99 protein-coding genes, 9 tRNA genes, 1 rRNA gene and 1 other RNA gene (1 of these 110 running past the window's edge) are annotated in these 115,343 nt (G+C 56.3%); 87 read left to right on the plus strand and 23 right to left on the minus strand.

The window, feature by feature from the left end; all coding sequences use genetic code 11:
• From B5M42_RS06480 to B5M42_RS06520, 9 genes are all read left to right on the plus strand, one after another.
• Positions 1-347 (plus strand): 23S ribosomal RNA (locus tag B5M42_RS06480); the annotation flags it as partial.
• A gap of 84 nt (positions 348-431) precedes the next feature.
• A tRNA-Ser gene (locus tag B5M42_RS06485) sits at positions 432-522 on the plus strand.
• Positions 523-562: 40 nt separating this feature from the next.
• Positions 563-639, plus strand: a tRNA-Met gene (locus tag B5M42_RS06490).
• A 16-nt stretch (positions 640-655) separates the two neighbouring features.
• Positions 656-731 (plus strand) — tRNA-Val (locus B5M42_RS06495).
• A 42-nt stretch (positions 732-773) separates the two neighbouring features.
• Positions 774-849 (plus strand) — tRNA-Thr (locus B5M42_RS06500).
• Between the two features lie 12 nt (positions 850-861).
• Positions 862-938: transfer RNA gene (locus B5M42_RS06505), tRNA-Asp, on the plus strand.
• 44 nt (positions 939-982) lie between these two features.
• Positions 983-1,055 (plus strand) — tRNA-Phe (locus B5M42_RS06510).
• A 46-nt stretch (positions 1,056-1,101) separates the two neighbouring features.
• Positions 1,102-1,183 (plus strand) — tRNA-Tyr (locus tag B5M42_RS06515).
• 10 nt (positions 1,184-1,193) lie between these two features.
• A tRNA-Lys gene (locus B5M42_RS06520) sits at positions 1,194-1,266 on the plus strand.
• A 66-nt stretch (positions 1,267-1,332) separates the two neighbouring features.
• On the opposite strand, the gene B5M42_RS06525 is transcribed toward B5M42_RS06520, so the two are convergent.
• Both B5M42_RS06525 and B5M42_RS06530 read right to left on the minus strand, forming a co-directional pair.
• A complete protein-coding gene (locus tag B5M42_RS06525) occupies positions 1,333-1,650 on the minus strand; it encodes an MTH1187 family thiamine-binding protein (protein WP_134753779.1) in 318 nt (105 codons plus the stop codon).
• A gap of 184 nt (positions 1,651-1,834) precedes the next feature.
• On the minus strand, positions 1,835-3,136 hold the full coding sequence (locus B5M42_RS06530) for a nickel-dependent lactate racemase family protein (protein ID WP_134753781.1): 1,302 nt from the start codon (positions 3,134-3,136) through the stop codon (positions 1,835-1,837).
• A 161-nt stretch (positions 3,137-3,297) separates the two neighbouring features.
• Between B5M42_RS06530 and B5M42_RS06535 the strand changes: the two genes are divergently transcribed.
• The 28 genes from B5M42_RS06535 to B5M42_RS06670 all read left to right on the plus strand — a co-directional run bounded on the left by B5M42_RS06535 (position 3,298) and on the right by B5M42_RS06670 (position 31,239).
• Positions 3,298-4,245: an MraY family glycosyltransferase gene (locus tag B5M42_RS06535; RefSeq protein ID WP_134753783.1), complete on the plus strand. Its 948-nt coding sequence runs from the start codon at positions 3,298-3,300 to the stop codon at positions 4,243-4,245.
• Between the two features lie 189 nt (positions 4,246-4,434).
• Positions 4,435-5,286 carry a C40 family peptidase gene (locus tag B5M42_RS06540; protein ID WP_134753784.1) on the plus strand — a complete coding sequence of 284 codons (852 nt, stop codon included), beginning with the start codon at positions 4,435-4,437 and terminating at the stop codon, positions 5,284-5,286.
• Positions 5,287-5,418: 132 nt separating this feature from the next.
• Positions 5,419-6,534 (plus strand): PucR family transcriptional regulator, encoded by a 1,116-nt coding sequence (locus tag B5M42_RS06545; protein ID WP_134753785.1) that lies wholly within the window; start codon positions 5,419-5,421, stop codon positions 6,532-6,534.
• Positions 6,535-6,624: 90 nt separating this feature from the next.
• Positions 6,625-7,746: an ABC transporter ATP-binding protein gene (locus B5M42_RS06550; protein ID WP_134753786.1), complete on the plus strand. Its 1,122-nt coding sequence runs from the start codon at positions 6,625-6,627 to the stop codon at positions 7,744-7,746.
• A gap of 125 nt (positions 7,747-7,871) precedes the next feature.
• Positions 7,872-8,813 (plus strand): HPr(Ser) kinase/phosphatase, encoded by a 942-nt coding sequence (gene hprK, locus B5M42_RS06555; protein ID WP_134753788.1) that lies wholly within the window; start codon positions 7,872-7,874, stop codon positions 8,811-8,813.
• Between the two features lie 44 nt (positions 8,814-8,857).
• The gene (gene lgt, locus B5M42_RS06560) at positions 8,858-9,841 is read left to right on the plus strand and encodes a prolipoprotein diacylglyceryl transferase (RefSeq protein WP_134753790.1); all 984 of its coding nucleotides are present in this window, start codon (positions 8,858-8,860) and stop codon (positions 9,839-9,841) included.
• On the plus strand, positions 9,819-10,472 hold the full coding sequence (ppaX, locus tag B5M42_RS06565; protein WP_134753792.1) for a pyrophosphatase PpaX: 654 nt from the start codon (positions 9,819-9,821) through the stop codon (positions 10,470-10,472). Before lgt ends, ppaX begins: the two co-directional genes overlap by 23 nt.
• Positions 10,469-11,008 carry an acyltransferase gene (locus B5M42_RS06570; protein WP_134753794.1) on the plus strand — a complete coding sequence of 180 codons (540 nt, stop codon included), beginning with the start codon at positions 10,469-10,471 and terminating at the stop codon, positions 11,006-11,008. The genes ppaX and B5M42_RS06570 overlap by 4 nt, the downstream gene beginning before the upstream one ends.
• Before the next feature lie 654 nt (positions 11,009-11,662).
• Positions 11,663-12,901 (plus strand): ATP phosphoribosyltransferase regulatory subunit, encoded by a 1,239-nt coding sequence (locus tag B5M42_RS06575; protein ID WP_134753796.1) that lies wholly within the window; start codon positions 11,663-11,665, stop codon positions 12,899-12,901.
• A 60-nt stretch (positions 12,902-12,961) separates the two neighbouring features.
• Positions 12,962-13,600: an ATP phosphoribosyltransferase gene (gene hisG / locus B5M42_RS06580; RefSeq protein WP_134753801.1), complete on the plus strand. Its 639-nt coding sequence runs from the start codon at positions 12,962-12,964 to the stop codon at positions 13,598-13,600.
• A gap of 278 nt (positions 13,601-13,878) precedes the next feature.
• A complete protein-coding gene (hisD, locus tag B5M42_RS06585) occupies positions 13,879-15,162 on the plus strand; it encodes a histidinol dehydrogenase (RefSeq protein ID WP_134753803.1) in 1,284 nt (427 codons plus the stop codon).
• 2 nt (positions 15,163-15,164) lie between these two features.
• Positions 15,165-15,767, plus strand: a complete 603-nt coding sequence (hisB, locus tag B5M42_RS06590; protein WP_134753943.1) for an imidazoleglycerol-phosphate dehydratase HisB — start codon at positions 15,165-15,167, stop codon at positions 15,765-15,767.
• Position 15,768: 1 nt separating this feature from the next.
• Complete coding sequence (gene hisH, locus B5M42_RS06595; protein ID WP_134753805.1) at positions 15,769-16,368, plus strand: imidazole glycerol phosphate synthase subunit HisH; 600 nt, start codon at positions 15,769-15,771, stop codon at positions 16,366-16,368.
• A gap of 14 nt (positions 16,369-16,382) precedes the next feature.
• Complete coding sequence (gene hisA, locus B5M42_RS06600) at positions 16,383-17,126, plus strand: 1-(5-phosphoribosyl)-5-[(5-phosphoribosylamino)methylideneamino]imidazole-4-carboxamide isomerase (protein ID WP_134753807.1); 744 nt, start codon at positions 16,383-16,385, stop codon at positions 17,124-17,126.
• A 258-nt stretch (positions 17,127-17,384) separates the two neighbouring features.
• On the plus strand, positions 17,385-18,143 hold the full coding sequence (gene hisF, locus B5M42_RS06605; protein WP_134753809.1) for an imidazole glycerol phosphate synthase subunit HisF: 759 nt from the start codon (positions 17,385-17,387) through the stop codon (positions 18,141-18,143).
• Entirely contained in the window at positions 18,140-18,793 is a 654-nt protein-coding gene (gene hisIE / locus B5M42_RS06610) for a bifunctional phosphoribosyl-AMP cyclohydrolase/phosphoribosyl-ATP diphosphatase HisIE (protein ID WP_134753811.1), read from the plus strand. The genes hisF and hisIE overlap by 4 nt, the downstream gene beginning before the upstream one ends.
• Before the next feature lie 29 nt (positions 18,794-18,822).
• A complete protein-coding gene (hisJ, locus tag B5M42_RS06615; protein WP_134753813.1) occupies positions 18,823-19,629 on the plus strand; it encodes a histidinol-phosphatase HisJ in 807 nt (268 codons plus the stop codon).
• A gap of 72 nt (positions 19,630-19,701) precedes the next feature.
• The gene (locus B5M42_RS06620; RefSeq protein WP_134753815.1) at positions 19,702-20,652 is read left to right on the plus strand and encodes a ribose-phosphate diphosphokinase; all 951 of its coding nucleotides are present in this window, start codon (positions 19,702-19,704) and stop codon (positions 20,650-20,652) included.
• 113 nt (positions 20,653-20,765) lie between these two features.
• Complete coding sequence (locus tag B5M42_RS06625; protein WP_134753817.1) at positions 20,766-22,520, plus strand: tetratricopeptide repeat protein; 1,755 nt, start codon at positions 20,766-20,768, stop codon at positions 22,518-22,520.
• Between the two features lie 112 nt (positions 22,521-22,632).
• Positions 22,633-23,580 carry a thioredoxin-disulfide reductase gene (trxB, locus tag B5M42_RS06630; RefSeq protein ID WP_134753819.1) on the plus strand — a complete coding sequence of 316 codons (948 nt, stop codon included), beginning with the start codon at positions 22,633-22,635 and terminating at the stop codon, positions 23,578-23,580.
• 216 nt (positions 23,581-23,796) lie between these two features.
• Positions 23,797-24,747, plus strand: coding sequence for an ROK family glucokinase (locus B5M42_RS06635; RefSeq protein ID WP_134753821.1), 951 nt, complete (start codon positions 23,797-23,799; stop codon positions 24,745-24,747).
• Between the two features lie 55 nt (positions 24,748-24,802).
• Positions 24,803-25,690 (plus strand): RNase adapter RapZ, encoded by an 888-nt coding sequence (gene rapZ / locus B5M42_RS06640; protein WP_134753823.1) that lies wholly within the window; start codon positions 24,803-24,805, stop codon positions 25,688-25,690.
• Between the two features lie 12 nt (positions 25,691-25,702).
• Positions 25,703-26,677: a gluconeogenesis factor YvcK family protein gene (locus tag B5M42_RS06645; RefSeq protein ID WP_134753825.1), complete on the plus strand. Its 975-nt coding sequence runs from the start codon at positions 25,703-25,705 to the stop codon at positions 26,675-26,677.
• 5 nt (positions 26,678-26,682) lie between these two features.
• On the plus strand, positions 26,683-27,612 hold the full coding sequence (gene whiA, locus B5M42_RS06650) for a DNA-binding protein WhiA (RefSeq protein WP_134753827.1): 930 nt from the start codon (positions 26,683-26,685) through the stop codon (positions 27,610-27,612).
• A 128-nt stretch (positions 27,613-27,740) separates the two neighbouring features.
• Positions 27,741-28,010 (plus strand): HPr family phosphocarrier protein, encoded by a 270-nt coding sequence (locus B5M42_RS06655; RefSeq protein WP_134753829.1) that lies wholly within the window; start codon positions 27,741-27,743, stop codon positions 28,008-28,010.
• A 217-nt stretch (positions 28,011-28,227) separates the two neighbouring features.
• Positions 28,228-30,009: a copper amine oxidase N-terminal domain-containing protein gene (locus B5M42_RS06660; RefSeq protein WP_134753832.1), complete on the plus strand. Its 1,782-nt coding sequence runs from the start codon at positions 28,228-28,230 to the stop codon at positions 30,007-30,009.
• Positions 30,010-30,121: 112 nt separating this feature from the next.
• A complete protein-coding gene (locus B5M42_RS06665) occupies positions 30,122-30,607 on the plus strand; it encodes a helix-turn-helix domain-containing protein (protein WP_134753834.1) in 486 nt (161 codons plus the stop codon).
• A gap of 299 nt (positions 30,608-30,906) precedes the next feature.
• Positions 30,907-31,239 (plus strand): hypothetical protein, encoded by a 333-nt coding sequence (locus tag B5M42_RS06670; RefSeq protein ID WP_134753836.1) that lies wholly within the window; start codon positions 30,907-30,909, stop codon positions 31,237-31,239.
• Positions 31,240-31,589: 350 nt separating this feature from the next.
• Here the strand turns inward: B5M42_RS06670 and B5M42_RS06675 are convergent, their stop codons facing one another.
• Positions 31,590-35,507 carry a CARDB domain-containing protein gene (locus tag B5M42_RS06675; protein WP_230632767.1) on the minus strand — a complete coding sequence of 1,306 codons (3,918 nt, stop codon included), beginning with the start codon at positions 35,505-35,507 and terminating at the stop codon, positions 31,590-31,592.
• 459 nt (positions 35,508-35,966) lie between these two features.
• On the opposite strand from B5M42_RS06675, the gene B5M42_RS06680 reads away from it, so the two are divergent.
• Positions 35,967-37,655 carry an S-layer homology domain-containing protein gene (locus tag B5M42_RS06680; RefSeq protein ID WP_167689988.1) on the plus strand — a complete coding sequence of 563 codons (1,689 nt, stop codon included), beginning with the start codon at positions 35,967-35,969 and terminating at the stop codon, positions 37,653-37,655.
• 55 nt (positions 37,656-37,710) lie between these two features.
• Here B5M42_RS06680 and clpP read toward each other — a convergent pair whose 3' ends face one another.
• On the minus strand, positions 37,711-38,292 hold the full coding sequence (gene clpP / locus B5M42_RS06685; protein WP_134753840.1) for an ATP-dependent Clp endopeptidase proteolytic subunit ClpP: 582 nt from the start codon (positions 38,290-38,292) through the stop codon (positions 37,711-37,713).
• 165 nt (positions 38,293-38,457) lie between these two features.
• Positions 38,458-38,529 (minus strand) — tRNA-Arg (locus B5M42_RS06690).
• Between the two features lie 244 nt (positions 38,530-38,773).
• Between B5M42_RS06690 and B5M42_RS06695 the strand changes: the two genes are divergently transcribed.
• The 5 genes from B5M42_RS06695 (at position 38,774) to gpmI (ending at position 44,453) form a co-directional block, all read left to right on the plus strand.
• The gene (locus tag B5M42_RS06695) at positions 38,774-39,802 is read left to right on the plus strand and encodes a sugar-binding transcriptional regulator (RefSeq protein WP_134753842.1); all 1,029 of its coding nucleotides are present in this window, start codon (positions 38,774-38,776) and stop codon (positions 39,800-39,802) included.
• 59 nt (positions 39,803-39,861) lie between these two features.
• The gene (gene gap / locus B5M42_RS06700; protein ID WP_134753844.1) at positions 39,862-40,866 is read left to right on the plus strand and encodes a type I glyceraldehyde-3-phosphate dehydrogenase; all 1,005 of its coding nucleotides are present in this window, start codon (positions 39,862-39,864) and stop codon (positions 40,864-40,866) included.
• A 99-nt stretch (positions 40,867-40,965) separates the two neighbouring features.
• On the plus strand, positions 40,966-42,147 hold the full coding sequence (locus tag B5M42_RS06705; protein WP_134753846.1) for a phosphoglycerate kinase: 1,182 nt from the start codon (positions 40,966-40,968) through the stop codon (positions 42,145-42,147).
• Positions 42,148-42,160: 13 nt separating this feature from the next.
• Complete coding sequence (gene tpiA / locus B5M42_RS06710) at positions 42,161-42,913, plus strand: triose-phosphate isomerase (protein ID WP_134753848.1); 753 nt, start codon at positions 42,161-42,163, stop codon at positions 42,911-42,913.
• A gap of 1 nt (position 42,914) precedes the next feature.
• Entirely contained in the window at positions 42,915-44,453 is a 1,539-nt protein-coding gene (gene gpmI, locus B5M42_RS06715) for a 2,3-bisphosphoglycerate-independent phosphoglycerate mutase (RefSeq protein WP_134753849.1), read from the plus strand.
• On the opposite strand, the gene B5M42_RS06720 is transcribed toward gpmI, so the two are convergent.
• The gene (locus B5M42_RS06720) at positions 44,443-44,610 is read right to left on the minus strand and encodes a hypothetical protein (RefSeq protein WP_167689990.1); all 168 of its coding nucleotides are present in this window, start codon (positions 44,608-44,610) and stop codon (positions 44,443-44,445) included. The genes gpmI and B5M42_RS06720 overlap by 11 nt on opposite strands.
• 35 nt (positions 44,611-44,645) lie before the next feature.
• On the opposite strand from B5M42_RS06720, the gene eno reads away from it, so the two are divergent.
• The 9 genes from eno to B5M42_RS06765 all read left to right on the plus strand — a co-directional run bounded on the left by eno (position 44,646) and on the right by B5M42_RS06765 (position 54,030).
• Positions 44,646-45,938, plus strand: a complete 1,293-nt coding sequence (gene eno, locus B5M42_RS06725) for a phosphopyruvate hydratase (RefSeq protein WP_134753851.1) — start codon at positions 44,646-44,648, stop codon at positions 45,936-45,938.
• Positions 45,939-45,991: 53 nt separating this feature from the next.
• Entirely contained in the window at positions 45,992-46,702 is a 711-nt protein-coding gene (locus B5M42_RS06730) for a M50 family metallopeptidase (protein WP_134753853.1), read from the plus strand.
• A gap of 166 nt (positions 46,703-46,868) precedes the next feature.
• Positions 46,869-47,105, plus strand: a complete 237-nt coding sequence (secG, locus tag B5M42_RS06735) for a preprotein translocase subunit SecG (protein ID WP_134753855.1) — start codon at positions 46,869-46,871, stop codon at positions 47,103-47,105.
• Between the two features lie 194 nt (positions 47,106-47,299).
• Positions 47,300-50,446: a ribonuclease R gene (gene rnr, locus B5M42_RS06740; protein WP_134753857.1), complete on the plus strand. Its 3,147-nt coding sequence runs from the start codon at positions 47,300-47,302 to the stop codon at positions 50,444-50,446.
• A gap of 383 nt (positions 50,447-50,829) precedes the next feature.
• Positions 50,830-51,312: an SsrA-binding protein SmpB gene (gene smpB, locus B5M42_RS06745; protein WP_134753859.1), complete on the plus strand. Its 483-nt coding sequence runs from the start codon at positions 50,830-50,832 to the stop codon at positions 51,310-51,312.
• A gap of 350 nt (positions 51,313-51,662) precedes the next feature.
• Positions 51,663-52,026, plus strand: a transfer-messenger RNA (tmRNA) gene (gene ssrA, locus B5M42_RS06750).
• Positions 52,027-52,378: 352 nt separating this feature from the next.
• Positions 52,379-53,140: a DUF4230 domain-containing protein gene (locus B5M42_RS06755; protein WP_230632769.1), complete on the plus strand. Its 762-nt coding sequence runs from the start codon at positions 52,379-52,381 to the stop codon at positions 53,138-53,140.
• 252 nt (positions 53,141-53,392) lie between these two features.
• The gene (locus B5M42_RS06760; protein WP_134753861.1) at positions 53,393-53,650 is read left to right on the plus strand and encodes a hypothetical protein; all 258 of its coding nucleotides are present in this window, start codon (positions 53,393-53,395) and stop codon (positions 53,648-53,650) included.
• On the plus strand, positions 53,647-54,030 hold the full coding sequence (locus B5M42_RS06765) for a retropepsin-like aspartic protease (protein WP_134753863.1): 384 nt from the start codon (positions 53,647-53,649) through the stop codon (positions 54,028-54,030). Before B5M42_RS06760 ends, B5M42_RS06765 begins: the two co-directional genes overlap by 4 nt.
• A gap of 167 nt (positions 54,031-54,197) precedes the next feature.
• On the opposite strand, the gene B5M42_RS06770 is transcribed toward B5M42_RS06765, so the two are convergent.
• On the minus strand, positions 54,198-54,458 hold the full coding sequence (locus B5M42_RS06770; RefSeq protein ID WP_134753865.1) for a hypothetical protein: 261 nt from the start codon (positions 54,456-54,458) through the stop codon (positions 54,198-54,200).
• A 239-nt stretch (positions 54,459-54,697) separates the two neighbouring features.
• Here B5M42_RS06770 and B5M42_RS06775 point away from each other — a divergent pair, with 239 nt between their 5' ends.
• From B5M42_RS06775 to B5M42_RS06795, 5 genes are all read left to right on the plus strand, one after another.
• Positions 54,698-56,836 carry an ABC transporter transmembrane domain-containing protein gene (locus B5M42_RS06775; RefSeq protein ID WP_230632799.1) on the plus strand — a complete coding sequence of 713 codons (2,139 nt, stop codon included), beginning with the start codon at positions 54,698-54,700 and terminating at the stop codon, positions 56,834-56,836.
• Positions 56,837-56,872: 36 nt separating this feature from the next.
• Positions 56,873-57,388 carry a hypothetical protein gene (locus B5M42_RS06780; protein ID WP_134753870.1) on the plus strand — a complete coding sequence of 172 codons (516 nt, stop codon included), beginning with the start codon at positions 56,873-56,875 and terminating at the stop codon, positions 57,386-57,388.
• Between the two features lie 184 nt (positions 57,389-57,572).
• Positions 57,573-58,067 (plus strand): hypothetical protein, encoded by a 495-nt coding sequence (locus B5M42_RS06785; protein WP_230632771.1) that lies wholly within the window; start codon positions 57,573-57,575, stop codon positions 58,065-58,067.
• Between the two features lie 175 nt (positions 58,068-58,242).
• On the plus strand, positions 58,243-58,515 hold the full coding sequence (locus tag B5M42_RS06790) for an AbrB/MazE/SpoVT family DNA-binding domain-containing protein (RefSeq protein WP_329959263.1): 273 nt from the start codon (positions 58,243-58,245) through the stop codon (positions 58,513-58,515).
• A 1-nt stretch (position 58,516) separates the two neighbouring features.
• Complete coding sequence (locus B5M42_RS06795; RefSeq protein ID WP_134753874.1) at positions 58,517-58,912, plus strand: type II toxin-antitoxin system death-on-curing family toxin; 396 nt, start codon at positions 58,517-58,519, stop codon at positions 58,910-58,912.
• A 36-nt stretch (positions 58,913-58,948) separates the two neighbouring features.
• On the opposite strand, the gene B5M42_RS06800 is transcribed toward B5M42_RS06795, so the two are convergent.
• Positions 58,949-59,713 (minus strand): YheC/YheD family protein, encoded by a 765-nt coding sequence (locus B5M42_RS06800; protein ID WP_134753876.1) that lies wholly within the window; start codon positions 59,711-59,713, stop codon positions 58,949-58,951.
• Positions 59,714-59,916: 203 nt separating this feature from the next.
• On the opposite strand from B5M42_RS06800, the gene B5M42_RS06805 reads away from it, so the two are divergent.
• The 4 genes from B5M42_RS06805 (at position 59,917) to B5M42_RS06820 (ending at position 66,383) form a co-directional block, all read left to right on the plus strand.
• Positions 59,917-62,967, plus strand: coding sequence for a hybrid sensor histidine kinase/response regulator (locus tag B5M42_RS06805; protein WP_134753878.1), 3,051 nt, complete (start codon positions 59,917-59,919; stop codon positions 62,965-62,967).
• A gap of 90 nt (positions 62,968-63,057) precedes the next feature.
• Positions 63,058-64,764, plus strand: a complete 1,707-nt coding sequence (locus B5M42_RS06810) for a molecular chaperone HscC (protein ID WP_134753881.1) — start codon at positions 63,058-63,060, stop codon at positions 64,762-64,764.
• Positions 64,765-64,783: 19 nt separating this feature from the next.
• Entirely contained in the window at positions 64,784-65,902 is a 1,119-nt protein-coding gene (locus tag B5M42_RS06815) for a J domain-containing protein (protein ID WP_134753883.1), read from the plus strand.
• The gene (locus B5M42_RS06820) at positions 65,895-66,383 is read left to right on the plus strand and encodes a DUF4386 domain-containing protein (protein ID WP_167689992.1); all 489 of its coding nucleotides are present in this window, start codon (positions 65,895-65,897) and stop codon (positions 66,381-66,383) included. Before B5M42_RS06815 ends, B5M42_RS06820 begins: the two co-directional genes overlap by 8 nt.
• 544 nt (positions 66,384-66,927) lie before the next feature.
• Here B5M42_RS06820 and B5M42_RS06825 read toward each other — a convergent pair.
• Complete coding sequence (locus B5M42_RS06825; protein ID WP_134753887.1) at positions 66,928-67,506, minus strand: hypothetical protein; 579 nt, start codon at positions 67,504-67,506, stop codon at positions 66,928-66,930.
• Between the two features lie 71 nt (positions 67,507-67,577).
• Complete coding sequence (locus B5M42_RS06830; RefSeq protein WP_167689994.1) at positions 67,578-68,426, minus strand: MerR family transcriptional regulator; 849 nt, start codon at positions 68,424-68,426, stop codon at positions 67,578-67,580.
• Positions 68,427-68,614: 188 nt separating this feature from the next.
• Here B5M42_RS06830 and biuH point away from each other — a divergent pair, with 188 nt between their 5' ends.
• The 9 genes from biuH (at position 68,615) to B5M42_RS06875 (ending at position 79,019) form a co-directional block, all read left to right on the plus strand.
• Entirely contained in the window at positions 68,615-69,316 is a 702-nt protein-coding gene (biuH, locus tag B5M42_RS06835; RefSeq protein WP_209280732.1) for a biuret amidohydrolase, read from the plus strand.
• A complete protein-coding gene (atzF, locus tag B5M42_RS06840) occupies positions 69,316-71,094 on the plus strand; it encodes an allophanate hydrolase (RefSeq protein ID WP_134753893.1) in 1,779 nt (592 codons plus the stop codon). Before biuH ends, atzF begins: the two co-directional genes overlap by 1 nt.
• A gap of 222 nt (positions 71,095-71,316) precedes the next feature.
• The gene (locus tag B5M42_RS06845; protein WP_134753895.1) at positions 71,317-72,849 is read left to right on the plus strand and encodes an ABC transporter ATP-binding protein; all 1,533 of its coding nucleotides are present in this window, start codon (positions 71,317-71,319) and stop codon (positions 72,847-72,849) included.
• Complete coding sequence (locus tag B5M42_RS06850; RefSeq protein ID WP_134753897.1) at positions 72,846-73,907, plus strand: ABC transporter permease; 1,062 nt, start codon at positions 72,846-72,848, stop codon at positions 73,905-73,907. The genes B5M42_RS06845 and B5M42_RS06850 overlap by 4 nt, the downstream gene beginning before the upstream one ends.
• Positions 73,904-74,818: an ABC transporter permease gene (locus B5M42_RS06855; protein WP_167689997.1), complete on the plus strand. Its 915-nt coding sequence runs from the start codon at positions 73,904-73,906 to the stop codon at positions 74,816-74,818. The genes B5M42_RS06850 and B5M42_RS06855 overlap by 4 nt, the downstream gene beginning before the upstream one ends.
• Before the next feature lie 47 nt (positions 74,819-74,865).
• The gene (locus B5M42_RS06860) at positions 74,866-76,038 is read left to right on the plus strand and encodes a BMP family ABC transporter substrate-binding protein (RefSeq protein WP_230632773.1); all 1,173 of its coding nucleotides are present in this window, start codon (positions 74,866-74,868) and stop codon (positions 76,036-76,038) included.
• A 52-nt stretch (positions 76,039-76,090) separates the two neighbouring features.
• On the plus strand, positions 76,091-76,678 hold the full coding sequence (locus tag B5M42_RS06865; RefSeq protein WP_230632775.1) for a cupin domain-containing protein: 588 nt from the start codon (positions 76,091-76,093) through the stop codon (positions 76,676-76,678).
• Positions 76,679-76,686: 8 nt separating this feature from the next.
• Positions 76,687-77,370 carry a cysteine hydrolase family protein gene (locus B5M42_RS06870; protein WP_134753899.1) on the plus strand — a complete coding sequence of 228 codons (684 nt, stop codon included), beginning with the start codon at positions 76,687-76,689 and terminating at the stop codon, positions 77,368-77,370.
• Positions 77,371-77,402: 32 nt separating this feature from the next.
• Positions 77,403-79,019 carry a PucR family transcriptional regulator gene (locus B5M42_RS06875; RefSeq protein ID WP_134753901.1) on the plus strand — a complete coding sequence of 539 codons (1,617 nt, stop codon included), beginning with the start codon at positions 77,403-77,405 and terminating at the stop codon, positions 79,017-79,019.
• A 71-nt stretch (positions 79,020-79,090) separates the two neighbouring features.
• On the opposite strand, the gene B5M42_RS06880 is transcribed toward B5M42_RS06875, so the two are convergent.
• Positions 79,091-79,399: an acetyl-CoA acetyltransferase gene (locus tag B5M42_RS06880; RefSeq protein ID WP_134753903.1), complete on the minus strand. Its 309-nt coding sequence runs from the start codon at positions 79,397-79,399 to the stop codon at positions 79,091-79,093.
• Between the two features lie 160 nt (positions 79,400-79,559).
• Here B5M42_RS06880 and B5M42_RS06885 point away from each other — a divergent pair, with 160 nt between their 5' ends.
• The 7 genes from B5M42_RS06885 to B5M42_RS06915 all read left to right on the plus strand — a co-directional run bounded on the left by B5M42_RS06885 (position 79,560) and on the right by B5M42_RS06915 (position 84,951).
• Positions 79,560-80,471: a hypothetical protein gene (locus B5M42_RS06885; protein WP_134753905.1), complete on the plus strand. Its 912-nt coding sequence runs from the start codon at positions 79,560-79,562 to the stop codon at positions 80,469-80,471.
• 112 nt (positions 80,472-80,583) lie between these two features.
• The gene (locus tag B5M42_RS06890) at positions 80,584-81,243 is read left to right on the plus strand and encodes a PspA/IM30 family protein (protein ID WP_134753907.1); all 660 of its coding nucleotides are present in this window, start codon (positions 80,584-80,586) and stop codon (positions 81,241-81,243) included.
• A 33-nt stretch (positions 81,244-81,276) separates the two neighbouring features.
• Positions 81,277-82,308 carry a TFIIB-type zinc ribbon-containing protein gene (locus tag B5M42_RS06895; RefSeq protein ID WP_134753909.1) on the plus strand — a complete coding sequence of 344 codons (1,032 nt, stop codon included), beginning with the start codon at positions 81,277-81,279 and terminating at the stop codon, positions 82,306-82,308.
• Positions 82,305-83,108 carry a TPM domain-containing protein gene (locus B5M42_RS06900; RefSeq protein WP_230632777.1) on the plus strand — a complete coding sequence of 268 codons (804 nt, stop codon included), beginning with the start codon at positions 82,305-82,307 and terminating at the stop codon, positions 83,106-83,108. Before B5M42_RS06895 ends, B5M42_RS06900 begins: the two co-directional genes overlap by 4 nt.
• A gap of 17 nt (positions 83,109-83,125) precedes the next feature.
• On the plus strand, positions 83,126-84,106 hold the full coding sequence (locus B5M42_RS06905; RefSeq protein ID WP_134753911.1) for an SPFH domain-containing protein: 981 nt from the start codon (positions 83,126-83,128) through the stop codon (positions 84,104-84,106).
• Positions 84,107-84,425: 319 nt separating this feature from the next.
• Entirely contained in the window at positions 84,426-84,629 is a 204-nt protein-coding gene (locus tag B5M42_RS06910; RefSeq protein ID WP_134753913.1) for a cold-shock protein, read from the plus strand.
• Between the two features lie 76 nt (positions 84,630-84,705).
• A complete protein-coding gene (locus B5M42_RS06915; protein WP_134753915.1) occupies positions 84,706-84,951 on the plus strand; it encodes a cold-shock protein in 246 nt (81 codons plus the stop codon).
• Positions 84,952-85,260: 309 nt separating this feature from the next.
• On the opposite strand, the gene B5M42_RS06920 is transcribed toward B5M42_RS06915, so the two are convergent.
• The 3 genes from B5M42_RS06920 to B5M42_RS06930 all read right to left on the minus strand — a co-directional run bounded on the left by B5M42_RS06920 (position 85,261) and on the right by B5M42_RS06930 (position 87,480).
• Entirely contained in the window at positions 85,261-85,656 is a 396-nt protein-coding gene (locus B5M42_RS06920) for a VOC family protein (RefSeq protein ID WP_134753917.1), read from the minus strand.
• Positions 85,657-85,762: 106 nt separating this feature from the next.
• Positions 85,763-86,104, minus strand: coding sequence for a hypothetical protein (locus B5M42_RS06925; protein WP_134753919.1), 342 nt, complete (start codon positions 86,102-86,104; stop codon positions 85,763-85,765).
• A gap of 20 nt (positions 86,105-86,124) precedes the next feature.
• Positions 86,125-87,480: a YeiH family protein gene (locus tag B5M42_RS06930; protein WP_134753921.1), complete on the minus strand. Its 1,356-nt coding sequence runs from the start codon at positions 87,478-87,480 to the stop codon at positions 86,125-86,127.
• Positions 87,481-87,729: 249 nt separating this feature from the next.
• On the opposite strand from B5M42_RS06930, the gene B5M42_RS06935 reads away from it, so the two are divergent.
• A complete protein-coding gene (locus B5M42_RS06935) occupies positions 87,730-88,377 on the plus strand; it encodes a TetR/AcrR family transcriptional regulator (protein WP_167689999.1) in 648 nt (215 codons plus the stop codon).
• Between the two features lie 51 nt (positions 88,378-88,428).
• On the plus strand, positions 88,429-88,884 hold the full coding sequence (locus B5M42_RS06940) for a DUF2269 family protein (protein WP_134753925.1): 456 nt from the start codon (positions 88,429-88,431) through the stop codon (positions 88,882-88,884).
• A gap of 202 nt (positions 88,885-89,086) precedes the next feature.
• Here B5M42_RS06940 and B5M42_RS06945 read toward each other — a convergent pair whose 3' ends face one another.
• The 3 genes from B5M42_RS06945 to B5M42_RS06955 form a co-directional block, all read right to left on the minus strand.
• A complete protein-coding gene (locus B5M42_RS06945) occupies positions 89,087-90,196 on the minus strand; it encodes an NADH:flavin oxidoreductase (RefSeq protein WP_134753927.1) in 1,110 nt (369 codons plus the stop codon).
• A gap of 110 nt (positions 90,197-90,306) precedes the next feature.
• Complete coding sequence (locus B5M42_RS06950; protein ID WP_134753929.1) at positions 90,307-90,618, minus strand: ArsR/SmtB family transcription factor; 312 nt, start codon at positions 90,616-90,618, stop codon at positions 90,307-90,309.
• Between the two features lie 20 nt (positions 90,619-90,638).
• On the minus strand, positions 90,639-91,301 hold the full coding sequence (locus B5M42_RS06955) for a transmembrane-type terpene cyclase (protein ID WP_134753931.1): 663 nt from the start codon (positions 91,299-91,301) through the stop codon (positions 90,639-90,641).
• Positions 91,302-91,571: 270 nt separating this feature from the next.
• On the opposite strand from B5M42_RS06955, the gene B5M42_RS06960 reads away from it, so the two are divergent.
• Positions 91,572-91,952: a hypothetical protein gene (locus B5M42_RS06960; protein ID WP_134753933.1), complete on the plus strand. Its 381-nt coding sequence runs from the start codon at positions 91,572-91,574 to the stop codon at positions 91,950-91,952.
• 93 nt (positions 91,953-92,045) lie between these two features.
• Positions 92,046-92,699: a hypothetical protein gene (locus B5M42_RS06965; protein WP_134753935.1), complete on the plus strand. Its 654-nt coding sequence runs from the start codon at positions 92,046-92,048 to the stop codon at positions 92,697-92,699.
• Positions 92,700-93,151: 452 nt separating this feature from the next.
• Here B5M42_RS06965 and B5M42_RS06970 read toward each other — a convergent pair whose 3' ends face one another.
• Complete coding sequence (locus B5M42_RS06970; RefSeq protein ID WP_134753937.1) at positions 93,152-97,126, minus strand: Npt1/Npt2 family nucleotide transporter; 3,975 nt, start codon at positions 97,124-97,126, stop codon at positions 93,152-93,154.
• Between the two features lie 362 nt (positions 97,127-97,488).
• Here B5M42_RS06970 and B5M42_RS06975 point away from each other — a divergent pair, with 362 nt between their 5' ends.
• Positions 97,489-103,107, plus strand: a complete 5,619-nt coding sequence (locus B5M42_RS06975) for a discoidin domain-containing protein (RefSeq protein ID WP_230632779.1) — start codon at positions 97,489-97,491, stop codon at positions 103,105-103,107.
• Positions 103,108-103,241: 134 nt separating this feature from the next.
• Here B5M42_RS06975 and B5M42_RS06980 read toward each other — a convergent pair whose 3' ends face one another.
• From B5M42_RS06980 to B5M42_RS06995, 4 genes are all read right to left on the minus strand, one after another.
• Complete coding sequence (locus tag B5M42_RS06980; RefSeq protein WP_134756722.1) at positions 103,242-103,736, minus strand: SRPBCC domain-containing protein; 495 nt, start codon at positions 103,734-103,736, stop codon at positions 103,242-103,244.
• 46 nt (positions 103,737-103,782) lie between these two features.
• The gene (locus tag B5M42_RS06985) at positions 103,783-104,112 is read right to left on the minus strand and encodes an ArsR/SmtB family transcription factor (RefSeq protein ID WP_209280786.1); all 330 of its coding nucleotides are present in this window, start codon (positions 104,110-104,112) and stop codon (positions 103,783-103,785) included.
• A gap of 71 nt (positions 104,113-104,183) precedes the next feature.
• Positions 104,184-104,585 (minus strand): DoxX family protein, encoded by a 402-nt coding sequence (locus B5M42_RS06990; RefSeq protein ID WP_230632781.1) that lies wholly within the window; start codon positions 104,583-104,585, stop codon positions 104,184-104,186.
• A 29-nt stretch (positions 104,586-104,614) separates the two neighbouring features.
• Positions 104,615-105,007: an SRPBCC domain-containing protein gene (locus B5M42_RS06995; protein WP_230632800.1), complete on the minus strand. Its 393-nt coding sequence runs from the start codon at positions 105,005-105,007 to the stop codon at positions 104,615-104,617.
• A 680-nt stretch (positions 105,008-105,687) separates the two neighbouring features.
• On the opposite strand from B5M42_RS06995, the gene B5M42_RS07000 reads away from it, so the two are divergent.
• Positions 105,688-110,385, plus strand: a complete 4,698-nt coding sequence (locus B5M42_RS07000) for a chitobiase/beta-hexosaminidase C-terminal domain-containing protein (protein WP_167690247.1) — start codon at positions 105,688-105,690, stop codon at positions 110,383-110,385.
• A 306-nt stretch (positions 110,386-110,691) separates the two neighbouring features.
• Positions 110,692-111,225 carry a DoxX family membrane protein gene (locus B5M42_RS07005; RefSeq protein WP_209280785.1) on the plus strand — a complete coding sequence of 178 codons (534 nt, stop codon included), beginning with the start codon at positions 110,692-110,694 and terminating at the stop codon, positions 111,223-111,225.
• A gap of 745 nt (positions 111,226-111,970) precedes the next feature.
• Here B5M42_RS07005 and B5M42_RS07010 read toward each other — a convergent pair.
• The gene (locus tag B5M42_RS07010) at positions 111,971-112,732 is read right to left on the minus strand and encodes a Crp/Fnr family transcriptional regulator (RefSeq protein WP_230632782.1); all 762 of its coding nucleotides are present in this window, start codon (positions 112,730-112,732) and stop codon (positions 111,971-111,973) included.
• A gap of 483 nt (positions 112,733-113,215) precedes the next feature.
• Between B5M42_RS07010 and B5M42_RS07015 the strand changes: the two genes are divergently transcribed.
• The 3 genes from B5M42_RS07015 to B5M42_RS07025 all read left to right on the plus strand — a co-directional run.
• Positions 113,216-113,659 carry a GAF domain-containing protein gene (locus tag B5M42_RS07015; RefSeq protein WP_167690245.1) on the plus strand — a complete coding sequence of 148 codons (444 nt, stop codon included), beginning with the start codon at positions 113,216-113,218 and terminating at the stop codon, positions 113,657-113,659.
• Positions 113,660-113,749: 90 nt separating this feature from the next.
• Positions 113,750-114,394 carry a response regulator transcription factor gene (locus B5M42_RS07020; RefSeq protein WP_209280784.1) on the plus strand — a complete coding sequence of 215 codons (645 nt, stop codon included), beginning with the start codon at positions 113,750-113,752 and terminating at the stop codon, positions 114,392-114,394.
• Positions 114,387-115,343, plus strand: partial view of a PAS domain-containing sensor histidine kinase gene (locus tag B5M42_RS07025; RefSeq protein ID WP_407946116.1) — the 5' portion only. Its footprint extends 159 nt past the window's final position; 957 of the gene's 1,116 nt are visible here — the first part of the coding sequence; its start codon is at positions 114,387-114,389; the stop codon falls past the right edge of the window. The genes B5M42_RS07020 and B5M42_RS07025 overlap by 8 nt, the downstream gene beginning before the upstream one ends.

Below are 115,343 nucleotides of genomic sequence, written 5' to 3' on the forward strand. Positions count from 1 at the left end.
GTTGGGCTGTTCGCCCATTAAAGCGGTACGCGAGCTGGGTTCAGAACGTCGTGAGACAGTTCGGTCCCTATCTGTCGCGGGCGTAGGAAATTTGAGAGGAGCTGTCCTTAGTACGAGAGGACCGGGATGGACGTACCGCTGGTGTACCAGTTGTCTCGCCAGAGGCATAGCTGGGTAGCTATGTACGGAGGGGATAAGCGCTGAAAGCATCTAAGCGTGAAGCCCCCCTCAAGATGAGATTTCCCAATTAGTAAGACCCCTTGAAGACGACGAGGTAGATAGGTTCGAGGTGGAAGTGCCGTAAGGTATGGAGCTGACGAATACTAATCGGTCGAGGGCTTAACCACAACACAAGCAACACTCACGCGTAACACCACGACTTGTTTCGTATCTAGTTTTCAGGGAATACTAAACCTGAAGTTATTGAGCTTGGAGAGATACCCAAGTGGCTCAAGGGGACCCTCTGCTAAGGGGTTAGACTGCGCAAGTGGTGCGAGGGTTCGAATCCCTCTCTCTCCGCCAGTTTTCACCAAGCAACAAAGCATCAATAGGCTTTTCATATGGCGGTGTAGCTCAGCTGGCTAGAGCGTACGGTTCATACCCGTGAGGTCGGGGGTTCGAGCCCCTCCACCGCTACCATAATTACAAATTGGATGGAGGCTTAGCTCAGCTGGGAGAGCATCTGCCTTACAAGCAGAGGGTCGGCGGTTCGATCCCGTCAGCCTCCACCATTCACTTTCACAAGTGAACATGCATTTCTTACACACTCATATGCCGCTGTAGCTCAATTGGTAGAGCAACTGACTTGTAATCAGTAGGTTGGGGGTTCAAGTCCTCTCGGCGGCACCAGTTTTCCAATGCGGAGCCGTGGTGTAGAGGCCTAACATGCCTGCCTGTCACGCAGGAGACCGCGGGTTCGAATCCCGTCGGCTCCGCCATCTTTTCTTTTTTTTTGCTCGAATCGGGCATACTAATTACATACGGCTCGGTAGCTCAGTCGGTAGAGCAGAGGACTGAAAATCCTCGTGTCGGCGGTTCGATTCCGTCCCGAGCCATTGGAGATATTTGCGTAGCGCGTGCGCAGCGTGGGTATCTCGCCTTGGAGGCTTAGCGAAGTGGCCAAACGCAGCAGACTGTAAATCTGTTCTCTCTGAGTTCGGTGGTTCGAATCCATCAGCCTCCATTTTCTTTAAGAGCCATTAGCTCAGTCGGTAGAGCACCTGACTTTTAATCAGGGTGTCGTAGGTTCGAGTCCTACATGGCTCACTTTTATACAAAAATGCAAGAACCCGTAAGGGTTCTTTTTTGTTTAATCACACAAACACCGCTGTGTTATTCAGCGGTGCGAGCGGAAAGCTTTTCGGCGACGGCTTGCATTTTTTGCTGGATGGAAGTTTCTTTATCGCGGCGGTCGTCGATTTTGATCGAGGTGGACACTCGTTGTGCGCCCTGCATAAACGGAATTTCATGGATCAGACGAATAACCTCGAATAGGCGATCGACCGGGCCTTCGATCAGCGTGCCCATTGCGGTCATTTCAAAGCGAATGCCCTCTTGGCGTTCCAACTCCGTATACAATTGCGCGACATAGCTGCTCAAGCTGGTACTGCCCGTGCCAATCGGAATGATGGTGAATTCTGCAATAGCCATAGCCAAGCTCCTTTGTGTGATCCTCAACATCTCTTCTGTTCTATTGTAGCGGAGCAGGCAAGTTTCGGGCAAGCGGGAGCGAGGTCCGCGTTGCCGTTGAACGGCTGATGACAACATGGCCCTTATCCGGCATGCTTGCCGTGCGGAGTGGAGAGCAGCATTGTCTGCTTGGTGTGACCGAAGTTCAAGGTGCAGCGATTTGTGGAAAAGTAAGCCCTCCATACGGCATCAATGCGATGTTGGGGCATGGGCGGGGGCATCGGCTGTGCAGTTCGCGGACAGCGGCGTTTAAATCGGAGATGGGATGGAAGCCGACCAATTCCGCCGTAGAGTCCGGCACGCTGGAATAAAGAAGGACTTCATGCCGATTAAGTACTTGAGCGATGCTTTCGATCTTGTGCGCGCCAAGCACGAAGCGCTCGCGCAGCATGCCGGTCATTCGTGCGGCATCGCCGATGGTTTCGATCCAGAATTGAAAGATGCCGTTGCCATAAAGCTCGGGGCATTGGGCTAACAGGAGAATACGTCCACCCTTGCGGGTGATGGCGGCGGCATTTTTTAGCGATTTCACGGCTTGGTAGAGCTGCGTGTCCTTGGGAAAGCCGCCGGCGGAGACGACGGTCAGCTCGTACCTTTGAGGGACGTCGACAAGAAAGCAGTCGCGAACGAGCTGCAGCCCGGCGCGATGGGCTGCGAGCACATCTCCGGCTACGGCTCCGAGCAGGTTCCTTTCATGATCGACAACGACATTTAGCAGGTAATGGACGGGAAGGAAGCGCAGCGCTTCCTCCATGTCGGAGCGAACGGCATTATCCGGGCTGCCGGGCTGCGCTTGTCCCCCGGAGCCAGCCGATAAGGCGTGATTGGCTTCGATGCAGGCAGCGGAAGCGACGCCTGGCACAAGCGCTTTGACGCCGCCGGAGATGCCGGCCAGATGATGAGGCTCAAGGTTGCCCGTCACCATGCGAAATTCAGCCTCGACAACGAGCCGATTGATTTCGACGGGGACGCCCCGGCTGGTCACGCCAAGGCGGATGCAATCTTCCGGTAGCGGCGAGTGATTGAGCACCGACACGCGACGGAAGGCGGCGGGGCCGACCAAGGCAGCGAGCTCATCGGCCGTCATTTTGCGGTGCATGCCGAGCGCGACAATGATGCGAATGGAGCCGTCAGGGATACCGGCAGCGTTCAGCTCGTCGAGCAGCCGCTCAAGGAAGACGTAGCTGGGGCAGAGCCGAGACATGTCGCTGATGAGAATCACAGCGGAGCGAAATCCCCGAGCCGCTTCCTGCAGCGCGGGAGCGCCGATCGGGGCGGAAAGAGCGCGGCTGATCTCTGCGTCGTCTGCGGTGAGGCCGCCCGCTGCCCCGGACCGGACCGGGCGCAGGCCAGCTGCCGAAGGCCGACGATAGCTGATCCAATCGGCCGATACGCCAGGAGGAAGCTCCAGCGTTACGCTGCTTTTCCCATAAGGCAGCACATACATGCGGGATCAGTCTCCTTTTTCACGTTTGCTGTCATTATTTCCCCGCAGGAAAAGTTTATGTACAGGTATGGGTGATTTCAGGAAAGGCAATCCTAAGAATGCCTGCATCGGCCCCAAGCTCGCGGCGGAGCCAGGCTTATCGGACTTAGGGGGGAATTGCCATGCCATACATCCTGCCGCTGCTGTGCAGTCTGGCGATTGTTTGCGGCGCTGTGCCGGTGATCCAGCGATTGGCGCTGCGGATTGGTTTTGTCGATCGTCCGAATTCGCGCAAAATTCATGCTACGCCCATTCCGCTTATGGGCGGATTGGCGATTTATATCGGCTGCGCAGCAGCGATGCTGTTATTTGCTCCCCACTCGGCGTTGACTCGCGCCGTACTGGTCGGCGGCACAATTTTGCTGGTCGTAGGTTTGACCGACGACTGGTTCAAGACGCGCGGCAAGGATTTCCCCGTCTGGCCCCGCCTGCTTGCCTACACGCTTGTTTCCGCTGTACCGCTCCTGTTCAATATCAATATTATCGGCATTACCAACCTGCATGCGCCGGGCATGATTCTTTTTCCGGTTTGGCTGACCTGGGCAGCTACAATGGCCTGGGTGTTCGGTATTACGAATATGATCAATTTCATCGACGGCGTCGACGGGCTGGCCTCCGGCATTGTCACGATCTCCTCGCTGACGCTGCTCGTGGCGGCTATGCTCAAGAAGCAGGATAGCTCAGCCGTTATGGCGGCGATTCTCGTTGGCGCTTGTCTGGCCTTCCTTGCGTTTAATTTCCATCCGGCCAAAATATTCATGGGCGACGCCGGTGCGATTTTTCTCGGCTATACGCTGGCGGTAACGGCGATTGACGGCGCCTTCAAAAGCGCAACGGTCGTCTCGCTGCTCGTTCCTGTGCTGGCGATCGGGGTGCCGATCATGGATACGCTTATTGTGTTCGCCCGGCGGTTTCTTGAGGGCAAGGGGCTGCATCGGGCCGACAAGCTGCACACCCACCACAGCCTGATGCAGTGGGGGCTGACGCAGACGCAGACGGTTTCCTTTTTGTACCTAGTGGGCGCGTTGTTCTCGCTGCTTTCCATTATTTTAGTGTTAACCTCCAGTTAAATCAGGGACCCGAACCAAAGTGTGGCGGCCTAAGCGGATAATCCCTTAGGTTTTTTTGCCGTGTTATCCATCGATTCGCGTCGAGAGGAAACATTTAAGGAGTGAAACGCTTTTTACTTACATGGTAACCTACTACTAGGGAAGAGAGACCATTCCCAAATCTACAAGATTGTATGGGAGGAACGGAACATGTTCAAAAGCTTCGCGCATCGCACCATCGGAATTACGGCTGCGGTGACGATCGCTATGTCGGGCACAACGGCGATTTCGGCTTTTGCCGCCACGAATGAAATGGACGCTGCATCCTTTACAAAGCTGTTCGTAGGCAAAGAATATACGCCTTATGCGGAAACGCCAGCCGAGGGCTTTGACGCCTCAGGATTCATTTATTATGTATTTCAGTCGTTTGACTACCAGGTGCCGCGCACCTTGGCCGATCAGTATAAAATGAACAAGCCGCCGGTCAGCGATTTGAATGCGCTGCAGCCGGGTGACGTGCTGTTCTTCGGCAGCGGCAAAAAGCCAACCTATGCAGGGATTTACGTCGGGGAGGGCAACATGGTCATGGCTTCGAAAAGCAGGGACCAGGTCGTCACGCGCAAGGTGAGCGATTACAAAAAAAGCTTTATCGGCGGCCGCCGCGTGCTGAATGCCGATGATCTTTACAGCGCGCAGCTGATCCTGACGGCGCGCCAATATTTGGGCGTTCCGTATCTGTTCGGCGCTAAATACGGCCAAACGAAAACGATGGACTGTTCCTCGTTTGTCAAAACGGTTTTCCACGAAATGGGCATCGAGCTGCCGCGCGTTTCCCGCGATCAGGCCAAGCAAGGCAAAGCCGTCAGCAAAAAGGATCTGACTGTAGGGGATTTGGTCTTTTTCACAACGAAGGAGTCCGGCTCGAAAATCGGACATGTCGGCATCTATGTCGGCAACGGCATGATGATTCATACTTACGGCGAAGGCGGGGTCAAATACAGCTCGATCAACAGCGACTGGTGGTCCAGTCACTATGTCACGGCACGCCGCGTTATTTCGTAATTCGCTTGAAGCTTACGCAAGAATCCTCCGGCTCCTTAGGGTATCGGGGGGTTCTTTTTTCGATAAGACTTACGATCTATGCTACAATAGGAGATAGCGCATACATATTAATAACCCTTGGGGAGCAGATACATGGACTGGGAACGATGGAAGGAACGGCTGGAGGCCGTATTGAATGTGCCGATGCAGCTGGCGCTGCTGCCGGAAGCCGAATGGCTGCGGCTTGTGGACGAGGAGCAGGGCGAGCGGCAGCTGGTGATTCGCAGCGTGCGGCGCGGCGACGACGTATTGTTCTTTCTGGGGCGGGAAAGCGGCGGCATTCGCGTACTGCAGGCGGCCGGCGACCGGCTTACGGCGTCGGAGCGGCAGTTGGTCGAGCTGACGCTGGAATCGAAGCAGGCCCAAGAGTGGAAGCTGGCCGGGGCGTATTTGAGCGAGGACGAGCGGCGGGCGAGCCAGCTTCGATCCTGGCTGCTGGAGCAGATGGAGCATGGGCATACGCATGCGGAGCTGCCCGATGTGCTTGCGGCGCAGTCGTCGCTGTATGCGGCCAAGCTGCCGCTGCTGCTGTATGGCGACTATTCGCAGAACCACAAGGTCTCTTATGCGGAGCTGAAAAAGCTGCTGGAAACTTTTTTCGACGAGGATATTCTGCTGATTCCGCTGCTGGAAAAGGAGTGGCTGATTCTGGGCTCGGAGAGCCTGCTGACCAGCGGAGGCGAGGAACGCGACGGCGATGAGGAGGAAAGCGTTGAAGAGACGCTGGAAGCGATCGGGGCCGGGCTTTATGAAATGCTGGCCAATGAATGGGGGGGCGAGTACCACCTGGCGATCGATTATCCGTTCAAGCCGGCGAAGTCGCTGCTGTCGACGATTTTGCAGCTGAGAGAATCGATTATGCTCGGCCGGACGTTCCACGTCGGCACGTACATTCACTTGCCTTGGGAGCTGCGTCTGGAGAAGCTGCTGCATCTGATCCAGGATGAGGAGAAGATCAAGTTCATGGATCAGGTGCTGCGCGGCACCGATCATTTGCTTGATGCCGAGACGTTGATGACGCTGGAGCATTTTTTCTCCTTGGACTGCAATGTGAGCGAAACGGCAAAGAAGCTGTATATCCACCGCAATACGCTGCTTTACCGTCTGGACAAGTTCAAGCAGGATACGGGTCTGGATGTGCGCACGTTCAATCACGCCGTTTTGGTGCGGCTCGCCTTACTATTGTACAAAGTAACGAAAAGAAAGTAGTTTTTTTGTGAGGATTGTGCATAGTCAGTCTGTGGGCTGTAGGGTAAGATGAATGTAGGAATTTTGATAACGTGTAGGGGGAATGAAACAATGGCAGGAGTACGCTTGAACCACATTGTAAAGAAATATGCCGGTGCAGAAGAATCGACGGTAAAGGACTTCCACCTGGAAATTAAAGATAAAGAGTTCGTAGTACTGGTTGGCGCTTCCGGTTGCGGTAAGTCGACAACACTGCGTATGATCGCAGGCCTCGAAGAAATTACGGAAGGTGAACTGTACATCGGCGACCGTCTGGTGAACGACGTAGCTCCGAAGGACCGCGATATCGCGATGGTGTTCCAATCCTATGCCTTGTATCCGCACATGACCGTTTATCAAAATATGGCATTCGGCCTCAAGCTCCGCAAATTCAAAAAAGCAGACATCGACACTCGCGTTCGCGAAGCAGCGAAAATTCTCGACATCGAGCACTTGCTGGATCGCAAGCCAAAAGCGCTCTCCGGCGGTCAGCGTCAGCGTGTTGCCTTGGGCCGCGCAATCGTTCGCGAACCGCAAGTATTCCTGATGGACGAACCACTCTCCAACTTGGACGCGAAGCTCCGCGTACAAATGCGCGCTGAAATCACGAAGCTGACGAAACGTCTGGGCGTTACAACGATCTACGTAACGCATGACCAAACAGAGGCGATGACGATGGGCGACCGGATCGTTGTTATGGATAAAGGCATCATTCAACAAGCGGCTACGCCAGAAGAAATTTACAACTTCCCGGTTAACATGTTCGTTGCAGGCTTCATCGGTTCCCCTTCGATGAACTTCCTGAACGGTAGCCTGGTGCAAGAAGGCGGTTCCGTACACTTTAAAACAAACGGTGTGAACGTAGAAATCCCTGCCGGTAAAGCGCAAGCCTTGAAAGATAAAGGCTACGTTGGCAAAGAAGTGATTCTCGGCGTGCGCCCTGAAGATATCCATGAGGAGCCTGTATTCCTCGAAGCTTCCCCGAATTCCATCGTGAACGTACACATCGAGCTGGCTGAAAACCTTGGCCACGAAATGTACCTGTACATCAACGGTATCGGCAGCGGAACGATCATTGCCCGCGTTGACGGTCGCGCCGGATTCAAAGAAGGTACGAACGTGAAATTGGCGCTCGACATGAACAAAGTGCATTTCTTCGACAAAGAGTCTTCTCTGTCGATCCTGAACGGCTAATAGCGAACACAAGGCCGATTCCTTTTTGAAGGAGTCGGTCTTTTTTCATTTTGTGAAGCGGCAGTTGATTTCGGGTAGCGATTGCATTACGATGAAATTATTGGCATATAAAGGAGATAGGAAGAATGGCGAAAAAAGTAAAGGTAGCGGACTTGGTCGAGCAGTTCCACATGGAAGTGCTTGCGGGAGAGACAGGGCTGAAACGGCCGATTACCGTTGCGGATTTGTACCGCCCGGGGCTGGAGATGGCCGGCTATTTTAACTATCACCCCCGGGAACGGGTACAAATGCTGGGGAAAACTGAGATTACGTTTTTGGAAATGCTGACGACGGGGGTGCGGCGTAACCGCGCCGAACAGCTGTGTGCGCCGGAGGAAACGCCTTGCATTGTGGTAACGCGCGGCCTGGTTGTGCCGGCCGAACTGCTGGACGAAGCGAACAAACGCGAGCTGCCGGTGCTGCGCAGCCAAATTTCAACGACGATTCTGGCAAGCCGGCTGACCGGATTTCTGGAAAATAAGCTGGCGCCAAGCACGACGATTCACGGCGTTCTGGTCGATGTGTACGGAATCGGGATGCTGATCACGGGAAGCAGCGGCATCGGCAAAAGCGAAACGGCGCTGGAATTGGTCAAGCGCGGCCACCGGCTGATCGCCGACGATGCGGTGGAGATTCGCCAGACAGCGGACCATGTGCTCACCGGCAACGCACCGGAGCTGATCCGGCACCTGCTGGAGATTCGCGGCGTCGGTATCATCAACGTGATGACGTTGTTCGGAGCGGGAGCGATTCGCAATATCAAGAAGATATCGGTTGTCGTGCGGCTGGAAAACTGGCAGCAGGACAAGCAATACGACCGGCTTGGGCTCGACGAGGAGCTGACGCGGATCATCGAAACCGATCTGCCGCTGGTGACGATCCCGGTACGACCGGGCCGAAACCTGGCGGTCATTGTCGAGGTCGCAGCGATGAACTACCGCTTGAAGCGGATGGGCTACAATGCGGCTTTGCAGTTCACGAACAAGCTGACGGAGTCTTTGTCCGACGATTTCGAGGATTTCGATTGAGAAGCGCGGCGTAATCGCCGGCTAAAGGAGGAAATGAAGCAAGTATGTTGAATCCCATTGCTTTTTCTGTAGGGCCGATTGATGTCCATTGGTACGGTATTATACTGGGGACAGCGGCGCTGGTGGGCTTGCTGCTGGCTGTACGCGAGGGTAAGCGCTTTGGCATGTCACCCGATTTTTTCATGGATTTGCTGCTGATCGGCGTGCCTTCGGCGATCGTTGGTGCCAGACTTTATTATGTTGTGTTTCAATGGAGCGATTACAAAAATAATCTCGCGGAAATTTTCATGATCTGGCATGGCGGCATCGCGATTTACGGCGCTTTGATCGGCGCCATCATCGGGGCTTATATATATACGCGGCGCAAGGGCTATAGCTTCTGGAGAATCGCCGATATTTGCGCACCCAGTCTGATCGCCGGTCAAATGATCGGCCGCTGGGGCAATTTCGTCAATCAGGAAGCGCATGGCGGGCCGGTCTCGGAATCGTTTTTGCGCGATACGCTGCATCTGCCGGGCTGGATTGTCAATCAGATGGATATTCAGGGCGTTTTTTACCATCCGACGTTTTTGTACGAATCGATGTGGAATCTGGTTGGGCTTGTCGTGCTGCTGTTGCTGCGCCGCCGCCCGTTCCTGCGTGCCGGCGAGCTGTTTATCGGCTACTTCATCTGGTATTCGATCGGCCGGTTTTACGTGGAAGGTCTGCGTACCGACAGCCTGGATTTCACAGGGCCGGCTTGGCTGGCGGGCTTGATGAACGCGATCTGGTCGCCGATGAAGCTCGTATTTGAGCCGGGCGTATTGACGTATGGCGGCAATGTCCGCATCTCGCAGCTGCTGTCGGTGCTGATTGTAGTTGCAGCCATCGTGCTGGTCGTTGTGCGCCGCAAGAAGGGCTTGGCCCAGTCGCGTTACAGCGACCCGCTGATCTCCAGCAAGTCGCAGACGCCTGCGGGCGGGGCGGATCCGGCGGAGGCTGAACGGAACGCCAAAGGAGCGGAATATGACTCAAATCGTGTTGTTTGATCTGGACGGCACCATTGTCGATACGAACGAATTGATTGTGCAATCGTTTTTGCATTGTCTGGATGGCGAGACGGCGGAGCCGGTGACGCGGGAGTTCATCATCCCGAATATGGGTAAACCGCTCGTCGAGCAACTGGAGCAATTCAGCGGCCGCAAGGATACGCAGTCTCTGATGGAGAAATACCGTGCGTTCAATCTGTCCAATCACGACAGTCTGGTGCGCGAATTTCCACATGTACGCGAGGTGCTGGCCGAGCTGCATCGGCGGGGCTTGAAGATCGGCATTGTGACGAGCAAAATCCGCAAGACGACGCTTATGGGTTTGAAGCTGTGCGGTCTGGAGACGTTTGTCAGCGCCATTGTGACGGTGGAGGATGTGAGCAAGCCCAAGCCCGACCCGGAAGGCATCCGCTTGGCTCTGCAGGAGCTGGGCGGCACGCCGGAGGAAGCGGTGATGGTCGGAGACAGCCATTACGATATTGAAGCAGCGCAGCGGGCCGGCGTGAAAGCCATCGGCGTATCCTGGTCGTGGAAGGGGCGCGCGTATCTGGAAACGTTCAAGCCCGACTATATGATCGACGATATGCGTGAGCTGCTGCCGATTGTTGGAGCGACGGTGGATGCGTCTTGAGGAACACCCGACGTTATCCAGTTGAGGGCAATAATGCGCTCTGGCAAATATACGGTACGGTGAGCAGATGGAAGGCGATCCGCAACTTTATTTTCATCCAGATCAGCCGTTATAGTCCGTCGCTGGCGCTGAAAAACTGGATTTACCGCCGCGTTCTTGGCATGAAGGTGGGGGAAAGCAGCGCGTTTGCGCTGATGGTGATGGTCGATGTGTTCTTCCCGGAGAAAATCAGCGTCGGCCGCAATTCGATCATCGGCTACAACACGACCATTCTCGCCCACGAATATTTGATCAAGGAGTACCGCTTGGGCGAGGTGCGGATTGGCGATCATGTGATGATTGGCGCGAATACGACGATTTTGCCGGGCGTGACCATCGGCGATCATGCGGTTGTCGGTGCAGGCTCGGTTGTGCATAAGGATGTCGAGCCGTATAGCTTCGTGGCCGGTAATCCGCTGCAGGTGATCCGCAAGGGGCGGAGCGACGGGGCAGCGGGAGCGGAACGGGAGACGGTTGAGCAAGGAGCAGAGATGTAAGCGAGACCAGATCAGGGTCAGAAAAGTCAGGATCAGGTCAGATGAGATGAGGTCAGAATCAGGACCAGGATCAGGACCAGGATCAAGACCAGGATCAAGACCAGGATCAGGGCTAGGATCAGGGCAAAGACCAAGATCAAGACCAAGATCAAGATCAAGACCAAGATCAAGATCAAGATCAGGGCAAGACCGGAGCAAGGGGAAAGGCTGTCCGAAAGCAGTGAGCAAACTGCTGGCGGGGCGGCCTTTTGTGCGTGATGCGGCCGGTTGGGCGATGAAGCGAAGATGGGGGGATAGCTGCGGCAGACCGGCAATGCGCGGGCTGCTGAGGGGCAGGTCCGGCGGTCGGAGAGGCAGGGCGTGCGAGCCGGAAACCGCTACTCGTATCGCATGAACAACGGGACGCAGGGGTACGGATAGGCCGGGGGTAGGCCGCGAAACCGGACAAGGAGCAGGAGGGAGGGAGTGGCTGGAAAAGTGCAAGGAAACCCTTTTTGCGCCATTGACGCTCCGGGCGGTTCCGTGATAAACTTACCGTACCTTCTTTATTTTGGTAGCATGGTAGTATGGTAGTGAACTAAAGTGTTTTAGGATATTGACAGGTATACGAGCCGCGCTGCGGCCGTTTGCACACTATAAGTTTGAGGTGAGACGGTGTCTAAACCAAAGGTTTTTGAAAAGCCGATCGGCGTGAAGGATTATTTGCCCGAAGCGGTGGCCCGTTTGCGGAGCATTGAGCGCCGTGTGCTGGCTTGCATGGAGCGTTGGGGGTATCGGCAAATTATTACGCCGACGCTGGAGTATTACGATACGGTCGGTACGGCGAGCTCGACGGAGGACAAGAAGCTGTTTAAGCTGCTGGACCGCAAAGGAACGACGCTGGTGCTGCGTTCCGATTTGACGGCTCCAATTGCCCGTGTGGTCTCGTCCTTGTTGAAGGAGCAGCGGTTTCCGCTGCGGCTTTCGTACCATTCCAATGTGTTCCGGTCGATTGAGGAAGAAGCCGGTCGGGACGCGGAATTTTTCCAGACGGGGGTAGAGCTTGTCGGAGATGCGACGCCGGAGGCCGATGCCGAGGTGGTTGCACTGGCGATTGCATCGCTGCAGGCGGCGGGTGTGGAGAAGTTCAAGATTGCGCTTGGTCATGTCGGCTTTCTGAACGGGTTGTTTAATGAAACGCTGGCCAGCCGCGCCGACGCGCAGGCTGCCTTGAAGGATTGCCTGCTCAGCCGCGACCATGTCGGCTATCGCGAGCGGATTCGCGGGCTGGCGCTGAGCGCCGAGGTGACAAAGGAGCTGGAGGGCGTGCTGCGGCTCCGCGGCGGCAAGGATATTTGCGCGCAAGCGAAGCTGCTGTCGGCTGATCCGGAAGCGCAGCAAGCGATCCATCATCTGTGCGAGGTGTGGGATGTGCTGCAGGCGTACGGAGTTAGCGAGCATGTCGTGATCGATTTGACGATGATCGGCGATTTCTCGTATTACACGGGCATGACGTTTGAAGGTTATGCTTCGGACCTGGGCTTCCCGGTGTGCAGCGGCGGCCGTTATGACAATTTGCTGGCGCAATTCGGGCGGCCGGCTCCGGCGACGGGCTTTGCGCTGAAGACGAACCGGATTCTTGAGATTGTCGGCACCGCGCAGCCTGACGCGGGCGAGCGCACGCTGATCGCTTACACGGCAGAACGGCGAGGCGAAGCGCTGCAGCGAGCCCAGGAGCTGCGCTGCCTGTGGAGTCCGGAGGCGTTGACAGAGCCGGAGACGCCGGTACAGGTGGTGACGATGCTGTTCGAGGACGTTCAGGCGATCGAGCGGGCAGTGCAGGAGCAGGGCGGATGCAAGCTCGTGTTGGGACATGTTTTTGATCAAGTAGAGGTATGGGCTGCGCGGTCTTAGGCTGGAGCGGCTGCTTACGAACCGGGCTTCCTGCGAGGAGGCCCGAAGGGAGCGAACGGAATGGACGATATTTTGAAGGTTGCAATGCCGAAAGGCCGCATTTATAAACAAGCATCGAAGCTGTTTCATAAGGCTGGGCTGCCGATCCCGGAGGATCTGGAGGAGTCGCGTCGGCTGATTATTCCGGTGCCGGAGGCGCGGATGGAATTTATTCTGGCCAAGCCGGTGGATGTGCCGACTTATGTGGAATACGGCGTCGCCGATATCGGCGTGGTGGGTAAGGACGTGCTGATGGAGGAAAATCGCAATGTGTATGAACTGCTCGACCTAGCGATTGCTCGCTGCCGGATGTCGGTCATTGGGCTGCCGGACTGGAAGCCGGTCATTCATCCGCGGGTCGCGACGAAGTATCCGCATGTGGCGTCGCAATATTTTCGCGAGCAAGGTCAGCAGGTGGAAGTGATCAAGCTGAACGGCTCGATTGAGCTGGCGCCGCTGATCGGGCTGGCTGACCGGATCGTCGATATGGTGGAAACCGGGCAGACGCTGCGGGAGAACGGCTTGGTGGAGCAAGAGGAAATCTTCCAAATTACGAGCCGTCTGATTGCCAACCGGGTCAGCTACCGGATGAAAAACGAAGCGATCCAGCGCCTGTGCGATAAGCTGCAAGCGGTACTGCCGGTATCGACGCAGGCGTAGACGGAAGCGTCTGGGCAGCGGGAGCGTCCGGCTGAGCGGAACGGCGGGCTGTGCACCGTCGTCGGGAAAAGCGGCAGCCGCAGACGGCGGGGCGCTGGGCGCTCCAAGCAGCGTCTCACGTGTAATTGGCTGCGCCTGCGCACCGCATAGGGTAGCGGAAGGCGGCCGCTGCGTGGGCGGGGTGCTGTTGCCGGTGCGATGGCGCGACAACGTGACGATGTGATGGCGTGACGGCGTGGAGTCAATCAATCAAGCGATTTAATGAAAGGATGAGGGATATGCGGATCATACCGGCTGCGGAGTTTCAGCTTAACCGGGAGGTGGAGTACGGCTCTCCCGAGCAGAACGACAGCGTGCGCCGCATCATCGACGCGGTGCGCGCGGAGGGCGACGCGGCACTGCGCCGTCTGTCGGCGCAATTCGACCGCGTCGAAATCGGCGCGCTGCGGGTGAGCGACGAGGAGGTGCAGGCGGCGTATGCGCAGGTCGACGCCGCGTTCGTGGCGGCGCTGCGGCAGGCGGCCGCGAATATTCGCGCGTTTCATGAGAAGCAGAAACGCGTGTCGTGGATGGACCTGCAGCCCGACGGCAGTCTGCTGGGCCAGGTGATCCGACCGCTGAAGCGGGTCGGATTGTACGTGCCGGGAGGCAAGGCGGCCTATCCCTCCTCCGTGCTGATGAACGCCATCCCTGCGGTGGTGGCGGGGGTGCCGGAGATCGTGATGGTCACGCCTCCCGCGACGGCCGGCGAAGCGGGCATCAACCCGCACATTCTGGTCGCCGCTGCTGAGGCGGGTGTGCGGGAAATCTACCGCGTCGGCGGGGCGCAAGCCGTAGCTGCGCTGGCCTACGGCACAGAATCGATCCCGGCGGTCGACAAAATCGTCGGGCCGGGCAACATCTACGTCGCGCTGGCCAAGCGCTACGTGTTCGGCGTCGTCGATATCGACATGATCGCCGGGCCGACCGATATCGTCGTGCTCGCCGACGATCAGGCTGATCCGGCCTACGTCGCGGCCGATCTGCTGGCGCAGGCGGAGCACGACGAGATGTCGCCTGCGATTCTCGTCACGCCGTCGCGCGAGCTGGCGGCGGCAGTTGACGCCGAGCTGGCGAAGCAGCTCGACGTGCTGCCCAAGAAGGCGATCGCTGCCGTCTCGACCGCGAACAAAGGGGCGATTCTGCTCGTCGACAGCCTGGAGGAAGGCATCGACGTGATCAATCGCCTCGCGCCCGAGCATGTGGAGCTGCTCGTGGACAATCCGTTCGCGTGGTTGCCGCGCGTCGAGAACGCCGGTGCAATTTTCCTCGGCACGTACAGCTCGGAGCCGGTCGGCGATTATTTCGCCGGTCCGAACCATGTGCTGCCGACGAACGGCACGGCGCGGTTCTCGTCGCCGCTGAACGTGGACGATTTTATCAAGAAATCAAGCGTGATTCATTATAGCAAGGAAGCGCTGCTGGCGAACGGCGAGATGATTATGACGCTGGCCCGCAACGAGGGGCTGGAGGGTCATGCCCGCGCGATCCAAGTGCGATTGGACAAGGAAGGGAAGAAATGACGATGGCCGAACAAAACCGCGCTCGCACGGCGAGCGTTGACCGCAAGACGAATGAAACCGACATTCAGCTTACTTTTCAGGTGGACGGAACGGGCGTGTCGGAGATCGAAACCGATGTACCGTTTCTCAATCATATGCTTGATCTGTTTACCAAGCACGGCCAGTTCGATTTGAAGGTGACGGCGAAGGGCGACATCGACATCGACGACCATCATACGGTCGAGGATATCGGCATTTGCCTCGGGCAGACGTTGCGCGAAGCGCTGGGCGACAAACGCGGCATCAAGCGGTATGCGAGCGTGTTTGTGCCGATGGACGAGGCGCTGGCGCAGGTCGTGATCGATATCAGCAACCGGCCGCATTTTGAATACCGGGCGTTGTATCCGTCGCAGACGGTGGGCAGCTTTTCGACCGAGCTGGTGCATGAGTTTCTGTGGAAGCTGGCGCTGGAGGCGCGGATGACGTTGCATGTGATCGTACACTACGGGCACAATACGCACCACATGATTGAAGCGGTGTTCAAGGCGCTGGGCCGCGCGCTGGATGAAGCGACGTCGATTGACCCGCGCGTGCAGGGGGTTCCTTCCACGAAGGGAGTGCTGTAGGATGATCGCGATTATCGATTACGGCATGGGTAATTTGCACAGCGTCAGCAAGGCGGTGGAGCGGCTCGGTCATACGGCCGAGGTCACGGGCGATCCGGAGCGGATTCTCGCGGCTGACGGCGCGATTCTGCCGGGCGTGGGCGCGTTCGGCGACGCAATGGTTCATTTGCGCGAAAGCGGGCTGAACGAGACGGTGGTGCAGTTTGCTGCATCGGGCAAGCCGCTGCTGGGTATTTGCCTTGGCATGCAGCTGTTGTTCTCCGGCAGCGAGGAGCATGGTCAGCATGAAGGGCTGGGCCTGCTGCCCGGTCAGGTGGTGCGCTTCCAGGGCAGCTACAAGGTGCCGCATATGGGCTGGAACAAGCTGGTCTATACGCAGGAAAGTCCGCTGCTGGCAGGGATCGAGGAAGGTCACGTCTATTTCGTGCATTCGTACCACGCCAAGCCGGAGAACGACGGAGATTTGCTGGCGGTGACCGACTACCATCAGCCGGTGACGGCGATTGTCGGACGCGGCAATGTGTACGGCATGCAGTTTCATCCGGAGAAAAGCGGTCCGATCGGGATGCGGCTGCTCGATAACTTTTTGAAATTGGGCTAAGAGGAGCGGAAGAGATGTCTTCGTTTATTATTTATCCGGCCATTGATATTCGCGATGGCAAAGCGGTGCGGCTCATGCAAGGCGACTACAACCGCGAGACGGTGTACAATACGAATCCGCTGGAGGTTGCCCAGGAGTGGGAAGCGCAGGGCGCAGCCTGGATTCATCTGGTTGATCTGGACGGCGCGAAGGCCGGCTATCCGGTCAACGACAAGCTGATCGGGCAAATTGCCCAAAGCGTGAAGGTGCCGGTGCAAATCGGCGGCGGCCTGCGCACGGAGCAGGATGTGGACCACCTGCTCGCGCTTGGCGTGTCGCGGGTCATCCTCGGCACGGCGGCGATTGAGGATCGCGGGTTCGTCTACAAGCTGCTGGCGAAGCACGGCGAGAAGGTGGCGATCGGCATCGATGCGCGCGACGGCTATGTAGCGACGCGCGGCTGGCTGGAAACCTCGCAGGTGAAGGCCGAGGATTTGGCGGTGGATTTGGCTGAGCATGGCGCCAAAACATTTATTTTTACGGACATCTCCCGCGACGGGATGATGGGCGGTCCGAATACGCAAGCGATTGCGCAGCTGGCGCAGGTGTCCGGCCAGACGGTGATTGCGTCGGGCGGAGTGAGCCGCATGGAGGACCTGCTGCGGCTGTCCGAGCACGCGGCGCAAGGCGTGGGCGGAGCGATTGTCGGCAAGGCGCTGTATACCGGCAGCATCAAGCTGGAGGAAGCGGTGCGGCAAATCGGCGGCGGCCAGGCGTAGGCAACGGCGGCGAACGGGCCGAGGGGCACGGCGTGCGGTAGCGTACTGCACGGGCTAGACAGCCGCTGTACGGCTGGCACCGCGCTCCGGGAGTCGCGCGGGGTGCGGGATTGCAGCGTTGGAGAGCGTGCTGCGGTGAGCCCGAGGTGACGGACGGTGGCGGATGTAAGCCGAGCCGTGCGGGTGCAACGGACGCCATATGGCGCTCCGCGAGCGGACGCGGCGCGGAAGTACGGCGATGAGAAAGGAGACGGCAGGATGCTGGCGAAACGAATTATTCCTTGTCTGGACGTGAAGGACGGCAGGGTGGTCAAGGGCGTAAACTTCGTGAATCTGCGCGATGCGGGCGATCCGGTGGAGCTGGCGGCGATTTACGACCGCGAGGGCGCCGACGAGCTGGTATTTCTCGATATTTCGGCTTCGCATGAAGGACGGGCCACGATGGTCGACGTTGTGCGCAAGACGGCAGGCGAGATCACGATTCCGTTCACGGTCGGCGGCGGCATTGCCAGCGTGGACGACATGAAGCGGCTGCTGCGTGCGGGCGCCGACAAAATCGGGATCAACACAGCGGCGGTGCTCAACCCGCAGCTCGTGTCGGACGGCGCGCGCCGCTTCGGCTCGCAATGCGTGGTGGTGGCGATTGATGCGAAGTTCAATGCCGAATGGGGCGAGTGGGAGGTTTACACCCACGGCGGCCGCAAGGCGACCGGCATCAAGACGCTGGAGTGGGCCAAGCGGATGGAGGAGTTGGGCGCAGGCGAGCTGCTCTTGACGAGCATGGACGCCGACGGCACGAAGGACGGCTTCGACCTGAAGCTGACGAGCGCGGTGTCGCAGCGGGTCGGCATTCCGGTCATCGCATCCGGCGGCGCGGGGACAGCGAACCATTTTTACGACGTGTTTACGGAAGGCAAGGCGGACGCCGGATTGGCGGCGACGATTTTTCATTATAAAGAATTGACGATTCAAGGGGTCAAAGACGACCTCAAGGGCAAAGGAGTGGAGATTCGATGACAGCGCTGCTGGATACGATCAAATTTGACGAGCAGGGTCTCGTCCCGGCTATTGTGCAGGACGCGATCAGCAAGGAAGTGCTGATGATGGCGTACATGAACCGGGAGTCGCTGGAGCGGACGGCGGCGACGGGCGCAACGTGGTTCTGGAGCCGCTCGCGTCAGGAGCTGTGGAACAAGGGCGCAACTTCCGGTCATACGCAAAAGGTGAAGGCGCTGCGCTACGATTGCGACGCGGACACGCTGCTGGTGCTGGTTGAGCAGTCCGGTCCCGCCTGTCATACGGGCAGCTACAGCTGCTTTACGCACAGCATTCCGGTGGCGGAAGTGACTGCTGAAGGCGGCGAAGCCGTGCAAGGCGATCGCTTTGCGATTCTGTCCGCGCTGGAAGCGGTGATTGCTTCGCGTGACGCCGAGCGTCCCGAAGGCGCCTATACGACCTATTTGTTCGAAAAAGGCGTCGATAAAATTCTCAAGAAGGTCGGCGAAGAAACGGCCGAGGTCATCATCGCTGCCAAAAACAACGACAACGACGAGCTGCGTTATGAAGCGAGCGATCTGATTTTCCATCTGATGGTGCTGCTGCGCAACAACCGGCTGCCGCTGGACGATGTGATGAAGGAACTGGAGCGTCGGCACGTCAAGAAATAAAAACGTCAGGACCTGGAGTGATACGAACGATGTTGATTGATTATCACACACATCATGTACGCTGCGGTCACGCCTCCGGCGAGCTGGAGGATTACGTCAAGCGCGGCATCGAGATCGGGCTCACGCAGTTGGGGCTGTCGGATCATATGCCGCTTTTGCATGTGGACCCGGCGACGTATTGGCCCGAGATGGCGATGCCAATGGCGGAGCTGCCGCATTATGTCGAAGAATGTCTGCACCTGAAAGAGAAATATAAGGAGCAGATCGATATTCGCGTCGGGCTGGAGGGAGACTACATCGAAGGCTGCGAAGCGGAAATTGCCGCGATTGTGAACGCGTATCCTTGGGATTACGTGATCGGCTCGGTGCATTTTCTCGGCGAATGGGACATTTCCGATTACCGTCAGGTGGCCGGTTGGGAAGGCCGCGACGTGTACGAGGTGTACGCGCAGTACTACGATGCCGTGCAGAAGGCGGTGCGCACCGGGTTCTACGACTACATCGGGCACATCGATGTGATCAAGCGCTTCGGCTACAAGCCGGACCGCGATCCGTGGGAGCTGGAGAAGGCGGCGCTCGATACGGTGAAGGCGCACGACATGGCGATTGAGCTGAACGCGTCGGGGCTGCGCATGCCGTGCGCAGAGATGTTCCCCAGCCGGAGGATGCTCGAATATTGCCGCGAAATCGGCATTCCGCTGACGATTGGATCGGACGCGCACCAGCCGGAACGGCTGTCCCAATATTTGGATGAGGCGCGCGCGCTGCTCAAGGATGTCGGTTTTAACGAAATAGCCACATTTTCAGCCAGAAAGCGACAGCTTGTTACTTTTTAAAAGCGGCATCTTTCAGTATAATGAATATGGCATGAATATATTAGGATGAACCATCGGAGGTAACCATTAATCATGTATAGCGACAATGTCAAAATCTTTTCCGGATCTTCCAATCCGAAGCTTGCGGAACGTATTTGCAACGAGCTCGGCCAACCGCTCGGGCAGATCAAGCTGTCCCGTTTCAAAAGCGGTGAAATTTATTGCTTATACGAAGAGACGATTCGCAACTGCGACGTATTTCTGGTACAAACCTTCTCCCATCCGATCAATGAGCATATGATGGAATTGCTGGTCATGATGGATGCGGCGAAGCGGGCTTCCGCAAGAACGATCAACCTTGTCATCCCTTACTATGGTTACTCTCGCCAGGAACGCAAAGCGGCTCCACGCGAGCCGATTTCCGCCAAGCTGGTTGCCGATCTGTTCAGCGCTGCGGGCGCAACCCGCGTCGTGACGATCGATCTGCACGCTCCGGCGATTCAGGGCTTTTTCAATATTCCGGTGGATCATTTGACTGCGCTTGATGTGCTCAGCGACTGCATCCGCAAGCAAAATCTCGTCGATCCGATCATCGTGTCCCCGGATGCGGGACGCGCGACGACAGCCGAGAAGATGGCGAATATTCTCGATGCTCCTTTTGCCATGATGATTAAAAAGCGCCCTGCGCACAACGAAGCGGTCATCACGCACGTCATCGGCGACGTGGCGGGACGCACGCCGATCATTATCGAGGACCTGATCGACACGGGTACGACCATCGTCAACGTCGTCGAAGGGCTTAAAGAGCGCGGCGCTCACGACGTCTATATTTGCGCGACGCATCCGGTATTCTCCGGTCCGGCGCTGCAGCGTCTGGACCATCCGAACATCAAAGAAGTGATCATCACCGACTCGATCGCCATTCCGGAGGATCATCCGGACAAGTTCCGCGTGCTTTCGGTTGCGCCGCTGCTGTCCGATGCGATCCGCATTATTATCGAAGGCGGTTCCTTGTCCTCGCTGTTCAAATACGGCGGCGTATAGAGCGGCGGCGGCAGCGGGCGCTGACGGCGCGGCGGGCGCGCGGATAAAGCTTTTGGCTTCTCGGCGATCTATGGTATAATTTGAGGGAATCCTATTACCGGAGGTGCCTTGCCATGGAGAAGAAAAAGCGTGTATCCGAAGCTCCCAAGCCTAAAGTCATATCCTTGAACATGGATGCTGCCTTCTTTTTCGAAAGAGCGGTCCAGTCCTTGGATCGGCTTCATTATGATAAGGCATTGAAATATTTTCGCCGCGCCGTTGAATATGAAACGGACAATCCGGTGAACCACTGCAATCTCGCCGGTGTGCTCTCCGAAATGGGCAACTACGAGGAGTCCAACCGCATTTTGCAGGAAATTGTGGATACGATTGATCCCGATATGACCGAGTGTTATTTTTATATGGCTAATAACTATGCCAACATGGAAAACTACGAACAGGCGGAGACAGCGCTCGTGCGGTATCTGGAGACGGATCCGGCTGGTCAGTTCCTGGAGGAATCCGAGGAAATGATGGAGCTGCTCAGCTATGAACTTGAACGCCCTGCCCCGCTCACGTGCATCAAGAGCAGAGAAGGGCTGTTCGAGCATGATAAAGCGCGCGCGCTGCTGGAGGAAGGCAAATTCGCCGAAGCGGTGCGGCTGCTGGAGAAGCTGGTCAAGAATCACGGCGATTTTCTCGCCGCCCGCAACAATCTGGCGCTGGCCTATTACTACATGGGGCAGTTCGAGAAGTCGATGGATACGATCAAGGAGGTGCTGGAGCTCGACTCCGGCAATCTGCACGCGTTGTGCAACCTGGCGATATTCCATCAGCACTTCGGCAACCGCAAGGAGCTGGCCGAGCTGCTGGAGCAGCTGCGCAAAACGTTCCCGTTCCAGCAGGACCATGTGTTCAAGCTGGCTACGACAATGGGGATTCTTGGCGAGCATAGCAAGGCGTACCATCTGTTCAAAAGGCTGATCAAGGCCGGCGAGGGCGGCAGCGATCCGTGCCTGCATCATTACGCCGCCGTGGCAGCATGCCATATCGGCCGTTATGTCGAAGCCGAGCGCCACTGGCGTCAGGTCGAGAAGACGGACCCTGGCTCGGAAATCGCCAAGTTCTATCTGGAGCAGCTGCGGGCGTTGCCGGAGGCGTCAGGGACGCCGACCTGGAGCTACCATTATCATCTGCCGTTCGAGGAGCAGTTCCGCGTGCTGGAGAAATCGTCGCAGGGCATCCCGGAGCAGCTGAAGAAGGATCCGCTGGTGCGTTCTTCCTTCTTCTGGGCGCTGCGGCACGGCGATATGGACACGAAGCTGCAGGTAATCCAGGCGTTTGGCCTGATCGCCGACAATGAGGTGAAGGACGCGCTGCGCGACTTCATTCAGGAGCGGCAGGAAGACGATTATTTGAAAAAAGTCGCGATCTTCGTGCTTCGCAGCATCGGTGTGCGCGATCCGCTGCCGGCTTATCTGGACGGCGCGCCGCTGGTCGTGCAGGCGGCTCCGTTCGCGCCGAACCTGCCGGTCTGGCAGCCCAAGTGGCAGGAGGTCATGGAAACCGCGCAAAAGCACATGCACAAGCGCTATGACATGATTCAGCAGCACGATCTGGAAATTCTCTGGGTCGAGTTTCTCACCCGCGTCTATCCCGATACGCCCAAGATTCAAAAAGCCGAAGGCTGGGCAGCGGCGCTGGAATACCTGATTGCCAAAATGCATCGCCGGGCGATTTCGTACCAGGAGGTAGCAGTTCGCTACGAGGTGACGGTATCGACCGTGAGCAAGAACGTCAAGCTGATCGATGAGGCTTGCGGGCTGCGCGAGAAGATGGAAGCGATCTTCCCCAAATTTCTGAGCATGGAAAAGCAGGGACCGAGCTAGGCAACCGGCTCACAGTCGTTGTTCGCACCTCAAGTGCAGCGGCTTGTGGGCCGCCGTTCTGGTCGGGCCAATGCTTGCCTATAGAGAATGTCTATCACAGGAGGGAAACCATATGTATAAAACAGTCGTTGTAGGAACAGGACCGTCCGGTCTGACTGCTGCTATTTACCTGGCTCGCGCCAATCTCAATCCGCTGGTCATCGAAGGTCCGGAGCCGGGCGGCCAGCTGACGACTACGACCGAGGTCGAGAATTTTCCGGGCTTTCCCGAAGGCATCATGGGTCCGGAGCTGATGGAAAACATGCGCAAGCAAGCGGAGCGATTCGGCGCGGAATTCAAAACCGGCTGGGTGAATTCGGTCGAACTGACCGAGCGTCCGTTCAAGCTGAACGTGGAAGGGCTCGGCGTCATTGAGACAGAGGCGTTGATCATCTCGACCGGCGCATCGGCCAAGCTGCTCGGTATTACCAATGAGAAGGAAAGCATCGGCCACGGCGTCAGCACCTGCGCGACCTGTGACGGATTTTTCTTCCGCGGCAAAAAAATTATCGTGGTCGGCGGCGGCGACTCCGCGATGGAGGAAGCGAACTTCCTGACGCGCTTCGCTTCGCAGGTGACGCTGGTGCATCGCCGCGACGAGCTGCGTGCTTCGAAAATCATGCAGGATCGCGCACGCGGCAACGACAAGGTGAAGTGGTCGCTGAACCGTACGCCGCTGGAGGTCATTTCGGCCGACCACAAGGTAACGGGACTCAAGGTGCGCAACAACGCCACAGGCGAAGACGAAGTGATCGAAACGGACGGTATTTTCGTGGCGATTGGCCATACACCGAACACCAAATTCCTCGGCGGACAGATCACAACGGATGAGCAAGGCTACATTCTCGTTAAGCCGGGTACGACGGAAACGAACATTCCGGGCGTATTCGCTTGCGGCGACGTACAGGATCTGAAGTACCGTCAAGCCATTACCGCAGCAGGCAGCGGCTGCATGGCTGCACTGGATTGCGAAAAATTCCTTGAGGGCCACGCTGTTCACGACTGGAGCCAGTCGCTGTAAAACGGCCTGAAAGTGAAATGAACCGCATATAGATAGGAAAACGATGCCTATAAGGGCCTGCGCGACAATGTTCGGCGGGCCCTTTGCGCTGGGGTTGGCAAAATGAGGCGGATTTTCGCGGCTTCTCAATCTTGACCTGCCCACAGCGTTAGCATATAGTTGGAACAGGAGCTTTTGCCTTCAAATTTTATGACTACTTTTAGAGGTGACTTATTCATGTCAAATCAGATTTATATCGGTGTGGATTTAGGCGGTACCAATATCAAAGTGGGCATCTGTGACGAGCGGGGAAGCTTGCTGCATACGTATGAAGGACCTACAGGTGCAGAGGAAGGCGCCGAAGCGGTGCTTGAACGGATCGCGGCTTACGTGCGTCAAATTGTCGAGGATTCTCCTTTTTCCTGGGAGCAGGTGGCCGGTATTGGTGCGGGTCTGGCGGGATTTCTGGATATCCCGAGAGGCATTGTCAAGTTCTCGCCTAACCTGAAATGGCGTGATGTCCATGCAAAGGACCGTCTGGAGCAGCTGCTGGGCAAAACAGTCACCATCGATAACGACGCCAACGTCGCAGCCTTGGGCGAAGCCTGGAGCGGCGCGGGTGCGGGCGTGCCCCATCTCGTCTGCTATACGCTCGGCACGGGCGTAGGCGGCGGCATTATCATTAACGGTAAAATCTATCAGGGCTTTGCCGGTACGGCCGGCGAGCTTGGACATATTGCAACGGTGCCGGACATCGAAGCGATCAATTGCGGCTGCGGGCAAACCGGCTGTCTGGAGACGGTCTCTTCGGCGACCGGCATTATTCGCATGGCCAATGACGCGGTAGAACGCGGCGAAAGCACATCGCTCGCTCTGCTGGAGAAGGTAGTTGAGGCCAAGCAGGTATTTGATGCGGCGAAATCCGGCGACGAAGTGGCGCTGCGCATTGTAAACCGTGCAGCCTATTATTTGGGCCGTTCGATGGCGATGGTCGCTGTCGTGCTTAATCCGCAGCGTTTTGTCGTGGGCGGCGGCGTATCGCGAGCCGGTGACATTTTGTTCGAACCGATCCGCGAGACCTTCAAGAAATATACACCGGAAGCGGCAGCGGAAGGTGTAGATATTGTGCCCGCGACACTGGGCAATGATGCAGGTGTTGTCGGTGCGGCCGGCTTGAACCTGCGCTAACAGGCAGCGCGCCCATCGAGGCGCGCTTCTATATGGAAAAGGGAGGGTGCGGGTCATGGAAGAAGCCTCGGCTATAGCCAAGCTGGTGATTATTACGGGCATGTCGGGTGCAGGCAAAACCATTGCGGTGCAAAGCTTGGAGGATCTCGGCTTTTTTTGCGTCGATAATCTCCCGCCTGTGCTGATACCCAAATTCGCCGAACTGATCGAGCAGTCGATGGGCAAAATCGGCAAGGTGGCGCTGGTGATCGACCTGCGGGGAAGAGAGTTTTTTACCTCGTTGCAGGAGTCTTTGCGGTATGTGCGCGACAACTATACGCTGACCTATGAGATTCTGTTCCTTGACGCGACGGACGCGACGCTCGTTCAGCGATATAAGGAAAGCCGCCGCCGCCATCCGCTCGCTCCGGACGGGGTGCCGCTGGAGGGCATTGCGCTGGAGCGCAGGCTGCTGGAGGAGCTGAAGGGGCTGGCCACGCAGGTGATCGATACCAGCTCGCTGAAGCCGGCTCAATTGAAGGAGCGGATCATCGGCCGGTTTACGAATCTGGAGGGCGATCGGCTGTCGGTCAACGTCATTTCATTCGGTTTCAAGTACGGGGTGCCGATTGACGCCGACCTGATTTTTGACGTCCGGTTTCTGCCGAATCCGCATTATGTCGAGACGCTGCGTCCCCAGACAGGTCAAAACGCCGAAGTGTACGAATATGTGATGAAATGGAGCGAGACGCAGGAGTTTCTTGCCAAGCTGCTCGATATGCTCAATTTTCTCATGCCGCAATACAAGAAAGAAGGCAAAAGCCAGGTTGTGGTCGGCATCGGCTGTACGGGCGGCAAGCATCGCTCGGTGGCTGTGGCCGAATATTTGGGCAAGACGATCGGCAATAGTGAAACGGAATTCGTCAGGGTCAGTCATCGGGACGCGGAGCGCGACCGCCTATAGAGGGGGAACGGAATGGATCGTCAGCAGACTCCGAAAATTGTGGTCATTGGCGGCGGCACGGGGCTTTCCGTCATGCTGCGCGGGTTAAAGGAGAAGCCGGTTAACATCACGGCGATTGTGACCGTCGCCGACGACGGAGGAAGCTCAGGCATCCTCCGTTCGGAAATGCAGATGCCGCCGCCAGGCGATATCCGCAACGTGCTGACGGCGCTCGCCGATGTGGAGCCGCTGCTCTCGCAAATTTTGCAATACCGTTTTCAAGCGGGTACCGGATTAGCCGGACATAGCTTGGGAAATCTAATTTTGGCGGCGCTTACGGATATCACCGGCGATTTCGTAAAAGGCGTGCAGGAGATGAATCGCGTGTTCGCGGTGCGCGGGCGCGTGCTCCCGGCAGCCAACGAAGCGATTATTCTCAAGGCGGAGATGGAAGACGGCTCTGTTGTAGAGGGCGAGTCGAAAATCCCGCAGGCGCTGGGTCGGATCAAGCGGCTGACCATTGAGCCGGCCGACGTCACGCCGTTGGCCGATGCCCTGCAGGCGATCCGCGAGGCAGACGCCATCCTGTGCGGGCCGGGCAGCCTGTATACGAGCGTGCTGCCGAATCTGCTCGTGCCGCAGATCGCACAGGAAATTGTCAATTCCGCTGCGGTCAAAATGTTCATTTGCAATGTGATGACGCAGCCGGGAGAAACCGACAATTATTCCGTCAGCGATCATTTGGATGCGATTCACGCGCATTTGGGGCACCATCTGTTTGATTATGTGCTTGTCAATAACGGCGAAATTCCGCCGCAGGTGCAAGCCAAGTATGCGGAGCAAGGCTCAAAGGCCGTGCATCTCGATCTGGACGAGGTGACCAAGCGCGGTTACCGCGTCATTGCCGATAAGCTGGTGCTGTTCCGCACGTATTTACGTCACGACGCGGAAAAGCTCAGTGAACATATTTATCAGCTCGTCGAAAGCTGGATGTCCCGGAAGAGGTGAGTTCGTTGTCCTTTGCGGCACAAACCAAAAAAGAATTGACGCTGATCGAATCCGACGCCTGCTGCGAAAAAGCGGAGCTGTCTGCGCTGATTCGTATGAACGGCGCGGTGCAGCTTTCGAATCAACGCGTCATTCTTGATATTTCGACAGAAAACGCGGCGATTGCCCGCCGGATTTATTCCTTGCTCAAGAAAACGTTTAAGCTGCATACCGAGCTGCTTGTTCGCAAGAAGATGCGGCTTAAGAAAAATAACGTATACATTGTCCGGGTGCCCAATCAGGTGCAGGAGCTGCTGTCGGCGCTGAAAATTGTGTCGGAGGGCTTCATGTTCACGCCCGACATCGATAAGGACATCATCCGCAGCAGCTGCTGCAAGCGCGCGTATTTGCGCGGGGCGTTCCTGGCCGGAGGTTCGGTCAATAACCCCGAAGGCTCTTCCTATCATCTGGAAATCGCGTCGATGTATGAGGAGCATTGCAAGGCGCTAAGCAAGCTGGCAAACAAGTTTGACTTGAATGCCCGTTGCATTGAACGCAAGAAGGGCTTCGTGCTCTACATCAAGGAAGGCGAAAAAATCATCGAGTTCCTCAGCATCATTGGCGCGCATCAGGCGCTGCTGCGCTTCGAGGATGTCCGCATCATGAAGGACATGCGCAACTCGGTCAATCGGATCGTCAACTGCGAAACCGCCAATCTGAACAAGACGATTGGTGCGGCTGTTCGGCAAATCGACAATATTCGGCTGCTGCAGCGCGAGGTAGGTCTGGAAAGTCTGCCGGAGAAGCTGCGCGAGGTTGCAGAAATTCGGCTGATGCACCCCGATATGAATCTGAAGGAAGTCGGCGATATGCTCAAGGGCAGCGTGAGCAAATCCGGCGTCAATCACCGATTGCGAAAAATCGACGAATTGGCGGAAAAATTACGGAATTCGTAATATAACACATCGTTTTCTGATTTTGCCTAGTGCAGTCGCCTGAAAAATGCTATAATGATTTAAAACATGTGTTACAGCTTACTGATATAAGTAGTTCATATAAGATTTGAGTAGGGGGAATCGGGTACATGTCAAGACGGCCAGTCGTTGTGAAATTGAAAACCGGCCTACATGCCAGACCTGCGGCATTGTTTGTCCAAGAGGCGAATAAGTTTTCATCGGAGATTTTTGTAGAGAAAGATGAAAAGAAAGTAAATGCAAAAAGCATCATGGGCATTATGAGTCTTGCCATCAGCACCGGCACTGAAGTATACATCAGTGCAGAGGGTTCGGACGCCGAGCAGGCTGTAACCGCTTTAGTTGGACTGGTCAGCAAAGAGGAATTAGAGAACCAGTAACATACTTACAGAGGCTTCCCTTCGGGGAAGTTTTTTTGCTTCTCGGCCTGTGACAGTTATGGCGAATTTGTTACGGAGGGGCGAAGTGGAGAAACCTTTTTCCGTGTGACGGCGTCTAACAGACGTGCGCGCAGAAGAGGGTTTTTTGGCGTGGCTGTGCGAACGTGTATGGACGTTGAGCATTGCATATTGTACCTGCAGAGGAGCTTGCTTGGAGATGAGAGGATTGGGGAAAAAAGCGCTGGCTGCCGCGGCTTCGTGCTGCCTGGCGTTATCGGCGCTGACCGCGGGGGTTTCCGCAGAAAGTGTAAGCGATATATCGGTAACAACAAGCGATATTTGGTTGTATCTGGACAAGCCCGACGTGACGGTGGACGGCAACGTCCGCACGCTGGAGACGCCGGCGCAAGTGATCGGGGATAAGCTGTATGTGCCGGCGAAGTTTTTGGGCGATGAGCTGGGCTTTCGCGTGGCTTGGAATGAAGTGACTCGGACGATTGAGATGACGCCGCCGGATTATACGATTGTGCTGGACAGCGATAATGGCAAGGTGACGGTCAATGGTGTGGAGTTGCGCTTTGCCGATGTGGCGGCGATTGTCGGCGGCAAGCTGTTGGTCAAGCTGACGTGGCTGGCTGATTATATGGGCGTGCCGTATGCCTACAACGCCGGGGAGCGGCGCGTGGAGATTCGCCATGTGCGGCCGCCCAAGAGCCTGTATTTGGAGCAGGAGGGCAACTCGAATCCGGTAGCCCGGTTTGAGACGGCGAAGCGGACGTATCGGCTTGGCGAGCCGGTAGAATATATCGATTTGAGCTATGATCCCGACTCGGAGGGCTTTGCGCCGTATCGGTGGCAGGGCCGTCAGGAGGCCTTCTTCCAGCCTGGGCGCTATCCGGTCAGCCTGCAGGTCAAGGACCAGCACGGTCATCTCAGCGAGCCGTATATCGGCTATGTAACGGTGGTGAACGAGCCGTATTGGAGCCCGGCGCTGTATCCGCTGTACACGAAGCCGCCGGGCGCGATTGTGCCGCTGAATCCAGCAGGCGGAGACTGGAGCGGGCTGCCGCAGGCGTCGAGGCAGGAAGAGAGCGCTCTGGAGCAGCGGCGGCTGGTGGTGAGCGGAGGTCAGCAGGCGCTGACGCAGGCCGGCATTTTGTATCAAGACGTGCTGGAACCCGGCCGTCTTCGTTTGCTGGCCCATCAGGTCAATGCGTCGAACCAGCGGCTGACACTGGCGCTGCTCGTTACCAACGAGTCGGAGCAGCCGGTGACCGTACATACGACGAGCGTGGGGGCCGAAGGGCCGTCCCCCGACGCGGGGCTGGTCATGCGGCAGTTATCGGCCGATCTGCTGTCCGCCCCGGCAACGGACCGCCAGCTGACCGTGCCGCCTAAAGGCACGTATATCTACTCGCAGCTGCCGTATATGGATCCCGGCGAAGCCGTGGCGCAATACGCCGACGTGGAGCTGGACGGACCGCTGCGGCTTGCCGTCGTGGCGGTTCCGGCGCTCCGCCAGTCGGCGCTGGACGGGCTGCCGCTGCTGGCCGGCAGCCCTGGCGCGAGCGGCGCCTTCCCGCAGGCGGAGGCGCGCTGGCGCGTCGACGGGCCGAGTGTGACCGGCCCGCAAGCGCTGACGCTCGGCGATGGCGTGATCGACCGCTATGTGCAGGGCCGCGACGGTGTCAGCGGCCTGCCGGTCGAGAACGTTGGCAACGCCGGCGTGGTGTATCGCGTTCACGTGGACAAGCCGGGCCGGATGGCCGTGCTGGTGCGTGCCGCGGGCGGCACGTTCCAGGGCACGGTCAAGGCCGGCGGCAGCTACGTGAACGTTCCTCTCCAGGGCGGCTTGCTGTCCGCCCTGGACGGCGCCGCCGTGCTCGCCCGGACGGACGGCACGGCGGCGGCGCTCGATCTGGCGTACACGCCCGTTCCGGGCAGCGTGCAGCCGATCGAGCTGATCTTTTACCCGCTGCCGGAGCCCGGCGGCAAGTGACGCGATGGATAGCGCATGAGCGGTTGTTTATTGGTTGAACATTGGTTTAAATGTGGTTTAATTTTAGTGAATCGGTTATAATGGGAAGGTATAGAAGAAAGGAGGACGTTGTATGACAACCAAAGCGGAAATTCAATCCCGGTTGGATCGGCTTATCGTCAAAGCCGAACCGGAAATGGCAGTTGAACTGCAGGATTTAAAACGTCAGATCAATGAATCCAACGAGATCGGTATTTCTGTGATTCGTGTGAACAAACGGTTGCGTGCAGGTCATCCGGTTGAAGCAAAGCGACGAGAGTACCATGTTTTAAAAGGAGTTTTGTTGGAGAATGAGTCGTACTACACCGTTGAAGAAGTAGCCAGACGCTTCGGCGTGACGCGTCAAGCGGTGCATAAATGGATTCATGCCAATAAAATCAAATATATGGCGCCAGCCGATGGAAAGCGGAAAGGGTATTTGATTCCCAAGGATCAATTTAAACCCCAAACGGCCCGTAGCGAAGAGATCTTGCGTCGCCGGGATGAAATTCTGGGAGGCGAACTGACGCTGATTGACCCGCAAGACGTATTTCGCGGCAGTCAGCTACATGGTGAATAAATGACGATTGCTTCGAATGAGCCGCTAGTGCGTATTTTATGCGATACGAACGTATTGGTGTCCGCATTCATTTTGCGATCCGAACAACTGGTGTCCTACCTCGATAATCTGATCAATCAACATGAGAATGGATGGATTGAGTTTGTGATTCCCAAGGCCGTGCAGGCCGAGCTATACGGGATTTTGCGGGCCGGCAGGATCCAGAGCCGAAAGAAAGCCATTACGCTATCTCACGAGCAGATTATGTACTTGTTGGAGCCATATCTGGGCGTACTTTTTGATCGGGACTATTGGCTGGTTTGGACCATTATGATTGGCCGCAAGGGAAGGCATATAAAGGGTTGCTTGTTAAGCTCTTGGTCGAAGAATACGGATGGCATGATTGGGGACAGGCTTACATTGAAAAAAATATGCGGCATCCGATTGAGCATTTGGGTCTAACTGATCGGCACGATTTGCCGATAATGGCGGCGGGGCTCTACCACGGTGTGGATTTGATCATTACCAGCAACATGGCTGATTTTATAGACTCGTTCGGAAAAATTCGCGTCATGACGCCGACGGATGCCCAGAATTTCGATCATTTTAACCTGCATCAGCCCTATGACATTTGGGAGAAAGACGAACCATAAACGTATGCATACAAACCAGTGCTGTTCGAAAAGGGTTCATTCCGATAAGTCAGTCCCGAATTAGAACGAAAAAGGGGCTGTCCAAAAGGGGATTGCACTGCAAGGAACAACCCAAAAATGACCCCAAAATCCACAGTTAAGTGGAGAGTGGGGTCATTTTTCACGGGTATTTGGATACTCCAAGTGGGGCTCGAAAAATCACGAATTGACTTTTCGGACAGCTCCTTTAACTTTGGTTGAAAAGCTGACTTCAGCGGGGGATGCAAAGTCACAAAATGACTTTGGGACAGCCCCTGTTGAGAGGCATGACCGCAATCAGATCTGGGGGGAATCTGATGCGACAGGTTCGATTAGTTAAATGTCAGCACAAAGCCGGGTTGAATCATGTAATACGGCGCCGGCGCTTCGATGTTCTTGAGCACCAGATTGTTAAAGGTAGCCGAGCCGTTCGGGGTGTAGGACATGATCGCTTGACCCAGATGCGGCTGTGTGAATTTGGAGGTCATGACATCGTCTTTGCCTGTACCGTCAATGGTCAGGTTGTTGAAGACAATGCCGCTGAAGCCTGCGCCTTCACCGAATTCCACGCCGTCGCGTTGCGCGTTGATGACGTCGATGTTGGTGAACGTAATGTTTTTAACAGCGCTGGCCGGAGCTTTCAGGTCGATGGCGCCAAGCTCTCCGTTGAAGAAGTCCTTGCTGCCGCCGCTGTTAACGATGGTGATGTCCGAGAACGTGATGCCGGTGTTTGTGTCAAAATGGTAGCCGGGGAATGTCGTGTCCAGACGAATGCCGGCGCTTTCGAAATTGTCTTTAATCAGCAGGTTGCGGATAACGTGCCCGCTGCCGCCGAAGATGCCGACGCCGGAAGCGCGCCACTGGTTCTCCAGCGTTGAATATTGGAACGTGTTGTTGACTTCCATCGGCGCGCCGAAGGAGTGATCCGGCCACATGGCCAAGCCGTCGTCGCCGTTGTTGCGGACGCTGACGTTGGTGACGGTCGAGTTTTTGGTGCCCTGACAGAAGTTGATGCCGTCGGCCAGGTTATTGCGGACGCGCCCGTTGGAAATGGTCAGTCCGTCGGCGACAAAGAAGGTCATGCCCGGCTTATCCGGGTAGTCGGCTACCCAAAAGCCGCATTCGAAATGATCTTCCCAGAAATCGTGAATGGTCGAGTTGGTGCCGAAGTCATCCATAAAGGCTTTGTAGACAGCTACTTGTGAATATCTCGATCTAAGCTTGGAGTTCATATATACGTTGCCAAAATCAAGCTTGCCCTGCACCCGGAATGAAATGCCGCCGGAGAAGGCTTTGTCCGAGGTAAACTGCAAGTTCGTGTGCCAAATGCCTGCGCCGGTAATCGTAATGTTGTTGATACGGTTGGCCGGATCGCCAATCACCCACATGTTGCCGAGATTCCAGTTGCCTTCCGGAATGTACACGGATTTGCCGGTGGCGATGGCTGCGGCTACCGTGGCGTTAAACGCCGGCAGGTCATCGGTGGCGTCATTTGGCGTTGCGCCGTAAGCCGTGACGGAAAGCGAGTTGGCCGGCTGTGGAATGGCTGACGGGATTTGCTCGATTTCAAGGAAGTCGACACCGTATTCAATGTTGTCGCCGTTTGTTTTTTGAATGCGGATCGTATCGCCCGGCTGCAGTGCAGTCGGCAGCTTGAAGTGGACTTCGTCAAAACGGAATACGGCCATGCCATTGCCGAGCGGAATGTCGCTTGGATTGCCGCCGCCGCTAAAATACTGCCAGCTCCAGTAGGAGCTTAATGCCAGCGTGTTGGTTTTGACGCCGTTGACGAACACGTCCAGCGAGCCGTTCAGGCCCATGCCGTCGGCTGAATCCGGCATCGTAAAGCGCATGGTGACGCCTGCGCCACCTTCATTCGGGCGAACCGTCCAGCCCACGAACGAGCCGTTCGACGGAAGCGCCACGTAAGCTTGATTGGAAGCTTCGGAAGCAGTAAGCGTGTAGTCGAAGTTCGGAGCTGTTTTCAGCACCGCACCGCCGCCCATGCCGCCGGAGAGCGCTGCTGCGTCTTCCGATTCATAGCGGGTGTACGGCATGGTTGCGCCGCGGCTTGTGCTCATTACGGTCAAATTTTGCGAATACGTGTTGTTGGTTTCATCGGTTTCGGCCGTTGTATTGTTGGCGTCCGCGCGCGCAACTACGGCATGCGTGGCCGAGGTAGCCGTCCACGAGGCGGAGGCAGTCAGGGTAACGCTTGCGCCTGCAGCGAGCGCTGTTGTGTTATTGGCCGTAGCCGCGACCTGCGTGCCGTCTACCTTGAAGCTGATCACACCCGGCGCGCCAGGCTGTGTGCCTTGGTTTTTGACGGTTGCGCTGAAGGTGACGGGGTTGCCGATCATAATAAATGCAGGATTCCAGGTCACGTTGGTTACAACCAGATCGATGCCGTTTTTCGGATTGACGGTCAGCGTCGCGCCGGTCGAGTTGTTTGTTTCGCTTGCTTCGGCTGTCGTGTTCGCACTATCGGCCGTAGCGGTGACGGAATGGCTGCCTACGCCGCTTGAGCTCCATGTGCCGGTGTAGGTTCTGGATGCGCCGACGGCAAGTGCCGAGGTATCGTTGGCTGCTGCCGCGACTTGAACGCCGTCCACGGAGAAAGCGATAATGCCGGGTGCGCCGGATGCCGCTCCCTGGTTCGTCACGACGGCCGTGAAGGTAACCGAGCTTCCCGCTTCCACAGCTGTTGGCGAAAGCGACAGGCTGGATACGATCAGATCAGGCATGGCTGTAGGCGTGATGGTGATGGATTTGGAGAATTGGTTGTTGCCTTCGTTGGATTCGCTGATGCGGTTAACGTCATCCACCCATGCGTTAACGCTGTGGCTGCCGGTAGTTGCGGTCCAGATCGACGATCCGCCTGGTCCCCCGTTAGCGGTTACCGTGACGGAGGCTCCCGGAGCCAGCGCCGCAGTCGTGTTATCCGACCAGCTCACCTGGCTACCGTCCACGCTGAAGCTGACGCCAATAATCGTGCCGGCTGGCGTGAAGTTGGTACCGATGTTTTTAACGACTGCCTTGAAGGTTACGGCATTGCCCGTAATCGGCGCAGCCGGAGACGTGAGGATGTCAGTGACGACCAGATCCGGTAAGCCGTATGGCGTCGGAGTCGGTGTCGTCGACGGTGTCGGAGTTGGCGTTGCAGTAGGTGTCGCCGTCGGCGTTGCAGTAGGCGTTGCCGTCGGTGTGGCCGTCGGTGTTGGGGTTGGCGTTGGCGTAGGTGTCGCTGTCGGCGTTGCTGTCGGCGTTGGCGTCGACGTCGGTCCCTGCACCGTCAGACTGTCCAGATTGACATTGCCGGAATCGGTCGTGTCGTATTTGTAGACAATCGTATTGGAGCCTGCGTTCAGGCTGACATTGTCCGATTGTGTCGACCACGTATCCCAATTCGCGAGATTGGCCAAGCTGATTTGTTTGATTTTTGTGCCGTTGACATACAGACTGAGCGTTTTGCTCGAGCCGCTGGCGTTGCCGTAGCGGAGCGCTGAGCTGTAGAGGCCTGCAGTCGGGACGCTAACCGCAAAGCTCGTTATCGCGCCTTGCGTCCAGTAGCCGTCCACAAAGCCCGTACCCGTATAGCCCGTATGGTCGGTGTTGACCTTGGCTCCGCCGGAAAGAGCGGCATTCTCAGCCTGATACGTGCCTGCCGGTGTGGCGGTTGGCGTCGGAGTCGGCGTAGGTGTTGCAGTTGCTGTAGGAGTTGGCGTCGGCGTCGAAGTGCCGTAAACCTCCAGCTCGGAGAGCTGTCCGGCCGGCCAGCCCGTATTCGCTGTGAAAATCACTTTCACATAGCGCACGGTTGCGGCAGAGAAGGTAATCGTCACTGTATTGCTGCTGCCTGGAGCAAACGTATAAGTCGCGGAAGCAGCAAGGGTTGTATACGTGCTGTCGTTCGTGCTGCCTTGCACGGACAAGGTTTGCGTCCGGCTGCCCCAGCCGGAAGGCAGCTTCAGATCAACCTGATTGACCGAAGCGGAGCTGCCCAGGTCCACGCGGACCCATTGCGGAAAGGCGTTATTGACGCTCTCCCAGTACGTTCCTGCATTACCGTCGGTCACATTGCCCGAGCCGTACACATCGGCGTGTCCGCTTTCGGTAGTCGCTTTGCCAAGAGCCAGATTGGTGGCCGCGTAGCTGACGCCGGCGTACATCGGAATTTGCAGAAAAACGAGTAAGGCGATCAAGCTCCAGGAAATGAGCCTGTTTCTGCGAAACGATTTGCGGGTGTTCAAAATGAAAATCCTCCTTTGTGATCTGAAAATGTCGTTCCGACGCGTCGAATCGTCGGCAGAAGCGCGCCTCCTTTCCGGAAAGCTGCTGCCGCTAAGCGGCTTGCAGAGCGAGAACCTTTTTTCAAGCGGATAGAAAGCGCTTTCATCTAAGGTTACTTTGCGACCGGCATCCCCATAAGGTGGAAGCAGATTCCTTTTTTTATTGTATAGACCGCTATCCGATAATTCGAGGCGTCCTGCTACGGCTTTTGTGTGCGATAATACGTTTGTCGCCGGAGCAGTCGACAACGCCAGCGGAGTCTGCCGGTGACAAAGTGGCGGACGGCCTGCAAGCGCGGTGTTCGATCAGGCTTCAACCTGTGCCGAGCGTTGTGCCAAGCGCTTTTTTCTATGTTATGATGGAAGATACAAATGACAGGCAAGTGGAGCTGTAGGAATCATTTTGCGGAGGTGCGGTTGATGTCTTTTGCTAAAATCGGATTGTCGGCTTTGGTCGCCGTTGTTTGGCTGTCTGTGTGGGTTCCCCTGCAAGCAGGGGCTGCGCCTGACGTTCAGTTCGGACCTACGATTGCCAGCGCCAACGGGCGGGTTATGGCGATTCAGGACGACGGCAGCTTGTGGTACTGGGGAAAAGCGACCTTCAACGATACAGCGGGCGATCAGTCGCCGCAGCGGGCCGTCAAGACGAAAATTTTGGACAACGTCGTCCGTGTGTACGGCGCTTGGTGGACAAGCTTTGCCGTGAAAGCCGATCACAGCTTGTGGTCGATTCAATATGAGGATGACGCGGAGGTCACGAAGCCCGTTAAGGTGATGGACAACGTACAGGAGGCTGCTTCCGCCTATTCGCAATGGATCGTGCTGAAAACGGACGGGACGGTGTGGCAGATGGAGGCGCAAGGTGACGCGCAATCGGCGGTGAAAATCATGTCCGGAGTCAAGCAGATCAGTGCCGGCATTGAAAGCTTTTATGCGCTGAAGCCGGACGGTACGCTGTGGGGCTGGGGCAATAATTACTCCGGGGCGCTGGGCGTGAAGAGCGCCAAAACCTACGTGGCCGAACCGATCGAGATCATGGCGGATACTGAGCTTGTGTACGGCACGGGCATGGAAGCTTATGCGGTCAAAAAGGACGGCACGCTCTGGGGCTGGGGAGCGGATACGGACGGGCTGCTCCTGCCCGGCCCGGAGATCAACTGGGCGTTTGCGCCTTACGAGGATGGGAGCCGCTCGGTGGTAGCGTCGCATTTTATGCCCGAGAAGCTGATGGAGGGCGTTCAGGCTGTTGACGGCGACAATCATTTGGCCGTGATCAAGAAGGATCGCAGCTTATGGGTATGGGGCTATAACGGCTCGGGCGAGCTTGGAGACGGGACGACGGAATCCGCAAGCAAACCGCAGGTTGCGATGGACGATATCGCGGAGGTTACGGCCAAAGGCGGCTTCACCGTCGCGCTCAAGACCGACGGCACGTTATGGGGCTTCGGCAGCAATGGTGCGGGCGAGCTGGGTACGGGCTCCTTCGATAACGAGCCGCATACGACGCCGCGCAAGCTGATGGAGCATGTCGCCCTTCCGGGAGCGAAGGCTTCCTTTCCTTCCGGCTGGGCGCTGGACGAGGTGCGTTACGCCAAGCAGGAGGGGCTGTTGCCACGGGCGCTGCAAGCGGACTATCAGAGCAATATCACGCGCGGGGAGTTCATCAAGCTGCTGGTGCCGCTGTTGGAGGAAGCGACGGGCAAGAAGCTGGACGCCCTGATTCGCGAGAAGGGGCTGACGTCCGCAGCGCCGTTTACCGACACGGAGGACATCGACGTGCAGAGGATCGCCGCCTGCGGCATTATCAGCGGCACCGGCGGCGGCCGGTTTGAGCCGGACGGGCTGCTGACGCGGGAGCAGGCGGCGGTTATTTTAAGCAATGCGGCGCGATTTCTCGGCTTGTCCGAAGGCGAAGGCGCTGGCGGGAACGCTTTCGACGACGGCTCACAGATTGCCTCGTGGGCCCAGGCAGCCGTGCAGTTCTGCGCAGCGGCCGGGGTGATGCAAGGGACGGCGGAGCGGCTGTTCAGCCCTAAGGCCCCTTATTCGCGGGAAATGAGCACAATTACCGTCGCGCACTTGTACAAGCGGCTGCTGCCGCAGGCGTAAAACGTCAAACAGCCCGAAACGGCTCATCCGAGCTGTTCCGGGCTTCTGTTGTTTTTTATACGCGCTCGATCACTTTATCGATCAGGCCATAGGCTTGCGCTTCAGCAGCGCTCATGAAGTAGTCGCGGTCGGTATCCTTGTCGATGCGCTCAATCGGCTGGCCGCTGCGTTCGGCAAGAATTTTGTTCAGGTTCTCGCGCATCTTGAGAATGCGTTTGGCGCGAATTTCGATGTCCGAAGCTTGGCCTTCGGCGCCGCCGAGCGGCTGGTGGATCATCACTTCGCTGTTTGGCAGCGCGTAGCGTTTGCCAATAGCGCCTGCCGTCAGCAGAAACGCGCCCATTGAAGCGGCCATGCCGACGCAGATCGTCGAGACGTCCGGCTTGATGAACTGCATGGTGTCGTAAATCGCCATACCGGCGGTTATCGATCCCCCGGGGCTGTTAATGTACAGGCTGATATCCTTGTCAGGATCCTGTGCCGCCAGAAAGAGCAGCTGGGCGATAATCGAATTCGCCACAACATCGTTTACGCCGGTTCCCAGAAAGATAATGCGATCCTTCAGCAGACGGGAGTAAATATCGTAACCTCTCTCGCCGCGGGCGTCCTGTTCTACGACCATAGGGATAAAGCTCATGCGAATAACCTCCTTCAATGGATACAGAAGAAAATGGATTTGGGGTGCACTTACAGTATCTACAAGTATGATACCGAAAAAACCTGCAAAGGTCAAGAAAGGTCAAACTATAATGAAAAAAAATCAGTTTCTCAACTGATTGGGTCGTTCCAATATTCAGAAAAACGCGCCCGCAAGGAATCGAACCTTGATCTCAGGCTCCGGAGGCCTACGTCATATCCATTGGACCACGGGCGCATATGCAGCTTCGAAAAAAGCGAAGCAAGGGTTATTATATGACAGCCGTACAGAAAAAGCAAGCGATAAGTTCATATCCAATCGTTTCCAGAAAAAATGTTTGAACAAATATTGAATCACGCCGGCGAATTGGTTATAATAAATGAGCAAGTTCATTTTTTTTCGCCCGGGTGGGACGGAAAATGCACACCTGGGACATAAAAGGTCCAACATCACAAAAGAGCAGGAGTGTCGTTGCCCGTTCATGAGAGAAATCCTTGACATTCAAAAACAACTCTTGCCCGATTTGCTGGACATCATGAAGACGCGTTACACGATTTTGCACCACGTGCTCGTTTCCGGCGTCGTGGGGCGGCGCACGCTGGCCGCTTCGCTGGATATGACGGAGCGGGTGCTGCGCGGCGAGGTTGATTTCCTTAAAGAGCAGGGGCTGCTGGAAACCGATGCGACGGGAATGAAGATCAGCGAAGCGGGCCGGCGGCTGCTCGACGCATTGGAGCCGCTGATCAAGGACGTGTTCGGCTTGACGGAGATGGAAGAGCGCATCGGCAAAGCGTTCGGTGTCAGTCAAGTGATTGTCGTCCCCGGCGATTCGGATACGTCCGGCTTCACGAAGAAGGAGCTGGGCCGGGCCGGGGCTGCCGCGCTGCGCAAGGCCGTCGTCAAGGACGACGTCATCGCGGTGACGGGCGGCTCGACGATGGCCGAGGTCGCGGATCAAATGACGGCGTCGTCGCGGATGCGCGGCAGCTGGTTTGTACCGGCGCGCGGCGGCTTGGGCGAAAGCGTGGAGCTGCAGGCCAACACGATCGCTTCGACAATGGCGAAGCGGTCCGGCGGCAACTACCGGCTGCTTCACGTGCCCGACCATCTTGGCGAAGGCGCCTACCAGTCGCTGATGCAGGACCCGCAGATTCAGGAGGTCGTTGACGCGGTGAGGCGCTGCCGCATTGTCGTACACGGAATCGGGGATGCTATGGTCATGGCTCGGCGGCGCAAGGTCGACGCGGAAATGACGCGCAGCCTGCAGGAAGCCGGTGCGCTTGCGGAAGCGTTCGGGTACTATTTTGACCGTCAGGGGAACGTCGTGCACAAGATGCCGACTGTCGGCCTGCGCGTCGAGGATTTGCAGAACATCGAGGTCGTACTCGGTGTTGCCGGCGGCAAGAGCAAGGGCGAAGCGATTGCTTCCGTGCTCCGTTTCGGACGCCAGGATATTCTGGTAACGGACGAAGCCGCCGCGCTGGAGATTTTGAAGCAAGCGTCATCTTGACGGATCTTCCGATTCGTCTTGACATATTTTACATTTTCAATACTTGGGAGGAATTCACTATGGTAAAAGTAGGTATTAACGGTTTCGGACGTATCGGACGTAACGTGTTCCGCGCAGCGCTGAACAACCCTGATGTGCAAATCGTCGCTGTCAACGATCTGACAGACGTCAAAACGCTGGCTCACCTGCTGAAATACGACACGACGCATGGCCGCATCAACGCAACTGTAGAAGCTGGCGAAGGCGAACTGATCGTGAACGGCCGTTCCATTAAAGTATTTGCAGAACGCGACCCTGGAAACCTGCCTTGGGCTTCCGTAGGTGTTGAAATCGTAGTTGAATCGACCGGTATCTTCACAGCCAAAGAAAAAGCTTCCCTTCACCTGAAAGGCGGCGCGAAGAAAGTCATCATCTCCGCACCTGCTACGGACGAAGACATCACAATCGTACTGGGCGTTAACGAAGACAAATACGATCCAGCCGCTCACACAGTAATCTCCAACGCTTCCTGTACGACAAACTGTCTGGCTCCTTTCGCAAAAGTCCTCAACGACAGCTTCGGTATCGTAAAAGGCATGATGACGACGGTTCACTCCTACACGAACGACCAGCAAGTGCTTGACCTGCCGCACAAAGACCTGCGCCGTGCGCGCGCTGCCGCTGAGAACATCATTCCTTCCAGCACTGGCGCTGCTAAAGCCATCGGCCTGGTATTGCCTGAGCTGAAAGGCAAGCTGAACGGTATGTCCATGCGCGTACCTACACCTAACGTTTCCGTTACCGACCTCGTTGCCGAGCTGAAAACGAACGTAACTGTAGATCAAGTAAACGCTGCGTTGAAAGAAGCGGCAAACGGCCCGCTGAAAGGCATCTTGAACTACACCGAAGAGCCGCTTGTATCCAGCGACTTCAACGGCGACCCTGCTTCCTCGACAATCGACGCGCTGTCGACGATGGTGATCGGCGACAACATGGTGAAAGTCGTTTCCTGGTACGATAACGAGTGGGGCTATTCCAACCGCGTAGTTGATCTTGCCGCTTACATCGCTGCTAAAGGTCTGTAAGCTTCCATATAAGCACGTTTGAACCCGCAAAGAGGAGAAGCGATTCTCCTCTTTCCGTGTGATCATTCCAAACTATTTGACGAACCGGGAGGATTAGCTATGAATAAAAAAAGTGTCCGCGATGTAGAAGTAGGGGGCAAAGCCGTATTTGTCCGCGTCGATTTCAACGTTCCTCTGGAAAACGGTCAAATTACCGACGACACGCGTATTCGTGAAACGCTGCCAACGATCAACTTTTTGATCGAAAAGGGCGCGAAAGTGATCCTGGCGAGCCACCTCGGCCGTCCTAAGGGCCAAGTGGTCGAAGAGCTGCGCTTGACGCCGGTAGCGGCGCGCCTGTCCGAGCTGCTCGGCAAGCCGGTCGTGAAGGCTGACGAAGCAACGGGCGAAGCGGTTAAAGCGCAAGTAGCCGCGCTGCAAAACGGCGACGTGCTGCTGCTCGAAAACGTGCGTTTTTACGAAGGGGAAGAAAACAACGATCCGGAGCTGGCCAAAGCATTTGCCGAGCTGGCTGATCTGTACGTCAACGACGCTTTCGGCGCCGCTCACCGCGCTCACGCTTCCACAGAAGGCATCGCGCATTACCTCCCGGCCGTTTCCGGTCTGTTGATGGAGAAAGAGCTGGATGTGCTCGGCCGCGCGCTGAACAATCCGGAGCGCCCTTTCACCGCCATCGTCGGCGGCGCAAAAGTGAAAGATAAAATCGACGTGATCAACAACCTGCTGAACATTGCCGACAACATCATCATCGGCGGCGGCTTGTCCTACACGTTCCTCAAAGCGCAAGGCAATGAAATCGGCAAATCGCTCGTCGATAACAGCAAGCTGGATCTGGCGCTGAGCTTTCTGCAAAAAGCGAAGGACAAAGGCGTTAACTTCCTGTTGCCGGTCGACATCGTCGTTACGGACGATTTCAGCGCTAACGCCAACACGCAAATCGTCGGTGTAGATGGCATTCCTGAAGATTGGGAAGGCATCGACATCGGACCGAAAACGCGTGAAATTTACGCGCAAACGATTGCCGCTTCCAAGCTGGTTGTGTGGAACGGACCGATGGGCGTATTCGAAATCGAGCCGTTTTCGCACGGTACGCGCGCTGTAGCGCAAGCCTGCGCTGACGCGCCTGGCTATACGGTGATCGGCGGCGGTGACTCCGCAGCGGCAGCCGAGAAGTTCCACCTTGCCGACAAAATGGACCACATCTCCACGGGCGGCGGCGCTTCGCTGGAGTTCATGGAAGGTAAAGCTTTGCCGGGCGTAGTGGCCCTTAACGATAAATAAAGGAGCGTTATCGATGAGAAAGCCAATTATCGCAGGGAACTGGAAAATGTTTAAAACCGTATCCGAAGCGGTCAGCTTCGTGAACGAAGTCAAAGGCAAAGCTGAAGTAGACGGCGTAGACAGCGTAATCTGCTCGCCATTTACGAATCTGCCTGCACTGGTAGAAGCCGTAAAAGGCACGACGCTGCACGTAGGCGCGCAAAATCTGCACTTTGAAGACAACGGCGCGTTTACAGGCGAAATCAGCGGCGTCATGCTCAAAGACTTGGGCGTGGAATACGTCATTATCGGCCATTCCGAGCGCCGGGCCTATTTTGCCGAAACCGATGAAATTGTCAATAAAAAAGTCCACGCAGCATTCAAGCATGGCTTGACGCCGATCGTCTGCGTTGGCGAAAAGCTCGAAGAGCGCGAAGCCGGCCAAACGAAGGACGTCTGCAAGGTGCAAACCGAAGCAGCGTTCCAAGGCGTTAGTGCCGAGCAAGCCGCGCAAGTCGTTATCGCTTACGAGCCGATCTGGGCGATCGGTACGGGCAAATCCTCGACGGCCGAAGACGCACAAGACGTGATCGGCTACATTCGCGAGCTGGTGAGCGGTCTGTACGGCAGCGAAGTAGCGGGTGCGGTGCGCATCCAATACGGCGGCAGCGTGAAGCCGAACAACATTGCCGAGTACATGGCCCAACCGGACATCGACGGCGCGCTCGTGGGCGGCGCAAGCCTGGAGCCTGCTTCCTACATCGCGCTCGTCGAGGGGGCGAAGTAGCATGTCCAGACCGAAACCGGTAGCGCTGATTATTCTCGACGGCTTCGGGCTTCGCTCGGATGAGCAGGGCAATGCTGTCGCACACGCGAAAAAACCGAATTACGACCGCTATTGGTCGACGTACCCGCACACAACCTTGACGGCGTGCGGCGAAGCGGTAGGCTTGCCCGAAGGACAAATGGGCAACTCCGAGGTCGGCCATCTCAATATCGGCGCGGGACGGATCGTCTATCAGGACCTGACCCGCATTTCCAAATCGATCCGCGACGGCGAGTTTTACGACAACACGACGCTGGTCGGCGCTGTCCGTTACGCCAAGCTGAACGGCAAAAAGCTGCATTTGTACGGCTTGCTGTCCGACGGTGGCGTACATAGCCACATCAACCACTTGTTTGCGCTGCTCGATCTGGCGAAAAAAGAAGAGCTCGACGATGTCTACATCCACGCGTTCCTCGATGGCCGCGACGTAGCGCCGGACTCAGCGAAACGCTATATGGAACAGCTGCAAGCCAAAATCGCCGAAGTCGGCGTAGGCCGCATCGCTACGGTGCAAGGCCGCTACTACGCGATGGACCGCGACAAGCGTTGGGAGCGCACCGAGAAATCGTACCGCGCGATGGTATACGGCGAAGGACCGCAATACACCGATCCGATGCAAGCGATTATCGAGTCGTACGAGAAATCGGTTTTCGACGAATTCGTAATGCCGACAGTTATCGTCAAGCCTGATGGCAGCCCGGTCGGCCTGGTGGAAAGCGAAGATGCCGTGGTATTCTTCAACTTCCGCCCGGACCGCGCCATTCAGCTGTCCCAAGTATTTACCAACGTCGATTTCCGCGGCTTCGACCGCGGCGACAAGTGCCCGACGCATTTGTATTACGTCTGCTTGACGCTGTTCAGTGAATCGGTGGAAGGCTTTGTCGCTTACAAGCCGAAGGATCTCGACAACACGCTGGGCGAGGTTGTTGCGCAGCAAGGCTTCAAGCAGCTGCGCATCGCCGAGACGGAGAAGTATCCGCATGTTACGTTCTTTTTCAGCGGCGGCCGCGACGTCGAGCTGCCTGGCGAAACGCGCATTCTGATTCCTTCGCCAAAGGTCGCCACGTATGACCTGCAGCCGGAAATGAGCGCCTATGAGGTTGCCGCGGCAGCCGTAGCCGAGATTGAAGCCGAGCGCCAGGATGTGATCATCCTCAACTTCGCCAATCCGGACATGGTCGGCCACTCCGGCCTGCTGGAGCCGACGGTGAAGGCGATTGAAGCGACCGACGATTGCCTCGGCAAAGTCGTGGACGCGATCATCGCCAAGGGCGGCGTCGTCTGCATCACTGCCGATCACGGCAACGCCGACGTTGTGACGAATCCGGACGGTACGCGCAACACGGCGCATACGACGAATCCGGTGCCGTTTATTGTCACGCACAGCGGCGTCACGCTGCGCGAAGGCGGCATCCTTGCCGATATCGCCCCGACGATGCTGGACCTGCTGCAAGTGCAGCAGCCTGAGCAAATGACCGGCAAGACCATTATTAATCACTAAAAGCATTGTGAAAAAACTTGCCGGAGAGCCGGTATGGAGTTGGAGCAACGTTAGCGGTTGCCTTTGCAGCCGGATTTTCACCTTCAAATTGAATTAAAAAATTCGGCTGCAACAGCGAGTGGAAACCCATACCGGCCGCAGGCAGCTTACTTTTCACTATGCTTCCACTAAATAAAAGGAGTGTTACAAACGATGACAATCATTTCCGACGTTTACGCACGCGAGGTCCTCGACTCCCGCGGCAACCCGACCGTTGAGGTTGAAGTTTATCTGGAATCCGGCGCGAAAGGCCGCGCCATCGTACCATCCGGCGCTTCCACAGGCGCTTACGAAGCTGTTGAGCTTCGCGACGGCGACAAAGGCCGTTACCTGGGCAAAGGCGTTATCAAAGCCGTTGACAACGTCAATGAAATCATCGCGCCTGAGCTGATCGGTCTGGATGCACTGGACCAAGTGCTGATCGACAACAAAATGATCGAGCTGGACGGCACGCCGAACAAAGCGAAGCTGGGCGCTAACGCGATCCTCGCCGTTTCGATGGCCGTTGCCCGCGCAGCAGCCGACGCGCTGGACGTACCGCTGTACACCTACCTGGGCGGCTTCAACGCCAAAACGCTGCCAGTACCAATGATGAACATCATCAACGGCGGCGCGCATGCCGACAACAACGTTGACGTGCAAGAGTTCATGGTTCTGCCTGTTGGCGCGCCAACCTTCAAAGAAGCGCTGCGCATCGGCGCGGAAATTTTCCACAGCCTGAAATCCGTTCTGAAGGACAAAGGCCTGAACACAGCTGTAGGCGACGAAGGCGGCTTTGCTCCGAACTTCGCTTCCAACGAAGAAGCGCTGTCGACGATCATCACAGCAATTGAAAAAGCCGGCTACAAACCGGGCGAAGACGTATTCCTCGGCATGGACGTAGCTTCCACCGAGTTCTTTAAAGACGGCAAATACCACCTCGAAGGCGAAGGCAAATCCTACACGCCTGCCGAGTTCGTAGACTTCCTGGCTGCTTGGGTCGACAAATACCCGATCATCACCATCGAAGACGGCTGCTCCGAAGACGATTGGGAAGGCTGGAAGCTGCTGACTGAGAAATTGGGCGGCAAAGTTCAGCTCGTCGGCGACGACCTGTTCGTAACCAACACATCCCGTCTGTCCACAGGCATCGAGCAAGATATCGCCAACTCGATCCTCGTAAAAGTGAACCAAATCGGTACGCTGACGGAAACGTTCGACGCTATCGAAATGGCGAAACGCGCCGGTTACACGGCCGTGATTTCCCACCGTTCCGGCGAAAGCGAAGACAGCACGATTGCTGACATCGCCGCTGCAACGAACGCTGGCCAAATCAAAACAGGCGCGCCTTCCCGTACAGACCGCGTTGCGAAATACAACCAATTGCTGCGCATCGAAGACCAACTCGGCTCCGTAGCTCAATACGCAGGCAAAAAAGCATTCTACAACCTGAAAAACTTCAAATAAGCTTAGGTCTGAGCTATAATGGATTAACGCCTTGAGAAAGTGGGGATCGGATCGTGGGCAGCTGGGTGAAAACAATTTTGTTTTTGGTGGGCTCAGCGCTGCTTACGCATCTGATTCCCTCTTCTTTTTTTCGCAATCTCGATACGATGGTGCATGAGTTCGGTCATGCGGTGGTGACGTTGATTTTGTCGGGCAAGGTGATGTCGATTGAGCTGTACGCTGATCACAGCGGGGTTACGCATTCGCTGATCGCCAACGCCTGGTGGGCGCGCATTCCCGTCTCGCTGGCCGGCTACATGACCGCATCGCTGTTTGCGTGGTTATTGTTCTCGTTGTATGCGAAGGGCAAGCAAAAGCTGGGTCTGCAGGTGATGACCGGACTTGCGCTGCTGTCGCTGGTGCTGTTCGTCCGCAACGGCTTCGGCGTGCTGTGGCTGCTCGGTTTTATCGCCATTACCGTCGTTATGCTGCTGCTGGCTTCGAGATGGAAATGGCTGGGCGATTATTACTATTTGCTGCTCGCGTTTTTGTGCCTGGAGGAATCGGTGTTTGGCGCCGGCACGCTGGTGCTGTATGCTGTACAGGATTCAAGTCAGGCCGGGGACGCCTCCAACCTTGCTCAAGCGACGGGCATTCCGGCGCTGGTCTGGGCGCTGGTGTTTACCGTGTTTGCGCTGTGGTGTGCCAAGCAGGCAGTACAGGCGTTTTTGGGTCCGAAAGGACGCAAAAGCAAAGCCGCATCATCCCGCTCGATGTATTCCTGAGCTGTAACGGACGCATACTAAAACGGACAACAATACGGCTGCAAACAGGCCGTTCCGCTATAGATCAGCAATGAAAGCGCATAACATGATTGTTTTTTTGGACAAAGTATGATAGAATACTCATGCTGAAGAGTCGGCAAAAGATGAGGCAATCGGGGTGTGAATAATGGTTATCGCAATGAAAATTTTGTTAATTATAGCTTCTCTGGGATTAATCGCAATCGTTCTGCTGCAAAAGGGTAAAAGCGCAGGTTTGTCCGGCGCCATCTCCGGCGGAGCCGAGCATCTGTTCGGGAAGCAAAAAGCACGCGGACTGGAGCTGTTCCTGTCCCGTCTTACTATGGGTCTGGCCGCTGCATTCTTCATTCTCGCGATCGTTGTCGCGTATGTCGTGAAGGGCTAACACACATAAAACGATAACAGCAGGGGAAATCTACTCCTGCTGTTTTTTTCTTTTATGGTTCTGGCAAATTTTACAGGTTGACAGTGGCCAAGCCGTTTATCCGTTTCAAAAATCCGATATACGGAGTAAGAATAGACAAGCGGCATTTTGCAAGCGAGACCATCCGTGAGAATCGACAAGAAGGTGATGAGAGCATGATAACGGAACACGATATTTTGAGCTTTATGCGCGATCCTGCATACAAGCCGATGACGTATCAGGAGCTGGAGAAGCATTATGGCATCAGCGACGCGGCTGAATTTAAAGAGCTGGTCAAGCTGCTCAACGAATTGGAGCAAAGCGGCCATCTTATACGGGGAAAAAGCGACCGTTACGGCGTACCGGAGCGGTCGAACCTGCTGCGCGGCAAGCTCCAGGCGCACGCCAAGGGCTTTGGCTTCCTGATCCCTGACGATAAAAATCACGCCGACGTGTATATCAATCAGCACGATATGAACACGGCTATGAACGGCGACATCGTGCTGGTCAAAATTACGAGCAAGGGACAAGCGGGCGGTCGTCTCGAAGGCGAGGTTGCGCAGATTATTACCCGCGCCAACACGCAAATCGTCGGTACATTCCAGAGCCAGGACGGCTTTGGTTTTGTTGTGCCGGACGACAAGCGGATGAACCGCGATATTTTTATTCCCAAGCATGCGTTTATGGGCGCGCAAACGGGCCAAAAGGTCGTTGTGCATATTGTGCATTATCCCGAAGGTCGCGCAGCGGCGGAAGGCGAAGTGATCGAGGTGCTCGGTCACAAAGACGAGCCGGGCGTCGATATTTTGTCGATCATCCGCAAATTCCAGCTGCCGGAAGCGTTCCCGGAGGCCGTAACGGAGGAAGCCGAGCACGCGCCGGAGACAATCAGCGAAGAAGAGCTGCGGGGCCAAGGCCGCCGCGACCTGCGCGATAAGGTGATCGTTACAATTGACGGCGAAGACGCCAAGGACCTTGACGATGCGGTGCACGTGGAGCGGTTGGAGAACGGCCACTACGTGCTTGGCGTGCATATCGCCGATGTGAGCTATTATGTGCGCGAAAACTCCGAGCTCGACCGCGAAGCCTACAACCGCGGCACGTCGGTGTATTTGGTCGATCGCGTCATTCCGATGCTGCCGCACCGGCTGTCCAACGGGATTTGCTCGCTGAATCCGCGCGTCGACCGGCTGACGATGTCGTGCGAGATGGAGTTTGACGAGCAGCTCAAGGTGGTGCGTCACGATATTTTCACCAGCGTGATCCGCACGAGCGAGCGCATGACGTATTCCAACGTCCGCAAGCTGCTTAGGGATGAAGAGGTCGAGCCGGAGCTGCTGGAGCGCTACGGTTATTTGCTGGACCAGTTCAAGCTGATGGAAGAGCTGGCGATGAAGCTGCGCGGCCGGCGGATGAAGCGCGGCGCAATCGATTTTGACTTTGATGAAGCGAAAATTATTGTCAATCCCGAAGGCAAGCCAATTGATATCGTCAAGCGCGAGCGCTCCATCGCCGAAATGATCATTGAGGAGTTCATGCTGGCGGCGAACGAGACGGTGGCCGAGCATTTTTATTTCCTCAAGGTTCCGTTCCTGTACCGTGTGCATGAGGACCCCGATGCCGAAAAGCTGATTCACTTCATGGAGTTCATTACGAACTTCGGTTACGCCGTCAAAGGTAAGGGCAATACGGTTCATCCGCGCGCGCTGCAGGAGCTGCTGGAGCAGATCAAGGACACGCCGGAGGAGACGGTGATCAGCAAGGTGATGCTGCGCTCGATGAAGCAGGCGCGTTATGATGCGCAGAGTCTGGGGCATTTTGGTCTGGCTGCGGAATTCTATTCGCATTTTACGTCGCCGATTCGCCGTTATCCCGACCTGATCATTCACCGTGTTATTCGCGAGGTGCTGGAGAACGGCGGCGTGCTGAGCGAGCAGCGGCTGGAATATTTGGCGTCACGGATGGACGACATCGCCCGTCAGTCCTCGGAGCGCGAGCGTCTGGCCGTTGAAGCCGAGCGCGAAACCGACGCGCTGAAGAAAGCCGAGTTCATGCTGGACAAGGTGGGCGAAGAGTTCGAGGGCATGATTTCGGGCGTGACGAATTTCGGGATTTTCGTCGAGCTGGACAACACAGTCGAAGGGCTGATCCGTCTTGGCGACATGACCGACGACTATTATCATTATCATGAAAATCAGCATGCGCTGATCGGCGAACGGACGTCGAAAATTTACCGCATCGGCGACGAGGTTAAGGTGCGCGTGTCGCGCGTCAGCGCCGAGGAGCAGACGATCGACTTCGAGATGGTCGATATGAAGCCGCGCGCCGGTGGCAAGCCGTTCCCGCGCGGAGGCAAGGGCGGAGGAGGCGGCCGGCCGGGTGATCGCCGCGGCGGTAAAGGCGGCGATGCCCGTGGCAGCAGGGTTGGCGACGGACGCGGAGGCAAAAAGCGGCGCGGTAAGGCGGCCGGCGGCATACGGCTGGGCGGCGGCGCTATAGCGGCCGGACCGGGCGAAGCTGCGGGCGGCAAGAAGGGCCGTCGCGGCGGCCATGAAGGAGCGCCGAGCGCCGGTGAAGCGGTCGCAGGGGCCGGGCGCGGCGGGCTGGTTGCAGGTGCAGCCGAGCGCGGAGAGGCGACCGGGCGTGCAGGCCGTGGGCGCGCTGCGGGAGCCAGCGAGGCGCTGCATGGCCGGGACGCGTCGGGCGAGGCCCGGCACGGCGGCAGAGCGGGCGATGCCGAACATGGAGGCAGAGTAGGCGATGCCGGACATGGAGGCAGATTAGGCGATGCCGGAGAAGGCGGCGCGGGCCGCCGCAAGCGCAAGCGCCGCGGTAAAGGCGGCGCGGGCGGTGGGGCCGCGCACGGTGACGCGGCCCTGATGGGCGGCGGCGACGGTGGAGCGGCCGGTGGCGTTGGCGGCGCGGCGGAAGCGCGCGCGCCGCGTGATGCGGCGGCGGCTGGCGGAGCCGCCGCGGGCGAGCCGCGCCGGGCGAAGCGGCGCGCTGCGGGAGCCGGCGACGTTGTCGGAGCCGGCGTGGGCTCGTCGGCCGCCGGTGCGGGCGGCCGTGAGGCTGGCGGCGGCGAAGGCGGAGCCCGCAAGGGCGGGGGCCGGAGCCGCCGGGAGGTTATTGCGCTAGGCAACGAAGTCCTAGCGGGGGCTGGCCGCCGCGGCGCGTCGTCGGGCGGCGGCGGGTTGGATTGGGCGAGCGGCGTGAACGCGCTCGCCAAGGGCGGCCGCCGCAGCAGTGGCGGCGGGAGCGGCTCCGGCGGCGGCAGCGGTAGCGGCGCTGGTGGCGGAGGCGGCAAGAAGCGGCGGAAATAGCGCGCACGGAGGGCCGGTAGTCCGCCGAGGTGAGGGACTGCGCTTTGCCAAGGGCGGCTAGTACCGTGCGCGATTCCCGGAGCACCGTGCCAGCCTTACGGCGGCTGTTAGAGTATGTAGCACCGTGCGTTGTATGGCGCGCGGTGTTTGCTTTTTTTTGCAAGCTGGAGCCTTCATGCCTTTTATACGGAAAGCGCCAGTTGGCATACGGTGTCGACGGTACAGCGACCGGCAGGTGGGGGTGATTTGCCCCCATTCCATTTTTGCCTGAAAAACCGTTTCGGTCATGAGATCCATTTCTTGATTTTGCATGGCGAAGTTGATACAATTAGTTCCACACCGTGAAACGAGAATCAGTTTCCGTGGCGGAGGGAGGGTCTCGCGTGGCGACCAAGAAAGCCGATGGCAAAGTGCTGGCGCAGAACAAAAAGGCGTCGCATGACTATTTTATCGAAGATACGTATGAATGCGGTCTTGTGCTCACGGGTACCGAGATCAAGTCTCTGCGCGGGGGCCGCGCGAATCTGTCGGATAGCTTTTCGACCATCCGTAATGGCGAAGCGTTCGTTCACAACATGCACATCAGCCCTTTTGAGCAGGGCAATCGCAGTAACCCGAGCGATCCGACGCGGGCGCGAAAGCTCCTATTGAAGAAGGCCGAGATTCACAAGCTGCTCGGTCAGTCCAAGCAGGAGGGCTACACGCTGGTGCCGCTGAAGGTTTATATCCGCAACGGCTATGCGAAGCTGCTTTTGGGGCTGGGCAAGGGCAAGAAGCAATACGACAAACGCGAAACCGCCGCCAAGCGCGACGCGCAGCGTGATATTCAGCGGGCGCTGCGTGAGAAGCAGAAGGTGGCCCGGTAGTATTCTAGCGAATAGGCTAGTGGGATACGGTTAGATGTTGTGCGGTAGCTGTTATTCGGAAAAGCCCGGATGGGCTGATGGATAACACGGGCCGAACCGGCGGTAAGGCAACTGTAGCGAAGTAGAGGTTGCCTTGTAACAAGGCAACCTGTAGGGCGAAGCTGCTGCGATGGCAGAGGTGGCAGGCAGCGCCTGCGTTTCCACGAACCGGCCGCTTTCTTTTGACCGCGGATGTGTTATACTAAATGAGCAGCACCGATGTACGATGATTTGACTCGCCTCAAGCGGCCGGTCTGATCCGACATCACCTTTTCCTTTCTTCGTCCGTGACGGGTGGAGATAGGTAATTCGGGGGCGTTTTTGGATTCGACGGGAATAGTTCGAGCGCGGGTTGCGGGTAGTGGGGACGCGTCCGCTTTATCAACGCTAAAGCCAATTAACTGGCAAACAAAACAACAACTTAGCTTTCGCAGCTTAATAACCTGTGAGCTAGCTCCTACCCTGTATCGCCCATGTGCCGGGATAGGGGCCCAACCTTAGTGGGATACGACGTTTGGTCTCCGCCTGGGGTCGACGGAAGAAGATAATCAGGCTGACCCAACGCAGAGCCGGTTACGGGGCGCTGCTCGGGTGACATCAAAACTGTGACTACACCCGTAGATGCCTGTGTGGCGATATTTTCGGACAGGGGTTCGACTCCCCTCGCCTCCATATGCCAAATCCACAATAATGAAAAAGGAGCCTTTCCACTAAAGGGCTCTTTTTTCTTTTTTATCGATAATGTACATGGACATGATGCGCCCCCAGCACTGGATTCAGCACAGACTCTAGTAACTTGGCCATATAGTATTCTGGTATTGAGTCATTTTCATACCTTCGTTTGGGCGCACGGTCCAGGTATAGAAACTTAACTAGCAGTGCCAATGGAGGAATCTGTAGATTGGTATCGAAATAGTCCACTTGTACTAGTGTTTTTTGTAAACGCGAAAAATGAGAATGTGGCTCCTAAATTTGGTTAGGAGTTTAAAAGGATACTCAGTGTAATACTAAAACGGACGGTGAAAAAATGGACGCAAATAGAGGAAACATCGAAGAAAAAGATGAAAAAATAGCCCAGCTCGAAAGACTGTTAATAGAATTAAAGGAAGCTCAAATGCAAAGTGCGGCAACGATCGCAGTAGGTTATAACGCAAGGTCGTTATCTCCACCGAAAGGAATATTTAAGTTTTTAAAAGCCGCTGGAGTGAAGATTATTTTGGCCATTCTGGCTTTTTTAGTTATCACTTCAGGCGTCATTTGGCTATTTGTGAGCAGTACCTTCAAACATGAGTCTGTCACGTTTGTTGAACATGTCCAAGAGCTTGCCACATTGGCAACAGCTGAAGCTCATATGAAAGCGGTTATATACGAAGAGGATAATAAGATTTTCGGGAAAGATATCTCGATTAATTTTCCAGGAACGAAGAGAGAACTCCTAGTAGTTGTACCTGGGACGGTTATTGCTGGTGTTGATTTGAAAGGAATTACTTCTGAGGATTTGGTTATTAATGAAGAAACAAAACACATAGATATTACCCTTCCTCATGCAAAGCTCATTCAGGAGCCGTCCTTACAGATGGATAAAATACAAGCCATAGACAATGGTGGGATTTTCCGTTCCGATATTAAAATGAATGAGGGGTTTAAAAAGGCCGCTGAGGCACAAGAGCAAATTCGTAAAGAGGCTATTTCTTTCGGTTTATTAGATACTGCAGAGAAGAATGCTGAAAAAGTGTTAAAGGAATTTTTTAAGAACATTGGTTATACGGTGAATGTCACTTTTAATTAACGGGACGGCTTGCCCATTCTACTTGTGATTAGGCATGTTCTGTAATTTATGCTACCTTCCCGAACATCTGAATTATTACTTGGCGAATTGTGGATTACCAAGCCGCCGCTCGGAAAATCGAACCCTTGTCTATACAAACCCATAATAGTTAATGCTGGGAATGGGTTCATCATGATTACTAAGCCTAACCACATCATTTTGGGTTAGGCTTTTATGTTATAATGAGGGTAATATAATCGGGAGGTGGCAAAGATGAGATGGGAAGAAGTTCGTGAACAGTTTCCAAATGAATGGGTTGTTTGTGAGGCATTAAAGTCCCGCTCGGAGGACGGATACTGGCTCGTTGATGAAGTGGCTGTCATTGATCGCTTTGACGATTCCGCTGTTGCCATGAAGAGATATTATGAATTGCATCGGGAGCAGCCTTATCGGGAATACGGTTTTTTTCACACATCCCGCGAGAAACTGGAGCTTCGAGAGAAATGGGCGGGGGTACGGGGACCCAGATGAACATAGATTTAAAGTATGGATTACCCTTTATTGAAGTAACAATTTGTTATCGCGGTGAAGAACTACTCTTGAAAAATGTATTGCTCGATACGGGTTCGGCGGGAACCATTTTCAGTGCGGATGCAGTGGACGCAGTTGGAGTTAAAATTGAGCCTGGGGATTTTTTAAACAAGATCAGAGGCGTGGGTGGAGTAGAGGTTGTTTATTCCAAACATTTTGATTTTGTTAAGGCGGGAGAAGTTTCGCTGTCAGCGTTTGAGGTAGAAATCGGAGACATGAATTACGGCATGGAGATAGACGGTATACTAGGGTTTGATTTCATCCGTTCATCTGGACTGGTGATCGATTCGAGGGAATTAACCGTGCTGGCTAAAGATTAGGTTACGCCACCTTCCTAAATAATTTCAATATCTAACGGCGGCGAATTGTGAATTTGCCAAGCCTACCCTCATCTCCACAAAATAAAAAAATGCACGGGCCTATTCGCGGTCTGTGCATTTTTCATTTGTATTCAATTCAGAAATTATGAAGTTACTCAAGAGCTTGCTTAGCCTTTTGTATATCTATCAACAACCAGCACCCGTCTTTCATTGTCGTATTGGATACTGCCTGTTTTTAATCCATTTCTCAGGGTAGTACGGGCGATATAGTTCAAAGCTTTGATTTCATCGTTCGATCGAGGTCGGATACGTGACATATCCCAGCCTTGGTCTTTTGTTTTTTCTCGAAAAGCCACAACAGCACGGTTTATCTCACCATTAGTCTTTTGTGATTTGGATTTGATGTCTTGAAGTGTTAATTTTCGCATGAATTTTCCCTCCTTCAAGTCCCTCATTTACATTATATACAACCGCGGGTTGTTTAACCAAGCAATTTAATCGGTTGCAAACAAGAAAGCTGCGATTACCCCGTAGATGCCTGTGCAACTATTTCGGACAGGGGGCGACTCTCCCCGTCACCCACCGGCAGGCTCCTTTTCCGCGTTTACAGCCCCGGCAAACTACAGTAATCTAGGAGTAGGGAGAGGCGGGGATTCTAGTGGATTTTATGACAACGGTGCTGCGCGCTTTGACTCGGTATAAATGGTTGTCCGCTGTGTTTGTGCTTAGCTTGTTGGTCGAGGTGGCCTATGCGGTGGCGGCGCCTGTTAGTTTGCAATATTTGATCGATCAAGCGTTTATGCCCAAGGATGTGAAGGCTTTTGTGATCATTATGGGCCTGTTGTTGGGCTGTGGTTTGCTGAATGTGGTGGCGAGTATTTTTGGCGATTCTTCATTGGGGAAGCTGAGCGGCGAAGTGATTCGCCAGCAGCGGACGGATTTGCTAAACCATGTGCAGAAGCAATCGCTGCCTTTTTATCAACGGTTCCAGGTGGGCGATCTGGTGACGCGGTTTATTTCGGATATGGATGTGATGGAGCGGGTGATTCGCGGCTCGCTGCCTGCGTTTTTGAAGGCGAGTTTGAATATTGTGCTCGGGCTGTGTATGCTGTTTGCGATTGAATGGAAGCTTACGCTGGTGATGCTGGTCGGTTCGACGCTGATGTTTATCGGCCCGAAGCTGCTGCAAGGCCGCGCGGAGGCTGCGAATATGGACTATAAAGCGGCGCAGGAGCGCTTTTCGAATACGGTCGATGAGATGGTCAAAGGGCACCAGACGATCAAAAACCTGCACCAACAGGGCAGGTTCAAGGAGCTTGCGGGGATGCGCATACGCGAGCTGTTTTCGTTTGGCTTCAAGCTGCATATGACGAACGCCTGGATGGAGCGGCTACCGTTGACGGCGCTGCTGCTGCTCAATGGTGCGATGATCGGCTTCGGCGGGTATTTGATTTTTCGCGATGAGATGACGATTGGCGGGTTCATGGCTTTTTTTACGTTGGTGCTGACGGTAGGGCAGGCGGCTTCGAATGTCTCGTTCCTGATGCCGAGTCTGATTGATTCGGGCATTAGCTTTCAGCGGGTTGGCGAAATTATGGAGCAGCAGCCCGAGGTGACGGAAGCGGCGGCGCCTGTAGAGCTTGCGGCTTCGCTGCCGTCGATCCGGCTGGAGCGGGTTACGTTCGGCTATACCGAGGAGACGGAACAGCTGCGTGAGGTCAGTCTGGAGATAACGCCGGGAAGCTATGTGGCTTTTGTCGGACTGAGCGGCTCGGGCAAGAGTACGGCGCTGCAGTTGATTTCCCGCTTTTATGATCCAAGATCGGGGACGGTGTCGATCGACGGTTATGATCTGCGGACGGTCAGTGAGGCTTCTCTGCGCAAGCTGAGCACGTTGGTGACTCAGGATACGTTTTTGTTTAACACTACGATTCGCGAAAATCTGCTGCTGGCCGGCAGCGGGGTTACGGAAGAGATGATGGCCGAGGCGGCCAAGCAGGCGAACATGCATCATATTATCGAAAGCTGGCCTGACGGATACGACACCCGGGTGCGGCAGGGAGGAGCGACGTTATCCGGTGGAGAACGACAGCGTCTCTCGCTGGCGCGGGCGCTGCTGCGCAAGCCGGAGCTGCTGCTGCTGGATGAGGTGACGTCGGCGCTGGACCCGGTTTCGGAGGCCGAAATCAACCAATTTCTCCAAAGGCTTCGCGGAAGTAAAACGATGATATCGGTCACGCATCGGCTGGCCTCTGCCGTACATGCGGATCAAATCCACGTGTTTCAAGGGGGGCGCATCGTCGAGTCCGGCACTCATGAGGAGCTTTTGAGGCGCAACGGGCTGTATAGCAGCCTGTGGGAGAAGCAAAGCGGCATGCATCTTTCCCGCGACGGTCAGCACGCAACGGTGGATGCGGAGCGGTTGGCCAAGCTGCCTTTTTTCGGGGGAATCGATCCCGCGTTGCTTAAAGATGTGGCGAAGCTGTTTGCCACTGAGGCTTGTCAGGAAGATCAGGTCATCGTGCGTGAAGGTGAAGAGGGGAATAAGTGCTATATCATCGTTCGGGGCAAGTTTGAGGTCCTCAAGCAGCAGGCCGACGACAGCCAGACGAGAGTAGCCGTTCTGCAGGATGGCGACCACTTCGGTGAAATTGCTTTGCTGAAAAATATTTCGCGGACAGCGACGGTTCGGGCGCTGATTCCTTCCGTGCTCCTGTCCATTCGGCGCGAGGCTTTTCGTCAATTGATGGACGAGCATCCGCACATTCTGGCTCATCTGGAACAAACACTGAAGCAGCGTATGTGAGCGTAGCAAGGCTGACAGGAAGGGGAGAGGACCGGGATGACGATTTTTTTCAGACGCTGCGCAAATGACGAGGAGCTTGCCAAGGTGAGTTTATTTGCGCTGGCGAACAAGCGTGAGATGCATGCTGCTTTGGGTACGTTGGATATGGTCTCGCAGCTGGTGTCTTATATGACGCATGGTCATTTGCTGTATTTGGCCGATGACGAGGATCAGGTGGTAGGCATCATCGCCTATTATCACGGAACGCCTGAACAGGAATTTAAAAATAAGGAGGTCGCTTTCGTAGACGCTGCCATTCTGGGGCAGGCTTATCGGGGGACGCGAATTTTTATCCGCGGGCTTCGCTACATGGTGGACGCCATCATCGAGGCGCATCCGGACGTGCAGGAACTGCGATTCATTGCTTTTGCGGAAAATACCTACTTATGCAGGCTTTACGCTAAATTTTCCAAGATTAGCAGTACCCGTGAGGGGCCGTTTGGAAAAGAGACGGTGTTTAGTGTGAAAATTCACAATTTACGGGCTACCTTAAATGAGCCCCGTTTAGTATAATAGAACTTACTAACATATTTTTTCATACGAAAAAGGGGGATACACACATGGTCATCATTCCACCAAGCGTCAAGGATGTCAAAAAAGGAAGCGGCTTTGGCAAATTCATTATCGTGAACGATACGTTACGGGTACAACCACAAGCCAAGTAATGTCCTATATATTTCGACCTTGTGTCATGGAAATGGACCACGAGGCGTATGTCCGCTTTTTGCTCCAGCATCACGATGAGCTGAATTTGCCGTATCCGTTTTCGGTGAAGCTGGGGTTCCTCTGCAGTCCGCTTATGTTTGGCAAGGCGGTATTGATCTTTTCGGAGGATACCTACGAGATTGTCGGGGCGGCCGGTTTCGTGTACGGGACAGGTCCAAACGGCTATGAGGATCGTCAGGTTTGCCAAGTCGAGGTTGTTTATCTGCAGCCGGAGGTTCGGCAGACGTCGTTGTTTATGCAGGCGCTGCTGGTGCTGATTGGCGAGATGAAAAGCGGCAACGCGGAGATTGAGCGGGTTCAGTTCTGGGCATCCGAGGCCCAAAGGGAGCCGGAACAGCTTTTCTCCCGATTCAGCGACTTATCCGGTTCGGAGCGTTTTACCGTGAATGGTCTCACCTGTTATCAGGTGGCGTTCCCTGAGCTGGAGAGGTATAGCCGTCGGTTCGAGAGTTGGTTTCATCGATAAGGCAGGCGAGGTGGCACACCTGTACAAAGCGCAAGGCCCGATCCGAGGATCGGGTCTTTTTGTTGTCTGGAGGGCGATGCTCCGGAACCCAAAGTTATAACTGTTATAAGGTATAACTTTTGATATAATGAATCATAGTATAAAATAAGAAAACTTGAAGAAGGGTGGGGTCAAGTTGACGAATCCAGCGAATGTCAACCGTTATTCCCGCAAAATTGGACGTATGGGCAATAGCTTGGGTGTAAGTTTACCCAAAAGCCTTGCTGCGCAGCTGCAAATTTCACAAGGTGATGAGATTGAATTTATCGTTCATGAATCCGGAGAAGTGACGTTAAAAAAAGTACGGCCCACCAGCCTGCCCGACCACGTTCGTCCGGAAGTGTTGGAAGCTTTCTTTGATGTGTTTGAAGAAGATAAGGGAATTCTTGAAGATTTAAGGGATCGATGAAATGACGAACTTTCTGACTCGTGAAGAAGTAATTGCTGCGCACTATTTTATGATGAAACGCATGAACGATGCTGAACAAGCGGGTGTGAAGGATCACGGCCTGCTGGATTCTGCGGTGCATCGCCCACGACAAACGGTTTTCGGAGCAGACGCTTATCCGAATTTGTTTGACAAAGCAGCTGCTTTGCTGGAATCGCTGGTGAAAAATCATTGTTTCCACAATGGAAATAAGAGAACAGCATATTTGGTCACCAAGTCCTTCTTGATGCTCAACGGCTATCATGTAAGAATGGAGCGCGAATATGCCGTGGAGTTCGTTGTGGATATTGCAACAGGTGTGCATTCATTGGAGACGATTGCCGAGCTATTACAAAGTCATTCTGTGAAAAAACGGTGAGGGAGCTCGGTTTCGAGCTCTCTCTGTTTATAGCCGTCAACGCACAAATCTCCCATGATGTCGCGCGAGTCGCAAGGCTTTTCGATACATTTGCTTGTTGGTCAGTTGATTGAAGATAAAGGGGTCCGGGGCTGTATTGACCTCAATAATCCACGGCTTGAATTGCTTATCCACACCAATGTCGACGCCAATTTCCTTAAAGCCCGGATGAACGCTTTGGAATTGCTTGGCGATTCGCAGCCCGAGCGATTGTAATTGGTTGATAAAGGATCGAGTTTTCGTGGGATTCAAGTAGGTACCGATCAGTGGCTCAAGCGCGAGCGGCTTGCCGCTATTGTGAAAGTTTGTCACAATTTTCTTCGGATGAGCGACGCGACCGATATAGCCGGTCACTTCCCACTTCTCTTGCAGGTTTTTTTGGACCATCACCCGAATATCGAAAATCCGCTTTTGATGGGTCAGCAGGTGAATCCCTTTTTGAATCAAATAAGCTCGCTTTAGCTTCGATTTGCTTAATGCCGCATACATGGCGTTGTAGGTCCCAAAGGTCCGCTGCGCTTGGCCAGCCTTGTAGACGAAGCTGCCGTTGGGTTTCCGTTCCACCCGGATTACACCATTCCCGGAAGTTCCATGAATGGGTTTGACATAGACCATCCTGTGCTTATTCAGCATCGTGAGAAGATGGGAGGTGGACAATATTTTCGTTTCGGGGACAAAAGGTCTGACTTCCTTGCTGCGCAGCAGGAGGTTCGTTTTGCTCCATTTGCTGCCCAATGTTCGTGGGCGTCGAACGATTTTCATGTTTTGCACCTCATTTTTCGTTTTGGAGAGTACATTCCCTTGCATCGTATTCAAGAAGGCGACCGCATTCTTGGAGACCCGTCTAGCGAATGTCTAGAATTTATCCAAGGATACGATGTAAAATAGAAACTGGAAATTAAATTGCACAAGGCATTTAGAGTGGCTATAGAATTGAGGGAAATCCGTTGCGCAAAAAGGCCAGGATGGTCACCATCCTTATCTTATTCATTATGGCGATTTCGGCATTGCGTATAGTTGTGATCAACCTGCAGGTGCCCTTGAAGCATCCGCTGGCCCAGCAAGGTGTTCTGGATTTGCGCGGCTGGACGATGCCCAAGGACCGTACCATCACGCTGGATGGGGAGTGGGAATTTTATCCCTACCAGCTGCTGAAGCCGGCTGTGGATGCGGAGGAGGATGCGGGGGCTTCGTCCAAGATCGCTTTCATTCCCGTGCCGGGCGCGTGGGATGCGTATTTTTCGGATAAGCAGATATTTCGGTATGGGACCTACCGGCTGCGTATTCTGCTGAATGAGGATGACGAGGCTACATATAGTTTGCGAACAAATGAGATCAGAAATGCTTCGGCGATCTACGTCAACGGCCAGCTGGCGGGGGGAGCCGGGATCCCTTCGGAGAAGCGGGAATCGTACACGGCCCAAAGAATTCCGTATACGGTCCTGATCCCTGAGGGGAGCAGCCTTGTAGACATCCGGATTACGGTTTCCAATCATGCCGGGGATGGGGGTGTGACAAAGTCCATCCGTTTTGGAACACGAGAGGCGATTGAAGAGCGAACGATCCTGTCTATGGGGCTCCAGCTGCTGCTGAGCATCGTGTTGCTGGTCCATGCGCTGTATGCGCTCATTTTGTATGTCTTTGGCGCCGGGAACAGGGGGTTGAACTATTTTGCCCTGACGATTCTCTGCGGCTTGTTCAGTGTGATTGCCGTGGACGAGCGGTTGCTCTTTATTCTGCTTCCCCTTTCCTTTGAGATTACCGTCAAAATCTCCTTGCTTGCTTATATCGGCGTGATGGCGTTCCTGCCGCCTTTGTTCAAGCAGATGTTTCCGGACTATGGAAGTGTCAGGGCGGTTCGCGGTTTTGCTGTGTTCTGCAGTGTTTACGCCGCTTTTGTCCTTTGTTTCCCGTCTGAATACACGCTGCCCGTGCTCCCGTTATTGGCTGCCGTGCTTGTTGTCTCCGTGGTGATCTCGGGCTCGATTCTTTTCGCCGCCATGAAGGGTCAGGAAGACGCTATTTTTCTGCTGCTGAGCTGCGTCAGCCTGGGCACGAATGTGGCCTGGACGTTGCTTGGCCCGCGAATTATTCCGTTTGAGCTGATGCATTATCCGTTTGATCTGATTTTCACTGTATTGGCTTTTGCTGCCTTCTGGTTCAAGCGTTTTTTACGATCCGTTACCCAAACGAAGGAGTTGGCTGAGAAGCTGCAGCAGACGAATCAGGCCAAGGATGAGTTTCTGGCCAATACGTCCCATGAGCTGAGAAATCCGCTGCATGCCGTTCTCAACATTGCCCAGACGATGCTGGATGATCAAACGTACCCGGTGCACGAGGCTCATCGGACGAAATTGGGCATACAGCTCGATGTAGCCCGGCGAATGTCCTTGATGGTAGAGGATTTATTGGACATGGCGCGTCTGAAGGAGCATAGGGTCCAACTGCAAATCGACACCGTGAAGGTTCAAGCCGTAGCTGCCGGAAGCGTTGAGATGATCAGGTACCTGCTGGAGGGCAAGGCGGTTGCATTGCATATGGGCATACCTGGCGATTTTCCTGCTGTATGGGCCGACGAGCATCGACTCACGCAAATTATGTTTAATTTGCTTCACAATGCGGTCAAGTTTACGGAGCGAGGCAGCATTGATATTCAGGCAGAGGTTAAGGATGGAATGGCCCGGGTTCATGTCAGGGATACGGGCGTCGGGATGGAGGAGGAGACGCTGCGAAGAGCGTTTCTTCCTTATGAGCAAGGACCTGCCGACACGCATGCCGCTTACGGCGGCTTCGGGTTGGGGTTGAGTATATGCAAGCAGCTTGTGGAGCTTCAGGGCGGACAATTGCTGGCCGTTTCCTCTCCGGGCGAAGGTTCTGTTTTTACGTTCACCTTGCCTTTAGCGGAGGGGCAGAAGCAGGAGGATGCAGGGCCGGTCCCGCTTGTTCACGACCTGGAAGCGGCTGTTGCTTTGGCCGAAAGGGCGAGGAACGATTTCGCAGCAGGCGGGGAGGACAGCGCTCCTTTGCTGCAGCGGCAGCGCATTCTGGCTGTAGACGATGATCGCGTGAATTTGCAGGTATTAACGGATATTCTCGAATCTGCGAGCTATGAGGTATCGACGGCGATCAGCGGCGTTGAGGCGTTAGCGAAATTGAGTGGAACCCGATTCGATTTGTTGATTCTGGACGCCATGATGCCGAATATGTCGGGATATGAGCTGACGCGCATCGTTCGGGAACGCTACACGTCCTCCGAGCTGCCCATCTTGCTGTTAACGGCGAGGAGTAGTCCGGAGGATATTCAGACCGGCTTCCAGTTAGGGGCTAACGATTATTTGACGAAGCCGGTTGGCTCGCTTGAGCTGAAGTCCCGGGTGCGGGCTTGGACGGAGCTGACGCTGTCGATCGAGCAGCGGCTGCAAATCGAAGCTGCATGGCTACAGGCCCAGATCAAGCCGCATTTTTTATTTAACGTCCTTCATGCGATATCGACCTTGGGCTACACGGATACGGACCGTATGCAGATTTTGCTGGAGCATTTCAGCAATTACCTGAGGAGCAGCTTTGATTTCCAGAATGTCGACAGTGTGGTGTCCATCGAGCAGGAGCTGGAGCTTGTACGCAGTTATTTATATATAGAAAGAGAGCGCTTCGGCGAACGCCTTCAGGTGGAGTGGAGGGTCGATGCCAAGCGGGATGTTCTCGTGCCTCCGCTATCGATTCAGACCTTGGTGGAAAATGCGGTCAGACACGGGTTAGTCACACGGATTCGCGGGGGCGTCATTACGATCCGCATCGATGAACAAGATACCTTCACGGAGGTCGCCATCTGCGATGATGGCGTAGGGATGGAAGAAAGCCAATGGTGGCCGCTGCTCCATGCTTCGCCGGGCAATGGTCAAGGGATCGGCCTGCGCAATACCGACCGTCGTCTGAAGCAGTTGTTTGGCAGCGGGCTGCGGATTCAAAGCGTCCCGGACCAGGGGACGACCGTATCTTTTCGTATACCGAAGTAATTGATGGACAACGCTGAAGTGCTTATAGTAAGCGGAAGAAGAATGGCGTGAGGATAACATTTGTAAATAGAAAAAGAAAGAAGGTTTTTCATGGCAACGATGATTGGAATTGACCTGGGGACTTCAAACAGCTTGGTTGCTTATTGGACGGATAGTGGGCCAAAGCTGATCCCAAATGCGTTCGGGAGCTATTTGACCCCATCTGTCGTAAGCGTAGACGATCATGGCGAGATGATGGTCGGTCAAATTGCCAAGGAACGCCTCATTACGCATCCCCACGTAACGGTGGCGGCATTTAAACGATTTATGGGGACGGAGAAACAGTTTCATCTCAACAAATATAAACTTTCGGCTGCAGAGCTGTCTTCCCTTGTTTTGCGGTCGCTGAAGGCGGATGCGGAAGCTTTTCTCGGTGAAGAAGTGACCGAAGCGGTCATCAGTGTTCCCGCTTATTTTAACGATGCCCAGCGTAAAGCGACAAAATATGCAGCTGAGCTTGCAGGTCTGAAAGTGGAACGGCTCATCAGCGAGCCAACTGCTGCTGCGCTTTCTTACGGTTTGCACGAAAAAGCGGACAACACGCAATTTTTGATTTTCGACCTAGGCGGAGGCACGTTTGACGTATCGATCCTTGAGTTTTTTGAAGGTATTATGGAGGTTAAGTCGGTTGCAGGCGACAATTTTCTGGGTGGGGAAGATTTTACCGAGCTGCTCGCCAACTATTTTATTGAAAAAAGCGAACTTGTATTGGCGGAGTTGGACAGTAAGGCCAAGTCGATCATTTTTAAACAGGCCGAGCTATGCAAGCGTGAGCTTGCCGGTGCGACTACAGGGAAGATGGTGTATGAAACGCTTGAAAAAACCTATGAAGTCGCCATAAATTATGCACAATTCGAGAAACTCGCCGCTTTGTTAATTACTCGACTAAGAAACCCGATTGAACGGGCGTTAAGTGACGCATCGCTGACACCGAAAGATTTGGACGCGGTTATTCTAATCGGTGGCGCTACCCGGATGCCGCTGATCAAATCGGTGGTTGGGAAAATGTTCGGGCATTTCCCGCTGTCCAACATCAATCCCGATGAAGCGGTGGCTTTGGGCGCAGCTGTTCAAGCAGCTTTGAAAAACCGCGACCAGGCGCTGAATGAGATGATTTTAACGGATGTTTGCCCATATACGCTGGGCATTGAGGTTAGTAAACGAGTTGGTGAGACGGAACATTATGAGCATGGGTACTTTTCTCCGATCATAGAACGCAATAATCCAATTCCGTATAGCAGAGTCGAGAATTTCTGCACAGTTAGCGACAATCAGGAAGAGATTCTTCTGAAAGTGTATCAGGGGGAAAGTCTTCGTGTAGCCAACAATTTGTTTTTAGGGGAACTCCATATCGCGGTCCCGCGCAGGAAAAAGGGAGAGGCCACGATTGATGTTCGGTTTACTTACGACATAAACGGCATTTTGGAAGTGGAGGTTCATTCCGTATTAACCCGTGAAAAATACACCCTTGTGATTGAAAAAAATGCAGAAAAAATGTCGCCGGAACAGTTGGCCGCACGGCTGGCTGCGTTGAAGGATATTAAAATTCACCCTCGTGACCGCGCGGAAAACCGTTTGCTTGTAGCTAAAGCTGAGCGGCTATATGAAGAATCTATCGGTGTAAAGCGTGAAAAAATTATGTATTATTTGGCGCAATTCGATGGGGTCCTTTCACAGCAAAACCCGCGGGAGATTGCCCACGCGGCGAAAGAGTTTAAACACTTCCTGGATTCGATCGAGCAAACTCGTGATTATTAGAGAGTGAGGTGGGTGACGAATGAATTGCTGGGCTGTACTTGGGATTGCGCGAACGACAGATACCTCCATAATCAAAAAAGCTTATAAGCAGCAGTTGCTCATCCACCATCCCGAAGATGACCCTGCAGGCTATCAGACTGTAAGAGAAGCGTATGCAGCAGCGATGAATGAGGCCAAAAGGCAAGCAAAGTTGTCTCAAGCAAATGCCGAGACCATTGCTTATGCCCAAGTAAATACGCAAGACGAAGCTGCCGGGGATGAGCAAGTTAACCGACGGTTGTACAGGCTCGGAGGCAGCGATCTTGACGACAAAGGCGATACGGAAACGAGCGGGGGCCGCGATGACGAGCAACGCCCTGTGACGACGCGCCGCTATCTAGCCAAAGACATTCATGATCAAGCTCGCGTGGAAAATGATTTTATGACGCACCTCGCGCGCCTGTATCACGATCCTGACCAAAGAGACGACCCCGAGGCTTGGCAAGCGTTGTTCAGTCACGATGTGCTGTGGGATATTCAATCTAAGTCGGCGATAGATCAACGCATGCTGCGATTTTTTTCAAACAACTATAACCTGAATAACAATGTTTGGATAACGATTGAAACCCATACGGGGTTATTTGATAAAATGACAAAAAATGCCGACAGGTATTCAGCCTGTTTTGTTGATACCTACGCGTTAGCGACGCAACAAATCAACGTGCCGAGTAGACGCAACATGGCGGCTGCGTACGAGGGGCAAATGATTAAAGTGCCCAGCGTAAGTTGGTGGAGATTCTGTTTCAGAATTCCTATTACCTGGATTGTGTTGGGGGTTATTGGGCATGGCGTTGTGATTCCATTCTATCTGATTTACGTGCTCGTGCGGATGGTGTTGTTCGTTAAAAGACGAAATTGGAAAATTATTATGTGGGAATACACCTGTACTTATGTCAATAGTTGGGGAATGAGATATGACTTTAAATATATCGACATCATCAAAATTGTACAAAGATATAAAATGGTTACGGTGTACCTGAAAAATAAAAAGATTCGCATCAGGCCTGAGCGAGTCCACAATCTGGACCAACTGCTCACCAAAATGAGCCGGTATCAAGGGGCGGATGGCGAAGCGATTATTGTGCGGGAGCTTGGATGATTTTCTTGAAGTTTATGGAAAATTAATATTTGTGAAATATAATAAGCAAGGAACAATCGACCACTCCATTTTGGGAAGCGCTGATTCGCTGAAGGAAGTTTCCGCCAACGAAAATCACATTTTGCTCGGCGCACTGTTTTTGCTGATCATGGGAATTGCACTTGCTCTGGTTCCGGTTATTATGTATCCCATCTTGCAACGATACCATCCAACGTTGGCTCTCGGTTATGTTGTTTTTCGGGGGGCTCTGGAAACCTTCGCCTATATGGCAACGGCTATGAGCTGGCTATTGCTTGTGGTGCTAAGTCAGGAACAGGCAAACGCCAGTTCCCCGGATTACGTCGGCTTTCAGATGCTGGGTAATCTGTTGGGGCATGGGAGCGAACAGATTCAATCGATTACCGCGATTGTATTCAGCCTTGGCGCTTTGATGTTTTATTATGTATTGTACCAATTCAAACTCATTCCCAAATGGCTGTAGGGCTGGGGGCTGGCTGCCGCTGCACTTTATTTGGCCGCCGGTGTGCTCGATTGGTTTGGAGGGTCGTTCACATTTCTTCAAATGCCGCTTGCGCTGCAGGAGATGGTCATGGCGATCTGGTTGATCGTAAAAGGATTTAATCGGTAAAAGATAAAGGATGCCCGGCGCCGTGATCGGCTGAAGGACATCCTTTTTGCTTGTTCGCTGAATTGCGGCCCTTGGACGTATTTTACGAATTCAACCAGTCTCGTCATTAACGGCTCGTCGACGATTGTGAATACGAGTGCGGATTGTACAATGCTCCTTGTTTTCAGGCAGGGGGGACGACGGTAAATGTGACGCTGGATGCGGGGCGTTCGTTTACGATTTTTCTGGAGGATTTTACGAGTGTAGCGGTGGAATGCCAATCCGAGACGCCCACGCCGGGTGCGGTGTGTACGAGAAGTTTACTGCTGGACATGCGCTATTGCGTCAAATTTAACGAAACGCCAGCGATGCAACAAGGAGCCAACTCCGGTTATCCGGGGTCGGCTCCTTTGTGCAATTACAGGGCTGCGGAACGCTTGCGGCGGCAAATCGCCATCCATACGCCCCACAAAAGCAATATGCCAAACAGGACGTAGGCTACGATAAAAAGTCCAAATTTGCAAGCCGAAAAGCTGGAGTACAAGAGCGCCAGTGCTGCAGGAATCGCTTCGGGCCGGGCGATGAAATAGAAAGAAACGAGGTTCTCAAGAATGTCAAAGCACGGGGCGAGCAAGCCGGCGGCCAAGGCGACGAGGCTGGCTTTCTTCAGAAACGGCCGATGCGCCACAAGCTTGTAGACCAGCAGGCCGATGCTGCCATGCAGCAGGAACGTAGCCAGGATGAACACGAAGTCGATGCATTGGGTCTGAAAATAAATGCCCAAGCTGTTATGGTCCAGCATGTAACGGTAGTAAGCGGTAAGCTTTGCGGCGCTGAAGCTGAGCTGACCTTCATAATAGGGGACGGGATATTGCGATCGGCGATACCAATCGTTTAATAAAAGAGTCGCCCCTTGATTGAATATGACGGCGGCAAGGACGAGGAGCAGCGCGTAGGCGGTTCTGATTCGGACAAGTCGATTCCAGATCGTTTTCATGAAAAACCCTCCAACTCATATGTTTGATTGAATTGTAGAGTCTTCCGTAACGAGAGAGTCAAGAGGTGGATTCAAACATGTTGCGCGACGGGCGCTTGCAGCTCAACGAGCACATCGTTATAGTCGCGGCAGTGGTTCTCACGGCCGAACCAGTGAATTTCCCGGACGGGGCCGGTTGAGGTGTATCCGTTCAAGCCCAGCCATTTGAATAGCTCGAACAGGGCGTGGCCGACATCCATGAAAGCTCCGCGATGGATCAGACTGGCTACAAGGGGCTCCGCCGGCCATTCGTTCAGTTGGACCGCATCGCCAGACGAGGAGGGGACCTGCCCGGGCTGGATAGCGACGGCGGCTTCGATATCGAAATCAGCCTCCGTAAATTCAGACATGTGATAACGCACGTACTCCTGATCCGTCAGGATTGCGTTCAGCTCCAGCCAGCGCTCCAATTGATCGAACAGGGCGCAGCGGTAGCGGGGCATGTCCGCCGGCAATGGGACGATGGTGCGGATCGAAGCCACGGTTATGGCCGGAACCTGCTTCAACACGATGTCATACCGGGGTTGTTCCCCCATCTGCTGAAGCTGGTGCAGGCGATGGTCCAGCCGCTGCACTTGTTCGGTTTTGTCGCGAATTTCGCTGGCGATGGCGTCGCGTTGTCGGGTTAGCAGGCCGATGGCGGTGTCGGTAGAAAGTCGGCGATCCATCATTTCCTTGATCTGTTCCAGGGAAAGTCCGGCATCCTTGAAGGCTTGAATTTGATGAACGAAAGCCAATTGGTCATAGGTATAGTAACGATAGCCGGAATGGGGATCGATCTGCGCAGGCGCTAACAAGCCGATGTCGTCGTAATGGCGCAAGGTGCGGACGGTAACTTGGGCGAGCTTGGAAAATAAGCCGATTTTGATCAACGGGGTCATGGGATTGCCTCCTTCTAGCATGACTATATCATGAATGATTCATCGATTGCGTGCGGGTTGTTGGAGGATTACAAAAAAATCTCGTTAATTCTGTGGCTCACACACAATGACTCGGGAATTTTAATGTTATATAATATTACATATAAATGAATATTAATGACACATACCTTACATAAGGGGCGATGACGATGTTTGTGGAGAGTAATCCGTATCCTTTTCCGTATAACGGTGATCTGAAGGCGGGTAATACGGCGTTGGTGGTTATTGATATGCAGACTGATTTTTGCGGCTACGGCGGGTATGTCGATCGAATGGGGTATGATATTTCGCTGACCCGGCGGGCGGTGGAGCCGATTCGGAAGCTCCTGGAGGCGGCCCGGGCTGTTGCGGGCTTGACGATTATTCACACGCGGGAGGGACATCGCCCGGATTTGTCGGATTTGCCGGCCAATAAAAGATGGCGCAGCAGCCGGATTGGCGCAGAGATTGGCTCGGCGGGGCCGGCGGGACGCATTCTCGTGCGCGGGGAGCCGGGTTGGCAAATCATCGAGGAGCTGGCGCCGCTGCCGGGCGAGGTGATCATCGATAAGCCGGGGAAGGGCAGTTTTTATGCGACGGATCTGGATTTGATTTTGCGGACAAAGGGGATACAAAATTTGATTTTGACTGGCATTACGACGGATGTTTGCGTACACACGACGATGCGCGAAGCGAATGACCGCGGGTATGAGTGCGTGATTCTTGCGGATTGCACGGGGGCGACGGATGAAGCGAATCATCGGGCTGCGCTGGCTATGGTGACGATGCAGGGCGGGGTGTTCGGCAGTGTATCCGATTCCGGCCGGGTGATCGCTGCGTTGGAAGCGATGGCAGGGAAGGTGGAAGTGTAATGGGTGGTGCAGCCGGGCAAGTGCCATCTTCTCTGTCGATTGCCGCGTTAAGAGAGGCCTATCGGAGCAGGGGGTTGACGCCTGAAGCGGTCGTGCGGTCCATAGTGGAACGGGCGGAAGCGGAGGCGGATAAGCATATTTGGATTACGCCGCCCAGTATGGAACGGCTGCGGCCCTATCTGGTAAGGCTGGAGGAGCGGGGGCTGGAGGAGTTGCCCTTGTGGGGGATTCCGTTTGCGGTCAAGGACAATATCGATGTAGCGGGGATGCCGACGACGGCGGCTTGTCCGGATTATCAATATATGCCGGGCGGGCATGCTACGGCTGTGGAGCGGCTGGTGGCGGCTGGCGCAATTCCGCTTGGCAAAACGAATCTGGATCAGTTTGCCGCCGGGCTTGTCGGGGTGCGCAGTCCCTATGGGGAGACGCATAATGCGCTTCGCCCGGAGTTGATCAGCGGCGGCTCGAGCTCGGGCTCCGCTGTGGCGGTGGCGCGCGGGCAGGCAGTGTTTGCGCTGGGGACGGATACTGCGGGCTCGGGACGGGTGCCGGCTGCGCTCAACGGACTGATCGGCTTTAAGCCCAGGCTGGGCGCGTGGCCGACCAAGGGGGTGGTGCCAGCTTGCGCGAGCCTGGATTGCGTGACGGTGTTTGCCCGGGAGCTGGCCGACGTGCGGGAGGTGGATCGGATCGTTCGCGGAAGGGACCGCGCAGATCCGTGGTCGGCCGGCTTTGAGCCGCCCGGAGCAAGGCTGCCGCGCAAGGTGCTGCTTCCCCGGGAGCCGCTGGCTTTCTTCGGTCTGTTCGAGCGGGAATACGCCGCGGCTTGGGCGCAGGCTGTCGAGCGGTTGGACCAGCTTGGCATGGAGGTGGTGTTCGTCGACACCGCTTTGTTCGAACGAGTCGCTTCGCTGCTGTACGACGGGCCGTTTGTGGAAGAACGGTGGGCGGCGGTCGGGGATTTTATTGAAGCGCATCCGGGCAGTGCGTTGCCGGTGACGGAGCGGATTTTGCGTACCGGACCTTCCCGGCAGTACAGTGCGTCTGCGCTGTTCAAGGCGATTCATGCCGTCCGGCACGACAGGCGGGAGGCGTGGGAGCTTCTGGAGGACGCTGTGCTGGCGCTGCCGACGGTCGGGGGGACATGGACGCGCGAGCGGGTTCGCGCCAAGCCTGTCGAGGCCAATTCGGCGCTGGGGCGCTATACCAATCATTGCAATCTGCTGGATTTGTGCGCCATTGCGCTGCCGGCCGGCGAGGCTGCCGCGGATGTGCCGTTCGGCATTACACTGTTTGCGTCTGCCGAACATGAGGCGCTGCTTTACGGAGCTGCTGCTGCTTTTCTGGGAGCGCCCCAGCCGACGGTTGAGGCTGCTTGCCCGCAGCCGGGCCGCACGCTGGTGGCTGTATGCGGCTTGCATATGCGCGGCTACCCGCTGGAGCGGCAGATGCTGGGTTGTGGCGCGCGATTTGTGCGGGAGGATCGGACGGCGGCGGTATATCGGCTATTCAAGCTGGAGACGATACCGCCCAAGCCAGGACTCGTTCGACAGGCCGGGCCGGGGGCGTCGATTGCGCTGGAGATTTGGGAGATGCCAACCGCGGCGTTCGGCGATTTTGTGGCAGCGATCCCGGCCCCGCTGGGCATTGGCAAAATCGAGCTACAGGATGGCTCGCAGGTGCCGGGCTTTGTTTGCGAGGCGTGGGTTGCAGCGGAGGCGGAGGATATTACGGCGACTGGCGGGTGGCGAGCCGCCGTGGAGATAACAAGGGCCTGAGCGAATAGCGCGGGTCTTTTTTCTTTTTTTGCAGGAGGCCGGAGTCTTCTGTGTGATGTTACTGTTATGTATGTGTCATATTTATGACTTTTAAACAAAACAAAAGTTTGAAATATGGTGTTTCTTTATAAAGATTTTGATGGGTTTTTGCTATATAATCAATTGTGTAAGTATATATAACAAAATAAAGTAAATAAAACTAACATTAAAGGAGGGTTGGTGATGCAGACTTTACGAGATCAAGACGCATACCTGCTCCGAACCGAGGGATTGACCAAGCGCTTCGGAGCGCTGGTGGCGAATCAGGGCATTGATGTCACGGTTCGGCCGGGCTCCATTCACGCTATTCTTGGCGAAAACGGTGCGGGCAAAAGCACACTCATGAAGATGCTTTACGGTGTTTACGAGCCGGATGGCGGCGCGATTTATATGGACGGCGAGGCCGTGACGCTGCATCCGCCTACCAAGGCCCGGGCCAAAGGAATCGGCATGGTGTTTCAGGATTTCCGGCTGGTTCCGGCCATGACGGTTCTGGACAATATCGCTTTGGCGGTAGAGAGCGGTTGGCGTCTGGGGAGAAGGCGGCTGCGCGGGCGGATTGTCGAGGTGTCGGTCAAATACGGCTTGGACGTCGATCCCGATGCGTTTGTCTGGCAATTGGATCTCGGGCAGCGCCAACGGCTCGAAATTGTCAAAGTGCTGCTGGCGGCGGGCACGCGTGTAATTATTTTCGATGAGCCTACGAGCGTGCTTGCGCCGCAGGAGGTTGAAGCGTTCCTTGCGATGCTGAGACGGCTTCGGGAAGATCGCTACGGCATTCTGCTGATTACGCACAAAATCAACGAGGTGCTGGCCTGCGCGGATCAGGTTTCGGTCTTGCAGGCGGGGAGAATGGTGTATCAGGCCGACCGCCATGAGGGGTTGGACGGGGAACGGCTGATTGCTGCGATGATGGGCGGCAAGTCGGTCAAGCCGGTTGTAAAGCCGGGTCCGGAGGAAGGCGGGACGCCGGTTGAGGTGCTGCGCATCGAGGGAGGAACGGTAAGCGGCGACCACGGGGAGCCGGTGCTGCGGGACTTGGCGCTGTCTGTACGCAAGGGGGAAATCGTCGGCGTCGCCGGTATTTCCGGTAGCGGGCAGCGGGAGCTGGCCGAGGTGTTGTTTGGTCTGCGCAAGCTCTCGGCGGGCGCATTGACGGTTAAAGGCAGTCTGATGAAAGGCGGACCGAAGGCGTTCATGGACGCCGGCGTAAGCTTCGTATCCGAGGATCCGCTCAAGGAGTCGGTCATTCCTGGCTTCACGATTCTGGAGCATATGGTGCTGGACGGCCTTCCGCTGCGGCGCAAGGGGCCGGGGATCGACTGGGGTAGCTCGCGGCAGGAGCTGGAGCATAGCCGGGAAGCGCGCATGCTGGCGTTAGCCGGAGCGGATCGTCGGGTCGACCGCCTTTCGGGCGGGAACGTTCAGCGGATGGTGCTGGCGCGGGCGCTCATCCGCAAGCCGGATATTCTGGTGATCAGCTATCCGAGCCGGGGGCTCGATATCGGGACGACCCGCACGATTCAACAGCATTTGATCGAGTTGGCCGAGCGTGGAACGGCCATTGTCCTGTTCTCGGAGGATCTGGATGAATTGTTCAAGCTGTCGGACCGGCTGGCGGTGCTTGCAGGCAAGCGGCTGCTTGGGCCTGTTCCCTCCGCGGAAACGGACGTTGCGCAAATTGGCGAATGGATGCTGAAAGGAGAATCCGCATGAAACAACAAGCGAGTACCGTTCTGGTGCCTTCGGCTGCTTTTCCGTGGCGGGGCCGCATCCGCAAAATCGGCATACAGGCAGGGGTGTTGCTGGCTCCGTTCATCCTTTACGGCCTCTTCCTGCTGATCTACGGCGTCAATCCCGTGGAGCTATATGTGTCTCTGGTGAAATCGACCTTTGGGGATCTCTACGGCTTCGGTGAGGTGCTGGTGAAAGCGACGCCGATTCTGCTGACCGGGCTGGCCGCAGCCCTTCCAGCCCGGGCGGGCCTCGTAAATGTCGGCGGGGAGGGACAACTGGCGATCGGGGCGTTGTTCACAACGTGGTTTGCGGTGTTTTATTTGAACGGTCTTCCTGCCTGGCTGGGCATTCCGGCCATGCTGGTTGCCGGGGCGCTGGGCGGTGCTGTGTGGGCGGCGTTTACGGCGCTGCTGAAGGTGAAGGGACGGATCAATGAAACGATCAGCAGTCTGCTGTTGAATTACGTCGCTACCTTCACGGTCGGTTATTTCGTCCACGGGATGCTCAAGGACCCCAAGTCGTTCAACTGGCCGTTCTCGCCGGAGTTGGTTTCATCGCTGCGGCTGCCGGTGATCGATGGAACCCGGCTGCATATTGGTTTCCTGGCCGCGTTGGGTTTCTCGCTGCTGGTTTGGTTCGTCTTGACCAAGACGCGGATCGGCTACCGGGTTCGCGTGCTCGGCAGCAATCGGTTCGCAGCGGAGCGCGCCGGCTTTTCCATCCATCGTATGTATTTCTGGGTGCTGATCGGCGGCGGAGCGCTTGCCGGCGTTGCCGGGATGATCGAAATAGCGGGCATTGAGGGCCGTCTGCGTCCGACGACAGGCGTCAATTATGGGTATCTCGGCTTTCTTGCCGCGTGGATGGCATGGAATCATCCGCTCCGGCTGATGCTGACCTCCTTCCTGCTGGGCATGATTGCGGTTGCAGGCAATACGCTGGAAATCCAATCAGGTCTGCCGTCTTCGTCCGTACAAATTCTGATGGCGCTCGTTCTGTTCTTCCTGTTAGGCAGCGCAAGGAGGGTGAAGCGATGATTGTGACCGATGTATTGACAGGCGCGCTGCGGTCCGGCACTTCAGTCATGCTGGCCAGCCAGGGCGAGCTGTTGGCCGAACGCGCCGGTGTCATTAATCTGGGCACGGAGGGCTCGATGCTGGCCGGTGCGCTGGGCGGCTTCGCCGTAACGGTGTGGACCGGGAATCCGTGGGTGGGCGCATTGGCCGGCGGGGTGTGCGGTATGCTCCTTTCCCTGATTCACGCCTTCCTCGTGTTAAGCTGCGGGGCCAATCAGCTGGCGACCGGGCTGACGTTATTGTTTTTCGGCGTTGGGGCGACCTCCTTCTTCGGACGCGGCTTTGTCAGCGAGCAGATTGTCGGCTTTAATCCGGTTCCGATTCCGCTGTTATCCGACATTCCGGTCATCGGGCCTGTGCTATTCAAGCATGATCCGCTGACGTATCTATCGCTGCTGCTTGTGCCTGCGTTGTGGTATCTGCTGTTCCGCACGCGTGCAGGGGTGGTGCTGCGCGCAGCCGGGGAGCGGGAGGAGGTGCTGTTCGCCAGCGGGATCAATCCCAAGCTGGTGCGGTATTCGGCCGTGCTGGGGGGAGGTTTTCTCGCGGGGCTTGGCGGAGCGCAGCTGTCGCTGGCCTACACGCATAGCTGGGTGGAAAATATGACGCAGGGCCGTGGCGTCGTCGCCGTGGCGCTGGTGATCTTCGCGGCCTGGCGGCCGGCAAGAGCGATGTTGGGCGCCTATTTGTTCGGAGCGGCGCAAGCTCTGCAGCTTACGGTGCAGCAGATGGGTTATCCGATATCGCCGTTTTTCCTGTTTATGGCGCCGTACCTGCTGACGCTTGCGGCTCTGCTGGTCGTGGAGCGCAGAAAAAGAAGCTCGACGCCCGAAGCGCTGGGCAAGGTGTTCACCAGCGAGGCTGGGGGATAACGGCAAGCTGATCTACACATATATATCGATTACGGGGGGAAACCGGGATGAGAATGACAAAAAAAGGTTGGAAAGCAACTTGGTTATGCGGGGCGTTGGCTTTGTGCTTGCTGGCGGCCGGCTGCAGTCAGCCGGGCAGCGGAGCGGCGACCGGAACGTCCGCGGAGACAGGCGGCGCGGCAAGCGCCGGGGCAACGGCGGGAACCGGGGGCAAGGCGGTCGGATTTATTTTCGTCGGGACCAAGGATGATTACGGTTATAACCAAGCCGCTTATATCGGCAGCGAGGCGGTTGAGAAGGCGTTCCCCGATCTGAAGGTGCTGCGCGCAGAAAATGTGCCGGAAACGGCCGAAGCCGAGCGGGTGATGGAACAGATGATCAAGGACGGGGCCAAAATTATTTTCCCGACTTCTTACGGGCATCTGGACCCGGCGCTGAACGTCGCCAAGCGTCATCCCGACGTCGTGTTCTATCATCAGGGCGGTCTGAAAACGGCGGCTAATCTGGGCACGTATTTCGGCACGATTTGGGAGCCGGTTTATTTGGCGGGAGTGGCGGCAGGCAAAATGTCCAAGACGGGCAAGCTTGGCTATATCGTCTCCGTGCCGATTCCGCAGGTGCTGCTGAACGTCAATGCTTTTGAAATGGGCGCCAAGTCGGTGAATCCGCAAGCGAAGACATCGGTGGTGTTCACGGGAAGCTGGTGCGACCCGGGGCAGCAGGCGAATGCGGCCAACTCGCTGATCGACGGCGGCGCAGATGTGCTGAGCCAGCATCAGGACTGTACCAAGACCATCATCGAAACGGCGGAGCGCCGCGGTGCGATGTCGGTCGGCTATCATGCGGATGCGGCTTCCTTGGCACCGAAGGGCTGGATTGCCGGCTCTGTATGGAATTGGTCCGATCTTTATGTAGATATGGTGAAAACGGCGGTTGACGGCAAGTTTGCCGGCAGCAAATATGACGGTAAATATCGGGGAACGATGGCGGACGGCATTGTGCAGCTGACCGATTTTGGCGCAAGCGTGCCGGATGACGTCAAGCAATTCGTGGAGCAGAAGAAAAAAGAGTTGATGAGCGGAACGCTCAAGCCGTTCCTCGGGCCGGTCAAGGACCAATCGGGCGCCGTGCGGGTACCGGAGGGCCAATCGCCGACCATCGAAGAGCTGGAGGCCTCGGATTATTTGATCGAGGGCGTCATCGGAAACATTCCCAAGTAATCGGGCCCGCCCGTATGTGGGCAGGCCAAGGAGCTGATAGGAGCTGAGACCATTGAATACGCTGGATGAAGTCAATTTCACTTCCGGGAGCGGTCAGCTGGAAGGACCGCATAAGGACCGCGCCCATCAAACGCACGTTATTGCCGCTGAATCGCTGGCTTGGGCGCTGATGCCGGACCACCCGGAGCTGTATCACAGAGAGATCGTTTCTGCGGCGGACGCGGATGCCTTGGGCATCCGCACCAGCTCGGTGCTGTGGGAAAAGATCGGCGTCGGTGGCGCTGTACTGCCGCATTATCACGATGTAGCGGAGATCATTCATATTACGGCCGGCAAGGTGAAGCTGCTGTGCAATGGCGAGTGGCGGTCGTATCAAGCCGGAGATACGTTTCAGGTTCCCGCCGGGGTGGTGCATTCGGTGATGAATGACGACACGGTCCCGACCGAGCAGATCAGTATATTTCTGCCAGTCGAGAATGAGGTGCCGCGCAACCGATTTTTTGCCACGACGCTGGTGCCGGTGCCGTTGCCCGTGCGGCAGGCCCGCGACGCGGAAGAAGACGGAGCCGGCCGTATCTCGGGCGGCATAGAAGCCGGCAGCTCGGACGTCGGCGCTTGCGGCGCGAAGGAAAGTGAGTGAGCGGGGCTATGCGGACACTTCCGGTAACGGTTGGCGGGGCGCTGCCCTATGCATTTGAGTTTGCGCCGGCGCGGACGGCACTGGCAGTGATCGACATGCAGAACGATTTTTGCGAAGCGGGCGGCTTCGGCGAACGGCTTGGCAACGATATTCGTCCGGTAAGGGCGATCATTCCCGTCATTGCCGGGGCGCTGGCAGCCGCCAGGTCAGCCGGGCTGCTGGTTATCCACACGCGGGAGGGCCATTTGCCCGATCTGTCCGACTGTCCCCCGGCCAAGCTGGAACGCAGTCGCCGGCAAGGGGCGGGCATCGGGGACGAAGGACCGATGGGCCGCATTCTGATTCGCGGTGAGCGGGGCCATGCCATTGTGCCGGAGCTGGCCCCCCTGTCCGGGGAGCCGGTGATTGACAAGCCGGGCAAGGGGGCTTTTTACGAAACGAATCTGCAGGAGCGATTGGAGGAGGCTGGGATCGAGTCGCTGATTCTATGCGGTGTTACGACACATGTGTGCGTACACACGACGTTGCGCGAGGCCAATGACCGCGGCTATCGCTGTCTGGTGCTGGAGGATGCGACGGCGGCTTTTGATCCGCTCGATCATGAGGCTGCGATTCATATGGTTCGGCAGCAGGGCGGCATCTTCGGCTGGACGGCGTTCTCGGCCGAGCTTGTGGCGGCGCTGCGGACGTAGGCTGTAAGGAAGAGGAAGAGGAGGAGAACCGTGTGGAGGACAGGGGGAGCAAGGAATTCAGAGTGAGGGACTTGTTCTCGGTTCCCCACTTTCAAAATGCGTTGCTGCTCGGTGGCGAAAAGGGGCTGGACCAGCCGATCAGCCGAATTAACGTCATGGAGGTTCCCGATGTGGCCGATTGGGTGCGGCCGGGTGAGTTCCTGATGACGACCGGCTATCCGTTCAAACACGAGCCCAAGCTGCTTGTGTCGCTGATCGCGGAGCTGGCCCGCAAAGGCGTCGTCGCCCTTGGCGTCAAAACCAAGCGGTTTGTCGAGACGATTCCGCAGGAGGCCGTTGAAGCGGCCGACCACCACGGCGTTCCCTTGATCGAGCTGCCGCCGTCAACCTCGTTCTCCGACGCGGTCCGCGAAGTGATGGAGCGGGTTCTAGTCACCGAGTCCCGCGATTTGGCCGTCCTGCAAGGGCGGGTTCAGCGCCTGTCTCACGTGCTGCTGCACGGGGATGGGCTCCCTGCTTTTTTGAACCATTTGCAGGCGATGATCCGCAACCCGATCGTGCTGCTGGAGCCCGATAACGGCTGGACCGCTTCTGCCGATGCCCGGCAGCTGTGCGCCGCATTCACCGAGCAGGATTGGGCCGCCTATCGCGCGAAGCTGCGGCTGGAGTCTGGGGCAGCCCCGCTTGGCGCGGATGGGATGCGGGTTCATGCGACGGCGGTACTGGACGAGCAGATGGACGCGCATCTGCTGCTGATGTTCGAATGCGACCGCCAAGGAGGGGCCGTAGATACGCTGACGATGAATTGGGCCGGTCGGCTGCTGGGTCTTGAGCTGCGCAACATGCAGGCGCGCAAAAAAATTGAAGCCAAGTATCTCGATCAATTTATGCAGGATTGGGTGGCGGGGCGCATAGTGGCGCTCGTTGATTTGCGTCTGAGAGCGGAGGCTTGCGGCTGGGAGCTGCCCGACCTTGGCGTCTACACCGTGGGCGTCGTGTCGTTCCGGCAGGGATGTCCCGCTGTCAAGGAGCTGCAGGAGCTGGCTGTGCGCTTAAATCGGGAAAGTGCGGCCCGGAGAGTGGAGGCCCGCTGGACAGTGATGGAGGGAGAACTGGTCGTGCTGTTGGTAAGCGGGCAGTTGCCCGGCGATCAAGAAGCGGGAAGATACGGCCACACGGTTGGGTTGCTGGCTGCCGTTGCCGTCGAACGCGACTTTGTTCTGTGCATGGGGCGGGATGTGAAGCTGCGCGATCAGGTGCCGGACAGCTACCGCGATGCCAAACGGGCGGCGAGTGTCCGCGAAGCCTGCCGGGTGGCGGGCGATTTGATCCGTTACCGTGATCTGGGCGTTTATATGCTGCTGTACCGGCTGCTTGGCACGGAGGAGCTGGAAGAATACAAGCGCCTGTACCTCAAGCCGCTGCTGGAGCTGGAAGGGAAGCCGCAGGGGATGCTGCTGAACACGCTGCGGACCTATTTTGACTGCAACTGCAATGTGAAAGAGACGGCTGAGCGCATGTTTGTGCATTACAATACGATCGGGTACCGTCTGGAGCGCATTCGCAATGAGCTTGGCTTCCGTCTGGACGACCCGGAGACGAAGCTGCTGCTGCAATTGGCGATCAAGGCGCACGATATTCAGCGGTGAAACGGGCTGCTATGCCCAAAAAGGCACGACCCTGAGCGGGTTGTGCCTTTTGACTTGCTGGGGGGGCCGGCTTACAGCAAGGAGATGACGAGCAAATTGTACAGCACCAGCGGTAAAATAATGTCGTTCTGGGGCGGGCCCCACGGATTGAAGAACGCCCGCGCCTGCGTGTTGGACACGCGCAAGTACAGATGGCCTTCATCGATGTGCGTAATGACGCCCTCATAAGTCTGCCCGTTCATCATCTGAACGCAGACCTGACGCGACATGGCTTGGTGGCACAAGGCGAACAGCGATTCCTGTACGGATTTGACGGATTGGGAAAACGCCGGATCGGCTTGATACAAGGTTTGCCGAGGTTGAATCATGCTATTGTACATATGGATACCTCCAACATATTTGCATTTTCCAGTTATTGTATGCGAATGCCCAGGTAATGGTGTCGAAGCGGCAGGAGGGCATCTTGTTGAATTTGCATAAGCTCTTTTGTACACTTTCCGGTATGATGGTTATAGGAGGAAAAGTGAAAGGGGCTGCTCCATGTCGATTATTCTGTTTTATGTGACTGTTATTATTCTTTTTTGGACCTATGTATCTCTGCGAAAAAGAAACGAGGATTACCCTCAAGGCAGGTCCCCCCTGTTATATATCATCTATGCTTCGGTAGGTATCGGCTTGTTTAGTCCGCTTTTGACTTTGGCATTAAGTTTAATTGACGGAACTACGCTCCAGGATGCTGGTCCTATTGGCGATTGGATTGCCGGTTCAACCGTGCCTTTTTTTACATTTGCGGCTTTTTTGACGGCATACATGGCGTATATGAACCAGAAGGAAGAACTCGAATACGCGAGAAAGACAGCGGAGCAGCAGTCGAAAGCGATTGAACTCGGCAGATTTGAAAATACGCTGTTTCATTTGCTTAATGAAATGCAGAATTTCCATGATCGTATCGTTGTGACTTACAGCAAGAGACCTGAACAAGATCATGTGCATGTTTATGGGCAGCTGTTCTCCGAGTTCAAGGGATCACTTGAGGCGTATCTCAAAGATAAGAATAAGAAGCAGAGCGCTGCCAGGATCGAGCGATTGGTGCAGGAGGGGAAAATCTCCCAAGACGAGCGGAGCAGAAGGTATGAACGTGCGTTATTGGACAAATACGCAAATGCCTTACGAGGGTGTCCTTTGTATGAATATGCAGAATTATATCATCTACACAAATATATAAAGAGCATTTTACTGTTAATCAGGCAGTATAAGCTTGAGGAAAAGGACTATCCATTTTATATCCATTTATTGAATATTTATTTATCCAATGAAGCGTTGCAGCTATCCATTTACTATGCGTTCGCGATCCCCGAAGACGAAGTTTCAGCTTTAATGAGAACCTATGGAATGATTGAATATGTTGACAGCGAGGAAGATCAACACTTTTTCAATAGCGTAAGTCAGTAAAATATAGATGACATCTAGCTTTTACGGCAAGCCCTGCCAAATTTGCATGAGCCCTTTTATGCATTTTCAGGTATGATGGACGTAGGCTGTCAAGAAGCTAAGGAGGTTCGATATGGGAATCTTATCGAGGTTTAAAGAAATTATGTCCAGCAACTGGAACGCTGGATTGGATCGTGCTGAGGGTCCGGAGCAAATGGATCGTCTGATGCGAAGCTTGACCGGGGATTTGGGCAGTGTGAAGGCGGAGATGGCGGCTGTAACGGCGGCTGAAAGCAGAGCAAGGCGGGCTTTGGACGACTGTCAGGCCGAGGTGCAGAAGCTGCAGCGTTATGCCGAGAAAGCGGTTGAGGCCGGGAATGATCAGGAGGCGCGCAAATTTCTCGACCGCAAGGCGCCGTTGGCGGTGAAGGAAGCGCAATTGCAGGCGGCGTATGATCAGGCTGCGGCGAATAGAACGGCTATGCAGCAGATGCACGATAAGCTGGCCGCCGATGTCGGACAGCTGGAGGCGCGTTATGCCGATTTGAAGGCAAGATGGACGTCGGCTCATGCCCAGCAGCGGACGAATGAGGCGCAAGGCGCGGCAGATGCGATTTTGGATAAATGGGAAGACAACATCCATGAAGCTGAGGCGTTGGCCGAGCTGAAAGCGGATAAAAGCAAGGATTTGGACGCGCAGTTTGCGGAATTGGAACGATTGGAGAAAAGCGCGAGCCGGACGTCGGACGACGAGCTGGCGGCAATCAAGGAAAGCTTGAAAGCCAAAGAGTAGGGTTTGGACGATTCCAAGTTACGAGGTGACGCGATGTCGGTGATCGATTACAAGTGCCCTAGCTGCGGGGGCGGCATGGTGTTTGACAGCGGTACGGGCATGCTGAGTTGTCCGAGCTGCGGCAGGCAGGAGGATATAACGCAGATGCCCGATCCGCTGGCGAGGAATGTATTTGCGGCGGATGAGGCTGCGGAATACCATTGCCATAGCTGTGGAGCGGTCATTATGACGGATGGGGAAACGGCGGCGACGTCCTGCAGCTTTTGCGGATCAAGCGTCGTGCTGGGCGACCGGCTGGTCGGGAAGCTGGCCCCGGCGCTGGTGATTCCTTTTAAGGTGAGCAAAAATGAAGCGGTGCAGGCATTCCGCAAATGGTGCCGGAACGGCTTGCTGACGCCAGGCGGCTTCATGCATGCGGATCGTATCAAAAGCATCACGGGCATGTATGTGCCGTTCTGGCTGTACGATTTGCATAACAACATTCAGGTGCAAGCGACGGGAACGAAGGTGCGGGTCTACCGCAGCGGTGACTATGAGGTGACGGAGACGCAGCATTTTGACATTTACCGCGAGATCGTGCTGAATTATGTGCAAGTGCCGGCCGACGCTTCCGAGAAGATGAACGACGAGCTGATGGATAAGCTGGAGCCTTTTCCCTACGACCAGCTAAAACCGTTCAAAAGCCCTTATCTGGCTGGCTACATGGCCGAAAAATATCAATACACGGACGCAGACCTGCTGCCGCGGGTCAAAGAGAAAATCAGCGCGTACATCGAAGCGTATATCCGCTCGACGCTTTCCGGGTACACGACGGTTAACGTGACGGGCAAGCAGATCGACACCTTGCTGGAAAAAGCGGAATATGCGCTGCTGCCGGTCTGGATGCTGCACTATGGCTATAAGAAGACGGATCACATGTTTGCGATGAACGGGCAGACGGGCAAGGTGGTCGGCAAGCCGCCGATCAGTGCGGGCAAGGTTAGCGCTTGGGCGGCCGGCGTGTTCGCGGTTTCCTTCCTTTCGATGAAGCTGATTGCCTTGGCGCTGGGAGGGGGATTCTGGTGAGAACAAGCAGATGGGTGCTGGCGCTGCTGCTGGTTGTGACGATGGCTCTGGCGATTCCCGCTCAGGCGGGGCGAGCCGCAGCGGCAACGACAACGGCGGTGGACAAAAAGCTGATTGTCGACGAGGCGGGCTTGCTCAGCAAGCAGGATTACGACGAGTTGAATGCGTTAGCGAACAGTTACGGGGCGAAGCGGGAAACCGACATTGTCATCTATACGACAACCAATAGCAAGGGTACGAATGTGGTCGAGCTGACGGAGGATTTTTACGACGCGCAGGGGCCGGGGTACGATAAGCCGCACGGCAATGCCGTGATTTTGACGGTGGATATGCAAAGTAGACAGGTGTATCTCGCCGGCTTTTACAAAGCAAAGCTCTATCTCGATGACGCCCGGCTGGACCGCATTCGCGGCAAGCTGACGCCGAGTTTGACGAGCGGTGATTACGCGCAGGCTTTCCGTACTTATATAACTACGGCGTATCGCTATATGGGCGTCCGGCCTGGGGCCAATCCCGATAATCCCCTGTTTAACCTCTGGGTCCAGATCGTGGCAGCCCTGCTGATTGCCGGTCTGGTCGTGGGCGTGATGGTGTTCCGCTCGGGTGGCCGCGTTACGGTTAATGGCAAGACGTATGAGGAGGCTGGCGCTTCCAAGATTGTCGGGGAACGCGATATGTATGTGCGGACGACGATTACAAGGCGGAAAATCGAAAAAAAATCAAATACCGGGGGCGGCGGTTCGGGCGGCGGAGTCAGCAATGGCGGCCATTCGCATAGCGGCAGCAAAGGATCTTTTTAACGAAAGGGAGGATGGCGATGTTTTTCAAAAACCAATGGGCAAATGTGGTGGAGTGGGAAGAGTTCCGTGACGATATGATTTTCTGGAAGTGGGCCAATCGGGAAATCAAAAAGGGCAGCAAGCTGATCATTCGTCCAGGGCAGGACGCGATTTTCGTCAATAACGGCAAGATTGAAGGGATTTTTCAAGAGGACGGCGAGTACAGCATCGACTCGGACATCATTCCTTTTTTGTCCACGTTAAAGGGGTTCAAGTTCGGCTTCAACAGCGGGATGCGGGTTGAGGTGCTTTTCGTGAATACGAAGGAATTTACTGTGATGTGGGGGACGCGGAATCCGGTGCTGCTTCCGGCTCCCCAGCTGCCTGGCGGTCTGCCGATTCGCGCCAACGGGACGCTCCAATTCAAAGTGAATGACTATGTGACGTTAATTGACAAGATTGCCGGAATGAAAGACAGCTACTTGGTCGAGGATGTGAAGCTGCGGATTACGTCGGTGCTGGATCAACTGCTGATGAAGTGGATCAGCCGGGAAGGCAAGGACATGTTCAACCTGCAAGCGAACGCGATGGATATTGCCGCAGGCATTCGTGAAGATCTGGACATGCAGCTTTACGATATCGGGATGACGATTACCGGATTTCAGGTGATGAGCTTCAATTACCCAGAGGAAATCCAGAATATGATCGTCAAGACCGCTTCGCAGGGGATGATTGGCGATATCAACAAATACCAGCAGGTGACAATGACGGATGGTATGGCTTCCGGTCAAATGAAGGGCGGCGGCGTTGCTTCGGATATGGCCGGCATGATGATGGGCATGAATATGGCCAATGAAATGATGAAAAGGATGAATGCCAATTCCGGTCAGCCAACGCTGGGCGGAACGCCTCCGGCCCCGCCGGCAGCGGGCGGCGCGAAGCCGAACTTCTGTCCGAACTGCGGCACGAAAAATGAGGGCGCGAACTTTTGCCCGAATTGCGGGCAGAAGCTGGGGTAGTCGTATTTAGAAAAAGAAATTCATGAGGGAAGTTATGAAACGGTCTAAATATTGAAACGCTTCGCGGATTGCAAAAAATCAAGCATAGATTACCATTCAAGGCGAGTCTATGCTTGATTAAACAATGAGAATTTGTCATCGACCCTCTGCATCACTGGCTTTTTGAGACGGAATGTGTTATGATAAGGTTAATCGTATAAATGAAAACTAATTCGCATATTGGAAAAGGTCTCATGGCAAGATGGTGCTTTTTCCAATGTGTGAATTTTTTTATTTATAGAAAAGGATCATGTTAAGTTGAATGTATGGAGGGTATACAATGGAAACAGGTACAGTGAAATGGTTTAACGCAGAGAAAGGCTTCGGATTTATCGAAGTGGACGGCGGCAGCGACGTGTTCGTGCATTTCAGCGCGATTCAAGGCGATGGTTACAAATCGCTGGATGAAGGTCAACGCGTACAGTTCAATGTGGTTCAGGGCAATCGCGGACCGCAAGCAGATAGCGTCAATAAAATTTACTAGGTTCATGCGAAGCTGCTCTTCATTGATCAAGGGCAGCTTTCTTCTTTGGAGATACTAAATAAGTAGGGGGATAACCATGTACTTTAATGCTCGCAATAAGTATTTCGAGACGCTACCCGTTGAAAATACCCCAATCTGGTTGTGTACCAAAGAGGGATGTAAGGGCTGGATGCGGGATAATTTTACATTCGATTATCAGCCTGTCTGCTGTTTATGCTCATCTCCAATGGCTAGCCAAATGAAAATGCTGCCGTTATTGGTTAATTCGAACGACGATTTGAAATCGATTAAAAAAGGTATTCAAATTAAGTCCGCCCGATGATCGCTCTTCCTTCGTTGCGCTTCCGGTCGGATAGGAGGTTCTACACTGTTTATCAATCGACAACAGCTGCTGCATAAGGTTGATTTTGACAACGCTGTTTTTTTTGGCGTGCCCGTTTCTGTCTGGCAAGGGAGCCGACAGGTTGATTTCGGCGGTACACTCCTCCGTCACGACGATGAGGCGGTCTATATCGAAGGCGGGTATTTTTTAAAGAAAGACTTTCATTTTCTCGTAAGGCTGCAGGACTGAGATGGACGCCGTCATAAATAGCGGGCTGTCGGCATAAAGCCGCGCAGCCCGTTTTTGTTTTTATTTCGCGTTCGTATCCGGCTGATGAATGCCGAACAGGTTGCCTTCCGGATCGATATAATAGCCCTGCCACGCCATCCCCGGCAGCGCGTACTTGGGCAAAGCCACCTGCCCGCCCAGACGGAGAATCGCGGCTTCGGTGGCCTCGTAATCCCCTATGCCCAATGTACAGGCGTAGCCGTTGACGGCTTGACCCGGCGCTGGAGCCGGCCCCTGACGCTTTATCAGCGCTCCGTTAATGCCCATTTCCTTGGCATCGCCGGTGATGGCTCCAAAGTATGGCACTCCGGCATATTCGCTCCAATCCTCGAAGGTCCACCCAAACACTTCACCGTAAAAAGCTTTAGCTTGCTCCAGATCGTCTACATGAATTTCAAAATGAACGACTCTGCCCATACTGGCCTCCTCTACTTGCAGGAATGTTGTACCTATATCCCTATTAGCTGAATCTTTCCAATTTCCTGCTTGTTCATGAAGAATCCGGCAGCGGTTGGCAGGCAACCTAAAGTATACCCCACTTGCGCTCGTATTCTACGGACACCTCGTAGTCCCTTGGACTGAAGCCCTGACGGTCCAGCAGAGATACCAGATGGTTGTAATCGAAAGAGCTTGTTTCCAAAATAAGCCGCTTACCGCTCTTATATACGTCCCATGCGTCGTGGGCGTTTTGCAGCGTCTGAAGCAGCGCGTGGAACCGCTCCGAGGTGATCGATTGCGTCAGCGCAGGCCGTCGCCGGCGGTTGAACAGGCGCAGCCGGTTCAGCTTGGGCTTACCCGCGGCTGCGGACGGCTGGAGCAAAGCGACCTTAACCCGCTGCACGCAGGTATCGTTGGACACGTTCATGAGCGTTTCCTCCGTTTATTTTACAGATGAGACCAGAAGTCGCCAAACAGTTGTACCGACAAAACATAGCCAAGGATGACGTTGATCACGGCGCCGACGCCAAACGCGACCACGGGTCTCCAACCGATGGCGGTAAGCTCGCGAAAGCGCGTCGTCAGGCCAATCGACAAAAACGTGAAGGTAAACGCCCATGTGCGGATCGCTTTAATTGGCGCAATGACATCGGCTGTAATAACGGTTTGCGAAGCGGCGGACACATTCGCGATCAGCAGCGTCAGCAGGATGGAGGCGACAAAAAAACCGATGACGAATTTGGGAAATCGCGAGACGATTTGTCGCGCTCCGGCCTTGGGGCCGTCTTTGCGTTTTTCCCACAGGGTAATGGAAATGAAAGCCAGAAGGAAGCTCCATACGCCTATGAACATATCGCGTCCGACGACCTTCATTAACGTGAAAGAGGTCAGGGCATGATCGCCGAAGGCGCTGGCGGCAGTAATGCCCGCAGCATCGGCAAATTCCGATGTGCCAATCCACGCCCCGGCCGGACCGGGCTCGATGCCTAGCGCTTTAATCAGAAAGGATAGCAGGAAAATGAACACAACGGCATAAATGACGACAAGGGAAATCGTCACGGAAACATGCTCTTTTTTCGTCTTGATGGAGCTGCCGATGGCGATGGAGGCAGACACGCCGCAAATCGAACCGCCGGCGCCCAGCGTTGCGGCGAAGCGTTGGTCGAGCCCGAGCGCCTTGGCTACCCAATAAATGATCAGGAAGGTAATGACGGCAATGATCGTAGCTTGCAGAAAAGCGACGGGACCTGCTTTGGCGATTAACGTAAACGGCAGAGTAGCTCCCAATAAAATGATCCCGACCTTGACATACAGCTCGGTGCGCAGCGCAGAATCGAACCAGGCCGGAATGCGAAGGACATTGCCCAGAACCAGACCGACCGCCAATGCGACCAAAGGCGCTTCGATACTGTATTTGCTCGCAACCGTCCACGAGCTGAACACATTAATCAGCAGGCTGAGGCCAAACAATAGCAGGAAGCCCGGGATAAAATAAGTCGTTCGCACTTTGAGCACGGCGGTTGCGACCGTGAACAGCACGAGCAGCAGCGCGAATAAATAGACGATTCGCCAAGCGTTGCCGGTCAGTGTGGCGCGAAGCGAGTCCCCGTTCGACCATGCCGCAAAAGACGGGGTAAAGGATTTCAGCGTACCGCCGGTCGTCCATAATACAACGGCAAATACGACCAAAAACAGACCGATCCAAACCGTCCACCAATCTTCTTTGTTTACAAAACCAGCCCATTTGCTTTGTTGAGGCACTTGCGAGTCCGTGGAAATGCGGTTGACCTGAAGGGTTGACATGCGTTATTCACTCCTTTTTGATTTGCCTGGAATCGAATACACACGAGTGGTTTCCGTAGCAGATGCACGCATATGGTACTATCCTATGGAGGATCGAAGCGAATATGCGGCCTTTTTTGTATTTTAATCATACTAAACATACCTGTCAACTTGGATTTTAGTTTTTTTTATTGTCATGGGGAGACAAAGCGCCGGTTCCATGTTATTATTTTAATGAACACCATTCATTATATTAAAGCGGAGGCTTCTATGAGCGATTTGGACCAACGGGAGGGAGGGAAGGCGCGCCAATTCGGGCGGCGACGGCGCGGCGATGAGAAGGAGCAAGTGCGCAGACTGATTGTGGAGACGGCCGGAGAGCTGTTCGTTGAGCTCGGGTATAATGCGTTTTCCATGCGCAAGCTGGCGGAACGGCTGCAGTATTCGCCGGCGACGTTGTATTTGTATTTCCGCGATAAGGATGCGCTGTTGTTTACGATTGTGGACGAGGCTTTGTTGATCTTTCGCAACAGGCTGACTCAGGCGTCCGAAGGCATCAGCGACCCGTGGGCGCGTCTGGAGCGTCTGGGCGAGACGTACCTGGCCTTTGGCTTGCAGCATCCCGCCTATTATCAACTGATGTTCACATGGCGGATTGACTACCTGCTAGGCTCCCGTCAAGAAGAGGAGCTGCCGCGCATTCATGTGCTGCAGGTGCTGGTGGATGTCGTGGCCGAGGCGATGGAGCAAGGAGCGATGCAGTCCGGGGACCCTGGGGTGTATAGCGATTATTTGTGGGCGACGATGCATGGGATTGTCACGCTGGCGATTCAAATGCCGATGTTTGACGAGGCGCGGGTGGGGCAGCTGGCAGCGCATACGCGAGAGATGATCAGAGCGGCGTTAAAGAAGAGCTAATTTTTTTTACGAATTTTACTGAACGCTATTCATTAAAAGGGGGCTGAGATCATGTTGTTTTTTCATATTTTAGGAGTTATTCTGTTGCTTGGCAATGCGATGACGGCGGCATTCTGGAAGCTGCGGGCCGACCGGGAGCAGGACATGGTGTATTCGCTGCGAGTGGCGCGCGGCATTATGGCTGCCGACTACTTGTTCACGCTTCCGTCGATTGCGCTGATTCTGATTACCGGCCATGTGATGGCGGCTGCAAATGGTTATGCGGTGTTTGCCTGGAGCTGGCTGGGGCTATCGTATGGTCTATTCGTGCTGTCAGGAGCTATCTGGATGGCGGTGCTGCTGCCCGCGCAAATCCGCATGATTCGGCAAGCAGAGGCGTCGGTCAGACTGGGCAAATGGACGGAGGGCTACAAGAAGGCTTCTTTGGTGTGGAATGTATTTGGCACCATTTCCACGCTTGCACCTGTAGCGGCGCTGGTATTGATGGCGCTCAAGCCCGATCTGTAAGGCTCCAAGAATACGAGACAAGGCTGCTGGCATCGTGCGAAAAAAGAAAACCGGACCTGACACTCCCGGAGGCGAAAGCCGTCCGTGGGCGTACAGATCCGGTTGTTGTAGGGGCCTTCGGAGCGCGGCGCAGGCCGGCAGGTATACGGCGGCAGTCTGGCGTGCCGGGACTGGTAGCCTGCAGGCGCTCCAGCGCGCCGGATCAGGTCAAGGTCGCAAAGGCTTCCTGCGCGAACGGCAGCAGCTCATCTGTGCGGCCGTCGCGAACTTTGGCTGCCCATGCCGGGTCGACGAGCAGCGCGCGGCCGACAGCAGCGAGGTCGAACTCGCCGGCTTCGAGCCGTGCGGCCAATTCGGGCAGACCGGCGGTCGTGGAGCCGCCTTCGCCGCTCAGGCCAATCGAGCCGACCGTGATGACGGGCTTGCCGGTCAGCTTTTTGACCCAGCCTGCGAAGTTCAGCTCCGAGCCGGCAAATTCAGGCTCCTGAAAACGCCGCGTCGAGCAGTGGAAAATATCGACACCTGCGTCAACCAGTGGTGCAAGCAGCTCTGCCAATTGCTCCGGCGTTTCGGCGAGCTTGGCGTCGTAGTGGCCGATCTTCCATTGCGAGATGCGGAAGATGATCGGGAAATCCGGGCCGGCGGCTTCGCGGCAAGCGCGCACGATCTCGGCAGCGAAGCGGGTACGCGCGGCCAGACTGCCGCCGTACTCATCGGTGCGGCGGTTGGTATGCGACCAGAGGAATTGGTCGATCAGATAGCCGTGCGCGCCGTGCAGCTCGATGCCGTCAAAGCCGATGCGCTTGGCATCTGCCGCCGCTTGGCCGAAGGCGCGGACAATCGCGGCGATGTCGTCGCGCGACAGCGACTCGCCCGTCGGTTCGCCGGCCAGATTCAAGCCGGAGGGGCCGACAGCCGGCGCTTCGGGATGCGGCACCTCGCCGCCCGCGCTGCTCCGCTCCATGCCGACATGCCACAGCTGCGGCACGATGGCGCCGCCGGCTTCATGCACGGCTTTGACGACGGCGGCCCAACCGGCCAGCGCGTCTTCGCCGTGAAAACGCGGCGTATTCACGCCAAGGCTGGCGGACGGATGGTTGACCGTCGTGCCCTCGGTGACGATCAGGCCAACACCGTTCTCGGCGCGCCGCCGGTAGTAGCCGGCGACATTCTCGCCGGGGACGCCGCCCGGCGAGAACGCCCGGGTCATCGGAGCCATGACGATACGGGTGGATAAGCTCAGCTTGCCCAACGTGAACGGGGTGAATAAAGCGTCCCAATTGCGGACGTTTGCGGATGATACGTTTTCCATGATAGTTCCCTCCCTAAATCTCGTATTTCTATTTATCTATAAAAATAGATGTTTACCGCCGAATGCAAGCATGTTTGTACAAGCGAGGTAAACGGATGCCAGCGCAAGTTCTACAGCTCGTCCGCCAAAGCGGCCTTAAACGCAGCAATTCCCGGCTCGTTGCGCCGGTAGTAGGTAAACTGGCCGTAACGCCTGGATTCCAGCAGGCCCGCCTGCTGCATATTGACCAGATAGCTGGAAATAACCGATTGGGCGAGCCCCGACTTTTCGGCAATAACGCCGACGCAGACGCCTCCGGCAAAGCCGCAATCGCTGTTCGCATCGGCGCTGACGCCAAAATGCACCTGCGGCTCCTTCAGCCATTGCAGGATGCGATAACGCGTTTCGTTGGAAAGTGACTTGAGGATAGGTAAAGTGTCCATAACGCTTATTATATCTATTTTTATAGAAATGTAAAATCACTCGGCCTGTTTTTTTTCTTTTTCGTCGGCACGACCCGGGTCGCGTCTTTGTGCAGCAGCAGGATATACGTCCCGTCGGCAGCGGCAATCAGTACATAAAGCATGTTCAGCAGTACGGAGTGCGGGTACAGCGAATAGCTCCATAGCGACGCGCACAGCGTACCGAGCATTTTGGTCCAGGCGATGCCGAGTGACTGGCCGAACCGCCCTCTGATCAGCGCCATGCGGATAAACAGCAGCGACATCATCAGATTGATGGCAAAAGCCGAATATTTGCCTTGGGGATCGTGCAGCTCGACCGCTGTGCCCACGTGTAGCAGCAGGGCAATGGCGAACAGCGCGCCGACGGTGATGCGCAGGGTGCGCGGCGAAAGCCCGTTTTGCGAATAGCGCAGCAGTTGAAGCAGGATCACGCCATCCAGCGCCAGCCAAATGACGGTGACGATTTGCTGGACGGGATGGAACGGCAGGATGAACGCCCATAGCAGCTCCCAAGCCAGATTGGCGCACAAGGCAGCGAGCGGCATGCCGCAGGTGCGGTCGCGAAAGCCTTTGAGAATCAGCAGCACGTAAGCCATTGTCCAGAACAGAGCGCTGCCCAGCGCCAGCAGCCATTGCGCCTCGGTCGAAAGCGTGAAGCCCATCGCGTAAGCCTCCTTTTCATAGGGGTTGTTTACCCTAAAGCTATGTAGCGGTACGCACGCTTATGCTTGGACGACACCGGCGGGCGGGGCCAGGCGGGAAGTTTCCGGAAATAGGCGGAAAGCGGCATTTTTTGCTAAGGGGGTAGGTTTTCGCGGTGCCTTGTAGGATACTTAGGCTGACAGCAGGCGAGAATGGCATGGCTGCGGCATGGCGCGGCAGGTGATTACGGAAAAGGGTTTGCGAAATTTCATGAGCAGGAAGAGTAGGTTGTGGCAAAAAGGGACGAAGCTTCTGGTCGCGTTGACGCTGTTGACGGGAGGCGTTTCGCTGGCCGGGGGGCGGGTATCGGCAACCTCGGTGCTCGAGAGCGGTGCGGAACCGAAGCCGATCCCTATGTGATTGGAACGGCGGATCAGCTGAATCAGCTGCGCAAGTATCCAACTGCTTATTTTGTACTGAATGCGGATATCGATCTGGGCGCGTCATCTTATGCGACGGGCTGGACGCCCATCAGCTCGTTCAGAGGGGCGTTGAACGGTCAGGGTCATACGATCTCGGGGCTGAAGATCGTAGGAGCGGGGACGAACGTCGGTATGTTTGGTATGACCAGCGCTGCGGCGTCTATTGGCAATCTGGTGATCAAGAAATGAGCGGAGGCAAGCTGCTGCGCTCATTTGTCAACGCAACGCTTTTCCCGACGGACGGTACGAGCGGCTCCGGCTCGGTCGTCGGGCAGGCAGCGGGTGAGATTAGCGGCGTATTCTGGAACACGTCCAAATCGGGTACGCCCTCCAACGGCAGCGGAACCGGCGCGACCGAACGCGACGCAAGGCGAGCTGGATGCAGCGGCGACGGCGCTGGCAACAGCTGTGACGGCTTTCCGCAATGCGATGCACGGGGCGTCGCTGATTTTTGCCGAAGAGACGATGGACGGCGACAAGCATGTGCTGGTGCTGACGTATGATTATTCGCTGCAGGCGGTCACAGGGCCGTCCGCGTTCACGCTGTCGGCTGGCGGTCTGGTCGTAACGGGAGCCCAACTGGCTCCAGGCGATTCGAGTCAGGTCCGCTTGTTCGTGTCGGGGGTGCTGCCGGCGGCCGGCAATGTGACGGTGACAGCGGCCGGCTCGGCGGTTGTGCTCAGCGGCGGTGCGAACAATACGGCGGACAGCGTCGTCCACGTGCTGCCGACCGGAGTTGCGGATGCGCTGCGCCAAGCTTTGTACGGCAGCGCGCCGGGTTCAGGCGGACGGATCGATATGAGCGCAATCGCGCAGTATTTGCAGCAGCAATTTGTCGCTTCCGACAAGCACGGCATTGCCTACCGGACGCTGATTCAATTTTGCTTGCAGCAGATCGCGCCGTTGTTTCTGGGAAATAGTCCGGGCGGCATTTAATCTGACGGTTGCCGGAATGCCGTTTTCTCTATTCGGGGCGCGGGTTGACGCGTCGCAGTTGGCGACGGCTGCCAGCTATTGGCGGATGCGGCCGCGTGGAAAAAGCCTACAAATAGCCCCTTTCTTCGCAATCAGGCGAAGGAAGGGGTTTTTGGTATGGACATGCCCATACCAAATGACCCCGCCCGGCCGCAACCCGAGGGGATCACTTTTGTCGCTGTTTATGTTGAGCGTCGGCCAAAATGGGTGTAAAGGCGGTGCTCGCCAGGCGTTCGGTTACGCGCGTTTTCATGTGGCCGCGGTCGGCTGCGTTCGACTGTGCTTAGCGGCATGCGGTCGCGTGTGGCCGCCGCGCTTTGTCACATTTCAGTCGCGCTGACGGAGGAACCGCTTGCTCTCCCTGCGCCTGTCTGGCAAGCGTCTGTGCGCGGCGATTGCGCGTTGACAGCTTGTTATAGCCGCTGTAAGCGTTCGGCCAGCACGCGCAGCATGCTTTTCAGCACATTGGCATTCTGGAAGCAGGCGGTCAGCAGCATGTCCCGATGCACCTCCAGCAGCACAACATCCGTCGTTGCGCTGCAATCGGCCGAACGCGGACCACTGTCGATGACGGCCATTTCGCCGAAATACTCGCCTTCCCGCAATCGGGCGAATTCGGTGCTGCCTGCATGGACACGGATTTCGCCGCTGATGATCGCATACATCGTATCGCCGTAGTCGCCCATCCGGCACACGGCTGCTCCGGCGGGGTATTCCACCTCTTCCATAGCATGCGCCAGCCAGATAAAATCCTCCTCCGTCAAATGCACAAACAGCTCGATACGCTGGAGGGTCAAAATACGCCGCAAAATCAGCTCATGCTCAGAGGAAGCCGTCTCGGATAGGCGTCTGGCGGTGTTCGCTGTGGCGGTGTTTGCGTTCGCCTCTGTGGCTGGCGCAGCTTCGGCTGCCGGTGTTGCTCCGTCCGCCGGGTTCGTACGGTTTGCCTGGTTCGCCTGGTATGCGGCTGGAAAATCATTGGCCGCACGGGCTTCTTTCCCGGCTTGCGGCAAGGCTGCTGCCCCGGCTGGCGCTGTGGCTGCTGCCGCTCCGCCCGCTTGTCTGGCTCCGCCATTTTCCAGCTGCATACGCAGCCTGCGCGAAAGCAAACGCATGATTTCAAAGGCAATGCTGGTATGACTATACAAAATATCGTAGAAAATCGCTGAATCGAGCCTCCACAGCTCGGATTCGGTTTCGGCCCGCACGGTTGCAGTCCGCAGGCCCTGGCCAAAAAGCGCCATTTCGCCGAAGCAATCGCCCCGCTGCAATTCGCCGAGCAGCCGCTCACTGCGCCATACGCCGGCTTGCCCGCTGCTGATGATGTACAGGCAGTCTCCGGGATCGCCTTCGCTGACGATGGTTTGTCCAGCCGGGATGCGCAGCGGATGCAGGCGTGTGGCGATGCCGGCCAGCTCCTTGCTCGTCAGGCCCTGGAAAGCGGGGACGTTCTGCAGCAGGCTAACGCGTTCGATTCGTTCCGCTGTGGCGCTGAAGGGTGCGGGAGTCGGATGCTGGGCGGCCTTGTTGCCTGTCGCTTCCGGGGTTCGTGCGTCGGCAGCTCCCGTGCTGGCCTTCACCGCGTTGTTCGCCTCCGTACCAGCCGTCGTCGCGCTCGCCGCCCGTTCCGCGCCTGCCGCCTCAGCGCCCACCCGCGCCGCGCCTGCCACCTTAGCGCCCGCCATCGCCGCGCTCGCTGTCGTCGCGCTCGCCGCTGCGGCCGCCGCGTCGCCGTCGCCGTGGCCGCCCGAGCCCGCCACATACGCGGCGACCTCGCGCAGCCAGCCGTCCGCTTGCCCGGCGAGCCCGGCCAGCGCCGCCGCCCGCTGCGCGGCGTCCCCGGCTGCGCCGCCAGAAGGGCCGGCCGGCAGTCGCCGGGGCGCGGCCATCAGGCCGGCGAGCTGCGCTCGCAGCGGCCCCTGCACAGTCTGGTCGATCACCTCGGCGGCATTCGCCTGCCGCCGGGCGTCGCCCTCCGACCAGTTGACAAAGACGGCCTGCATCGTCGGCGCGTCGTAAATCAACGCCAGCCCGCGGAACACGCGCCGGCTGGCGGCAAAACGCAGCTGACCGACGATCGTGGTCAGCTCGACGCAGGACGGCAATCCGGCTAACGGAGCGGCTTGCGCCGCCAGCTCGTGATACAGCCGGATTTCGTCCGCAATCAGCCGCTCGACGGTGAGCGGCTGGACGGCCAGCGCGTTTTTGCGCATGCGGCAAAGCGCATCGATGATCCGGTCGCGCTGGTCAAGCGTCGCCGGCGCATAGCCGGCGAGCAGGGCGTCGAACGCCGCCTGCGTGCCGATGCGCTCGAACACGGCCGGCAGATGCGGTGCCAGTCCGTCGTCCTGCATCGCCTCGGCCAGCAGCGGCAGAACAAGCGCTTCCTCGTGCGCCGCCAGCGCATCAACGGCCTGCCGTCGGGTCGCCGCGTCCCGCAGACCGTCCAGCACCGCAGGAATCAGCGCCGGTACGCGCAGCGCCGCCGCCGATTCCAGCGCGCGCACGCGCACCTGCGGCGAGCGGTCGCGCAGCAGCCCGGCCAGCGGCTGATAAAAGCTGCGCACGCCGATCTGCCCGAACAGCCCGGCGACAGCGATCCGATGCGCATCCAGATCGCTGTCGATCAGCTCCTTGAGCCGCGCCACGGCGCGGAACATGCCGTCAATGCCGTAATATTTGACGAGCCCGGCAATCGCGGCGGTTTGCAGCTCCGGCTCCGGCTCGTCGAGATAAGCGGCGATGAACGCGAGGTCGTCCTCGCGGGCGCAAGCGGCCAGCGCGATCAGCGCCTGCGCGCGCACCGGCGTCGCCGCCGGGCTGTGCAGCAGTCTCCGCAGCGTTGGGGCCATCTCCGAAGCCGCCAGCTGCTCCAGATGCAGCAGCGCTTCCATGCTCACCTCCGGTGCGGGGTGAGCGAGCAGCGCCGGCAGATGCGGCGCGATATCGAAGCTGCCGAGCTGGCGCAAAAGGCGCAGCGCGTAGAGCGCCTGCCGCTTGTTCGGACTGGACAGAGCGTCGGTCAGCAAGCGCAGGCTGGCGGGGTCCATGAAATCCAGTTGCGCTTTTTGCCAATCATGCTTGCCTGTTTGCAGGGTGGCGAGCAGCGTGCGCAGATACGCTTTTTTCACCTTCAAGGCGGCAAAGACGCCGGCAGCCAGCAGCGCCAGCACGATGTAGCTGAGCTGGGCCGGCGCGAGCACATGCGACACGGCCAGCAAGCACAAGGCTGCGACGCCCTTGGCGCCGTTGCGGACGACGCCGTCGAGGAAGCTTTTGGCCCGGGTACGCCATTCCGGCGGAATGGGGAACATCAGCAACTGGCTGACCGAGGAATAAATCGTGTCGCCGACCACCTTGTCGCTGCCCTTAACGAGTACGGCCGTAGCCAGCACGGGCAAGGCTACGATGCCGAGGCTTCCCGCGAACAGGGCGACGGGAAAAATCAGCAGCGTCGTCATCATGCCCAAGCGGCTGATCAGCCAGCCTGACGCAAACAGCTGCACCAGCAGCGCCACAATGCCGGAAAAGCCGTAGAAGGTGCCCATAAAGCCGGCCAGCGCTTCATTTTGCAGACTTTCGCGCAGAATGCTTTTGAACTGATAGTCGATCAGCGTCAGCGAAAAGACAAGGGCGGCAGCCAGCACAGCGACATATTTCAAATACGGCACGTGCTTGAATAACCCGCCTTGACGCTCGCGGCCCGGCCGGACCGTACCCGATACAGCAGCAGACGCCTTGTCCCGCGTCGTCAGACCGGCTCCGGCTTCCGGCGCGGGCGGGTAACGCCGGCGAATCAGCGTGACCACGGCCAAAGCGGCAAGCTGCAGCCCGGCGTACACGTAGATCAGATTGGCCGTGCCGAGCAGCGGCACGAACGCTTTGAGCCCAAAGCCGCTGATGATGCTGCCGGCAATCCCGCCGCTGCCCACCAGTCCGATCATTCGCTTGGCCTTGCGCTCGTCCATCACGGCCGGCGCAAATTGCCAGAAGCAGACGATCATCAGGAAGTTAAACACGTCAAAGCCGATATAAATAACGGGAAATACCCAGATCAGATCGAGGCCGACGCCAATGCGCGACAGGCAGGCGAGCAGCGCGATGGCCGGAATAAGCGTCTGGATCAAGCGCTCCAGCCGGATTCTCGGGGCAAACCGCTGGAACAGCAGTCCGGAGACGATCATCGTCACCGCTTGCGGCAAATACATCCAGGAGAGCGCCGAGCCGCTGAATTTGCTCAAAAATAACGTGTCCGCCGCCGTCCGGCCAATGGTAGACGCTGAAGCGACGCAAAATAAATAGCCGAACAGCAGCACCGCCTTGCTGTATTCCGCGCGGTCCGCGTCAAAGGCGGCCGCAAATCTTTGTATGCTCTTGCCGGTATTCATAAGGAAGGGAGCCGCTCCTTTTGCACAAATGTCTATTATAGAAGTAACGTTCAATATACGGGCAACGTCCGCTATATGAGTAGCTTACACGCCCGTACAGGCAATGTGTAGGCAAAAAATTTACAATTGCTTAATATTTCTGCGGCGCGGAGATTGAACTATTTTAGGGTGCGTTGCACTTTATTATGCGAATGGGCACAAGCTATTGCACGCCATTCAGGCCTCATGTAAGTTAAAATTGTAGATATTAATGAAATCGTTTTCATTTTCATATGGAGGTGGGGCTGTCCAACGCGTCATTCCGGTCCGTGCGGTCCGTGTAGAAGTACCCATTTATAAGGGAGGTAATAGGAGTGTATTTAATGACAACTTCGGCTATACGAAAAGCAAACCGTCTGCTCGCGATGGCGGTAAGTCTGTTGATGCTGCTGAGCCTGATTCCGGTCGCGCTGGAAGGGCCCGATGCGCAAGCGGCCGGCTCGCAGCTGCTGTCGATGCGCAAGCCCGTGCTGGCTTCCTCGACCGAGGGCGCGAACGCCAAGGAAGGCGCTGTAGACGGCAACATCAGCTCGCGCTGGGCGAGCGTTTGGCAGATGGACCCGCAGTGGATTTACGTCGATCTTGGTTCGACAGCTAACGTCAACCGCGTTTATTTGAGCTGGGAAGGCGCTTACGCCAAGTCCTACAAGGTACAAATCTCCAGCGACGCCGTCAACTGGACGGATATGTATGCGACTACGGCAGGCGCCGGCGGTGTAAACGATCTGACCGGGCTCTCCGGTACAGGCCGCTACGTGCGCGTGCTTTGTCTGCAACGGGCGCTTCCGGATTTCGGCTATTCGCTGTACGAGTTCCAGGTCTACGGCGAATTTACGACTGCGCAGCCTCCGGCGCCAACGAACATTGCGCTGAACAAGCCGACGACGGCGTCAACTTGGGAAGTGCCGAGCTGGTCGACCGATCCGGGCGTCGTTTCGGCCGTGAAGGCGTTTGACGGCGATTATACGACGCGCTGGTCGTCCGAATCGTGGGATCCGCAGTGGATCAGCGTCGATCTGGGCAGCGTGCATACGATCGGCACCGTGATCCTGAACTGGGAAAACGCTTACGGCAAATCGTACGATATCCAGGTGTCGAACGACGGCACGAACTGGACAACTGTCTATCGTCAGCTCTACGGTCAAGGCGGCGTAGACACGATCAAGCTCAAAGCGGATGGCCGCTATGTGCGGATGTCCGGCTTTGCGCGCGGTACGGGCTTCGGTTACTCGCTATATGAGTTCGAAGTGTACGATTTCGTGAACGGCGACCCGGTTCCTCCGGTTCACATTCCCGACAAGCCGGTGCCGCAAGTTGTGAACGTGGGCGCAGGCAGCTACAAAACGAACGACATCACCACCACGACGCCCATCTATCCCGAGTATAAAACGTCCAACGTAACCGGACCGATCCCGTCCGGCGGCTGGTGGCAATCGATTCTGATCAAAAAGCTCAGCGACGGCATTGTGGCCCTGCCGCTGCGCGTGCAATACACGGACCAGGGGCTCAGCGTGATGAATCCCGGCTCCGGCTTCGTCTCGGCTGACGGCAAAACGGCCAGCACGGCCGGCGCGCCCGATTTTTATTTGATGGCAAACAACATCAATCCGCTGACGATGCTCGCCAAGGTCGACGGCTATGGCGACTACTCCGTCCGTTCCGTCCTGAGCGACGACAACAGCTTCAAAATGAAGTCGACGATCGTCAAGGGCTCTCCGTACGTATTTAATGAATTTACCGATCCGTCTTCGCCTTATCTGGTGTTGAACGGCACGGCAACGCGTTTCTTCGACGACGGCAACGCGACGATTCTCGGCAGCGAAGGCGCTACGGTGACAGCCGATCATATCGGCGTCGAAGTGACCAACGTCGACAGCGGCGGCAATAACCGCGTGCGGTCGTACGGGCTTTTTGCTCCGGCAGGCACCGTATTCAAAAAAATCAACGGCCGTCTGACCATGCAGCTCGGCAGCGGTCAGGGCTACCTGTCGATCGGTACGCTCCCTTCGGCAAGCAATCTGAACTACTATTATCAGCATGCTTATGCGTTCGTGACCGACACCCGCGCCAGCTACACGACTGAGGATGCGACGGGCCTCGTAACCACGACGTACAATTCGACTGTACAGCTCAAGCGCAGCGGGTTTTCGTCCGATTCGCTGATGTCGCTGCTGCCTACGCAGTGGAAGACGATTACTTCGGCGACGACGCTGACGACGCTGACGTATCCATCGATTCGCGGCACGATGAAGGTACATGAGGGCAATTCCTTTTACACGCAAAATAAATTCACCGGCATCATCCCGCAGTTCGGCGAGCCGACCGGCTCCACCGGCTACAACCGCGCGGACGTGATCAGCTACCTGAACAGCACGAATACGATGCTGGAAAACAACTACATGTGGGATGACCCGTATTGGGAGGGAAAAAACCTCCAGCCGCTCGCGCAAGCGGTGCTGATTGCCGACCAGATCGGCGAAACGGCGATCCGCGACAAATCGCTGACGATTTTGCGCAATATTTTGACCAACTGGTACCGTTATGACGGCGGCTGGCCGAACGATTATCCGTTCTACCTGTACTATACGCCGGAGTGGGGCGCGATGATGGGCGACGGCGGCGACCACGGCATGGCCCGCTGGCTGTCCGACCACCACTATGTGTGGGGCTACTTCATCTATGCTTCCGCAGTACTGGCTTCTTATGATAAAACGTTCCTGAACGACTACGGCGGCATGGTCGAGCAATTGATCCGCGACGTCGGCAACCCGTCCCGTACGGATTCGATGTATCCGTTTATGCGCGCATTCGATCCGTATGAAGGCGTATCGTGGGCGGGCGGCTATGGTGACAGCTATGACGGCAACAACCAGGAGGCGACCTCGGAAGCGCTGTTCGCTTATGCGGGCGAGTACTTGTGGGGCGTCATGACCGGCAACACGGCATACCGCGATGCGGGCATGTGGGTGTACGCTGTAGAAACGAACTCTGTCCTGCAATACTGGTTCAACTACGATCAGGATAACTGGCTCCCGAATTATCAGCATGGCGTAGCGGGGCAGCTGTATGGCAGCAAAAACTACTACGGCACGTATTTTGCCGCAGACGCCAACAACATTTACGGCATCCAATGGCTGCCGACAGCGCCGTACATGACGTATTTCGGCATTCGTCCGGATGCGGCGGCGCGCACCTATAACGCGTTCGTGGCCGACAAGGGCGGCTCGCAGGAGACGGGCTGGTATCACATCATTTGGCCGTTCCAGGCGCTGAGCAATCCGCAGGGCGCTTTGGCCAAGTGGGACCCGACGAAGATCGCCAACGACGACAACAACGGTAAAAAGGAATGGTCGAACACCTACTGGTTCCTGCATGCGTTCGACGCGTTCGGCACGCGTACCACTGATATCTGGTCCTCGAACTGGACGACGTATCAAATGTTCAAGAAAAACAATACGTATACCGCGAATATCTGGAACCCGACGAATACAACGCAATACGTCGTATTCCGCAACGCTTCCGGCAATATTGTCGGCACGGTTACGGTGCCTTCGATGAAAACCGTCGTCGCCAATCCGGTGAATGGCGTACAGCCTCCGGCAGCAAGCGGCCAAGCGGCGGCTCCGGTGTTCGGTCTTGCCGGCGGTACGTATAATGCAGCGCAGCTGGTGACGCTGACGAGCACGACGGCGGGCGCAACGATCCGTTATACGACGGATGGCTCCGACCCTACGGCCACATCGGCCAAATATTTGGGACCGATCAGTGTGGAGCAAAGCATGACGATCAAGGCGAAGGCGTTTAAGGAGCTGCTGAACGCTTCGGGCACTTCGACGGCTTCCTATACGATCAACGTAGCCAGCCAAGTGGCCGCTCCGGCGATTACGCCATCGGGTGGCACGTTCACAACGGCGCAAAGCGTAACGATCAGCGATGCTACATCCGGCGCCACGATCCGTTACACCACGGACGGCTCGACGCCGACAGCGTCAAGCGGCACGGTATATGGCGGAGCGTTTACGGTCTCGGCCACATCGACGATTAAAGCGATTGCTTATAAATCGGGCATGACCGATTCCGCCGTGACGACAGCTGTCATCACGATCAATACAGGCGGCAGCGGCGGCACGTACACGGCACTGTCGCGCAGCGGCTGGACGGCTACATCCAACCCGACGAGCGGCGACGCACCGGCCAACCTGCTGGATGGCAGCCTGACGACGCGCTGGAGCACGGGCGCAACGATGACGAACGGTCAATACTTCGTGGTTGATATGAAATCGGCGCAAAGCTTCAACCGCGTCGTGATGGATTCCACGAATGCAGCAAACGACTATGCCCGCGGTTATCAAGTATTTGTGTCGAATGACGGCACGAACTGGGGCAGCGCAGTCGCCAGCGGCACAGGCAGCACAGCTGTAATTACGGTCGACTTCGCCGCTCAATCGGCACGTTACATTAAAGTCGTGCAAACCGGCACCGCTTCGAGCTGGTGGTCGATCAACGAATTTAATGTGTACTCCAACGGCAGCGGCGGCGGTGGCGGCGATACGCAAGCGCCAAGCACGCCAAGCGGCTTGACAGCAACAGCGACATCGAGCAGCCAAATTAATCTGAGCTGGACAGCTTCGACCGATAATGTCGGCGTAACCGGCTACGATATTTACCGTGGCGGCACGCTGGTTGGTTCCAGCACCACAACGTCCTACAGCGACACAGGTCTGACGGCCTCGACAGCTTACAGCTACACGGTCAAAGCGAAGGACGCAGCAGGCAACGTATCGGCAGCCAGCAGCGCAGCGAGCGCAACAACGCAAGCTGGCGGCGGTGGCGGCACGTACACGGCGCTGTCCCGCACGGGATGGACGGCGACGTCCAATCCGACAAGCGGCGACGCACCGGCCAATCTGCTGGATGGCAGCCTGACGACGCGCTGGAGCACGGGCGCAACGATGACAAACGGTCAATACTTTGTGGTTGATATGAAATCGGCGCAAAGCTTCAACCGCGTCGTGATGGATTCCACGAATGCAGCAAACGACTATGCCCGCGGTTATCAAGTGTTTGTGTCGAATGACGGCACGAACTGGGGAAGCGCAGTCGCCAGCGGCACCGGCAGCACAGCCGTGATCACGGTCGACTTCGCCGCTCAATCGGCGCGTTACATTAAAGTCGTGCAAACCGGCACCGCTTCGAGCTGGTGGTCGATCAACGAATTTAATGTGTACACGAACGGCAGCGGTGGTGGCGGCAGCGATACGCAAGCGCCAAGCACACCAAGCGGCTTGACGGCCACAGCGACATCGAGCAGCCAAATTAATCTGAGCTGGACAGCTTCGACCGATAATGTCGGCGTAACCGGCTACGATATTTACCGTGGCGGCACGCTGGTTGGTTCCAGCACCACAACGTCCTACAGCGACACGGGTCTGACGGCTTCGACCGCTTACAGCTACACGGTCAAAGCGAAGGACGCAGCAGGCAACGTATCGGCAGCCAGCAGCGCAGCGAGCGCAACAACGCAAGCCGGCGGCGGTGGCGGCACGTACACGGCGCTGTCCCGCACGGGCTGGACGGCGACGTCCAACCCGACGAGCGGCGACGTTCCGGCGAACCTGCTGGACGGCAGCCTGACGACGCGCTGGAGCACCGGCGCAGCGATGGCGAACGGCCAATACTTCGTCGTCGATATGCAGTCGGCCAAAACATTCCGCCGCATCGTGATGGATTCGACGAACGCAGCTGGCGACTACGCCCGCGGCTACCAAGTATTCGTGTCGAGCGACGGCACGAACTGGGGCACGGCTGTAGCCAGCGGCACAGGCAGCACGCCTGTGATCACGGTTGACTTCTCCAGCCAATCGGCGCGCTACGTCAAAGTGGTGCAAACCGGCACGGCGTCGAGCTGGTGGTCGATCAACGAATTTAACGTGTATAACTAAGCGATCGAAAGTCCGCTGCTGTACATAGCAGCGGATGCAAAGAAAAAACCTCCAACCCCACTTTTACAGTGGTTTTGGAGGTTTTTTCGTTCTAATTCGGACAACCCTTCTTGGTTGGCCATGCGGCGCAACGCTTATACCAGCGTCGCCAAATATTCTTCAAGCTGACTGAATGTGCCCTTAAAGCCTTGTTGGAGCATATCCTTGGCGCTGTCGAATGTTTGCAGCTCCTCTTCGGTCGCATCCAGCGGCGTTCCGTGCATCGTGACGATCGTCCGGCCGTCCTGCTCCTCCAGCGACCAGGTATTGAGAATTTCCAGCGGCCACGTGGCGCTGAACGGGGCACGGACCGTGTTGCCTTCGGCGTCCGAGAAGGAATTGGTGAACACCAGCTTCTCCGGCGCAGCGATTTCGCGGTAGACGAACTTGCCCCACATGGTCTGGCCGTTAGCGCTTTGCGAATACAAGAACATACCGCCGGGCGTCAGCTCCAGCTTAGCGACATGCATGTCCCATCCCTTGGGACCCCACCACATTTTCAAATGCTCAGCTTCCGTACAAACGCGAAATACGAGCTCACGCGGCGCGTCAAAGGTGCGGGTAATGATCAATTCAGCAGGATTGGACATAGATATACCTCCGGTAAGGGTGTATGGGGTAGGCAGAACGAGCCAGCTACGGCTCGTCCTTGCGCTGCAATTGTTTCAAATAGGCTTCCAATCGGTCGAAGCGTTCCTCCCACATTTGCCTATATGCGTTCAGCCATTGATCCATTTCGATAAAAGGCTGGGCGCGCAAGGCGTAGATGCGTCGGTTGGCAACAGGCTGCACCTCGACCAGACCGGCTCCATGCAGAACGCGCAGATGCTTGGAGACCTGCGGCTGCTGCAGCGCCAATTGCTCGGCGATTTCTCCGACGGTCAAAGGGCCGTCGCGCAGCAGCTCGACGATATGCAAACGGTTAGGCTCAGAGAGGGCGCTCCAGGTGGAAACGTTCATGCTCATGCGGCTGCGCTCCTTCCTCTCAAACAGGCCCGAAGGACGGCCTGTTTCGTGTAAGGACTATATAGAAAGCTTTACGCAGCAATACCCTTGTCAGGTCGGGATACCGCTGCCTTCATCTTCTTATGATAGCACACATAGGAGCCGGCGATAATGGCAAAACCGAGAACGAATACGACAGCTCCGCTGAGGTCTGCGCCGCTGGCGACAGTCGAGTAAGCCGCACCGGCCAGATCGAAGGTCAAGCCGGCGTAAGCCCACTCTTTGACGCGCGGGAAGCCGGGGATAAGAATGGCGATCAGTCCGAGCAGCTTGGCCGCGCCAAGGAACGGCAGCAAATAAGACGGATAACCCAACTGCTGGAACAGCTCAACAGCCGCCGCCGAGGAAAACAGATCGGGAATCGAGCCGAATCCCATCAGGGCAACCAGTAAAACTGTGCAAATCCAATACCAAACCGTTACTTTTTTCATCATTCATTCGCTCCTTTATAAATGGTGGAATTTTATCGACTTGCTGGCTGCGCTGTGGCGTTACATGGTCGCCAAATGTGCTTCCAGACGGTCCAGCGTCGATTTTGCGCCTTCAACGGCACCGTATTCGCTATGGCCTGCTCCAGCTCAGCGGCTGTGCGGAACGTGGTCGTCATGTTCAGGACGGTGCCGCCGTCCTGTTCGTCGAAGGTCACAACGACATGGAAGGCGTCGTCGGCATCGCCGCCGCTGCCGTGGGCGTACACCAGCTTTTCCGGGTTGACAATTTCCTCGTAGACGATCTGGTTGTTGTAATCAACGCCGTCCGGGCCGTGCATGACGTAACGCCAGATGCCGCCGGGCTTGACGCTGATTTCCCGTACAGTGGTGGTGGTGAAGCCTGCGGGACCCCACCACCGGGGCAGATGCTCCGGATCGGTCTAGGCGCGGAACACGAGCTCGCGCGGAGCGTCCAAGGTACGGGTGATGCGGAGGATGCGACCTTCTATCGAAGTGGCGATGGTGCCGGTATTCATCAGCTGAAGTCTCCTTTCCATAAAATAGTTTGGATGTTGTGAAAACAATATACCATGCATGGAATATTCCTGTAAAGGAATATTTATAATTTATTTTAATAAGCGGAATTTAGTGCAAATCGTGCAATATGAGAATCATAGAAAATATTTATGATAAATATTTGCAATATAATGCTAACATATTTCCTATTTTGCCTCATAATGCTATATTAGATGTAAGGGCTAGTAGTGGATGGGCGGCGCTGCGATGGAACGGTTCAAGCAGCGGCACGGCAGGAAAGGAGGGCATTAGCTGAGAGGCATGGCAGCCTGCATGGAAATGAAAGCTCTTACATTTGTGGCAGCACGAGAGCATTCGCAGCTCTGGCTGCAGAGTGCGGCCTGCACACGCCGGTTAGCCGGCAGCTCCTTGTCGCGAGCCGTGAAAAGCGCGCAGGGGTGACAGCGGCTCCAGGGCCGATTCCCCGCTCCGGGAGTCGTAAGCGGTACGGAACAGCGAGTCCGCGAAGCTGCAGCGTCGTTTTGCCAGATATGAAAACGTTTACTTTATCATGAAAGGAATGAGATTGATGAAATTGGCCTCACCCAAGAAACGGAAGCGCTTCAAGCGCACGACTTCGTTTGTTGTTATTTTGTCCCTGCTGGCCGGCTTGCTATGCACGGTTGCGCCAGTAACGAGCCTGGCTGCCGACCCTGGCAAGATCGAAGCCGAGAATTACACCGCGATGAGCGGCGTTCAAGCAGAGGCCTGCTCGGAGGGCGGGCAGGATGTCGGTTATATTGAAGCCGGCGATTGGATGGATTATACGGTGAATGTGCAGACGGCGGGTACGTATACGGTGGATTTTCGCGTATCGAGCCCTTACTCCGGCACGCAGCTGCAATTGCAAAAATCCGGCACGGCCTTGGCTACCGTAACCCTTCCCAACACCGGAGGCTGGCAAACGTGGCAAACCGTAAGCGCTTCCGTCAATCTGGCGGCCGGCAGCCAGACGCTGCGTGTATACGCGGTTTCGAACGGCTGGAATTTCAACTGGATGAACTTTACCTCGGTTGCGCAGCAAGCGGCGACGCCGGTGTTTAGCCCGGCTGGCGGCACGTATACGTCGGCGCAAAGCGTGACGATCACCAGCGCAACGTCCGGGGCAACGATCAAGTACACGACGGACGGCTCGACGCCAACTAGCGCTTCCGCTACGTATACAGGCGCAATCAGCGTTGCCGCCTCGCAGACGCTCAAAGCGATCGCGACCAAATCGGGTATGACCGATTCCACCGTTGCGACGGCGTCTTACACGATCAATGCCGCTTCCGCGAATCTCGCGCTGAACAAAACGGCAGTCGCCTATTCCGTTACCGGCGCCAATACAGCCAGTCTGGCGACGGACGGCAATCCGGGCACGCGCTGGGAGTCGCAATTCAGCGATCCGCAGTGGATATACGTCGATTTGGGCGCAAGCACAACCGTGAGCAGCGTGAAGCTGGTCTGGGAAACAGCGAGCGCCAAGTCGTACAAAATTCAGGTCTCGACGAACGCAACAAGCTGGACCGACGTGTACACGCAAACGAACGGCGCGGGAGGGACCGAGACGATTTCCTTTACGCCGGCCACGGCCCGCTACGTGAGAATGTACGGCACCGTGCGCAATACGCAATATGGCTATTCGCTGTGGGAATTTGAAGTCTACGGTCAGGCTGTCTCCAAGGTAGCGGCCCCGACCTTCAACCCGGCTGCCGGCACGTATGCTTCGGCGCAAAATGTGACGATTACGTCGGCCACGTCCGGCGCAACGATCAAGTATACAACCGACGGCTCGACGCCGACGAGCGCTTCCGCTACGTACACGGGCGCAATTAACGTCGCTTCCTCCAAAACGCTCAAAGCGATCGCGATCAAATCGGGCATGACCGATTCCGACGTGTCCTCGGCAGCGTATACCATTAGTGCGGCTACGGCGGTAAATATTCCGATGACCGGGCCTTATGTGCAATATTTGGAAATGAGCCTGAGTCCGGCCGATCTGAACGGCGTGACGACGCTCAAGTCGCAAAATACGACGATCAGCCAGACGCTGCGCTACAATGTCGGCGATACGGTCACGATCGGCGTCAATTACATGGTCGAGCAAAAGCAGGTGCAGTTCCAGACGACCGACGCCAACGGCAACACCGTACAAGGCAATCCGTTGACGTTCACGGCGCGTGCCAATTCGGCCATCACCGTGCTGGTTACCGATCCGGCCGCGGCCGCGATTCCGGTCTTCACGCCGGCCAGCGGTACGTACACCTCGGCGCAAAATGTAACCATCACGACCGCGACCTCCGGCGCGACGATCAAATACACAACGGACGGCTCGACGCCATCCTCAGCTTCCGCCACCTACACCGGCGCGATCAATGTCGCTTCGTCCCAGACGATCAAGGCGATTGCCATCAAATCCGGCTTGGCCGATTCGCCGCTCGCGACCGCCTCTTATACGATTAGCGGCGCCGCCGTCAATCTGGCTTTGAACAAATCGGCGACAGCGTTTTCAGTTACCGGGGCCAACACCGCGGCTATGGCGACCGACGGCAACACCGGCACGCGCTGGGAATCGCAATTCAGCGACCCGCAATGGATTTACGTCGATTTGGGCGCAAACAATACGGTCAGCGGCGTCAAGCTGAATTGGGAAACAGCCAGCGCCAAGTCGTACAAAATCCAGGTTTCCACCAACGCAACGAGCTGGACGGATGCCTACACGCAAACGAACGGCGCAGGCAATATCGAAAATATTACGTTCACGCCGGTCACAGCCCGTTACGTGAGAATGTACGGCACCGTACGCAATACGCCTTACGGCTACTCCCTGTGGGAGTTTGAGGTGTACGGGCAAACGACGCCGCTGCCGCCTAAGGTCGACACGCCTGCATTTTCGCCTGCCGGCGGTACCTATACCTCGGCGCAAAGCGTGACGCTGACGAGCGCAACTTCAGGCGCAACGATCAAATATACCACCGACGGCTCGACGCCTACGACTTCTTCGCCGACGTACACGGGAGCCATCAATGTATCGGTAACGACAACGATCAAAGCGATGGCCATCAAATCGGGCATGACCGATTCCGATGTCGCAACGTCGACCTATACGATTTCCGCCTTCAAGGCGCTGTCTCCGATCAACGGGCAGATGGTGACGAATACCCGCACCCCGGTTCTCACGTGGGAAGCCAAATCGGGCGCGACGAAATACGAGGTGTGGATCAACCTCTCCCGCACGGATTACGATTGGAACGCATCGGGTAACCTGCTTGACCGTTACACCAAGGTCGGCGAGGTGACGGGCACCAGCTTTACCGCGCCTTCGCTGGTCGACCGCTGGACCTACAAATGGTACGCGGTAGCCGTGGACGGCTCCGGCAACAAAAGCCAATCCAGCATCGGCCAGTTCAGCGTGTACTTGCCGTATATCGAGCAGGTCGCCGACGGCATCAATCTGATTAACGGCATGCGCGATTTGAACAAAAACGGCTCGATTCAGCCCTATGAGGATTGGCACAATCCGATCTCCACGCGCGTCGACAACCTGATGTCGCTCATGACGAACGAGGAGAAAATCAACCAGTTGTTCTTCTCGCCGGATACGATTGACGCGCTGAATGCGCAGGCCGGCTTTGTTTTCTCCTATGGTACACAGGACTTTATTACACAGGCGCAGACCAAGGTAGCGCAGACGCAGCGATTGGGCGTGCCGATTGCTTTTACGGGCGATAAAATCCACGGCTGGAAAACGATCTTCCCGACCGAGCTGGGCCTTGCGGCAACCCGCAACCTCAACCTGGCCTGGCAGGTTGGCGATCTGCAGCGCAGAGAGCAAAAAGCGTGGGGCTTCACCGGCTCGCTGTCTCCGCTGGCTGAAGTAGATACGAAAGTGCTGTATCCGCGCTTTCAGGAAGGCACCGGTGAGAACGCCGAATATTCCGCGGCGATGGTCCGGGCGATCATTACCGGCATGCAAGGCGGACCGGAAATCAATCCGAAATCGATGATGATTACCGTCAAGCACTGGCCGAGCCAGGGCGCGGGCGGCGAACAGACGATTACGTATGACAGCACCACGATCAAGTGGCATATGAAAACGTGGTATGCGGCAATGGACGCTAATCCGGCTACGGTCATGCCGGGCTACGGCGGAGCTCCGTTCCTGGATCCGACCGGCCAAGGCGCAGGCACAAGCAAGCCGACGCTGGACTATCTGCGCAATGTCATCGGCTTTAACGGCGTCGTCATGACGGATTGGCTTGCTTCGGCAACCGACACGTCGGTCAAAAGCATCAACGCCGGCAGCGACGTGATGGGCGGCGCGATGGCTTCGGGCACCGATTTTAACGCGCTGATCAGCTCCGTCGGTTGGACGCGCTTGAACGAAGCGGTGCGCCGGGTGCTCGATCTCAAGTTCCGTCTCGGTATGTTCGAGAACCCGTACGGCGATCCGGACTATCCGACGACGATCTGGCACAGCACCGAAAGCAACAACATCGTTACTGAAGCGGCGCGCCAATCGCTGACGCTGCTCAAGAACAACGGCGTTTTGCCGCTGAAGCCGAATAACGGCGATACGATCGTGGTAGCCGGCCCGCGCGCAACCAGCGACGATATGGCTAACGACAACATTGCCAACGTCATCTGGCAGTCGATCTATCACGATAACCCGGCCGCCAAATCGTATTTCCAAGGCATCAAAGACCGCGCCGGCAGCGGCGTGAACGTGGTCAGCGACGCAACGACAGCCAAAGCGGCAGTCGTCGTACTCGGGGAAAAAAGCTACACCCACGGCACCGAATGGCCGGATAAGCAAATTACGTTCCCGGCCGATCAGATTGCCGCCATCGACAAGTACTACAACCGCGGCATTCCTGTCGTAGCCGTCATCGTCATGCCGCGTCCTTACGTGCTGACCGACATTCTCAGCAAATGCGCGGCAGTCGTCGTTGTGTATCGTCCGGGCAACGGCGGCGGCACAGCTACCTCCCAGCTGCTGTTCGGCGATTATACGCCTAAGGGCAAATTGCCGTTCCAGCTTCCGCGCTCGGTCGATCAAGTCGGCACCGACGTGACCACCAACCAACTGGAGCAGTGGGATTTGCCGTATGATCTTGGTGCAACCGAAGCGGAGCGTACGCAAATCCGCAACTATATCAACAACAATCAATCCGTTCCGACCAACTTCGGCAATCCATTGTTCCCTTACGGCTTCGGCTTGCAGAGCTTTACACCGTCTTCTTGATCGCAATTTCAAAAGCTGTTCCACAACGCCCTCCGACGAGCCGTCGGGGGGCGTTGTGCGTCGCCGTGCGTCCCGCCATGCGAGCCGGGCTGCGCAACCCGTTGCGTGTTCGTTACCAGAGCAACGCTTGCCAACGGTCGTGGGGCCGTGGGCGACGCAAAGTACCCGTGATGAACGGCGGCGCTTTGGGCGTCCTTATAAGGGCCAACTTTTTTTGCAAATAGGCGAGTTGATGTGATCTTTTTCACAATGCCCATGCAGTCGGCGCGTTATACTGAAACCATCAAGAACGGGGAGATGATCCAGATGATGAACTGGTTAAGAACAAACAAATACGCTGCGGCGCTGCTCACACTGGTACGGCTGTATGTAGGGTATGAATGGCTGATCGCCGGCTGGCACAAAATCACCGGAGCCAAAGCCTTCGATGCCACCGGCTTTCTGAAAAACGCCATCGCCAAGCCGGTGCTCGAAACGGGCACCACCGATGCGGTGTATCCGAACTTCGTCGCTTTCCTGAAGCATTTTGCGCTGCCGAACGTCAAGCTCTTTAATGTGCTGGTCCCTTGGGGAGAATTGCTGGTCGGACTGGGCCTGATTCTCGGCTGTCTGACCACCGCCGCTGTCTTCTTCGGCCTGTTAATGAACCTGATGTATATGCTGGCCGGTACCGTAAGCACGAATCCTTGGCTGTTCGCTCTGGGCGTCATCGTGATCGCCGCGGGAGCCAACGCGGGCAAATTCGGCGTCGACTATGCGGTGCTGCCTTACCTGCACAAATGGTTTGACAAAGCCTGGGAGCGCCTGTTCCACAAGCCCAAAGGCGGCTTGACTCATTAACCTTAAAGCAACCTTCCCTCAAATGCAGCAGACGGATGCAGCAGACAGGTACAGCAGACAGGTACAGCAGACAGGTGCAGCAGACGGGATACGCCGAAAGACCGGGAGCGCAAGCTTCCGGTTTTTTGGCTTGGTCCGCCGAATGGTGGTGGCATAACGCTCAGGAGCCGCGCGCACGGTGAGATCCTTGGCTGTTCGCTTCGGGCGTCATCGTGATCGCCGCGGGGCTAAGGCGGGCAAGTTTGGCGTCGACTATGCGGTGCTGCTTACCTGCACAATGGTTTGATGAAGCCTGGGGCGCTTGTTCCACAAGCCGAAAGGTGAATTGTCCTGTGGGAGTGGACGTTTTTCCGATTTTGTCTTTTCAAAAGAAGACACGGTCTCCCCCTGCATGCTCACGATTTTGGAATCGTTGGATCGCCCGTATTTAGTATATATGATCATCTATGCGCCTATATATTGTGTTTTCGGAAAAAGGGGAGTCGAGAGGATACCTATACCTTCATGTCCACTATTTAAAAGACAAATCGCACAAAATGTCTACTGGGAGAGGACGTATGCCGCGTACCCCTGCCCCTTGGCGCAATCACGCCGCCCCGATGCCAAAAAACGCGGTTTGCCCAACCAGCCTGCTGCCAAGCTGCTCAGGCGCGCCGCGCCCTCTTTTTATAGCAGGTCCTGCGACCTGTCTTTTGTAAGCTTGCACCGCGCCGGGTGGCGTCGTCGTCAGGAAACCGGCTTTGCGTCAAATCCGGCAAATTTCCCGCGGACAGGCGGGGAACGACGGGCACTGGCAGATGGATTTTAACTGATTTAACGATTTCACCAAGAGGCAGCCGCCTTCGATTTCGACGATGCCGTCCGCTTTCAGATCGCTGAGCATCCGATTGACGCTCTCGCGGGTCGCGCCGATGAATTCGGCCAATTCCGTATGGGTCAGCTTCATCGTGATGCGGATACCCTCCGGGGTAACGACGCCGCAGGTATTGCACAGCCGGATCAGCGTCGAGGCGAGAGCGCCGGGTTTGCCGAAGAGCAGCAAATCGCGGAATTTGGATTGCGTGGTCCGATGCTGCAACGCCATCCATTTGGTAAAAGCGACGGCAAAGTCGCCATGCCGGTGCAGCAAAATTTCCAGATCCTTTTCCTGAATGACGCCGAATTCCCCGTCCTCCATCATAACGGCGCTGTACTCGTACACGCTGCTGCCAGTCAGACCCAGCTCACCGAGCAAATCGCCGCGCCGTTGGATGGTCAGGTTGACGGTTTTGCCGTCCTCGGTCGTTTTCGTCACTTTGACGCTGCCGGAACGAACATAATACAGCTTGCCCGTGGCGTCGCCTTCCCAGAACAGGCGCTCGCCGGCTTTCGCTTTTTTCGGATACATCAGCTCCTCCAGCAGTCCAAAATGCTCCTTGGTAAAAAATGCAGCCGCTCCCCAAGCCGTCGCAGCCTCGCAGCCCGCCGTGCCTCTGCAATCTGAATTCATCGTCATCGTCATTTCCATTCCGCCCTCTCATGTTCATCTCTTGCTTCTATCATAACGCGCGCCAACGCGGCTTCCCATCGGGTAATCCCCTGAATATGCAGCTGGCATTCCCTGATCTTTCCATGAGAAAAATCACACCGTTTGGCCGCACAACGTCAGGAGCGTGTGCGCAAACGCATAGCATGGGGCGTTCTTCAGGCTCATGCGCTTTGCGCGAAACGGTCTTTACCGGCCTTTGCCGGTGTTTGCCGGGCCTTTGCCGCCTCGCTGGCGCCGGGCTCTTGCGGACCTCGACAGGCTTTGTCGGGCATTGAACATGCAGCGGCGGGTTGTACGGCGGGATTAGCGCGCCAGCTTCTGCTCCGCGGGGGAATTCCCTTAGAGATTTCTCATGGTATTCCCCGAATGCAATCGAACCGCCGCGGGATTACAATAGAATCAGAGAAACGGCGGGAAGGACGCCGTGGATGAATGTCGACAGACAGGCAGGGGGGAAGCGTTATGGATAGCTTTGAGGCGCAGCTGCTGGGTGAGCTGGAACGGTTACGCGTCGAAACCGGCAGCGATGTGGCGGCTTACGCCGCTCCGGCCCGGCGGTCGCCGTTATGGGGCTGGGTGCGGGTGGCCGGCGAGGTCGGGCGGCGGTTTGTCCGGATGGCGGTGCAGCCGGGACGGGGGCTGGTTGGCGCTGCGCTGCGCACCGGCCGTGCGGTCGTGCTTGATCGGCATCGCGATGCCGCCGATTTGCGGCGTGAAGACGCCGCGCTGCTATTGACAGAGCGGCTGATTGCGGCTGCGGCTGCGCCTGTGCTGCGGGACGGTCATGCGGTTGGCCTGCTGCTGCTGGCTTCGCGCAGGGAGCGCGATTACGGCGTGGACGATGTGCGCTTGCTCACGGAGTCGGCGTTGCGGCTTGGCGAGACTTCAGTCGCAGGAACGATGTAAGGCCGAAGCCCGGTGAGGATATTCGGCGTTTATGCTACAATAACGGCATGAGGGTATTGGGTATTTTAGGAAAAGAAACGAGGTGGCTTGATGAAGCTGGTGATTGTGGACGATCATGCGGTGGTTCGCTCTGGTCTGGCCTCGCTGCTGAACGGCAAGCACGGGATCGAGATTGTCGGCGAAGCGGCTGACGGCGACGAGGGGATCGCCAAGGTGCTGGCGCAACGTCCCGACGTGGTGCTGATGGACCTCAGCATGCCTCACGGCAAGGATGGCTTGACGGCAACAGCCGAACTCAAGCAGCAGGCGCCGGAGGTGGCAGTGCTTATTTTGACCATGCACGACGATGATGAATATTTGTTTCGGGCCATTCAGGCCGGAGCTTCGGGTTATATTCTCAAAAGCGCTCCCCACGACGAGCTCGTCGGGGCGATTCAATCGGTCGCCGCGGGTGACGCCTATTTGTATCCGACTGCAACCAAAAGGCTGATGAACGAATATCTGGAGCGGCAAAAAAACGGCGAGGCGGCTGCCGAGGTGCTGTCCGAGCGGGAAAAAGAGATTTTGAGCTGGACGGCCAAGGGCTACTCCAATAAAGAAATTGCCGAAAGTCTGGTGCTCAGCGTCAAAACCGTGGAGACCCATAAGGCGAACCTGATGGAGAAGCTTGGTCTGAAAAGCCGGCCGGAGCTGATCAAATACGCGATGAAGAAAGGGCTGTTGAACTTTGAATAGCGAATCGCATGCGCGCTTGGCACCCGGGACGATCGGGGGCAATGTTCAATTCCTGCTGTCGCGGCTCGAAGGGGAGCCGGTGGATCCACAATTGCGCGAGGAGCTGCGGCATTCGCTGCGGCAGTTGGCCGACGTCAAGCTGGCGCTCGACGAGTCGTCGATTGTGGCGCTGACGGACCGCAAGGGAACCATTTTGTACGTGAATGACAAGTTCTGCGAGATTTCGCGCTACAGCCGTGACGAATTGCTCGGTCAGGATCATCGGATTATCAATTCCGGCCATCACCCCAAAAGCTTTATGCAGGAGCTGTGGCGTACAATCGGCGCGGGCCGCATCTGGCAGGGCGATGTGAAAAATCGGGCCAAAGACGGCTCGCCGTATTGGGTGCATACGACGATTGTCCCGTTCGTGGACGAGGCGGGCAAGCCGTATCAATATTTGGCGATCCGCAACGATGTGACGCGGCTGAAGCAGGTCGAGGAGGATTTGCAGCAGCTGACGGTTGATTTGATGCAGGTGCAGGAGGAGGAGCGTCGGCGGTTCTCGCGGGAGCTGCATGACGGGATCGGGCAAAGCCTGTTCTCGCTGCTGATTCAGATTGACCGGATTCTCAGCGAGGAGCCCCGGGCGGACATTGAAGCGGTTCGCGGCAGCATTTCGGGCATTATTGAAGAGGTGCGCGGGCTGGCCTGGGAGCTGCGGCCGTCCGTGTTGGACGATCTGGGGGTCGTACCTGCGGTGCGTACGTTTCTCGACAACTATTCCCGGCACTACGGGATTGCGATTCAGTTTACGAACGAGCTGCGCGGGCGGCTGGGACTGGAGACGGAAACCGCAATATACCGGATCATTCAGGAGGCTTTGACGAATGTGATGAAATATGCGCAAGTCGATGAAGCGGACGTGGGTATCTACGACCGCGGCGAAGCGGTCGAGGTGCGCGTCGCG

Origin of the sequence: Paenibacillus athensensis (assembly GCF_004514475.2) — a bacterium.
GTDB lineage: Bacteria > Bacillota > Bacilli > Paenibacillales > NBRC-103111 > Paenibacillus_AL > Paenibacillus_AL athensensis.

What these genes read in the sequence shown, in the direction of transcription:
- B5M42_RS06760 (WP_134753861.1), top strand. Translation starts at nt 53,393, where the DNA reads ATGAGATGGGAAGAAGTTCGTGAACAGTTTCCAAATGAATGGGTTGTT.
- B5M42_RS06940 (WP_134753925.1), top strand. Translation starts at nt 88,429, where the DNA reads ATGTTGTTTTTTCATATTTTAGGAGTTATTCTGTTGCTTGGCAATGCG.
- hisB (WP_134753943.1), top strand. Translation starts at nt 15,165, where the DNA reads ATGGCCGAACAAAACCGCGCTCGCACGGCGAGCGTTGACCGCAAGACG.
- B5M42_RS06855 (WP_167689997.1), top strand. Translation starts at nt 73,904, where the DNA reads ATGATTGTGACCGATGTATTGACAGGCGCGCTGCGGTCCGGCACTTCA.
- B5M42_RS06920 (WP_134753917.1), bottom strand. Translation starts at nt 85,656, where the DNA reads ATGGGCAGAGTCGTTCATTTTGAAATTCATGTAGACGATCTGGAGCAA.
- B5M42_RS06880 (WP_134753903.1), bottom strand. Translation starts at nt 79,399, where the DNA reads ATGTACAATAGCATGATTCAACCTCGGCAAACCTTGTATCAAGCCGAT.
- B5M42_RS06795 (WP_134753874.1), top strand. Translation starts at nt 58,517, where the DNA reads ATGACGAACTTTCTGACTCGTGAAGAAGTAATTGCTGCGCACTATTTT.
- tpiA (WP_134753848.1), top strand. Translation starts at nt 42,161, where the DNA reads ATGAGAAAGCCAATTATCGCAGGGAACTGGAAAATGTTTAAAACCGTA.
- B5M42_RS06625 (WP_134753817.1), top strand. Translation starts at nt 20,766, where the DNA reads ATGGAGAAGAAAAAGCGTGTATCCGAAGCTCCCAAGCCTAAAGTCATA.
- hisJ (WP_134753813.1), top strand. Translation starts at nt 18,823, where the DNA reads ATGTTGATTGATTATCACACACATCATGTACGCTGCGGTCACGCCTCC.
- B5M42_RS06660 (WP_134753832.1), top strand. Translation starts at nt 28,228, where the DNA reads ATGAGAGGATTGGGGAAAAAAGCGCTGGCTGCCGCGGCTTCGTGCTGC.
- B5M42_RS06860 (WP_230632773.1), top strand. Translation starts at nt 74,866, where the DNA reads ATGAGAATGACAAAAAAAGGTTGGAAAGCAACTTGGTTATGCGGGGCG.
- hisIE (WP_134753811.1), top strand. Translation starts at nt 18,140, where the DNA reads ATGACAGCGCTGCTGGATACGATCAAATTTGACGAGCAGGGTCTCGTC.
- B5M42_RS06980 (WP_134756722.1), bottom strand. Translation starts at nt 103,736, where the DNA reads ATGTCCAATCCTGCTGAATTGATCATTACCCGCACCTTTGACGCGCCG.
- B5M42_RS06635 (WP_134753821.1), top strand. Translation starts at nt 23,797, where the DNA reads ATGTCAAATCAGATTTATATCGGTGTGGATTTAGGCGGTACCAATATC.
- B5M42_RS07000 (WP_167690247.1), top strand. Translation starts at nt 105,688, where the DNA reads ATGAAATTGGCCTCACCCAAGAAACGGAAGCGCTTCAAGCGCACGACT.
- hisG (WP_134753801.1), top strand. Translation starts at nt 12,962, where the DNA reads ATGGACGATATTTTGAAGGTTGCAATGCCGAAAGGCCGCATTTATAAA.
- B5M42_RS06825 (WP_134753887.1), bottom strand. Translation starts at nt 67,506, where the DNA reads ATGAAAACGATCTGGAATCGACTTGTCCGAATCAGAACCGCCTACGCG.
- gap (WP_134753844.1), top strand. Translation starts at nt 39,862, where the DNA reads ATGGTAAAAGTAGGTATTAACGGTTTCGGACGTATCGGACGTAACGTG.
- gpmI (WP_134753849.1), top strand. Translation starts at nt 42,915, where the DNA reads ATGTCCAGACCGAAACCGGTAGCGCTGATTATTCTCGACGGCTTCGGG.
- secG (WP_134753855.1), top strand. Translation starts at nt 46,869, where the DNA reads ATGGTTATCGCAATGAAAATTTTGTTAATTATAGCTTCTCTGGGATTA.
- B5M42_RS06680 (WP_167689988.1), top strand. Translation starts at nt 35,967, where the DNA reads ATGTCTTTTGCTAAAATCGGATTGTCGGCTTTGGTCGCCGTTGTTTGG.
- B5M42_RS06930 (WP_134753921.1), bottom strand. Translation starts at nt 87,480, where the DNA reads ATGTCAACCCTTCAGGTCAACCGCATTTCCACGGACTCGCAAGTGCCT.
- B5M42_RS06910 (WP_134753913.1), top strand. Translation starts at nt 84,426, where the DNA reads ATGGAAACAGGTACAGTGAAATGGTTTAACGCAGAGAAAGGCTTCGGA.
- B5M42_RS06800 (WP_134753876.1), bottom strand. Translation starts at nt 59,713, where the DNA reads ATGAAAATCGTTCGACGCCCACGAACATTGGGCAGCAAATGGAGCAAA.
- B5M42_RS06890 (WP_134753907.1), top strand. Translation starts at nt 80,584, where the DNA reads ATGGGAATCTTATCGAGGTTTAAAGAAATTATGTCCAGCAACTGGAAC.
- B5M42_RS06990 (WP_230632781.1), bottom strand. Translation starts at nt 104,585, where the DNA reads ATGATGAAAAAAGTAACGGTTTGGTATTGGATTTGCACAGTTTTACTG.
- B5M42_RS06950 (WP_134753929.1), bottom strand. Translation starts at nt 90,618, where the DNA reads ATGGACACTTTACCTATCCTCAAGTCACTTTCCAACGAAACGCGTTAT.
- B5M42_RS06780 (WP_134753870.1), top strand. Translation starts at nt 56,873, where the DNA reads ATGACGATTTTTTTCAGACGCTGCGCAAATGACGAGGAGCTTGCCAAG.
- B5M42_RS06935 (WP_167689999.1), top strand. Translation starts at nt 87,730, where the DNA reads ATGAGCGATTTGGACCAACGGGAGGGAGGGAAGGCGCGCCAATTCGGG.
- B5M42_RS06975 (WP_230632779.1), top strand. Translation starts at nt 97,489, where the DNA reads ATGACAACTTCGGCTATACGAAAAGCAAACCGTCTGCTCGCGATGGCG.
- rnr (WP_134753857.1), top strand. Translation starts at nt 47,300, where the DNA reads ATGATAACGGAACACGATATTTTGAGCTTTATGCGCGATCCTGCATAC.
- hprK (WP_134753788.1), top strand. Translation starts at nt 7,872, where the DNA reads ATGGCGAAAAAAGTAAAGGTAGCGGACTTGGTCGAGCAGTTCCACATG.
- B5M42_RS06655 (WP_134753829.1), top strand. Translation starts at nt 27,741, where the DNA reads ATGTCAAGACGGCCAGTCGTTGTGAAATTGAAAACCGGCCTACATGCC.
- B5M42_RS06765 (WP_134753863.1), top strand. Translation starts at nt 53,647, where the DNA reads ATGAACATAGATTTAAAGTATGGATTACCCTTTATTGAAGTAACAATT.
- B5M42_RS06530 (WP_134753781.1), bottom strand. Translation starts at nt 3,136, where the DNA reads ATGTATGTGCTGCCTTATGGGAAAAGCAGCGTAACGCTGGAGCTTCCT.
- B5M42_RS07010 (WP_230632782.1), bottom strand. Translation starts at nt 112,732, where the DNA reads ATGGAAATGACGATGACGATGAATTCAGATTGCAGAGGCACGGCGGGC.
- B5M42_RS06810 (WP_134753881.1), top strand. Translation starts at nt 63,058, where the DNA reads ATGGCAACGATGATTGGAATTGACCTGGGGACTTCAAACAGCTTGGTT.
- B5M42_RS06870 (WP_134753899.1), top strand. Translation starts at nt 76,687, where the DNA reads ATGCGGACACTTCCGGTAACGGTTGGCGGGGCGCTGCCCTATGCATTT.
- B5M42_RS06540 (WP_134753784.1), top strand. Translation starts at nt 4,435, where the DNA reads ATGTTCAAAAGCTTCGCGCATCGCACCATCGGAATTACGGCTGCGGTG.
- B5M42_RS06695 (WP_134753842.1), top strand. Translation starts at nt 38,774, where the DNA reads ATGAGAGAAATCCTTGACATTCAAAAACAACTCTTGCCCGATTTGCTG.
- hisD (WP_134753803.1), top strand. Translation starts at nt 13,879, where the DNA reads ATGCGGATCATACCGGCTGCGGAGTTTCAGCTTAACCGGGAGGTGGAG.
- B5M42_RS06645 (WP_134753825.1), top strand. Translation starts at nt 25,703, where the DNA reads ATGGATCGTCAGCAGACTCCGAAAATTGTGGTCATTGGCGGCGGCACG.
- B5M42_RS06915 (WP_134753915.1), top strand. Translation starts at nt 84,706, where the DNA reads ATGTACTTTAATGCTCGCAATAAGTATTTCGAGACGCTACCCGTTGAA.
- B5M42_RS06775 (WP_230632799.1), top strand. Translation starts at nt 54,698, where the DNA reads ATGACAACGGTGCTGCGCGCTTTGACTCGGTATAAATGGTTGTCCGCT.
- B5M42_RS06905 (WP_134753911.1), top strand. Translation starts at nt 83,126, where the DNA reads ATGTTTTTCAAAAACCAATGGGCAAATGTGGTGGAGTGGGAAGAGTTC.
- B5M42_RS06550 (WP_134753786.1), top strand. Translation starts at nt 6,625, where the DNA reads ATGGCAGGAGTACGCTTGAACCACATTGTAAAGAAATATGCCGGTGCA.
- B5M42_RS06535 (WP_134753783.1), top strand. Translation starts at nt 3,298, where the DNA reads ATGCCATACATCCTGCCGCTGCTGTGCAGTCTGGCGATTGTTTGCGGC.
- B5M42_RS07015 (WP_167690245.1), top strand. Translation starts at nt 113,216, where the DNA reads ATGGATAGCTTTGAGGCGCAGCTGCTGGGTGAGCTGGAACGGTTACGC.
- clpP (WP_134753840.1), bottom strand. Translation starts at nt 38,292, where the DNA reads ATGAGCTTTATCCCTATGGTCGTAGAACAGGACGCCCGCGGCGAGAGA.
- B5M42_RS06665 (WP_134753834.1), top strand. Translation starts at nt 30,122, where the DNA reads ATGACAACCAAAGCGGAAATTCAATCCCGGTTGGATCGGCTTATCGTC.
- B5M42_RS06770 (WP_134753865.1), bottom strand. Translation starts at nt 54,458, where the DNA reads ATGCGAAAATTAACACTTCAAGACATCAAATCCAAATCACAAAAGACT.
- B5M42_RS06895 (WP_134753909.1), top strand. Translation starts at nt 81,277, where the DNA reads ATGTCGGTGATCGATTACAAGTGCCCTAGCTGCGGGGGCGGCATGGTG.
- B5M42_RS06525 (WP_134753779.1), bottom strand. Translation starts at nt 1,650, where the DNA reads ATGGCTATTGCAGAATTCACCATCATTCCGATTGGCACGGGCAGTACC.
- B5M42_RS06815 (WP_134753883.1), top strand. Translation starts at nt 64,784, where the DNA reads ATGAATTGCTGGGCTGTACTTGGGATTGCGCGAACGACAGATACCTCC.
- B5M42_RS06755 (WP_230632769.1), top strand. Translation starts at nt 52,379, where the DNA reads ATGGACGCAAATAGAGGAAACATCGAAGAAAAAGATGAAAAAATAGCC.
- B5M42_RS06845 (WP_134753895.1), top strand. Translation starts at nt 71,317, where the DNA reads ATGCAGACTTTACGAGATCAAGACGCATACCTGCTCCGAACCGAGGGA.
- B5M42_RS06805 (WP_134753878.1), top strand. Translation starts at nt 59,917, where the DNA reads ATGGTCACCATCCTTATCTTATTCATTATGGCGATTTCGGCATTGCGT.
- lgt (WP_134753790.1), top strand. Translation starts at nt 8,858, where the DNA reads ATGTTGAATCCCATTGCTTTTTCTGTAGGGCCGATTGATGTCCATTGG.
- B5M42_RS06545 (WP_134753785.1), top strand. Translation starts at nt 5,419, where the DNA reads ATGGACTGGGAACGATGGAAGGAACGGCTGGAGGCCGTATTGAATGTG.
- B5M42_RS06620 (WP_134753815.1), top strand. Translation starts at nt 19,702, where the DNA reads ATGTATAGCGACAATGTCAAAATCTTTTCCGGATCTTCCAATCCGAAG.
- B5M42_RS06945 (WP_134753927.1), bottom strand. Translation starts at nt 90,196, where the DNA reads ATGGAAAACGTATCATCCGCAAACGTCCGCAATTGGGACGCTTTATTC.
- B5M42_RS06970 (WP_134753937.1), bottom strand. Translation starts at nt 97,126, where the DNA reads ATGAATACCGGCAAGAGCATACAAAGATTTGCGGCCGCCTTTGACGCG.
- biuH (WP_209280732.1), top strand. Translation starts at nt 68,615, where the DNA reads ATGTTTGTGGAGAGTAATCCGTATCCTTTTCCGTATAACGGTGATCTG.
- B5M42_RS06985 (WP_209280786.1), bottom strand. Translation starts at nt 104,112, where the DNA reads ATGAGCATGAACGTTTCCACCTGGAGCGCCCTCTCTGAGCCTAACCGT.
- hisF (WP_134753809.1), top strand. Translation starts at nt 17,385, where the DNA reads ATGCTGGCGAAACGAATTATTCCTTGTCTGGACGTGAAGGACGGCAGG.
- rapZ (WP_134753823.1), top strand. Translation starts at nt 24,803, where the DNA reads ATGGAAGAAGCCTCGGCTATAGCCAAGCTGGTGATTATTACGGGCATG.
- hisH (WP_134753805.1), top strand. Translation starts at nt 15,769, where the DNA reads ATGATCGCGATTATCGATTACGGCATGGGTAATTTGCACAGCGTCAGC.
- trxB (WP_134753819.1), top strand. Translation starts at nt 22,633, where the DNA reads ATGTATAAAACAGTCGTTGTAGGAACAGGACCGTCCGGTCTGACTGCT.
- B5M42_RS06925 (WP_134753919.1), bottom strand. Translation starts at nt 86,104, where the DNA reads ATGAACGTGTCCAACGATACCTGCGTGCAGCGGGTTAAGGTCGCTTTG.
- B5M42_RS06705 (WP_134753846.1), top strand. Translation starts at nt 40,966, where the DNA reads ATGAATAAAAAAAGTGTCCGCGATGTAGAAGTAGGGGGCAAAGCCGTA.
- B5M42_RS06955 (WP_134753931.1), bottom strand. Translation starts at nt 91,301, where the DNA reads ATGGGCTTCACGCTTTCGACCGAGGCGCAATGGCTGCTGGCGCTGGGC.
- B5M42_RS06830 (WP_167689994.1), bottom strand. Translation starts at nt 68,426, where the DNA reads ATGACCCCGTTGATCAAAATCGGCTTATTTTCCAAGCTCGCCCAAGTT.
- hisA (WP_134753807.1), top strand. Translation starts at nt 16,383, where the DNA reads ATGTCTTCGTTTATTATTTATCCGGCCATTGATATTCGCGATGGCAAA.
- B5M42_RS06885 (WP_134753905.1), top strand. Translation starts at nt 79,560, where the DNA reads ATGTCGATTATTCTGTTTTATGTGACTGTTATTATTCTTTTTTGGACC.
- B5M42_RS07005 (WP_209280785.1), top strand. Translation starts at nt 110,692, where the DNA reads ATGATGAACTGGTTAAGAACAAACAAATACGCTGCGGCGCTGCTCACA.
- B5M42_RS07020 (WP_209280784.1), top strand. Translation starts at nt 113,750, where the DNA reads ATGAAGCTGGTGATTGTGGACGATCATGCGGTGGTTCGCTCTGGTCTG.
- atzF (WP_134753893.1), top strand. Translation starts at nt 69,316, where the DNA reads ATGGGTGGTGCAGCCGGGCAAGTGCCATCTTCTCTGTCGATTGCCGCG.
- ppaX (WP_134753792.1), top strand. Translation starts at nt 9,819, where the DNA reads ATGACTCAAATCGTGTTGTTTGATCTGGACGGCACCATTGTCGATACG.
- B5M42_RS06850 (WP_134753897.1), top strand. Translation starts at nt 72,846, where the DNA reads ATGAAACAACAAGCGAGTACCGTTCTGGTGCCTTCGGCTGCTTTTCCG.
- eno (WP_134753851.1), top strand. Translation starts at nt 44,646, where the DNA reads ATGACAATCATTTCCGACGTTTACGCACGCGAGGTCCTCGACTCCCGC.
- B5M42_RS06785 (WP_230632771.1), top strand. Translation starts at nt 57,573, where the DNA reads ATGGACCACGAGGCGTATGTCCGCTTTTTGCTCCAGCATCACGATGAG.